Origin of the sequence: Citrobacter sp. RHB21-C05 (assembly GCF_013889015.1) — a bacterium.
In the GTDB taxonomy this organism is placed as follows: Bacteria; Pseudomonadota; Gammaproteobacteria; order Enterobacterales; family Enterobacteriaceae; genus Citrobacter_A; species Citrobacter_A sedlakii.
Genome location: NZ_CP057611.1, coordinates 2,172,591 through 2,287,933 on the forward strand (window position 1 = coordinate 2,172,591; position 115,343 = coordinate 2,287,933).

Consider the following 115,343-nt stretch of genomic DNA (forward strand, 5'->3'; position numbering starts at 1 on the left):
ACCAAACTGATCGACCAGTAGGCTGAGCGGCGCAGCAACTTCGCCAACGTTACCGGTCTGTTGCAGCACATGCGCCAGCGCCAGCCACTGCTGCGTTAGTTCCGGCTGTTCGCCCCACAGCAGCGACCAGATGCTGGCGCGGGTAGTGAGATCAACATACGGAAGCACAAGCGCGAACTGATGCCAGAGCGCATCGTCAATCTGTTGTTGAGAAGCCGGTCGGCACTGACGACAGAAGCGGGCGACGGTGGCGACTTCCGCCGCCGTAACGCCGGGGACGGGATGACGCTGGCGCAGCGACCGCCATTTTTCGAGACGCGATTCAATCATCGCTTTTTCTGCCTGGCGGCATGCTGGCTGCGTGTGGGCCATCGTAATAAAGATTTGCACCAGTTCGGCTTCAGCGATCAGCCGCAGACGTAACGGCCACTCGTCATCGGGCGAACTGGCCTGCCGCGTAAAGCGTAGCGCCATGTTGGCGGCGGCATGGCCGGGGTTAATATGGCTGAAATAGTCGAAATAGCGGTCCGGCATCACCACATTCATCCTGCCGTTTCCACTGCTGCACAGGGCGGAAAGTAAATGGGCTTTCGCTGACTGGGAATAACCGTACAGCCCGATACAGGCGCGTGACTGACGGGCGGTCTCCAGCGCAATCTCCGTGGCGTTCGCGGCGTGAAGCTGCGTCAACAGCGCGTCTGCTTCGGCATCCAGCGTGACGGCGTAGCGGCGGGTGCGCTCTACCCAGGCAATAGCGGCCTGAGAAAGGGTTAACGTTTTGCTCATTTCAGGTACACGCTCCCGCTGTCGATCCAGTAATGACTGCCGCTGTGTCGACGGTCAGCCAGGGTATTTAATTTTAAGGTCAGGGCATCCGCCGGAACGGGTGTGCCGTCCTGTAACCAGGCGTCGCTGAGGACAAACGATTCGGGACCGTTTTCTTTGCTGCCGCCGCGCAACTGAAGCCGCACGCTCAGCACACCGTCACCGGCAATATTTTTAGCCAGTTCGGCGGAGTTGATGCTCAGCGTATAGAGCGGCGTTGCGGGCCAGCGGCTGTTCGCCAGTTGGCGGAAACCGAGCGTCACGTTACCACGCAACGGAAAGTGGACGCGGGTATCCAGCTTTTCACCGGGTTTATCCAGATCGATATCGCGATACCAGACATTTTCGTCGCGCAGGATGTTGACGGTGTTATCCAGCACGCCGAGATAGCGTACCGTTGACCAGGCGCCGATATCGGCTGCTTTAAAGTTAAAGCGCGGCAGACGCAGATCCAGCGCCAGACTGCACAACATCGCACCGACGGCGGCAGTGGATTTCGGGTTGCCGATCCGTCCCTGCTGGTTGAACGGATACCATTCATGCACCCGGTAGTTATCCATCCATACGATCCGGTTGACCGGAACAGGTTGAAGATGGCGGATCAGCGCCTGCACCGCAGGCAGACAGGCGGGCCTGCCGGTCACCAGCAGCACGTCGCAGCAATAGTGCGAAATGGCTTCGCACACCGCATGCAGCGGCGACGTAAGGGTGAATTGCCCGGCCAGCATCGCCTCTTGCAGCTGGCTGAACTGCACCTGTAACGGCACGCTAAGCACATCGAACGCTGGCGTGCCGGGCGGCAGCGCATGGTCGACGGCCTGCTGAATGTAGTTCATGACGTTGCGGGTTGGGCGCTGAGGTAACAGCTCGCCAAAGGTGGCATGCACCCCGGCCAGCGGATCGTTGATGTCGCACTTTTCCCATGCGGAAAGCACCGCGTGCCCCAGCGGCATAAACAGCTGAAGCGCCGTTTGCTGGCGCAGCACCGCCTGGGTATCTATGCGCCCGGAATCGCCAAACAGCGTGGCGAGCAGGGCGGCGGCATCGGTGACGCCTGCCTGCTGCAGCCGGGTTTGCAGCGCCGGTAAGATGCATCTCTGAATGACATCCAGAAGCATGTCATCGCCTGCGACCTTAAATCCTTCGCGAAACAGCAGGCGCGGGGTGATTTTAACATTTGTACCGACGCCGTCGTCCAACTGATAGTGAACAATCGCCATGTCAGTGGTGCCGCCGCCAATATCAATCGAGGCAACGCGCAGCGCCCGGCCTTTGCTTTCGCCCGGCTCGGGCTGGCGGTCCGGACGCGCCATTGCGCGGAAAAAGGCTTCGCTACGTCCGGCGTAATGGGAGATTGCTTCGTTATACAGCCACACCAGTTGCCCGCAGCTGGCTTCGTCCCATTCCATCTGGATCTCAGGCACTGGCACCCGGCTTTTTTCCTGCTGTTTACGGCTGCTAAAGTCGTCGTCCTGCGGATGCCACCCCATGGCTTTCCAGACAAGGGCAATGGCTTCAAACATACGCTGGCGGAAGATCTCCCGCTCCTGCTTTGGCATTGCCGAGGGCAGGGTGAGGATCAGCGTACGCAACTGGCGCGGCGATGCGGGAAACCCCAGCCGCAGACGGGTCGCCACACTGTTGATCTGCCCCAGCGCCTGGGCGAGGATCTCGCAAAGCATATGGGTCATCAGGGTGCTGCGGCTGTACTGCGGGGAGAATACCGGCAGGCGTTCATCCTGCGGCAGCGCGTACAGCGGCTGGCCGTCGTCATTCATCAGATTCATCAGCGGAAAGGCGGTCGCGAGCGGTTCACGCTGGGTTTTGCTGTTCATCTGGCTGAAACGCCAGTCGTGCAGTACCGGCGTTTCATCCCACAGGTAGCGGCGGGGACTGGAAATACCGCTATTGCCGTCGGTTCCGGTTCGTTGCATCGCCAGTTTACGCGCTTCGTCGCCGACCCTGACAATCGACGGCCAGATAAACGCGTCTTCGCGTCCGCTTTCGACGGAAAAATGCTGCTTGCCGAAGCGGGCTTCCGAGAACTCAAGGCGACTGGTGAACAGCGGATCGTTCAAAAACTGCGGCTCGCTCAGCGATCGCACCTGCAGTTCTGCCGTCTGGCGCAGGCCGTCGTTGGCATCGCCGTGATCCTCAATCAACACGCCGCAGGTGTGGGTATTGCCAACGTCAAGGATCAAATCGACCGGAATCGCGGGAGTGCTCAGCGTCTCTGTGACCAGCCTGACCTCTGGCACCGTTAGCTGTTCGCCGAGTAACGCCAGCAGATTCAGCCAGTGCGCCTGATATTCAAAACTGCGCAGCGCCTGACTGATGGCCTGTTCCGGGCGGTTTTCCACCTGGCTGACATGATGTAAAAACACCTCGCGCAGCCAGCCATCAATCCACGTCTGATCGAGAAAATCAGCCACTTCGTCATCGCGCCAGGCCAGCGCAAAGCGGGTACCGTTCAGTACATCGTTTTCACTGGGGGCGAGCGCGGAGGGAGTCGCGTCGCTCAACTGACTGTCGAGCGCGAGCGTAACGCGGTGGGTATGACCTGCGCTGTCAGGTAAGGCGAGTTTGCGAACCTGCACGCGCGCCCAGTTATCCGGACCTTCAACAAAGGTGCGCGGCGGGTTGAAGCGCAGGAACGGCAGCGGTAGCCAGACGCCGTCCAGTACCGCAAGCGAATACTGTAGCGACTGTGTGCTTTCGGGTTTAACCACTTCTGGCTGCATTCCCGGACGCGCCGGCAGCGTGTAGCGACCGTTTACCAGATCGTAGTCCAGACGCAGCAGCGGGCCGTTAGCGGTTTTCCGCACAAAACGGCCATGATGTGCCGACTCCTGCGGCGTCAGGCCGAAGTCAAGAAACTGAACGCCGCTGTTTGCGATGAGCGTGACGCTCTGTTTGTAATCACACAAATTCACCAGCATAAGATCAGGCACCTATCTTTTTAAACGTCAACGGGATCTCCGCTTGCCCGTCGAAGCGTGCGGTACAGGCGGCGACGTCATTTGTCCCGGCTTTACAGGTGATTTCCGGCATCGGATAGCGGGAGCCATCGGCGCAGCGCGCATTTCCACGGCTTTTGATCATGAGCTCGCCGCTCTGATGCAGACCGGAAAAAAGCTCGGCGCGACAAACAATGCTGTCGCCATGCACCAGCCGCGCTGTCCCTTTGTTATTCTGGATCTGATAGCGCAACGAGGGCGCTTTCCCGGTCGCGGGGTCTTTCACCTCCATTACTACGCGCCAGCGACCGTTGAGAAAACGGGTCGTACCGGCCTTCACCTGATTAGCCTCCATGACCAGCGCGTCTTTCGGTATCGCAGCAATGACCACCGGCGCGTCGGCGGGCGGGGTCTTTTTCTCCTCCGGAATAACGTGCGCCTGCTGCAGCGGTAGCGTGGCGGTCAGTTCCGGCAGAGCAGGCATTGCGGGTTGCGGCGCACTGACGCTTTCCGTCGCGACCGCGGGGGGGGGCGCGTGCCAGAGCAGCGGCGCGGCAAGCGCGGCAATGGTGACGGCGGCAACCGGCACGCTCCACAGCGGCAGTCGGCGCGCCGGTTTCGCGGACGCTTTTTCCTCCGCCACGACGGACGGCGCGACGGGCGGGCTGATGGTTTCAGAGACGGGCGGAGTTACCGGCACGACGGGGACTGACAATAGCGGTTCATCCGCCTGGGGAAAAGCGTTCTCTGGCGCGGTTTCTTCTGCAGGGACGGGGTCAGCGTGAATGTCCGCTTCGGGCGAATCTTCGAGATACAGGCATGCCAGCACATCGTCACGCACGTTTTCGTTAAGGTTGATAAACCCCCAGAAGGTGATAACCGGTTTCCCATCCACCAGGAAGACGTGGTTTTCACCGGGAAATTGTACGGCTTTTTCGAGCAAGGAGCCGAAAAGCTGTAACGCCGTTTTTCCGGATTGCAGGCTCTTGCGGCTCAGGGCGGCGGCGCTGTCCAGCGTCGCGGAAAGCGTGCGGAGGGCGCGACGGCGCGCATCAACGTCAGCCGCTTTCCACGCAACGGCCTGGCCTTCTACAGGAGAATACCAGTCCACCCGGTCACCGCTGTCGTTAATTTGCGGAATGGCGAGACAATCGACCATCGCCAGTTGCTTTCGCAGCCGGAGTGTTTCACGAATTTGCAGCGCTGAATCAAAGACGGCCTGGCCGCCACCGCCGACGGCCTGATAGTCATCAAGATTGCCGCTGCGCAAGAGAGTTTTTGCCACGTTAGGGTCCTTAAGACTTTTTCACGCATCTACTTTACGGCGACATAACGCGAGCAAACGGTGGAAGAAAGGCATAAAGGGGCGAATTATCCCGCCATAGAGGGGTTGACGTTGTGAAAAAGACTTAAGGGAAACTGACGGATATGCATTACGGATTAAATGCCGCAAGCGAACGGATTTCAGCGTATGATGAAGGTTTCATCAGTCTGTTGAAAAGGAGAAGCTATGTCGCACCTGGATGAGGTTAGCGCCCGCGTTGATGCCGCGATTGCGGAAAGCGTTATTGCCCAGATGAACACGCTGTTGATCGCCCTGAGCGACGATGGCGAATTAAGTCGCGAAGATCGTTACACCCAGCAGCAACGGTTGAGAACCGCCATCGCGCATCATGGCCGGCAGCATAAAGAAGACGCCGAAGCGCGCCGCGAGCAGTTGACAAAAGGCGGCACGATCCTGTGATGGGCCAGATGGCGGCAGGGCGGTCGTTAAAACGAACGTCTTGCCACCAGCCATGCGCCCACCACCAGCATCACCGCGCCACAAACCGGACCAATCAGCGCCCTCAGCGGTACCCCGTGGCTGCGCAGGAGATCCAGCGCCAGTCCGCCGATAAGCTGACTGGCGACCAGCACGGCAATCGTGGTCGCCGCCCCCACATGCTGATAGCCGCTGATGCTGGCAAACACGAAAAACGAACCCAGCAGGCCAGGAATTAACGTCCACCAGCGAACGCTGGAGGCCAGTTCGCCAAATCCCGCCATACCCTGCCTAAACCACAATAGAGTGACAAACAGCACGATGCCGACCAGCGAATTCAGCAGCATGGCGATCAGAATAGTGGAAGAGGTCTGGGTGATGCGCACCATCAGGGTGTTTTGCACCACCAGGCCGATACCCGCGGCGATCAGAAAGGCGAGCGTCAGCGATGTGTTCATCCGCGCGCGTCCGGCTGCAGACGATCGTCAAGCTGAAGCTGCATGAATGTCAAATCCAGCCAGCGGCCAAATTTGGTCCCTACCTGCGGCATTTGCGCGGTGATTTTGAACCCGAGCGTGCTATGAAGATGCAGCGAAGCCTGATTTTGCGACTCGATGCCCGCGACCATCACGTGCTTGCCGCAGGCGCGCGCTTCCTCAATCAAGCGGCTCAATAGCTGGCGTCCCACTCCTTTCCCCTGATGATCCGGGTGAACGTACACCGAATGTTCCACCGTGTGGCGAAATCCGTCAAAGTTGCGCCAGTCGCCAAAGGAGGCGTACCCCGTCACCTTACCGTTCTCTTCAGCTACCAGCACCGGATACCCCAGCAACTGACGCGCTTCGAACCAGGCCATGCGGTTATCGGCGTCTACGGTTTGATCGTTCCAGATCGCCGCCGTGTGTAACACGGCGTGGTTGTAGATCGCTGCGATATCCCCGCAATCCTCTTTGCTCGCGAATCGAATAAGCATCTTGAACCTCAGGAAATGTTCACTATAGTATTACGATATGAATACTATTGAAGACAGCATAAATCAACGCATCAGTGCAAGAATTCGCATTGAGCGAGAATCCCGCGGCTGGTCGCTGACTGAACTGGCTGAACGCGCGGGCGTTTCACGGGCGATGATCCATAAAATCGAACGTGCGGAAAGCAGCCCGACGGCGACGCTGCTCGGCAGGCTTTCCGGCGCCTTTGGCATCAGTATGTCAACGCTGATTGCGCGCGCCGAAATGCAAGAAGGCAAACTGCTGCGTGCGGCGGATCAGCCCGTCTGGCACGATCCGCAGAGCCAGTATTTGCGCCGCCACGTTTCGCCACACAGCGACTTGCCTCTCGATCTGGTGCAAATTGAGCTTCCCGCTGGAAGTGATATCCCGATGCCCGCCTCAGCCTATGTACAGGCGCGGCAGTTGATCTGGCTTCAGCACGGGGAACTGGTGTTCGTTGAGGGTGAAACCCGCCACGAGATGAAAGCGGGCGATTGTCTTGAGCTGGGGCCGCCCAATGATTGCCGTTTTATCAATGAAACAGCGCAAACCTGCGTTTACCTCGTTGTGCGTTTAAATCTCGCGGGACGTTAAAGACAGGCGCGGCCTGCTACTATTGATGGATTCATGCCAAACGCTGAGGAGAACATCATGGGTCAACAAGAACACCGTAATCGTCGCTGGGTTTTAGCCTCCCGACCCCATGGCGCGCCCGTGGCGGACAATTTCCGTCTTGAAGAGGATGAGGTCGCCACCCCGGGCGAAGGCCAGGTTTTGTTACGCACGGTTTACCTTTCCCTCGATCCGTATATGCGCGGACGAATGAGCGACGAACCGTCGTACGCGCCGCCGGTCGCGCTGGGTGAGGTCATGGTTGGCGGAACGGTGAGCCGCGTCGTGTCGTCAAACCATCCAGACTACAAGCCTGGTGAATGGGTACTGAGCTACAGCGGCTGGCAGGATTATGATATTTCCGACGGCGCGGGGCTGGTGAAGCTCGGCAACGATCCTGAACAGCCATCCTGGGCGCTCGGCGTATTGGGGATGCCCGGTTTTACCGCTTACATGGGCTTGCTGGATATAGGTCAGCCGAAAGAGGGGGAAACGCTGGTGGTTGCCGCCGCAACCGGTCCAGTCGGGGCGACGGTGGGGCAGATTGGCAAGATCAAAGGCTGCCGTGTGGTCGGCGTTGCCGGCGGCGCGGAAAAATGTCGTCATGCCACTGAAGTGCTGGGTTTTGACGTTTGTCTGGACCACCATGCGGATGACTTTGCAGAGCAACTGGCAAATGCCTGTCCACAGGGGATTGATGTCTATTATGAAAACGTCGGCGGTAAAGTCTTCGACGCTGTACTTCCGCTGTTGAATACCTGCGCGCGGATCCCGCTTTGCGGCCTAGTCAGCGGCTATAACGCGACAGAACTCCCCGCCGGGCCGGACAGACTGCCGCTGCTGATGGCGACGATACTGAAGAAACGCATTCGTCTGCAGGGTTTTATCATTGCGCAGGATTATGGTCACCGTATTCATGAGTTCCAGCAGCAGATGGGACGTTGGGTTAAAGAAGGTAAGATTCATTACCGTGAACAGGTGACGGAAGGACTGGAAAACGCCCCAGAGGTCTTCATCGGTCTGTTGAGTGGTAAAAACTTTGGCAAAGTCGTGATTCGCGTCGCGGAAGATGACTGACAAACATGGCGGCCCTGGCCGCCATAAAAAAATGGGCAGTTTTTAAATTTCCGGCTTTAATTAAATCACCGCGTGCAAGGCAAATTAAATTGCCAGGGCCGTTAAAATAACGCGGGTAAATGATCACGGTTGTCGTTTTATTTTTTCACCAGGCGAAATCTTAAACAATTAAATCTTTCAGGTTTAATTGCGATTGGCTATATGATGAGGTGAAGAAATAGAATGCCTGGTACGGAAAAGTCGCAGCACATCAGTCTGACAACACACGTTGAAAGAGGATTAAAAGATCGATTAAGTCTTGGCGAGCTGAAGCCTGGCGCCAGATTAATTACCAAAAATATTGCTGAGGAGTTGGGGATCAGTATCACGCCGGTGCGTGAGGCGCTGTTACGTCTGGTGTCTGCCAGCGCGTTAACCATTGCGCCCGCGCAAGCCTTCATGGTGCCGGAAATCAATATGGCGCGATTCGCGGAAATCATCCGTATTCGCTGTGAACTGGAAGGGATGGCGGTTATGGAAGCCACGGGGCGGATTACGCCGGAACGGATGGAACTCCTGGAGGCGCTGCTTGCGACGTATCAGCAGGCGCATGAAAGAGGCTCGGTAGCCGAGCGACTGCGGGCAAACCGGGCGTTACGCTTCAAAATTTATCACTTCGCCAACATGCCGACGCTGTGCGAAATGATCGAACAGCTGTGGGTACAAATGGGGCCAAGCCTGCATTTTCTCTATGATCTGGAAAAAGAGGGCGCGTATCCACACAGTGTCGATCATTACCATCAATTATTTAAGGTTATTGCCCAAGGAAATAAAGAGGCCAGTCGCGACTGTTTAATCGACATCATCAATAAAAATGTCGCCATCGTTAAACGACAATACCTTAATTAAGTACTGCTTAAATTTAGCGGGGAATCTCCCCGCTATGACTACCCTTATTACGCAGGTTATTCAAAACGCCATGCGAGGTTAACACCCACGCCGAAATTTCGCCCCGGAGCAGGTTCGTAGTATCTGCCGTTCGATTCATTCACAATGACCGAGCCAACATACGCTTTGTCAAAGAGGTTGTCGACCCGCCCGAACACATCCACCGTCAGATTACTGTAGTTGATTTTATATCCGGTATTCAGCCCTACGACAGTATAAGAGGGCGCTTTGGCGGTGTTTTCATCGTCAGCCATAATATCCCCCATGTAGCGGGCATCAGCCCCGGCATACCATCCTTCATCCGGCACATAACCCAGGGACGCAAAACCCATGTTGCGGGCGATCCCCGGCATCCTGTTACCGTTGCAGTTCTGGTCGTTGCAGACGTTGCTACGGTAGGTGGCGTCCAGCCAGGTCCAGGAGGCGTTGACGCGCCAGTTTTCGCCAAAACGCTGATCCCACCCCAGTTCTATCCCCTGACGCCGGGTCTTGCCCGCATTCTTATACGTTGTCCGTCCGCCGCTGCTGGAATCCACCACCAGTTCGTCGTCCGTGTCGGTCTGGAACAGCGCCGCCGTCAGCAGTCCGTTGCCGATACGGGTTTTGCTGCCAATTTCTATCGTATCGTTAGTGGAAGGTTTAAGATCGAAATTCATCCCGCTTTGCCCATCCGCACGGTAGGAAAGCTCGTTTATGGTCGGCGTTTCAAAACCGCGGCCCGCTGCCAGATAGAGGTTCCAGGCGTCCGTCACGGCATACTTCAGCGATCCGGCTGGCAACCATTTATGATAGCTGGCATCGCCGCTGTCGTCGCCGTTGCCCGGCGTCACGTAGTGATCGTTAGAGTCGAACCAGACCGAACTGTAGCGCACGCCTGCATCAAGGGAGAGTTTGTCGGTCAGTTGCCACTGCGTCTGCAGGTAGGGGTCGACGTTCCACATCAGGTTGCGCTCGTCCCGGCGGCGCTCGCCTTTTTGGCCGTACTCCGGTACGCCGTCAGTGAGACGGTAATTTGTGTAGCCCTTACGGTTCTCACTCATATTTTCGTAGTTCAGCCCGGCAGTAAACGTCATGGGTACAATCAGTTCCCCACGGTGCGTCCAGCGACTGTCGATGCCCTGGTAATGACGCTGCAGCGAGATAACGCCGCCCGCATGGGACGGTCTGAGCTGAGGGGCCATCGGGATCGACTGATACTGGGTGGTTTCACGTTGCCCGGCATACATCATCACGCTCATGTCGTCCTGGGCGCTAAGCTGTCGTTCATAGCGCAGCCCGGCCTGCGTCTGCTTGATGGTTTTACGCGTGTGATACTGCTCCGCGCGCGGCGACTGTTGCGGGTTATCGCGCCATTCGGCTTCGGTCAGGCCGCCGGGATCGTCAGCTTTAATATCGACGCTGTTAAAAATCAGACTCAGCTTGCTTGCCTCGTCGAGACGCACGCCCAGTTTCGCATTGGCGAGATTCTTTTGCGCGCCGCTACGATCGCGGTAGCCGTGGGTAGTAAAACGGGTTGTCGACACCGTGTAGTCCACATCGCCAGCCTGGGTGCCGTCACCCAACGCGCCGGTCGCTTTTAACCCGTAGCGCCAGCTGCCGTAACTTCCATAATAGCTGCTTGCCTCGATTGTCGGCGGCTGTTGTCCGGTTTGTGTCGTCACGTTCATGACCCCGCCGGAAGCATTGCCGTAAAGCGCGGAGAAGGGACCGCGCAGTACTTCAACGTTTTGCACGCTGCTGAGATCGATATTTGACGTCTGCCCCTGGCCGTCCGGCATCGTTGCCGGGATGCCGTCAACATACAAACGAATGCCGCGCACGCCATAAGTTGAACGCGACCCAAAGCCACGGATAGAAAGCTGAAGGTCCTGAGCATAGTTTTGTCGGTTCTGCACCTGCAGGCCCGGCACGCGGGTCAGGGATTCGGAAAGATTGATGCGCGGCGCCGCCCGGCGCATATCTTCGCCCTCGACCACGCTGACGGCGGCGGGGGTATCCAGTTCAGAAACGGCCTGGGGTGAGGCGCTGACAATCAGCGTTTGTTCATCGGCTTCGCTGTCCGCTGCGGCCAGCGGAGAGAACACGAGTGGAAAGAGCAGAGCGGGAACTGCGGTATAGCGTATGGAAATAATCTTCATGAAAAAAGGCCAGTTAAAGTGAACGTACCCATAGGTATGTAAGTTACATGTTAATTCGTTTGTAAAATTTTGAAAATTTTAACGGCACAATGCGTTAAGAATTAATGGAGAAATTAAGAAGATTGTAGACAGGATGCGAAGAAGTGCTCCACTTTCTGACAAATAATGATTACCATTCCCATTTATAAAAGAGAGCAAAACCATGATCTTGCTCAGCGAAGCGATGTGAAGCAGCAAAATAGCGATATATCAAAGGGAGTCGTCATGCATTTTCGTCATCAGTTTTCCCCGCGCCTGCGTGGTGCTTTACTGTTAGGTTCACTGCTGGTTGCCTCATCGTTCAGCACTCAGGCGGCAGAAGAGATGCTGCGTAAAGGCGTGGGCAAGGGCGCTTACGAAATGGCCTACAGCCAACAGGAAAACGCGCTGTGGCTCGCCACCTCGCAAAGTCGCAAGCTGGATAAAGGCGGTATTGTTTATCGTCTCGATCCGGTCACGCTGGACGTGACGCAGATCATTCACAACGATCTCAAACCGTTTGGCGCCACCATTAATAACGCGACCCAGACGCTGTGGTTTGGTAACACGGTGAATAGCGCGGTCACTGCCATCGATGCGAAGACCAGCGAAGTGAAAGGACGACTGGTGCTGGACGCCCGCAAACGCTCCGAAGATGTCCGTCCGCTGCAGCCGCGTGAGCTGGTTGCCGATGAAGCAACGAATACGGTGTATATCAGCGGGATTGGCAAAGAGAGCGCGATTTGGGTGGTGGACGGCGAAAAGATCGCCCTGAAAGCAACCATTGAAAACACCGGTAAAATGAGCACGGGTCTGGCTATCGACAGCGGCGCGAAGCGTCTTTACACCACCAATGCGGACGGCGAGCTGATCACCATCGATACCGCCACGAACAACATCATCAGCCGTAAGAAACTGCTTGATGACGGTAAAGAGCACTTCTTTATTAATCTGAGCCTGGACACCGCCGGTCACCGCGCGTTTATTACCGACTCGAAAGCGGCGGAAGTGCTGGTTGTCGACACCCGCAACGGCAACGTGCTGGCGAAAGTCGCTGCGCCGGAATCGCTGGCCGTGCTGTTTAACCCGGCGCGTAATGAAGCCTACGTCACCCACCGTCAGGCCGGTAAAGTGAGCGTGATTGACGCGAAAAGCTACAAGGTAGTGAAAACCTTCGATACGCCGACCTTCCCGAACAGTCTGGCGCTGTCGGCAGACGGCAAGACCCTGTACGTGAGTGTGAAGCAGAAGTCGACACGCGAAAAAGAAGCCACGCAGCCAGACGACGTGATTCGTATTGCGCTGTAAACCCGCAGGAGGGGGAAACCCCTCCATTCACGTTCCCATACCCGCCGATACGCCTCGTTACATCCCGCTGATAGCCTGAATAAGCCCAGGGAATTACACTGTCCCGCTTCGGTTAAATGAATCACTTGGGAATGCTATGAAAAAGCCACTGTTCTGCCTTTGCGCTGGCGTGATGCTGTTCGCGCTGGCAGGTTGCTCCACGAATTACGTTATGACTACCAAAAGCGGGCAAACCATCGTCACGCAGGGAAAACCGCAGCTTGATAAAGAGACGGGAATGACCCGCTATACCGATCAGGACGGGAATGCACGGGAAATCAACAGGAATGACGTGGCGCAGCTTATCGAAGCGGATTAGTCGACGCCGTTGAAAAGCAGGCCTGATCGGCGTCGTCGGTCAGGCCTTTGTCATTTTTTATGGCGCAGTGCGATGGATTTCCGCAACGCGTTTACGAACGCCAAACCAACCGGCAACCAGCAGAATGGCGATCAGCGGCAGGGAAGCGATGGTATAGGTGCCGTTCGGATAGTCAAACGCCATCAGCACCAGTACGCTTAACAGGAAAAGCAGCGTCAGCCAGGAGGTGAACGGCGCGCCCGGCAGCTTGAAGCTGACATCGGCGGCTTTGCCCTCTTTGATTGCCTTGCGCAGGCGCAACTGGCACACCACAATGAATCCCCACGACGCGATAATGCCCAGCGAGGCGAAGTTGAGGACGATCTCAAAAACCTGAGAAGGCACCAGGTAGTTGAGGAAGACGCCCACAACATACACCGCCAGCGTCGCCATAATGCCCGCCCAGGGCACATGCTGGCGGCTCATCTTACTCATAAATTTCGGGGCGGAGCCGCCCATCGCCATTGAGCGCAGAATCCGTCCGGTGCAGTACAGGCCGGAGTTCAGACTGGAGAGCGCGGCGGTCAACACCACAATGTTCATGATGCTGCCAATATAGGGCACGCCAAGTTTTGAGAAGAACGTGACGAACGGGCTTTGTCCGGCCTGGTAGGCATTCCACGGCAGCAGCAGAACCAGCAGCACCACGGAACCCACGTAGAACAGGCCAATACGCCAGATCACGCTGTTAATGGCTTTAGGCACCATGGTCTGCGGATCTTTACACTCACCGGCGGCGGTGCCGACCAGTTCGATAGAGGCAAACGCAAAGACGACACCCTGCACCAGAACCAGCGCGGGCAGCAGGCCGTGAGGGAAGAATCCGCCGTTATCGGTGATCAAATGAAAACCGGTGGCGTTGCCGTCCAGCGGTTTGCCGGACCCCAGAAAGACCGTGCCCACCACCAGAAAGATCACAATTGCCAGCACTTTCACCAGCGCGAACCAGAACTCCATTTCGGCAAACCATTTTACGCCAATCATGTTCATGGTGCCGACGATGGCCAGCGCGCCGAGAGCAAAGACCCATTGCGGTACGTCGCCAAACGCGCCCCAGTAGTGCATATACAGGGCCACGGCGGTGATATCGACAATTCCCGTCATCGCCCAGTTGACGAAATACATCCACCCGGCCACATAAGCGGCTTTTTCACCGAGAAATTCGCGGGCATAAGAGACAAAGCTGCCGCTGGAAGGGCGATGGAGGACCAGTTCGCCCAGCGCGCGAAGGATAAAGAACGAGAAAATCCCGCAAACGAGATAAACCAGCGCCAGCGCCGGACCGGCCATTTGCAGGCGTGCGCCCGCGCCTAAAAATAACCCGGTGCCAATGGCGCCGCCAATGGCGATCATCTGAACCTGACGGTTGCCCATTGCTTTGTGATAGCCTTCCTCATGGGCATTCAACCAGCGTCGCTTCGCCGCGTGCTGCGCCGACGCCGTGGTGTCTTGTGTATTCATTCCGTTTCCTGTTACCTGTCTAAGTGAGAATACTGTTGTCGCGACAGCCGCCGCGACGCGGTTAATTTTTCCCGTCATTCTGTGTACGGATAAAACCACCGGCGAAGCATCCTACCTGCAAATAATAAACGGCGCAAAATATACGAATACGAATGGTCAGTCTGCGTAATAAATAAGCAATGCGCACCTGCAACGCGCCGGATCGGGCTACGGGCGGCATCTGCCAGGTTACTCTACACTTACTCTTTTAACCGGGTGGAGGCAGTATGATTAAGATCTACGGCGCGCCGGGCTGGGGTTCGGCGATTAGCGAGCTGATGCTTACGCTGGCGGACATTCCCTATCAGTTCGTTGATGTCAGCGGATTTGACCGCGACGGGCCGCAGCGCGATTTACTGTTAAAGCTGAATCCGCTGTGTCAGGTGCCGACGCTAACGCTGGAAAACGGCGAGGTAATGAGCGAAACGGCGGCCATCGCGCTTATGGTCCTCGACCGCCGTCCCGAACTGGCTCCCCCTGTTGGCAGTGCGGAACGACAGCAGTTTCAACGTTTGCTGATCTGGCTGGTCGCTAACGTCTATCCGACCTATACCTTTGCCGATTACCCTGAACGTTGGTCGCCGCAAGCGCCAGAAGCACTGAAAAAAAACGTTATCGAATACCGTAAATCGCTCTATCTGTGGCTAAATGACCAGCTCAGCGCTGAGCCGTATGCGTTTGGCGAGCAGTTAACCCTGCTGGACTGCTACCTCTGCGTGATGCGCACATGGGGACCGGGACACGACTGGTTTCAGGATAACACGCCCAATATCAGCGCGATAGCGGATGCGGTGTGCCAGTTACCGACGTTACGTCAGGTGCTTAAGCGCAATGAAATTGTATAAGTGCGGAAACGGAGAAAACGATGCCCGGCAGTGAGCCGGGCATACGCTGATTACGGGGTGACAATATTGAACCAGAATTCGAACTTATCCATATAGCCGAGCAGTTCGTTGAGTTTTTCCGCATTGCCGGTGATTTTAACGTCACCTTTGTCCGTGGCCTCTTTCAGCGTTTCCTCTTTTAGCACAATGCGATTCAGTGCGTCGCGCGACAGGCTGATCGTCGCGTCTGCCTGCGGATCTTCAACGTTTGCGGTATGGTTCAGGACGCCGTTTTCCAGCTCCACTTTGTATTTCCCGCCGTCTTCCCCAAAGTCAATATTAAGCACTGCTTTCGCATCCGCCGCCTTTTCACCGTTGATGTGAACCGCGAGATAATCAAAGAACATTTCCGGCGTCATTGCCCGCACGGTATCCGGGCTGGCGGTGTTAGGCGTAGGCATTTTTTGCACGCCATTACGCAACTCCTGTGCGCCAGTCAGATAAAAGTTACGCCACGGACCCGATTCCGCCTGGTAACCCAACTGTTCGAGCGCATCCGCCTCCAGGTTCCTTGCCGCCTGATTATTCGGATCGGCAAAAACCACTTTGCTTACCACTTGCGCAACCCAACGGTAATTCCCCTGATCGTAATCCTGCTTCGCTTTTTGCAGAATGGCATCCGCGCCGCCCATGTATTCGACAAATTTCTTCGCCGCTTCTTCCGGCGGCAGCTCATCAAGGGTAGCCGGATTGCCATCAAACCAGCCGAGATAGAGCACATAAGTGGCTTTGACGTCGTGGCTGACGGAACCATAGTAGCCTCGGTTCGCCCAGGTGTGGGCAAGCGACGGCGGCAGTGTAAAGTTAGCGGCGATCTCGTCGCGGGTGAGCCCCTGATTCGCCATGCGCAGGGTCTGATCGTTGATATAGCGGTACAGGTCGCGCTGGCTCTTCAGCAGTTTCACGACATTGTCGTTACCCCATGTCGGCCAGTGATGCTGGGCGAGGATAATTTCGGCTTTATCACCCCATAAATTGAGCGCTTCATTAATGTATTTTGACCACGGCAACGGCTGGCGAATTTTGGCGCCGCGCAAAGAATACGTGTTATGCAGCGTGTGGGTGACATCCTCGGCGGTCTCGATGATTTTCTTCTCTTCGATATACCACAACATTTCGGAAGGGGCTTCTGAGCCTGGCGCCATCATGAAATCGTAGGTCAGGCCGTCAATCACCTCTTTTTGCCCTGTTTTGGTGATGTAGTGGGTCGGGGCGATCAACGTGACGGTACCGGCAGACGTCGTGGTGCCCAGTCCCGCGCCTACCTGGCCTTTGACGTCAGGCTTTAGCAGGTTGCCGTACATATAACTGGCCCGGCGGCTCATCACATTACCAGCCATGATATTTTCCGACACCGCTTCTTCCATAAAACCTGCGGGCGCGTAGATTTTCACTTTGCCGGACTTCACATCCGCTTCATCCACCACGCCGCGCACGCCGCCATAGTGGTCAACGTGGCTGTGGGTATAAATGACGGCCACAACTGGTTTGTTTCCGCGATTCTTATAGTACAAATCCATGCCGACCTTTGCCGTTTCCGCTGAAACCAGTGGGTCAACAACGGTAATACCTTCTTTTCCTTCGATAATCGTCATATTGGACAGATCGAGGTTGCGGATCTGATATACCCCGTCAGTCACTTCAAACAGGCCGCTAATGTTAATCAGTTGCGCCTGACGCCAGAGGCTTGGGTTGACTGAATCCGGCGCTTTATCGCCTTCTTTAATAAACGCGTACTGTTGGGGGTTCCAGATCACATTGCCTTGTTCACCCTTGATTACCTCCTGCGGTATCGGGGCGATAAAGCCCTTATGCGCATCGGTAAAGTCTGTGTTATCCGAGAAGGGCAGTTGATTATAAAGCGCGTTATTGGCCTGTTGGGTGGCGGCTGTGGCGTCTTTCGGCGCTTCAACAGCCAGAAGGGGCAGGGAATATGACGTCAGCATCCCAGCGAGGATGAAGCCTCTGGCGATGGTATTGAGTTGCATTGAATAACCTCTCTTTAGAATGGCGGATAGGCTTTTAGGTATGTCATGCACAACGGAGGGTTGGCGTGGAAATTTGAGGTAATGCAACATTAACTATAGTGGGCTTCGCAAGGACGGCAAGGCGGTGCAGATACCGGCAGGTGATTGATATCTGCACAATTTATCATCAGGCCTGCGGAATAGCCTCCAGAGTGGTGTAGACGTTCAGTCCCAGTTGGCGGGCGATCTCGATATCTTTATCCGCGCCTCGGGAAGCGCCGGGAATACGATAAATGGCGTTACAGCGGGTGATCAACCGATGTGCGACCGGATAGAGCATCGCTTCGCTGATGTCATCGCCCAGCGAGGTTGAACCCGCCGCTTTCGCCAGCGGCAAGGCGAGCCATTCGCCAATCACCGGGATATGCCCGCGCTGGTAGACGGCAAGCGCGGCGGCTTCCAGACGGTGCAAATTCGCATCAATCAATGCCTGTTTACCGTCTGTACCGCTGCGATACGGTCCGGCGATCAAGATAAGTTGTGCTGTCATCATGTCCTCACTAAAGAAAAAGAGTGCGCAGAATTGCGTATTTCTGCACGTTTTTGTTGCCTGAGAGGCCCTGCGTTTGTAGAGTAGGCATCATAAACAGCAAATTCGTGCATGATCAAGATCAATCGTGCAAAACCAGGAATAAACCGATGCTTACCGATCAGCGTAAAAAATTGATTCTCGATCTGCTCGCCGCAGAAGGACAGGTATTGTCAAAATCGCTCAGCAGCCGTTTTGCGGTTTCGGAGGACACCATTCGCCGTGACCTGCGGGAGCTGGCGGCAGAAGGGCGTTTACAGCGGGTTCACGGCGGCGCGCTGCCTGCCTCTTCCGCCGTTGGAACGTTTGTGGAGCGAAAAACGCTTAAAACCGATGCTAAAAAACGACTGGCGCAGAAAGGCGCGACGCTTATCTCAAACGGCCAGGTGGTCATAGTGGATGGTGGTACGACCACCACCGAGCTGATTGCCTGTCTGCCGGACGATCTCAACATTACGGTAGTCACGCACAGTCCGGGCATTGCGCTGGGGCTGGTGAATCATCCTCTCATCGAAATCATTCTGATTGGCGGTCGGGTGTATAAACACTCCATCGTTACCGTTGGCGCGGCGGCGGTGGAAGGTATCCGCAATATTCAGGCCGATCTGTTTTTTATGGGGGCAACAGGGATCCACCCGGAAGTGGGATTAACCACGGGCGATTACGAAGAAGCGTGCATCAAACGCGCATTTTCCGCCAGGGCGGCGGAAACCATCGTTCTGGCTTCACCGGAAAAAATCAATACGGCCTCGCCCTTCGCCATTGGCGATGTGTCGTTGATCAACACCGTCGTGGTGGAAGATAACACCGATAACGGCTGGATCACCGCCATGCGGGCGAAAGGCGTGACGGTAATAAAGGCGTGATTAGCCCGCAGTGACGCGTTTACCGCTGGTCACAAACGTACCCGCGCCGAGGTGGTGCAGGGTATTACGTTTATCGTCATCGAACTGCCAGCGGCCTTCCGTGAACGCCCGCGTATCCGCAGCGGCAGAAACCACTTCACCAAACAGAGTATCGTATTTTTCCTGGGCGGCGGTGGCGGGAAGCAGGCGGCATTCCATCCACGCAAGGCATTTTTCTTCGACTAACGGCAGGCCAAGCACCGGGCCGTTTACCACCGGAATACCATAACAGTTGAACTTGTCCTCGTCGCGCCCGGAAACGCTGCCGACAGCCCATGTCCAGTTGGTCGCCGCTACGCCGGGTATGACGATGCCGAACAGGCCGCTGCGCTCAATCAGCTCGCGTGACCAGGTTGATTTATCCACCACTATCGCGATACGAGGCGGCTCAAATTCAACCGGCATTGACCAGGCGGCGGCCATGATATTGCGTCTTGCGCTGGCGTCGTCGCGACTGGTGATCAACACCGTGGGACCGTGATTGAGCAGGCGGCTGGCGTGGCGTAATTCGACAGGGCGGAATCGACTCATCGGATTGTCTCGCAAAGTGTTTTCTGAGTATTAATGATAAGTGGCCGGGCGCCAATTTGCACAATAAGTGGCGTCTCTTTCGGGATCCATCGTTTATACTCTTTCGCACCTTACCGGATCACCGCAGGAACCCCGATGACCCCCATCCTGAATGCCTACTTCGCCCGCCTGAACTGGTCCGGGCCGACCGACGTCACGCTTGAGACGCTGCGGGCGCTGCACTTACAGCATAACTGTACCATTCCCTTTGAAAACCTGGACGTTCTGTTGCCGCGCGAAATGCAGCTGGACGAGCAATCGCTGGCGGAGAAACTGATCGGCGCCCGCCGTGGCGGCTACTGTTTTGAGCAAAATGGCGTATTCGAGCGGGTCTTACGCGAACTGGGGTTTACCGTTCGCAGCTTGCTGGGGCGGGTTGTGCTGTCGAATCCGCCGAGTCTGCCGCCGCGAACCCATCGTCTGCTGTTAGTTGAAGTGGACGGCGAAGCGTGGATCGCGGATGTTGGTTTTGGCGGACAGACGTTGACTGCGCCGATTCGCCTGCTTGCGGACATCCCACAGCAGACGCCGCACGGTGAGTACCGACTGTTGCAGGAAGGCGAAGACTGGATTTTGCAATTCCGTCATCACACGCACTGGCAGTCGATGTACCGTTTCGATCTGGTTACTCAGCATCAGAGCGATTATGTGATGGGCAACTTCTGGTCCGCGCACTGGCCGCAGTCGCATTTCCGCCATCATTTGCTGATGTGCCGTCATTTGCCTGATGGCGGCAAGCTGACGCTCACCAATTTCCACTTTACCCATTATGAACACGGGCACGCGGTTGAGCAGATTCACTGTCCGGACGTCGCGTCACTGTATGTCTTACTCCAGGATCGTTTTGGGCTCGGGGTAGACGATGCAAAGCATGGGATCAGTGAAGCTGAACTGGCAAGGGTGATGGCGGCGTTTGATACACATCCGGAGGCGGGGAAGTAAGTCACAGGCCCGGAAGCATTGCGCCACCGGGCCGTATTTATCAGAACGACGCTTTAATGCCGAGCATCGCCGAGGTGTCGCTGTAGCCTTTATCACCGACCTGCTGGGCGACGTTGCCCCACAGGGAGACGTTCTTCGTCAGCTGGCCTTCCACACCGGCCTTCAGCTCGCCGATATTGCGGGTGCCGTCCAGATCCACGTTGTCACCGTTCATCGACACGCCAAAGTCTTTGCTGTTGTGGATCCAGTTCGCTTCCACAAACGGCTGGAAGGTGCGGTCTTTACCGTCATCCAGCTTGTTGTGGCCCTTGCCGAACAGACGCACGCCGACGCGGGTCTGCACGTTGCCGTCGCCGTGACCTTCCACGCGGGTGCCGTTGGCTTCGCGGTGTTCGTCCGCCTTCACGCCCATCCAGGTGACCTGCGCTTTCGGCTGGATGTACAGCGCGTTACGCTCGCTGATGTCCGCCAGTTTCCAGGTGTAGCCGGATTCCACCGACGCGGTGAAGCCTTTTGAGTCGTACTCTTCGGATTCGACGCCGCGACCGGAAACGGTGTTGTCAAACCAGCTGTACTGCGCCCAGGTATCGACATACGCGCCTTCGTGGGTGGCGTTATCCTGTAACCAGGTGCCGTACAGACCGACGCTGTAACCGCTGATGCGGCTGTCGGCGCGGTTGCCGTTACGCTGGTTTTCCGCCCGTGCCTTCTGGTTGGCGTAGCCCGCCATCAGACCAAGGTGGAAACGGTCGGTGTTGTCGGAAGACCACTGGGCGATGTCGCCGCCAAGCTGCATCACATAGCGGTTGGCCTGCATATCCAGCTGGCCGCTGCCGTCCTGCTGGCGGGTGTGACCACCTACGTTGCGCAGCCACAGGCTGGTCACCGCTTTCTCGCCGGTCAGGGCGTCGACGTAGTGGGTTTCGCCCAGGCGGTCGTGCAGACGGGTGTTAAACATCGTGTTCGCCGCCTGCAGGTTCATGCCGTACAGACCGGCTTCCGGACGCACCGCGTTTTCGCGCGGGGTTGGGGAAGGCTCTACCGGATCAACAGGCGCCAGCGGCTCTTGCGGCTCTGGTTGCGGTTCTGTCGATAGCGCGCTGGTCAGATACCAGTTCTTGTCGTTCTGGCCTTCACCACGCGCCAGGGTGTAGTCATAGGCACCCGCCACGATACGTCCGTTTTGGGTAAACACGCCGTCAGAATTACCCGCCACACTGATCAGTTCGATACCGTTCGTTGTCAGGCCGCCTGCGCCGCCCGCGTTCAGCACCGTCACGTTCGTGTTACCGGAGGTATTGCCCTGCACAACCAGCTTGTCGGTGGGTGATGCATCATCGCCCAGTTGGGTGTTCATCACGAGATTACCGTTATTACCGGCGTAATCACCGTTCACCGTCAGGGTTTTGAACGTTGCCGCGTCGCGGGTCAACGTGCGGGAGGCGGTGTCGCCAGGCATGAAATTCAACGTGGCGTCGTTCAGGGTCAGCGTGGTCAGTGTAGAGTTGGCAATCATATCCCAGCGGCTGTTGCTACCATTCAGTTCCATATTGATGGAACCTTGTTCTTCAATAGCCGTGTCGCCATAAATGTAGGAGTTATCGCCAGACACAATGTTAATCGCATGGTCGCCGCGGACCAGCATTTTACCCCATGCAACCAGCTTATTATTGTTAGTGATATCCGTTGAACCCCAGCGTCCATAAATGGAGTACAGCGTATCGGCGACAGACTCGTAGGCGTTCCGATCGCCTAAAATGACATCGCCAGTAAACAGGGCGTCCGCCTGATAAAGCAGATATGACTCTTTACCCCCCTCAGAGGTAATGGCAATGTTGCCGACGATCGTATCGGCGTCCCATTGCACGATACCGTCATCCTGATTCACGTTGGCGCTAAAAAAGCCCCACAGCGTTGCCTTCTCATTGCCGGATAACGTTATTTTCGCATCGTTGATACGATGCGTAGCCGTCTCAGCAGGATCGTCACCCCACAAATAAATACCACGGACAATATCATTTCCCGAGCTATCAATATCAATTTTATTGATAATCAGATCGGTATGTTTACCGTTGCCGCCGAGGTATGTCAGGCCATCAGCGTAGCCTTCCTCGGTGGTGCTTTTAATTTTGATGCTGACATCGTTGAAGACACGCTTACCGCTCAGGGAGGAACTGGTGAACGAGTCGAAAATAAGAATGCCTGTGACATCAGAGTAGCGGTCAGTTGAATTACTGGTTAACTGAATATCCGTATGTCCGGCCAACTCCAGGTCGGTATACGTGCGAATCCCTTCCAGATAAAAGGTGGGGGAGACAATATTAATGGTGGTGTTACCGGTGACGGTGACTTTCCCGCCCCATAAAGCCATGCCGGTATCGGTTGAGTCGCCAGATTCACGGATGCCGGGACGGGTATACGCGATATCAATATTCTCGGCGTTTAAAATCCCCTGCGATCCGGCGCTGATACCGCCGCCTCTGATGGTGGTCAGGCCTTTCAGGTCGGCCCGGGCATTATCGCCAACGTACAGCCCGTCCGATTCTTCGCTGTCATTCATGTTAATGAAGGTGTAATTTTCGGCGGTCAGTTTGCCGGTGCCGTACAGGGCAATACCATCGGAAGTCGAATAGGTCCCATTCGTGCGCGGGTCGAAGTTAAGGGTAAAATGATTACCCAGATTTATTTCACCGGCTTTAAGGTAAGCGAACCAGACGTTTCGGGAACCTGTTGCGTTTACTACGCCGGTACTGTTCATTGTGATATTGTCGGCGAAATCAACGCGACCATCAGCAACGTTAATATCAATTCTTGAGATTTCATCCCCATTGGTGATATTCACCGTGCGTTGGTCGCTGGGCGTGCTGGCGTCGAGAGTATATTTTACTGGCGCGGAAAAAGCAGAAAAGGTTGTAGTGGCTAATAATGCACTTAATAATAAAGCAATTTTTTTGGGTTTAATTTGGGGTGATAAGGCAGGTATCTTCATAGATAAATTCCAGTATCCTTGAGTAATGCGTAGATAAGACACCAGTCCTGGCGTCTGTTATTTATTTCATAGAAAGGTAGAACGGCAGGAAAATTGTCTAATTCTGCTTAAGCGAAGGCAAATGAAATGATTTTAACTCGTCGCCAGCATTAATGGCTCAGGCGGGCGCTGAGTGCTGGTCAGAGATGCGGTATTTAAAGTATTTAAGAGAATTTTCAACTGTGGCACACCAATCTTCGTCATTTCTTAAATACAGCGCCGCCGTGTTAAGGAAACAGAAAATGATACTTAAGGAAATAAACCCGGCAGGCGAGGCGCTACCGGGCGAAAAAACTTATCGGCGAGAACGGACTATCTGGTATCGGCGGGTAAAATACTCAAACGGCGCGCTCCAGACGTGTACCAGACGGGTGAACGGGAACAGCAGAAAAATGGTCATCCCCAACACCAGATGGACGCGGAAAACAAAGGCAACGCCATTAAGCATTTCTGACGAGCCGCCACGGAAGGTGACAATACTCTGTGCCCAGCCAACCAGCTTCATCATTTCACTGCCGTCAGGATATTGGGCTGAAAACGGAATAGTACTCAGCCCAAGCAGGCACTGGATCAGCAGGATGCTCATGATGATAATGTCAGGCGTGGTCGAGGTGGCGCGGACGCGCTGGTTGGTGAGACGACGCCAGAGCAAACCAGCGCCGCCAATGAGCGTCAGTACACCGCACACGCCGCCGAGAACCATCGCCATTTGCTGTTTGACCGCGATCGGCAAAAACCAGGCGTACATCCAGTGCGGTGTCAACATGCCGAAAAGATGGCCGAAGAAAATGCCGAGTATGCCGATGTGGAACAGGTTCGACCAGACCACCATGCCGCGCTTATCCAGCATCTGGCTGGACGAGGCGCGCCAGGTGTACTGACCATAATCATACCGCAGCCAACTACCGAGAAAAAAAACGGTCGCGCAGATGTAAGGGTAGATATCGTAAAAAAAGACGTTCAGGTACTGTATCATTTCGGGCCTCCCGCACTGACGTCGACGTACTGCGGCGCCACGTCCTGGCTAAAGCGTCGTTGATATTGCTGTAACGGTGAGCTGTCACAGGCTGTGGCGTTATCTTCAATAAACTTCACCTGTTCTTCTTCCCAGACGGCATCAAGCGCCTGACGAGTGTCATCACGGCTTTCTTGCGTTACCTGTGGCGTGACGCTGTCACTTGAAAGCGGGCTTCCGGCGAGGTTCAGCAGGGCATCGAATAATTGATACCACGGGGCGCCGCGCTGTTTCAGCCTCCCTCCCAGTAACGCCAGAATCGGCGCGACGTTTTGCAGACCTTCGCGCGCATCGGCTTCCGACAAAATGCTGAGATATTCGAGATACAGCGGCAAATGGTCGGGAAGTTCGCGACAGTCGAGTTGCAGACCCACTTTCTCGTACTGGGTCATCAGATCGACCATCGCCTGGCCGCGATCGCGGGACTCGGCGTGGACATGTTCAAACAGCAACAGCGACGTGGCGCGGCCCCGGTCAAAGACCTCACACCATTCGGCCTGCTTATCCAGCAGCGGGGCGTTGAGCATGTCCGTGGCGAAGCCGTTGAGCGCAGGCGCGTCGTGACGCACCATCGCCAGCACTTCGTCTTTGCATTCCCAGAGAAACTCATCCGGGTATTCCATCAACAGACCGATCGCTTTGAGGATTTGCATTATTCTCCCTCCGCTTTATCACGCACTTCGGTGATGTTGATGGCGTCAATGCGGCTACTGTTGAACAGGTTGAACTTGGTGTCGGAACCGTGGCAGCCGTCGCCAAAGGTAAAGCCGCAGCCGTTGCGCTCAGGGAAGGCGTCGCGCGCCATCTCGCGATGGCTGGTCGGGATCACGAAACGGTCTTCGTAGTTGGCGATCGCCAGATAGCGATACATCTCCTCGACCTGTTCGACGCTCAGGCCCACTTCCTCAATGGCGCGGGTATCCGTCACGCCTTCCACTGTTTGCGAACGCATGTAATGACGCATGGCCATCATGCGCTTCAGGGCGCGCAGCACCGGGCCGGTATCGCCTGCGCTGAGCATATTCGCAAGGTACTGCACCGGAATGCGCAGGCTTTCGATCGCCGGCAGTACGCCATTTGACGGCGGCAGCCCTCCGGCGTCGGCGTAAGACTGAATCGGCGACAGCGGCGGGACGTACCAGACCATCGGCAAGGTGCGGTATTCCGGATGCAGCGGCAACGCCAGTTTCCAGTCCATCGCCATTTTATAGACAGGGGAACGCTGCGCCGCGTCGATCACGTTCTGCGGAATACCCTGTTTCAAGGCCTCTTCAATCACCGCCGGGTCGTTCGGGTTCAGGAACACGTCGCACTGACGCTCGTACAGATCGGTTTCATGCTCGGTGCTGGCGGCTTCTTCGATGCGGTCTGCGTCATACAACAACACGCCGAGGTAGCGAATGCGCCCAACACAGGTTTCAGAACACACGGTTGGCTGCCCGGACTCAATGCGCGGATAGCAGAAGATGCATTTCTCAGACTTGCCGCTTTTCCAGTTGAAGTAGATTTTTTTGTACGGGCAGCCGCTAATGCACAGACGCCAGCCGCGGCACTTGTCCTGGTCGATCAGCACGATGCCATCTTCTTCACGCTTATAGATCGCGCCGCTCGGGCAAGTGGCGACGCAGCTTGGGTTCAGACAATGTTCGCAAAGGCGGGGCAGATACATCATGAAGGTGTTTTCAAACTGCCCGTACATTTCCTTCTGGATCTTGTCGAAGTTACGGTCACGGGCGCGCTTTTCAAACTCGCCGCCAAGCAGTTCTTCCCAGTTTGGCCCCCAGATGATTTTGTCCATCCGCTTACCGTCAATCAACGAGCGCGGGCGGGCAGTCGGCTGGTGTTTACCCTCCGGCGCGCTGTGCAGGTGCTGATAGTCAAAAGTAAAGGGCTCATAGTAGTCGTCTATCTGCGGTACAACCGGGTTTGCGAAGATTTTGGTGATGACGCCCATTTTTCCGCCCATGCGCGGACGTATTTTACCGTTCACGTCGCGAACCCAGCCGCCTTGCCACTCCTCCTGGTCTTCCCAGTTTTTCGGATACCCGATACCCGGTTTGGTTTCGACGTTGTTAAACCATGCGTATTCCATCCCTTCACGTCCGGTCCAGACGTTTTTACAGGTGACAGAGCAGGTGTGGCAGCCAATGCATTTATCAAGGTTAAGCACCATCCCAACCTGTGAGCGTATTTTCATTTTTTCGCCTCCTGTACCTGATTGCGACCTTCATCATCCAGCCAGTCGATATTTTTCATTTTTCGAATCATGATGAACTCGTCGCGGTTAGAGCCGACGGTGCCATAGTAGTTAAAGCCATAGGCCAGTTGAGCGTAGCCGCCGATCATGTGTGTGGGTTTCGGACAGACGCGGGTTACCGAGTTATGAATACCGCCACGCATCCCGGTAATTTCTGACCCCGGAATATTCATGATGCGTTCCTGGGCGTGATACATCATGGTCATCCCCGGCGGTACACGCTGGCTGACCACCGCGCGAGCGGTCAGTGCGCCGTTGGCGTTGAAGGCTTCAATCCAGTCGTTGTCTTCAATGCCCAGCTCGCGGGCGTCGGTTTCGCTGATCCAGACAATCGGTCCCCCACGTGACAGCGTCAGCATGAGCAGGTTTTCGCTATACGTAGAGTGGATGCCCCATTTCTGATGGGGCGTCAGGAAGTTGAGCGCTTTTTCCGGGAAGCCGTTGGGCGGGATCTCGCGCATTTCGCTGACGCTGCGGGTGTCTATCGGCGGTCGATAGGCGACAAGGCTTTCACCGAATGCGCGCATCCACTGATGATCCTGATACAACTGCTGGCGGCCAGAAAGGGTGCGCCAGGGGATCAGTTCGTGGACGTTGGTGTAACCCGCGTTATAAGAGACATGTTCGCTTTCCAGACCGGACCAGGTGGGGCTGGAGATGATTTTGCGCGGCTGCGCCTGAATATCACGAAAACGGATCTTCTCATCTTCTTTATTCAGCGCCAGATGGGTATGTTCGCGCCCGGTCATCGCGCCGAGCGCTTCCCACGCTTTCACTGCCACCTGACCGTTGGTTTCCGGCGCCAGCGCAAGGATCACTTCGGACGCGTCCAGCGCGGTGTCGATCCGCGGTCGGCCTTTAGCCGGGCCTTCGCGCTTGGTATAGTTCAGTTTACCGAGGAATTCGACTTCCGCCTCGGTATTCCAGGTGATGCCCTTGCCGCCGTTGCCCAGTTTATCCATCAGCGGGCCGAGCGAGGTGAAGCGCTCGTAAGTGGCGGGGTAGTCGCGTTCCACGACCACCAGGTTGGGCGCGGTTTTGCCGGGGATCAGATCGCACTCGTTTTTGCGCCAGTCGAGGATATCAAACGGTTGCGACAATTCTGCCGGGGAGTCGTGCTGCAACGGCTGCAACACCACGTCGGTTTCCTGACCCAGATGGCCGACACACACCTCGGAAAAGACCTTAGCGATGCCCTTGTAGATCTCCCAGTCGCTGCGCGATTCCCACGCGGGATCCACCGCCGCCGACAGCGGGTGAATAAACGGGTGCATATCCGACGTGTTCATATCATCTTTTTCGTACCAGGTGGCGGTCGGCAACACGATATCGGAGAACAGGCAGGTGCTGGACATTCGAAAGTCGAGCGTGACCAGCAGATCCAGCTTGCCTTCAATGGCGGCAGACTGCCATTCCACTTCTTCCGGTTTAATCCCCTCGCTAGAGCCGAGCGCTTCACCCTGAATGCCGCTTTCGGTCCCGAGCAAATATTTGAGCATGTATTCATGCCCTTTGCCGGATGAGCCGAGGAGGTTCGAGCGCCAGACAAACAGGTTGCGCGGGTGGTTATTGCCGCTGTCCGGCTGTTCGCAGGCAAAGCGGATATCGCCCGATTTCAGCGCCTGCACGGTGTAATCCACGGGTGACAGACCGGCTTTTTCCGCACGGGTTTTTAGCGTCAGCGGGTTAAGATTGAGCTGCGGCGCGGACGGCAGCCAGCCCATACGCTCAGCCCGCACGTTGAAGTCAATTAAATGGCCGGTAAATTTCGCCGGGTCGGCTAACGGTGAGAGAAGCTCCTGCGCAGTGAGTTTCTCATAACGCCACTGGCTGGCGTGATTATAGAAGAATGAGGTGCTGTTCATCTGGCGCGGCGGACGGTTCCAGTCCAGCGCGAAGGCCAGCGGCAGCCAGCCAGTCTGCGGACGCAGTTTTTCCTGGCCGACGTAGTGCGCCCAGCCGCCGCCGCTTTGTCCGACACAGCCGCAGAACACGAGGATGTTGATCATTCCGCGGTAGTTCATGTCCATGTGATACCAGTGGTTAACGCCGGCACCGAGGATAATCATCGAACGCCCGTGGGTTTTATGCGCCGTATCGGCAAATTCGCGGGCAATGGTTTCAATATGGTAACGCGGTACGCCGGTGATCTGTTCCGCCCAGGCGGGCGTATAGGCTTTCACTTCCGCATAATCTTTCGCGCCGTACGCATCGTCCAGCCCACGATCGAGGCCGTAGTTGGCGAGCACCAGATCATAGACGCTTACCACCGGACAACTGCTGCCGTCAGCAAGCGTCAGGCGTTTCACTGGCAACTGACGGACCAACACCGGTTCCTGCTTCACGCTACGGAAATGCGGGTTTTCATTCCCCCCGAAATAGGGGAACGCCACCCCCAGGACCTCGTCATGTTGACCGAGCAGCGACAGCGTCAGTTCAGTTTCGTGGCCTGCCGCCAGCGACTCGAGGTTCCATTTGCCTTTTTCACCCCAGCGGAAGCCAATTGAGCCGTTGGGCGCAACTAACTCACCGGCGCTGTTGTATGCCACGGTTTTCCATTCCGGATTGTTGGCTTCGCCAAGACCGCCGACCAAATCGGACGCACGCATCATGCGGCCCGGAACGAAGCTGCCATCTTCGCGCGCATCCAGCAAAACCAGCATCGGCATGTCGGTATAGCGGCGGCAATAGTTGAGGAAGTAGTCGCTGGGGTTATCGAGATGGAACTCTTTGAGAATGACGTGGCCCATCGCCATCGCCAGCGCGCTGTCGGTGCCTTGCTTCGGCGCCAGCCACTGGTCGCTCAGCTTGGCGACCTCCGAAAAGTCAGGCGTAATGGCAACGGTTTTCGTGCCTTTGTAGCGGACTTCGGTAAAGAAGTGGGCGTCCGGGGTTCGGGTCTGGGGGACGTTTGACCCCCAGGCAATGATGTAGCTGGAGTTGTACCAGTCGGCGGATTCCGGCACATCGGTCTGTTCGCCCCATGTCATTGGCGATGCAGGCGGCAGGTCGCAATACCAGTCGTAGAAGCTCAGGCAGGTCCCGCCGAGCAGCGAGAGATAACGGGTTCCGGCGGCATAGGACACCATCGACATGGCCGGGATCGGCGAAAATCCGGCAACGCGGTCCGGACCGTAGGTTTTTATCGTCCAGACGTTGGCCGCCGCGATCAGTTGATTCAACTCTTTCCAGTTGGACCGGATAAATCCGCCACGCCCGCGCACCTGTTTGTAACTCATGGATTTCTGCGGGTCGTTCATGATCGATTCCCAGGCCAGTACCGGGTCGCTGCACTGGGTCAACGCTTCGCGCCACAGTTCGATCAGGCGCTTGCGCACTAACGGGTACTTCAGACGATTGGCACTGTATAAATACCACGAATAGCTGGCCCCGCGTGGGCAACCGCGCGGTTCGTGGTTGGGCAGATCCGGACGGGTACGCGGATAGTCGGTCTGCTGGACTTCCCAGGTGACCAGGCCGTTTTTCACATAAATTTTCCAGCTACAGGAGCCGGTACAGTTCACCCCGTGGGTGGAACGCACAATCTTGTCGAACTGCCAGCGTTGACGATAACTGTCTTCCCAGTCGCGGTTGGTGTGCATCACCTGACCGTGACCGTCAGCGAAGGTGTCGCCCTTAGATTTAAAATAGCGGAAGCGATCCAACAGCTTGCTCATGACATTTCTCCTGCTTCGATAATGTTGCCGTCGTTCTGCAAGCCGGAGGATGGGGCAAGCGCCTTCTCCGGCCTGATAACAGCGATGAATATGTTGTTATTGTTGTGTGGGTTTGCGGCGACCGTAGACCAGCCAGGTCACCAGTACGCAGACGATGTAGAACACCAGAAAAATTTTCATGGCGCCGACGGGGGAGCCGGTCATTGCCAGTGACGTACCAAAGGCTTTCGGGATAAAGAAGCCGCCGACCGCGCCGATGGCGGAAATAAAGCCCAATGCCGCCGCGGTATCGGTCACCGCTTCACGCTGCGCCTGCTCATCTGTGCCGCCGCGAAGTTTAACTTTGTAAAGGGTGAGCTGGCGGAAGATCACGGCAATCATCTGGAAGGTGGAGCCGCTGCCCAGGCCCGCCGTGAAAAATAGCCCCATAAAGACGAGGTAGAAGGCGATAAAACTTCCTGAACCTGTACCGGGCAATGTCAGGAACAGCAGCGCGGAAAACAGCGCCATAAAAATGAAGTTGATCAGCGTCACGCGAACGCCGCCGAACTTATCGGAAATCACACCGCCAGCAGAGCGCGCCAGTGCGCCGATAAACGGGCCGAAAAACGCCAGATTCAGAATGTCGACCTCCGGAAACTGCGTTTTGGACAGCATGGCAAAGCCTGCTGAAAAACCGATAAACGAGCCGAAGGTCGCCAGATACAGCAGGCTGAGCAGCCAAAGATGAAAACGCTTGAGCACCGGTAACTGCGAGGCGATGGAGGCTTTTGAACTGGCGATATCGTTGGTGCCTACCCAGGCGGCGACAGTGGCGATAGCCAGTAGCGGCACCCAGATCCACGCGGCATTCGCCAGGGAGAGCAGACTGCCGTCAGGCTGCGGAACGCCCTGCACGCCGAGGAAGGTGAAAAGGGGCAAGAAGATCACCAGCGGCGCGACCAACTGCATTACGCTCACCCCGAGGTTGCCCAACCCTCCGTTAACGCCCAGCGCGCTTCCCTGTTTCGCCTTTGGAAAAAAGAAGCTGATATTGCCCATGCTGGAAGCAAAGTTGGCCCCGGCAAAACCACAGAGCAGCGCAATAATAATAAACACCCCGAAAGGGGTATTCGGGTTCTGAACGGCAAAACCGAGCCAGACGCAGGGAATAATCAGGATCGCGGTGCTGAAAACCGTCCAGCGACGTCCGCCAAATATAGGCACCATAAAGGAGTAGGGGACGCGTAATATTGCGCCAGAGAGAGAGGGTAATGCCGTTAATAAAAACAATTGATCGGTGGTGAAATTAAAACCAATTTTATTAAGATTGACCGCTACCGCGCTAAAAAGCATCCAGACACAGAAGGCAAGTAACAGACAAGCCACTGAAATCCAGAGATTTCGTCGTGCGATGTGTTTTCCTTTATGTTCCCAGAAAGCGGGATTTTCAGGCTTCCAGTCACTCAAGAGATAACGATTATTTTTCTCATTTTGTAGCGCCATATTGCCCCTCGCATGCACATGTCGTTCATAAAAAAATAAAAAAGCAGGCCAAAGGGCGCATAACGCACGCTGTGCATTCGCCCTTTTTAGAATTTATTGATGTTTTTAGGAATATTGATGAAAGGATAGATAGAAAACGCGCAACCGGGCGGCGCGAAGGGGAAGAAAAGGTTGCTTAAGTGTTACTAAATGTAAATAAAAGATGTACTGTTTTTACATCTACGGTTCAGGAAAACAGCTCCAGGCTGATCATACGATCCAGATGACGTTCAAAAGCGGGATCCGCCATTTCCTGAAGACCAAGCACATACATGCCATCCAGGCCGCACACCAGGGCAATCAAACGCCAGGCAATATCCGCAGGGCCATCTGCCGTCGAGAATTCCCCTTCTGCCAGTCCACCTTCAATAATGGCCGTGGTCTTTTCATGCCACATGCGCATAGTGAGCAGGTAGGCGCTTTTGATATCCGCGTCCTGGTCGGCAAGGATCTGCGCTTCACGCCAGAGTTTGATATAAGGTTCGAAACCGCCGTCGTCGCTGCCAAGCATAGCATGCAGGCGCGCGCGCCAGCTGGCATCTTCGCCCGGGACGTCTGCGTCAAGCAACGTACTGATAATGCGCACAAATGCTTGCGATTTCAGATCGCCGGCAGAGGTAAAGTGATGATGTACCTGACCAGCGGCGACTTTCGCCTCGGTGGCAATACGTCGGACCGTCATGGCTTTAAACCCATCTTCCAGCCCCACGCGCATTGCCGCCTGCAAAATCACTTCACGACGCTCATCTTTATGCAGATAGCCCATATGTACCTGTATCTTCCTGAAAAATGGCAGTGTAACAAAAAGCTGGACGCCTGTTCAATTACGGCAGTTTATAGCTTAAGCGACAGCTCCATCGCAGCGCGACGCAAGGGCGCGAGGGCTTTTAGCTTTAGTGCGTCGGCGCTCATCGATGAAGCCGGTACGCCGACGTTTAACGCGGCGACAAGGGTGCCGCTACGCGAAAGCAGCGGTACCGCCAGCGAGCATAAGCCCACTTCGATCTGACGATCGGCGAGCGCGTACCCCTGCATCCGCACCCGTCTGATTTCATCGCGTAGCGCAGAACGATCGCAAAGGGTATACGGGGTATAACGCAGTAAACTTGCTCGTGACAGTGTCACCTCTAACTGCTCTTCCGGCAGCGCGCTTAGCAGTACCCGTCCCATTGACGTAGCCCACGCCGGTAAACGACTCCCGCGCCCGATATCGACGCTGAGCAAATTGTTCATGGCTGCCCGGGCGATGTAAAGCACGTTGTCGCCGTCCAGCGTGGCCGCAGAGCACGACTCGCCGAGCGTTCTGGCAAGGTCATCTAATGTCGCCTGCGCCACTTTCGCCAGCGGCGTACCGGCCAGATAGGCATGGCCTACGGCCAGAACGCGCGGAAGCAGCTCATAGCTGCGGCCATCAGGCGTGTGCACCATGCCAAGTGCGGCGAGAGTGTACAGACAACGCCTGACCGCGGCGCGTGAAATCTGCGTCTTTTGACTGAGTTGTGAGATGGTCAGGCGCTGACGCTGCGGGGTGAAGGCGTTCAGTACCGCCAGACCGCGCGCCAGCGACAGCATGAAATTCGGGTCCGATGCGGCCTGTCGCGTGCCGATCGTGGGCTGATGTTCATCGCTCATTGAATTCCTCTCCGCTGCAATTCGAAGCCATAACGCACTCACTATACCTCGCGTGTGGGGACGGAAGGCGGAATATCCCCGTTTTCCCACGGGGATCACATTATTAACTTCAATGTAACATTCGCGCCGATAATCGCACACCATTTCGATTATCGCCGTTGACCCACTTCCCGGCTGACCCCTATTGTCAAAAGCACCGTCACCGTTCGTTATTGATGACGATCGCAAAAGTTATGACACGCATTCTCAGGAAGAAATGATGAGCGCAACCGTTGAAGAGATTGAAAGCTGGCTGGTCGATGTTCCGACCATCCGCCCCCATAAATTATCGATGACCACGATGGGCTGTCAGAGTCTGGTTATCGTGCGTATCACCCGTTCGGACGGCATTCAGGGCCTGGGAGAGGCGACAACCATCGGCGGGCTGAGCTACGGCGTAGAGAGTCCAGAGGCAATCCAGTCTGCGATTAGCCATTATCTGACTCCGCTGCTCAAAGGTCAGCCCGCAGATAATCTCAATGTGCTGACGGCGCGGATGAACGCAGCCGTGAAGGGCAATACTTTTGCGAAATCGGCCCTCGAAACGGCGCTACTGGACGCGCAGGGAAAAGCGCTTGGGTTGCCCGTTTCTGCGCTACTGGGCGGCGCGCTGAACACTGCGCTGCCCGTACTCTGGACGCTGGCAAGCGGGAATACCGCAAACGACATTGCCGAAGGGCAGCGACTGCTGGAGGAAGGTCGACACATGGCGTTTAAGCTGAAAATTGGCGCCAATGCGCTGGATGACGATCTTGGCCACACGCGGGCCATTGTCGAGGCGCTTGGCGATCGCGCCAGCATTCGGGTAGATGTCAATCAGGCATGGGACGCGACCGTCGCCGCGAAAGGCTGTCGGGAACTGGCGGCGATGGGGGTCGATCTGATTGAGCAACCGGTCAGCGCGCAGGACAGCGCGGCGCTGGTACGCCTGAGTCAGCAAACTGACGCCGCCATTCTGGCCGACGAGTCCGTCGCCAGCCATTTTGACGGTTACCGTCTGGCACAGCAGGGGTTTAGCGGCGCCTGGGCGTTAAAAATCGCCAAAGCGGGTGGTCCCGCCAGCGTGTTGAAACTGGCGCACGTCGCGCAGGCTGCCGGAATCAGTTTGTATGGCGGCACCATGCTGGAAGGAACGATTGGCACTGTCGCGTCGCTGCACGCCTGGTCGACGTTGTCATTACCGTGGGGAACGGAGATGTTTGGGCCGCTGCTCCTGAAGGATGACATTGTCTGCGTACCGCTGTCTTTCGCGAATGGCCACGTGGCGCTGCCGCAAACGCCAGGACTGGGCGTGGAACTGGATGAGGATAAATTACGCTTTTATGCCCGCGCACAGCGGGAATAACAGGAGGTCAACATGCTATTTAAAGTGGAAATGACCGTCAATATTCCGTACGGACTGCCGGTTAAAGAACAAGAAGAGATGAAAGCCCGCGAAAAAGCGTATTCCCAACGGTTACAACGGGAAGGGAAATGGCGCCATATCTGGCGCGTCGCAGGGCTGTACGCCAATATCAGCGTTTTCGATGTTCAGGATGCTGAAGAATTACATCAAATACTTATGGGGTTGCCGCTTTATCCTTTCATGGAGATTCATGTGGAAGCGCTGTGTCGCCACCCGTCGTCGATTCATGACAGCGATAAATAATCCTTACGCCGAACGCCGGAAATCGTTCTGGTATGACCCTACAGAAAATAAGAAGCGAGAAATATTATGAGCCATTCATTTATCAACCAACACACTGTTCAGGATTTATTGCGTGAAAGCGCCGGATTAAACTCGACCGATGGAAACGAACGTTTTAAATCGATTATTCATCGCTTGCTCACGAATATCTGTACATTAATTGACGACTACAATGTGACACAGGAAGAATTCTGGCATGCGGTGAATTATCTGCATGAACTTGGCGGACGTAAGGAAGCGGCGTTATTGGCGGCCGGATTGGGTCTGGAGCATTTTCTCGATCTGCGCCAGGAAGCGATCGAAGCCAGCCAGTCATCCGAAACGGGAACCCCACGCACCATTGAAGGGCCACTGTATGTTGCAAACGCGCCGCTGGCTGACGGGCATGACCGGATGGATGACGGTCTGGACGACGGAGAAGTCATGTGGCTGTACGGTGAAGTAAAAGACGTGCAGGGACACCCCGTCGCAGGCGCGATCGTGGACATCTGGCACGCCAATACGCTCGGCAACTATTCATTTTTCGACCCCAGCCAGAGCGAATATAACCTGCGTCGCCGTATTCGCACCGACGCGGAAGGACGCTACAGCGTGCGGAGTATTTTGCCTTCCGGCTACGGTTGTCCTCCTGATGGCCCTACCCAGGCGTTACTCGATCGTCTGGGCCGCCACGGTAACCGACCTGCTCATATCCATTTCTTTGTCTCTGCGCCGGGCTTTAAGCACCTTACCAGCCAGATTAACCTTAATGGCGATCGCTACCTGTGGGACGATTTTGCGTTTGCCACTCGCGATGGTCTGATCGCCGATCCGGTGAAGGTTACCGATCCCGCATTAATTGCGCAGCGTCAACTGGCAGGAGAACATACCGAGGTGCGATTCGACTTTACGCTCTGCAAGGCGCAGCGCGCCGAAGAAGAACAGCGTATTACTCGCCTGCGCGCGCTGGAATAATTCACCGCCCAATAAAGATTCACTGAACGCTTAATCCTGAATGATGCAGGAGGACCAGACACATGCAAAAAACGCTCTCGGCATTAAAAGATAAAATTTCCCAGGCCTTAATTGTCGATCGGGAAAACCATATTTATCGCTGTCATCGCTCTATCTTTACCGATAGCCAATTATTTGATTTTGAAATGAAGCATATATTCGAAGGCAACTGGGTATTTCTGGCGCATGAAAGTCAGATCGCGCAACCCGGCGATTATTATACTCTGACGCTGGGCCGCCAGCCCGTTATTATTACGCGCGACAAGCAGCAGACCCTCCATGCGTTAATTAATAGCTGTGCGCACCGCGGCGCGATGTTATGCCGACGTAAAACCGGAAATAAAAACTCGTTTACCTGTCCGTTTCATGGCTGGACGTTCAGTAATAACGGCAAGCTGCTTAAGGCGAAAGATGAAAGTACCGGCGGGTATCCAGACTCTTTTAAGCAGGACGGATCGCATGATTTAAAAGCCCTGCCACGCTTTGCGTCTTATCGTGGATTTTTATTCGGTAGCCTCAATGACGAGGTACAACCGCTGGAGGAGTATCTTGGCGAGACACGGAAAATCATCGATCTGATTGTCGACCAGGCGCCGGAAGGGCTGGAAGTGCTGAAGGGGTCTTCCAGCTATGTCTACGAAGGGAACTGGAAGCTGGGAGCGGAAAACGGCGCCGACGGCTACCATGTCAGCGTCGTGCACTGGAACTATGCCTCGACGATGTCGCGACGCAACTATGAAGCGGACGGTACGCGCGCGGTGGACGCCAACGGCTGGTCAAAAAGCCTCGGTGGCGGCTATGGCTTTAAAAATGGCCACATGCTGCTCTGGACGCGCGCCATCAACCCGGAAGTGCGCCCGGTTTATGATCATCGGGCGCGGCTTCAGGCGACATTCGGAGAACGGCGAGCGGACCAGATGGTCAACGAAACCCGCAATTTATGCCTGTATCCCAACGTCTATCTGATGGATCAATTTTCGACACAAATTCGCGTTATTCGTCCTCTGGCGGTAGACAAAACGGAAGTCACGATCTGGTGTTTCGCGCCAAAAGGGGAATCTGATCAAGCGCGGGCGCTACGTATTCGTCAATACGAGGATTTCTTTAATGTCAGCGGTATGGGAACCCCTGACGATCTCGAAGAGTTCAGCGCCTGCCAGCGTGGATACCTGGGGGAAAATCTGGCCTGGAGCGATCTGAGCCGCGGCGCGCTGCACTGGGTCGACGGTCCGGACGAGCACGCCCGTCATGCCGGTTTTACGCCTCTGTTGAGCGGGGTGAAGTCCGAAGACGAGGCGCTGTACATCGCGCATCACCATCACTGGCAAAACGTGATGCTCGCGGCAGTCGAAAAAGAGCGGCAACGTTACGAGCAGTCGATCACCCAACGCGTGGAGGTAGTCTGATGTTGACCCTGGAACAGGTGCGTCAGTTTCTGTATTACGAAGCGCGGTTGCTGGATGATCGCCAGTGGGATGCGTGGCTGAACTGCTATAGCCCCGGCGTGGTGTTCTGGATGCCCGCGTGGGGAGATGATGATAAACCGACCCGCGATCCGCAACGTGAAATCTCGCTTATTTATTACCCGAACCGCGAGGGGCTGGAAGATCGGGTGTATCGCATCAAAACGGAACGGTCCGGCGCCAGCACGCCGGAACCGCGTACCACCCATATGATCGCGAATGTCGAACTGTTGGGCGAAACGGCGGAAGGCCTGGCGGTGCGCTACAACTGGGTGACCTACAGCCACCGGTATCAGCATACCGATGCGTATTTTGGCACGACGCACTGCACGCTGATTGAAGAAAGCGGCGTCCCGCAAATTGTGCGTAAAACAGTGCGGCTGAACAATGACTATATCCGTCAGGTGATTGACGTGTACCACATTTAAGAGGTGCTTATGAGTTTTACGATTGCCCTTAATTTTGAGGACGGCATCACCCGTTTTATTCAGTGCAACGCGGGCGAAAAGGTGCTTGATGCGGCTTACCGGCAGAAGGTTAATCTGCCAATGGATTGCTCAGATGGCGTTTGCGGCACCTGTAAATGTCATTGCGCCAGTGGGGAATATGCCCTCGGTGACGATTTCATCGAAGACGCTTTGAGCGACGATGAAGCCCAGGCAAGACAGGTACTGACCTGCCAGATGGTGCCGTGCAGCGACTGCGTGATCGATGTGCCCGTTGCCGCCGCGCAGTGTAAAACCGGGCTTACGACGCTGGACGCGACGGTACGGGCAGTGGACGCGCTGTCGGCTACGGCGTTTGAACTGGTGATATACGCCGATGAACCGCTGGCATTTTTGCCGGGACAGTACGTCAATATTCAGGTTCCCGGCACGAACCAGGTGCGCGCCTATTCATTCAGTTCTCTGCCGGATAACCGCGAATGCCGGTTTTTGATCCGCAATGTGCCGGGCGGGCTGATGAGCCAGTGGCTGACCCAGCGCGCACGTTCTGGCGACCGTCTGACCCTCAGCGGCCCGATGGGCAGTTTTTATCTGCGCGGCGGCGAGCGTCCGTTGTTGATGCTGGCGGGCGGAACCGGGCTGGCGCCCATGCTCTCCATGCTGGAAGCGCTGGCGGCGCAGGGAAGTCAGCGTCCGGTGACGCTGTTGTATGGCGTGACTTATGACATTGATCTTGTCAAAACGGCCCGGCTGGAGGCTTTTCGCGAGGGGCTGGTCAATTTCCACTGGCTACCGGTGGTTGCGGATGCCGACAGCGCCTGTCCGCAGCGGGGTTATGTCACCGCGTATCTCAATGACGCCCTGCTGAATCAGGGGGATGTGGATATTTACCTGTGCGGGCCGCCGCCGATGGTCAACGCGGTCGCTGCTACGCTGCGGGAAAGGGGAATCGATCCCGCCGGATTCTGGTATGAGAAGTTTATCGCCAGTCAAAGCGCCGCGGCATAAGGAGAACAGGATGCGATTTCACACTAAAGTCGTCGCGATTACCGGCGCGGCGCAAGGGATTGGTCGCCAGACCGCAGAGCAGGCGGCAAAAGAGGGCGCTACGCTGTTACTGATCGATCGTTCCCGTCACGTTCATGAACTGGCTGCGACACTCACCGCTGAGGGCGTTCAGGTGCTGGCGCTGGAGGCCGATCTTGAGCAGTGGGAAAGTACCGAACAGGCCTTCGGAGCAGGCGTTGCACATTTCGGTCGTATAGACGTATTGATTAATAACGTCGGCGGGACGATCTGGGCGCGGCCTTTTGCCGACTATCAGCCAGATCAGATCGAAAAGGAGATCCGCCGCTCTCTGTTTCCTACGCTGTGGGGCTGTCGTGCAGTGCTGCCGTGGATGCTGAAACAGGGGGCTGGCAGCATTGTCAATGTGTCGTCCGTGGCGACATCTGGGGTGAATCGGGTGCCTTATTCGGCAGCGAAAGGCGGGGTCAACGCCTTAACCCGCTCCATTGCCATGGAATACAGCCACCAGGGGATCCGGATAAACGCCGTGGCGCCGGGAGGAACAGAGGCGCCAGAGCGTGTCACGCCGCGTAATACCGAAACGCCCACCGCGCAGGAAAAAATCTGGTATCAGCAGGTTGTGGATCAGACCCTGGACAGCAGCCTGATGCACCGCTATGGCACGCTTGAAGAACAGGCGCAGGCGATATTGTTTCTGGCAAGCGACCAGGCGAGCTATATCACCGGTGTGACCCTGCCGGTGGCCGGGGGCGACCTGGGCTGAGTTTATTCTCGCCATCCGGCTGGCTGGTCGGATGGCGCTGTTTTCCTGTCTTGCTTTCCCTGATACCCACGAATTCAGATAATCACGGCGCTCAATAAAAAGTTGGACATATGTTCAATTTTCCGTAGGATCGGTAAATCTGGACGCGTGTCCAGTTTGTCTTAAGGGAAGCGTTATGTTTCGTCAGTGGTTAACATTAGTGATTATTGTGTTGGTCTACATTCCGGTTGCTATCGACGCGACGGTGCTGCATGTGGCCGCTCCCACGCTGAGTATGACGCTGGGCGCCAGCGGCAACGAGCTGCTGTGGATCATTGATATTTACTCGCTGGTGATGGCAGGGATGGTATTGCCGATGGGCGCGCTGGGCGATCGCATCGGTTTTAAACGTTTGCTGTTACTTGGCGGGGGCCTGTTTGGTCTGGCTTCGCTGGCTGCCGCATTCGCACACAGCGCCAGTTGGCTGATCGCCTCGCGCGCCATTCTGGCGATCGGTGCGGCGATGATCGTTCCGGCAACGCTTGCCGGGATCCGCGCGACCTTCAGCGACGCACGCCATCGTAATATGGCGCTGGGCGTCTGGGCGGCGGTAGGTTCCGGCGGCGCTGCGTTCGGGCCGCTGGTGGGGGGAATACTGCTGGAGCACTTTTATTGGGGCTCGGTATTTTTGATCAACGTGCCTGTCGTACTGGTTGTGCTGACCCTTACCGCGCGCTATGTGCCGCGTCAGACGGGACGCCGCGATCAGTCATTGAATTTGGGGCACGCCATCATGCTGATTATGGCCATCTTACTGCTGGTTTACAGCGCGAAGACCGCGTTGAAAGGGCATATCGCCATTGGCGCAATTGCCTTAACCGTCATTAGCGGCGCGCTGCTGCTGATACAGTTTATCCGTATCCAGCTTGCGGCCTCGCGTCCGATGATCGACCTGCGGCTGTTTACGCATCGCATCATTTTAAGCGGCGTGGTGATGGCGATGACCGCCATGATCACGCTGGTCGGTTTTGAGCTATTAATGGCGCAGGAATTGCAGTTTGTGCATGGCTTCACACCGTATCAGGCGGGGCTGTTCATGTTACCTGTCATGCTTGCCAGCGGCTTCAGCGGCCCCATCGCCGGTATGTTGGTGTCCCGATTTGGACTACGCACCGTGGCGACGGGGGGGATGGCATTGAGTGCGCTGAGTTTTTATGGCCTGGCGATGACTGATTTCAGCACACAGCAACTGCAGGCCTGGGCACTGATGGCGCTGCTGGGATTTAGCGCTGCCAGCGCGCTGCTGGCGTCAACGGCAGCCATTATGGCCGCGGCGCCGGGCGAGAAAGCGGCAGCGGCAGGGGCGATAGAGACAATGGCCTATGAGCTGGGCGCTGGACTGGGCATCGCCATTTTCGGTCTGTTGCTGAGTCGTAGCTTTTCTGCCTCGATTAGCTTGCCGGAAGGGCTGAACGCCGAAGAAATGACCCGCGCATCGTCGTCGATGGGGGAAGCGGTGCAACTGGCGCAGACGCTGCCTGACGCGCTGGGAGAACACATTATTGATGCCGCGAAACAGGCGTTTACCTGGTCACACAGCGTGGCGCTAAGCAGCGCCGGCAGTATGCTGATTCTGCTGGCGGTGGGTATGTGGTTTAGCCTCGCAAACGTCAACCGCGACTAGCTTAGTGGGTTAACTGGCACAGGCTGTCCAGCGCTTCGACCTCTTTGCCGCTTAACCGGGCGTACTGTCCGGTCAGCCGCCAGAACGCGGGCTGGGTTTCGGTGTAGATTTCAGCGGCGAGGATCAAACGACGGCGATCGCCTTCGTTCAGTTCAAGCAGCGTCCAGGGGATAAAATAGCGCAGCGTATCGGTGAGCTTAAACCACAGCGGACAGCCGCAGCCGGAACAGAAGTAGCGTTCCCCCCGCGAGGAGGAGGTAAAAAAGGCCGGTTCAGGCGCGTCGGGATCCATCATCGGATGACCGCTGGCCTCCAGGTACATTGCAATGCCGCCTGACCATTTCTGGCACAGCGTGCAGTGACAGGCGTAAACATCGAGCGATTCGATATCAACGGTAAAATGGCTCTGCCCACAGAGACAACGTCCTGTATAGGTTTGCACGGCATACTCCTTATGACCGGTTTATGCATCGGTAAAAAAAGCCAGCCCGACGTGGGCTGGCTTCTATACCGCTCAATTCTAAATGAATTAGAACTGGTAGGTCAGACCCACAGCAACGATGTTGTCAGTGGAGATACCAGCAGCGCGGGTGAAGTTGTTTTCGTCAACCAGATTGATTTTGTAATCAACGTAGGTGGACATGTTTTTGTTGAAGTAGTAGCTCGCGCCAACGTCAACGTATTCAACCAGATCCTGGTCGCCGTAACCGCCGATGTCTTTACCTTTGGATTTCAGGTAAGCCAGGGACGGACGCAGACCGAAGTCGAACTGGTACTGTGCTACCACTTCGAAGTTCTGCGCTTTGTTAGCAATACCGTTTACATCACCAAAGGTGGTCATGTTGCGGGTTTCTGCATAGGTTGCCGCCAGGTACAGGTTGTTCGCGTCATATTTCAGACCCGCAGCCCACACTTCTGCGTTCTTGCCGCGAGCGTAGAACACGTTGTCACCCGCAGTCTGAGAATCGGTACGGTCAGATTTCGCGTAAGCGGCGCTTGCGGCGAAGCCTTCGTACTCGTAGCTGGTAGACAGACCAAAGCCGTCGCCATTCTGTTCGGTGAGCTTAGAACGACCGTTGTTCGTTTCGTCGCTGGCGCCATTTTTACCCTGGTACTGAACGGCAAAGTTCCAGCCGTCAACCAGACCGAAGAAGTCGGTGTTACGGTAGGTCGCCACGCCAGAAGCACGCTGGGTCATGAACACGTCGGTCTGGGTCCAGGTGTCGCCACCGAACTCAGGCAGAACGTCGGTCCATGCGCCAACGTCATACGCGACGCCATAGTTACGGCCATAGTCAAAAGAACCGTACTCACCAAATTTCAGACCGGCAAACGCCAGACGGGTTTTATTACCTTTGGTGCCGTTAGATTCGGAGTTATTGCCTTTGAATTCGTATTCCCACTGGCCGAAACCGGTCAGTTGGTCATTGATTTGTGTTTCACCTTTGAAACCCAGACGTGCGTAAGTTTTGTCGCCATCATCGCCGTTATTGTCAGAGAAGTAGTGCAGAGCGGTAACTTTGCCGTACAGATCCAGTTTGTTGCCGTCTTTGTTATACACTTCTGCTGCATTAACAACGCCTGCTGCCAACAGGCTGGTCACTGCCACTGCGACTAATTTAAGTTTCATTTTAGATAATCCTTATAATTTTCTTAATGTGTTTCCTAAACCATTGCTAAACGAGGCTTCTCATCAATGGCAAGCTATTTTTAAATTACGCAGTAGCACCAATTCAATAATAAGTTTCATCTTATTGCTGGATATTTACAGATGTGTGATCCAGATCTCCTTAATATCCTGAAATAAATTAGTTACAAATGGGATTAGGCTTAAGTGAAATATTTATTAGGCTAACAATGTGCGATGAAGTGGTTATTTTGCGGTAAATTACGCAGGCTAACTATATCGGGATAAATGAATTTGACAGGCAGGAGTTTAATAGTTAAGCATCATTTTAGTATCATTAATTTAACAGATTGCTAAATTCGAGGAAATATTTTGGTTTAATCTTAATAAAGACTAAACCAAATTCAAAAAGGTTGCCAGACAGAGAAAAAGCGGTCGCCAGTTGGGATGACGGTCACGCCCGGCGGGTCGCCCACCAGCACAGCAACGATCCCACACAGACCATCACTGCACCTTGCCAAAAAGAGAAAGAGAGCGGAGCGCTCAGCAGTACGGCTGCGAGCGCAGAGGAAAGCACCGGCGTGAAATAGGAGCCCACCGCCATAATGGTGACATTTCCGTGCAGAATACCCACGTTCCAGGCGGCATAAGCAAAACCTAACGTCAGGGCGGCGGAAAACAGTTTTATCACTACCGGCGTGGTAAAGACCATCACAGGCTGCGGCGTCATAAAATAATGCGCCCATAAGCTCAACGCTGTGAGCAAAACAAAAACCGTAATGCCGTTAAAGCCACGTGCATATTTATTGGTCACTGTGCAGTAGGTTGCCCAGATAAACGCACCGAGAAAGGCGAGAAAATAGCTCAGCGGACTGGTTGTGACATTGTTGATAATTTCGGCGGGATTCAGTCCATTCTCACCGCCCAGTACCCAGCAGACGCCGACCAATGCCAGCAGCAACCCGGGAACAATCACCCAGTTGGTTTTTTGTCCGTTAAATAAAATGGCGAACAAAATAGTCAGGCTGGGCCACAAATAATTGACCATGCCGACTTCAATCGCCTGATGACGTGACGCAGCATAGCCAAGCGAAAGCGCAAGGCAAATTTCATAACTGACAAACAGAACGCTACCGGCAATCAAATAGCGCACAGGAAAACGGCGAATATTAGGAAAACCGACGGTAAAAATCAGCAGCAACCCGCTGAGGGAATAGATTGCCGCCGCGCCACCCACTGGCCCCAGCCCTTCACTTACGCCGCGAATCAACCCCACCATTGTGCTCCACAGCACGATCGCGATAAGTCCAATGAGCGTTGCTTTTTGTCTTGTCATTCTGTTTGCCGTTTCCCTAACCCTGCAAAAAAATAAGCTGAAATATATAGCACTTTTTTAGCGGAGGATGCCAGGTCAATGCGCATGAGGGTTACCACTAAGGTGGTATATAAAACCGGCAAAAGGCACTATTTAGTAGCGGAAGCGTTTCGTTATTGATTTGACGCAATATGCGTAAGGTTATTGCTGTTAGTTTCCTCGCGGAAGTTTATACGCGACATTTTTCACCCTGCTTTCGTGCAGGAAGAAAGATGGCGGGTATCTCACTCTGGAAAAAAGAGGAAAGCAATGGACGTCAGCCGCAGAAAGTTTTTTAAAATCTGCGCGGGCGGTATGGCCGGAACCACAGTGGCAGCGCTGGGATTCACCCCAAAAATGGCACTGGCTCAGGCGCGAAATTATAAGCTATTGCGCGCGAAAGAGATCCGAAACACCTGCACATACTGTTCCGTGGGTTGCGGGCTATTAATGTATAGCCTGGGGGATGGAGCTAAAAACGCGAAGGAAGCGATTTATCACATTGAGGGGGACCCGGATCATCCGGTAAGCCGTGGTGCGCTGTGTCCAAAAGGCGCAGGCCTGCTGGATTATGTTCACAGTGAGAACCGTCTGCGCTATCCGGAATACCGTGCGCCGGGTTCCGATAAATGGCAACGCATCAGTTGGGATGAAGCGTTTACCCGCATTGCAAAACTGATGAAAGCTGACCGCGACGCCAACTTTATTGAAAAGAACGAGCAGGGCGTTACGGTTAACCGTTGGCTTTCAACAGGGATGCTGTGCGCCTCAGCCGCCAGTAATGAAACCGGCATGCTGACGCAGAAGTTTGTGCGCTCGCTCGGCATGCTGGCTGTCGACAACCAGGCGCGCGTCTGACACGGACCAACGGTAGCAAGTCTTGCTCCAACATTTGGTCGCGGTGCGATGACCAACCACTGGGTCGATATTAAAAACGCTAACGTCGTGATGGTGATGGGCGGTAACGCCGCTGAAGCCCATCCGGTGGGATTCCGCTGGGCGATGGAAGCGAAAAACAACAATGACGCCACGCTGATTGTTGTTGACCCACGCTTTACGCGTACAGCCTCGGTAGCGGATATTTACGCGCCGATTCGTTCCGGTACGGACATTACGTTCCTGTCCGGCGTGTTGCTGTACCTGATCGAAAATAACAAAATCAACGCGGAGTACGTTAAGCATTACACCAACGCCAGCCTGCTGGTGCGTGATGATTTTGCTTTTGAAGACGGACTGTTCAGCGGTTACGACGCGCAAAAACGGCAGTACGATAAGTCGTCCTGGAACTACCAGTTCGATGAAAACGGCTATGCCAGACGCGACGACACGCTGACGCATCCGCGCTGCGTATGGAACCTGTTGAAACAGCATGTTTCCCGCTATACGCCGGACGTGGTGGAAAACATCTGCGGTACGCCGAAAGCTGACTTCCTGAAGGTTTGTGAAGTGCTGGCTTCCACCAGTGCCGCCGACAGAACCACCACGTTCCTGTACGCGCTGGGCTGGACGCAGCATACCGTTGGCGCACAGAACATCCGTACGATGGCGATGATTCAGCTGCTGCTCGGCAACATGGGGATGGCAGGCGGCGGGGTTAACGCCCTGCGCGGTCACTCCAACATTCAGGGCTTAACCGATCTCGGTCTGCTGTCTACCAGCCTGCCTGGCTATCTGACGCTGCCGTCCGAAAAGCACGGCGACTGGCAGAGCTGGCTTGACGCCAACACGCCTAAAGCGACCCAGGCCGATCAGGTGAACTACTGGAGCAACTATCCGAAGTTTGCCGTCAGTCTGATGAAAGCATTCTATGGCGACGACGCGCAAAAAGAGAATAGCTGGGGCTTCGACTGGTTGCCGAAGTGGGACCAGGCTTATGACGTCATCAAATATTTCAATATGATGGATAGCGGAAAAGTCACCGGCTACATTTGCCAGGGCTTTAACCCGGTTGCGTCCTTCCCGGACAAAAACAAAGTGGTCCGCAGCCTGAGCAAGCTGAAGTACATGGTGGTGATCGATCCGCTGGTGACCGAAACCTCGACTTTCTGGCAGAACCACGGCGAGTCGAACGACGTCGATCCGGCAGCGATTCAGACTGAAGTGTTCCGTTTGCCATCCACCTGCTTTGCGGAAGAAGATGGTTCGATTGCCAACTCCGGTCGCTGGCTGCAGTGGCACTGGAAAGGGCAGGACGCGCCGGGTGAAGCGCGTAACGACGGCGAAATTCTGGCGGGTATTTACCACCGTCTGCGCGAGATGTATCGCACAGAAGGCGGTAAAGGCGCAGAACCGCTGCTCAAAATGCGCTGGAGCTACAAACAGCCTGATCATCCGGAATCGGAAGAAGTGGCGAAAGAGAACAACGGCTACGCGCTGGCCGATCTCTATGACGCCAACGGCGCGCTGATTGCAAAGAAAGGGCAACTGTTGAGCAGTTTCGCGCAGTTGCGTGACGACGGCACCACGTCATCCTCCTGCTGGATCTACACCGGTAGCTGGACCGAGCAGGGCAACCAGATGGCCAACCGCGATAACGCCGATCCGTCCGGGTTGGGTAATACGTTGGGCTGGGCATGGGCGTGGCCGCTGAACCGCCGCGTACTGTATAACCGCGCATCGGCGGACATCAACGGTAAACCGTGGGATCCGAAGCGAATGCTGATCCAGTGGAACGGGACGAAGTGGACGGGGAACGATATCCCGGACTTCAACACCGCGCCGCCGGGAAGCAAAACCGGTCCGTTCATTATGCAGCCGGAGGGCGTTGGGCGTCTGTTCGCGCTGGATAAACTGGCGGAAGGGCCGTTCCCGGAACACTACGAGCCAATGGAAACGCCGCTGGGGACCAACCCGCTGCATCCGAACGTGGTTTCCAGCCCGGTGGTTCGCATCTATGAAGACGACGTACTGCGTTTAGGCAAGAAGGATAAATTCCCGTATGTGGGAACAACCTATCGTCTGACCGAACACTTCCACACCTGGACCAAACACGCGCTGCTGAATGCCATCGCGCAGCCGGAACAGTTCGTGGAGATCAGCGAAACGCTGGCGGCGGCCAAAGGCATCGCCAATGGCGATCGCGTCACGGTGAGCAGCAAGCGTGGGTTTATCCGTGCGGTAGCAGTTGTTACCCGCCGCCTGCGTACGCTGAACGTGAACGGTCAGCAGGTTGAAACCGTTGGGATCCCACTGCACTGGGGCTTTGAAGGGGTGGCGCGTAAAGGTTATATCGCCAATACCCTGACGCCAAACGTCGGTGATTCAAACTCGCAAACGCCGGAATACAAAGCGTTTTTAGTTAACATCGAGAAGGCGTAAGGGGGCTAGCATATGTCTTTGGAAACGCAGGACATTATCAAACAGTCCGCAACCAACTCCATCACGCCGCCCCCACGGGCGCGTGATTACAAGGCTGAAGTCGCCAAGCTCATTGACGTCTCCTCCTGCGTAGGCTGTAAAGCCTGCCAGGTGGCGTGTTCAGAGTGGAACGACATTCGTGATGAGGTGGGCCATTGCGTCGGGGTGTACGACAACCCCGCCGATCTCAGCGCCAAGTCGTGGACGGTGATGCGCTTTAGCGAAACCGAGCAGAACGGCAAACTGGAATGGCTGATCCGCAAAGACGGCTGTATGCACTGTGAAGATCCGGGCTGTCTGAAGGCGTGCCCGTCTGCCGGCGCGATCATCCAGTACGCCAACGGGATCGTCGATTTCCAGTCAGAGCACTGTATCGGCTGTGGCTACTGCATCGCCGGGTGTCCATTTAACGTGCCGCGCCTCAATAAAGAGGATAACCGCGTCTATAAATGTACGCTTTGCGTCGATCGGGTGAGCGTGGGTCAGGAACCGGCCTGTGTGAAAACCTGTCCGACCGGGGCAATCCACTTCGGCACCAAGAAAGAGATGCTGGATCTGGGCGAGCAGCGCGTCGAGAAGCTGAAAGCGCGCGGCTATGAACACGCAGGCGTCTACAATCCGCAGGGCGTCGGCGGGACGCACGTAATGTACGTGCTGCACCACGCGAACCAGCCGGAGCTGTATCATGGTCTGCCGAATGAGCCGAAGGTCGACACCTCAATCAATCTGTGGAAAGGGGCGCTGAAACCGTTAGCCGCCGCTGGCTTTATCGCCACCTTTGCCGGGCTTATCTATCACTACATTGGTATTGGCCCGAACAAAGAAGTGGACGATGACGAGGAGGAGCATCATGAGTAAGTCGAAAATGATTGTGCGCACGAAGTTTATCGACCGCGCCTGTCACTGGACGGTGGTCATTTGCTTCTTCCTGGTGGCGCTGTCGGGGATTTCGTTTTTCTTTCCGACCCTGCAATGGCTGACGCAGACCTTCGGGACGCCGCAGATGGGACGCATTCTGCACCCGTTCTTCGGCGTGGCGATCTTTATCGCCCTGATGTTCATGTTTGTGCGTTTTGTCCACCACAACATCCCGGATAAGAAAGATATTCCGTGGCTGAAAAACATTGTGGAAGTGCTGAAAGGCAACGAACACAAAGTGGCGGATGTCGGCAAATACAACGCCGGGCAGAAGATGATGTTCTGGTCGATCATGAGCATGATTTTTGTGCTGCTGGTCACCGGCGTGATCATCTGGCGCCCGTACTTCGCGCAGTATTTCCCGATGCAGGTGGTGCGTTACAGTCTGCTGATCCATGCCGCTGCCGGCATCATCCTGATGCACGCGATCCTTATCCATATGTATATGGCATTTTGGGTGAAAGGGTCGATCAAGGGGATGATTGAAGGAAAGGTGAGTCGTCGCTGGGCGAAGAAACACCATCCGCGCTGGTATCGCCAGATCGAGAAAGCCGAGGCGAAAAAAGAGAGTGAGGAAGGGTTACGTTAATCCCCTCATAGTCCAACAGGCGTGACTGCGGTCGCGCCTTTTTTTATCTGTAGAAAATTTCTGAAGGCAAAAGCGTAAGCCCGGTAAGCGCAAGCGCCACCGGGCAAAACATCAGATAGAGGTGCGGCGATAGTCGCGGTATTCCGCGCGCCAGAAATTGTCGTCGATAGCCTGTTGCAGCGCTTCGGCAGAGGTTTTCACCGCCACGCCTTGCTGCTGCGCCATTTTGCCGACAGCAAAAGCGATGGCGCGGGATACCGTCTGGATATCTTTGAGTTCCGGCAGCACCAGACCTTCACCGTTAAGCACCAGCGGCGAGTACTGCGCCAACGTCTCGCTGGCCGACATCAGCATTTCATCGGTAATACGCGACGCGCCTGAGGCGATAACCCCCAGACCAATGCCAGGGAAGATATAAGCGTTGTTGCACTGGGCGATAGGGAAGACTTTATCTTTCCAGACGACCGGCGCGAAAGGACTGCCGGTCGCGACCAGCGCGTTACCTTCGGTCCACGTAATGATGTCCTGCGGCGTGGCTTCCACCCGTGAAGTCGGGTTTGACAGCGGCATGACGATGGGGCGCGGACAGTGCTTGTGCATCTCGCGAATGATCTCTTCGGTAAACAGACCGGTTTGCCCGGAGACGCCAATCAGAATATCCGGTTTAACGTTACGCACCACATCCAGCAGCGACAGCACTTCACTGTCGGTGTCCCACGTCTTCAGATTCTCACGCTTCTGCACCAGTTTGGTCTGGAAGGAGAGCAGGTTCGGCATCTGATCGGTAAGCAGACCAAAACGATCCACCATAAACACTTTCTGCCGCGCGGCTTCTTCGCTAAGGCCTTCGCGCTGGGTCTGGGCAATGATCTGCTCGGCAATGCCGCAACCGGCGGAGCCTGCGCCGAGGAAGACGATTTTCTGTTCGCTGAGCTGGCTGCCTGCCGCACGGCTGGCGGCAATCAGCGTCCCGACGGTCACCGCCGCAGTACCCTGAATATCGTCGTTAAAGGAACATATTTCATTACGATAGCGGTTCAGCAGCGGCATTGCGTTTTTCTGCGCGAAATCCTCAAACTGCAACAGCACGTCCGGCCAGCGGTGCTTAACGGCCTGGATGAATTCGTCGACAAATTCATAATAGTCTTCGTCGGTGATGCGCGGGTTACGCCAGCCCATATACAGCGGATCGTTGAGCAACTGCGGGTTGTTGGTACCCACATCAAGCACGACAGGCAGGGTATACGCCGGACTGATGCCGCCGCAGGCGGTGTACAGCGACAGCTTACCGATAGGAATGCCCATCCCTCCGATCCCCTGATCACCCAGGCCCAGAATCCGCTCGCCGTCGGTCACCACAATAACTTTGATATTGTGGTTTGGTACGTTTTGCAGGATGTCGTCCATGTTGTGACGGTTCTGGTACGAGATAAAAACGCCGCGGGCGCGACGGTAAATCTCGGAAAAGCGTTCACATGCCGCGCCGACTGTCGGGGTATAAATAACCGGCATCATCTCATCAAGATGATTGTTTACCAGACGGTAGAATAGGGTTTCGTTGGTATCCTGAATGTTGCGCAGGTAGATGTGCTTGTCGATTTCGGTTTTGAATCCCTGATACTGGATCCACGCGCGTTCAGCCTGTTCTTCGATCGTCTCGACCACTTCCGGCAGTAACCCCAGCAGGTTGAAGTTACGACGTTCTTCCATGCTGAAAGCACTCCCTTTATTTAACAGGGGGAACTCCAGCAGTACCGGGCCAGCGTAAGGAATATAAAGGGAACGCATTTTTTTGCTTTTGGTTTCCATGTCACTCACTCTTTTTGAATTTCCGTCCCTGGCTCCTTTTATAATACTGTGCCGTTCAACCAGGGCATCGGACACCGAGTATAAAGCATCATGCCCCCTGGAAACAAAAACACCATCGCTTTTGCGATGGTGTTTATCATCAGATTCTGACTACGCGGTTACTTTTTGCTATCCGGACGACGCTTTCTGCCGGTAGGGTTGTTCACCACGCTGGACGTGTCGCCTTCCGTCACCAGTTTGCGCTGATTGGAAATTTTATGGTCCAGTCCAAGAATATGACGGGCCTGACGGTTCGATTTCATTTTAACTCCTCAATCCTGTTCCAAGTTTTAAGGACAAATTCGCCAATGCGAAAGAAACGTAACCCCTTAGGTTGCGGTATCAGCATAGCACCTTATGCAGAAGCGTGCTGGCCGCTGACCACATAATTGATCGTTTGCTGGTAGATGTCACTGAGGATGTCATTGTCGGTGGCTTCCACCCATTTGGTCAGTTCCATTAAAATGTCATCTTCGGTGACAGCGCCATGTTCTGCGCGGAGACCTTGCTCAATAGCATGAACCAAAGCCGGTTGTGCGTTTGAGGTATTTGCTGAGTAATAAGTAAACATAGGATGCCTCCGTGTCGGTGTATTTATAAGTACGGCTCGCAGAAATTTAATTCACATTCAGAATGGCAAATATTTTTATCGCTGTAGCTCAGAAAAGTCCTGGAAGATAATAAAACTATTTTAACTCTCTGATTTGCCGGTGTTTAAAAGGGTTTTAATTCGCGTTCATCACGCTTTAATATATATTTAATATGCCTGTAAATATAATCTATAGGGTATTGGGGTAAGCGTTATTTTTCATTTTAATCGTATTCTGAATTTTATTGAATAGTCCATCAGACCTGCCAGCCATGGTCTATACTTGCATTTTTGAGCCAACAGGAGAGCAGCAATGACAATCCATAAAAAAGGTCAGGCACACTGGGAAGGCGACATTAAACGTGGAAAAGGCACTGTTTCTACCGAAAGCGGTGTCCTGAATCAACAGCCTTATGGCTTCAATACCCGTTTTGAAGGCGAAAAGGGCACGAATCCGGAGGAGCTGATTGGCGCGGCGCATGCGGCGTGCTTTTCTATGGCGCTTTCGTTGATGCTGGGTGAAGCGGGCTTTACGCCAGAGGCGATTGATACCACCGCCGATGTGTCACTGGACAAAATGGATAACGGGTTTGCAATTACCAAAATCGCGTTGCACAGCGAAGTGCGCGTGCCAGGGATTGATGCGGAAACTTTTGACGGCATTATCCAGAAAGCCAAAGCGGGATGCCCGGTGTCTCAGGTGCTGAAAGCGGAAATCACCCTCGATTATCAGCTGAAAGCCTGACAAGCCCTGTTACCGGGTGACGGGGCGTCACCCGGTAAACAAAACGTCTCCGGGCGACGCCAAACCGCATTACTGCGCCACCCACCCTCCATCCATATTCCACGCCGCGCCGCGAACCTGGGCCGCGCCTTCGGAACATAAAAACAGAGCCAGTTCCCCTAATTGCTCGGGTGTGACAAACGCCCGCGAAGGTTGTTTTTCCGCTAATAACGCTTCCCGCGCGTCACTGGGGTCTGCGCCTTCCGCGATGCGTTTGTCGATCTGCTGTTGTACCAGCGGAGTCAGCACCCATCCTGGACAGAGCGCGTTACAGGTTATGCCGGTCTGCGCGGTTTCCAGAGCGGTGGTCTTCGTGAACCCCACCACGCCGTGCTTGGCCGCGACGTAGGCCGCTTTGTCTTTTGAGGCCACCAGCCCATGCACCGAGGCGATATTGATGATGCGGCCCCAGTTTTGGGCGCGCATAGAGGGTAACGCCAGACGCGTGGTGTGAAAAACCGAGGAGAGGTTAATGGCGAGAATCGCATTCCACTTCTCTACGGGAAAATGTTCAATCGGCGAGACGTGCTGGATCCCGGCGTTGTTAATCAGGATATCCACGCCGCCGAATTCCCGTTCGGCATAGCGCATCATCTCTTCAATTTGTCCGGCATCGCTGAGATCTGCGCCGTGGTAGCCCGCGCTCACGCCACAGGCGTCAATGGCGTCTTTGGCGGCCTCAACGTCACCAAAGCCGTTCAGGATAATCCGCGCGCCGGCTTTTGCCAGGCTCTGCGCAATGCCCAACCCGATGCCGCTGGTGGAGCCGGTAATCAGCGCCGTTTTTCCGTTCAAAGTCATCGCATTCTCCTCAGACAATTCCGGTGGTATAGAACACACCAATCACAAACAGTACCGCCAGGCTTTTGATGATCGTAATGGCGAATATTCCGCCGTAGGCCTGACGGTGGCTCAGCCCGGTAATGGCGAGCAGGGTAATGACCGCGCCATTGTGCGGCAGGGTGTCCATTCCGCCGCTGGCCATTGACGCCACGCGGTGAAGCACTTCCAGCGGAATGTTGGCGGCGTTTGCCGCCGCAATAAAGGTATCTGACATCGCCGCCAGCGCAATACTCATCCCGCCGGAAGCGGAACCGGTGATCCCGGCGAGGGTGGTGATGCTGATTGCCTCATTCAACAGCGGATCGGGGATGGCCGCCAGCGCGTTAGACAGCACCAGAAAACCGGGAAGGGCGGCGATCACCGCGCCAAAGCCATATTCGGACGCGGTGTTCATGGCCGCCAGGATCGCGCCGCCTACTGCGGTTCGGCTGCCTTCCGCCAGACGCCCCTGTATATTGCGATAGCCGAAAATCACCACCATCAGGATCCCTGAGACCAGCGCCGCCTCAACGGCCCAGATGGCGGTTATCTTGCTGATTTCGGTCGTCACCGGCGTAGCCAGTCCGGGCAGGTCAAGCTGGTGAGTGCTGCCATACCAGACCGGGATCCAGCGGGTAAACAGCAGATTGAGCACGCCCACCAGGATCAGCGGTGAAATGGCGACGAAGGGATTGGGCAAATTGATATTGTCCGGTGTTTCCGGTTCGTTTTGCAGCTCGGTACCATAACCTTCATTCCTGGCTAACGCTTTTCGCCGCTGGCGTTCAAGGTACAAAAGCCCGACAAAAATGATGAACAGCGAGCCGATCAACCCAAGCCACGGCGCGGCCCATGCATTGGTGCCAAAAAAGCTGGTCGGAATGATGTTCTGGATCTGCGGCGTTCCCGGCAGCGCGTCCATGGTGAAAGAGAATGCGCCCAGCGCCACCGTCGCGGGGATCAGTCGCTTGGGTATCTGGCTCTGGCGAAACAGTTCGGCGGCAAAAGGATACACGGCGAAAGCCACCACAAACAGCGACACGCCGCCGTAGGTCAGCAGGGCGCAGACCAGCACGATCACCGGGATCGCATGACGCCGTCCAAGCAGATTGATCGCCGCGGCAACGATTGAACGCGAAAAACCGGACAGTTCAATCAGCTTGCCAAACACCGCCCCCAGTAAGAAAACGGGGAAATACAGCTTTACAAAGCCAACCATCTTTTCCATAAACAGGCCCGTAAAGGCCGGGCCGACAGCGGCAGGCTCGGTCAGTAAGACCGCCCCTAATGCCGCGATAGGCGCAAACAGGATAACGCTGTAACCGCGGTAGGCTGCCAGCATCAGCAGACCCAACGCGGCCAGGGCAATTAACACACTCATCATGACTCCTCGGTATCGTTGTTATAGTGGGGTACAGAAAGAGAAGTTACGGTTTCAGGGCAAAACGCAGCTGATGCCGTCTGCGTTCGCGGATACTGTCTTTTCGCGTCTCGTCCCAACGGTAAAACCCCTGGCCGCTGCGCATCCCGGTGTCACCGTTGGCGACGATGTCCGCGACCAGCGACATCATGTCGCTGCCGCTGGCCAGTTCCGGCAGCAGATGGCGGCAGATATCCTGAACGGTGTTGAGTCCGGTCATGTCCGCCGCTTCCAGCGGGCCGACCATGCCATAACGTCGACCCAATGAGGCGCGCATCACCCGATCCACCACGTCCGGGCTGGCGATGCCGCTTTTGACGATATGCAGCGCTTCGCGCAACAGCGCAAACTGCAGACGGTTGCCGACAAAGCCCGGCGCGGCGCGATCGAGGATCACGGCTTCCAGTTGCATACCGCTCAGCAGCGCCTGAACCTCCTGCATATACCGTGGCGCAGTTGCGCTGCCCGGTACAATCTCAACCAGCGGGATAAAATGCGGCGGATGCCAGAAGTGGGCGATCAATAAGCGCTGTGGATGGCGAAGCTTTTCCGCCAGCGCGTCCGGCGGCAACCCGCTGGTGTTGCTGGCGATGATGGCCTGCGGATCGATAACCTGCTCCAGCTGCGCATACAGCGCGTGCTTAAGTTCAAGGCGCTCGGGAATGGCTTCGATCAGTAGCGATGAAGCGGCAATATCGGCAAGCGATGTGGTCCCCTGCAGCCGGGACAGGACAGTGGCTTTATCTGCCGCGGAAAACTGCCCGGCCGCGATCAATTCCTCCAGGATCTCGCCAGCAACGGACGTTATTTCCGCAGTACGTGCTCTGTCGGTGTCGTACAGCCAAATCTCATGCCCGGAACGGGCAAAATGGCAGGCGATACCTACGCCCATCAGTCCTGCGCCCAGGACAGCGAAACGGTTAGTTTGCATGGCGATCCCCCCGGGTGCGTTCCACCGCCAGCGCCACCCCCTGACCACCGCCGACGCACAAGGTTGCGAGTCCTTTGCCGACGTTGCGTCGCGCCATCTCGTGCAGCAGTGTGACCAGAATGCGGCAGCCGGACGCGCCAATCGGATGACCGAGCGCGATAGCGCCGCCGTTAACGTTAACTTTGCTTTCGTCCCAGTCGAGTGCCTGACCGACCGCCAGCGCCTGTGCGGCAAAGGCCTCGTTCGCTTCGATCAGATCGACTTGCGCCAGCGTCCAGCCCGCGCGTTGCAGGCATTGCTGTGAGGCCTCAACAGGACCGATCCCCATGACCGCCGGATCGACGCCAGAAACGGCGTAGCCAGCAATGCGCGCCAGCGCCGGTAAATTCAGCGCCGCGGCGCGGCTGGCGCTCATCAGCATCACGGCGGCGGCGCCATCGTTAATCGACGAGGCGTTCCCGGCGGTAACCGTCCCGTCTCCCGGACGAAAGGCCGGTTTTAGTTGGGCCAGTTTCTCAGCCTGTGTGTCCGCACGCGGCTGTTCGTCTCGCTCAACCCGTCGCGGCGGTTTCTTACCCTGCGGAACGTTTAGCGGTGTGATTTCGGCGCTAAAGTAACCAGCCTCGAGCGCCAGCGTCGCTTTTCGCTGTGAGCGAAGGGCAAACGCATCCTGTTGCTCACGGCTAATGACAAACCTCTCTGCCAGATTCTCGGCAGTGATGCCCATGTGGTAGTCATTAAACGCGTCCCAAAGGCCGTCATGTACCACGCTGTCCTTCATGCTGGCGTGGCCGAGGCGCAGACCCGTCCGTGCGCCGTCCAGAAGGTAGGGGGCGTTGCTCATACTTTCCTGTCCGCCTGCAATAACAATCTCCGCATCACCGCAGCGAATGGCCTGAGCCGCTTGCAGCACCGCTTTTAATCCCGATCCACAAACCAGATTCAGCGTCACCGCCGGCGTCGTGACCGGCAGTCCGGCGCGGAGGGCTGTTTGCCGCGCCGGGTTTTGTCCACAGCCTGCGGTCAGTACCTGCCCGAAAATAACTTCGTCGATCGCATCGGCTGGCAGGGCGGTTTTCTCCAGCAATGCGCGAATGACGCACGCGCCGAGTTCTACCGCCGGAAGCGGGGCTAAAGCGCCGTGAAAGCTGCCTATGGGCGTGCGGGTGGCCGCAACGATAACAACATCCTGCATGGTCATCTCCTCAGGTGAACTGCATTTCAGGCACGTTTTCCGCCACAACCAGCTTGCCGGCGGTTTTCGCGACGATCTCCTCGACGCTCACGCCTGGCGCACGTTCGCGCAGGATGAAGCGGCCATCGGCAATGTCCAGCAGCGCCAGGTCGGTGAGGACACGTTTGATACAACTCACGCCGGTGAGCGGTAATGTGCAGGCCGGAAGCAGCTTGGATTCGCCGCTTTTAGACGCGTGGGTCATGACCACGATGATGTTTTCCGCCCCCGCGACAAGATCCATCGCGCCGCCCATCCCTTTCACCATCTTGCCGGGGATCATCCATGAGGCGATGTTGCCGTTAACGTCAACTTCAAACGCGCCCAGCACGGTCAGGTCAACGTGTCCGCCGCGGATCATGGCGAACGACTGCGCTGAGTCGAAAATCGCCGCGCCCTTGCGTGCGGTGACGGTCTGTTTTCCGGCGTTGATCATATCGGCATCCAGTTCGTCCTCCGTCGGGAACGCCCCCATTCCCAGCAGTCCATTTTCCGATTGCAGCATCACGTCCATGCCCTCGGGGATGTAGTTGGCGACAAGGGTGGGGATGCCAATCCCCAGGTTGACGTAATAGCCGTCGCGCAGTTCCCGGGCGACGCGCATAGCCATTTGTTCGCGGGTTAACATGTTCTGTCTCCTTAGCGGCGTAATGTGCGTTGCTCAATGCGTTTTTCGAAATGGCCCTGAATCAGGCGATCGACGAAGATGCCAGGGGTATGAATCGCGGCAGGATCAAGTTCGCCAGGGGGGACGATTTCTTCGACTTCAACCACCGTGATGCGTCCGGCGGCAGCCATTAGCGGATTGAAATTTTGCGCGGTATGGCGATAGATAACGTTACCGTACCAGTCGGCCTTCCAGCCTTTAACCAGCGCGAAATCACCGGTAATCGCGCGTTCCATAATGTACGGGCGACCGTTGAACTCCCGCACGTCTTTACCCTCGGCCACTGGCGTACCGTAACCGGCGGCGGTGAAGAAAGCAGGGATCCCCGCGCCGCCTGCGCGTAACTGTTCCGCAAGCGTGCCCTGGGGCGTCAGCGTCGCTTCCAGTTCGCCGCTCAGTACCTGTTGTTCAAAGAGGGCGTTTTCACCGACGTAAGAGGCCACCACTTTGCGTACCTGGCGTGTTTCCAGCAGTACGCCCAGACCGAAGCCATCGACGCCGCAATTGTTTGACACCACTGTCAGTCCCTGAACCCCGCGACGGCGAACCTCGGCAATCAGGTTTTCCGGTATACCACAGAGTCCAAAGCCGCCCGCCAGCAGCGTCATGTTGTCGGTGATCCCGTCCAGCGCCTCTTGATACGTAGCGACGCGTTTATCCAGTCCAGACATATCATTGCCCCTCCAGTTGTCCTTGCCGACATCATTAGGGGCGGAAAATGATTTGTTAATTTTAAATTTGTGACTCACTCATTTGGTTTTTTTATCAATTTGATGTTAATTAAATGTATTCAAACAGTTAATGGGGCGCAAAATGAGAATGAGCATCAAACAGTTACGCGCATTTTTAGCGGTAGCTCACACTCTGAATTTCGCCCACGCCAGCGAACGGCTGAATATATCCCAGCCCGCGCTGAGTTTGACGATCAAAGGCCTGGAGGAATCGCTGGGGGGGCCATTACTGTTGCGAACCACGCGGAGAGTCACGCTGACCCAGGAGGGGGAAACGTTGCTGACGATGGCGCGTCAGCTTATTGCCGACTGGGATAACACTGAAGAAGCCATGCGCCAGCGCTTTACACTCCAGCGGGGAAAAGTGTCGGTAGCGGCGATGCCGTCCTTTGCGGCGAACGTCCTGCCGCCGGTGCTGAAAGCCTTTCGTGACCGCTACGCCGGGATCAACGTTACCGTTCATGATGTGATCAATGAACAGGTGATTGAAATGGTAAGTGAAGGGCGGGTGGAAATGGGGATTGCCTTCGAGCCGGATTATTCCGGGCATCTGCACTTTACCCCGCTCGGTCTGGACCGCTTTGTGGCGATAGTCCCGCCGGATTCCCGCCTCGCGACGCGGGAACGGCTTTGCTGGCGCGAGCTGTTGAGCCTGGATTTTATCGCTCTCCAGCGTCCTTCGGCTGTGCGTCTGATGCTGGAAGAACAACTGGCGCAAAGCGGCCGCCCGCTGGAGGTGGCGCTGGAAAGTCATCAACTGGTTACCGTGGGGCGTCTGGTGGCAAACGGCCTCGGCGGTAGCGCGGTGCCCGCGCTCTGCCGTACGCAGATGACCGAGCTTGGCGCGGTGTGCCTGGAACTGGACGGTCCGGTGATTGAACGCAGAGTGGGCGTGCTGCGATCGGCCCATCATAAGCTCTCTACCGCCGCCCAGGCATTGTTAGATACGTTGAAGAAGGCATATGGATAAGCGTCAGGCTATACCCGGTTGCCCGGCGGGGTAGTTCACGGAGAGCCGCCTCTTTGCAAACAGCAGGATTAGCATCCAAAAATATAAAAAATAGCCATAACATCAGAGCGCATATTTATTTCATGTTCGTGAAGGGTATTATTTCTTTCGTTCTACATTAACGGTTTAAGCGCGCATGTAGAGATTATTGATCTCATAAATGGAGTAAGAATAATGAACACATTTTCCTTCGCGACTGCAGGTATTTTAGCGGCAGCGCTGTTAACCAGTCTCAGCGTCAATGCGGCGACCAGTAACACAAAAACAGACGTTACCCCCAGGGGGATGAGCTGCCAGGAGTTTGTTGACCTGAACCCGCAAACCATGGCGCCCGTGGCTTTCTGGGTATTGAACGAAGATGAAGATTTTAAAGGCGGGGATTACGTGACCTTTGACGAAACCGTCACCACGGCGGTGCCGCTTGCTGTCGAAATATGCAAAAAACATCCTCAGAGCGAATTAACAAAAATCAAAGACGAAATCAAAAAAGAATTAAGCAAATAAATCTGAGTCGTTATTTAAACCCAGCCAGAGTGCTGGGTTTTGTTATTTGTGACAACGTCACATGTCAATCATCTTCATCACGGAAATAAATAATAAAGCTCTTCTCCGGCGTGCCGATACTGAATACAAATTAGCCTGAATGATAAGGAAGTTTGTATGGACTGGTATCCGTCACGTATTTCCACGCGCCTGACGCTCGGCGGGATCGTGCTGCTGATTGTTACGACGCTGGTGATTGTGGTGATTATGCTCTGGCGAGGTCAGCCTCGCGTTGTGGAGATTAACACTGCGCTAATAGAGGAGACAGGACATGGCCTGACGCGCCAGCTCAGTACCGTCCTGTCACGGGTAGAGGGGGAAACTGTCAGCCTGGCGCGTCTGGCAGAGGTCTTGCCCAATGATGAAAATCTGTATCGCACCGTTGCTCCGCAGTTACTGGGCATCGACAGCGACAGCATTATTACCGGAGGCGGTATCTGGCCGGAGCCGAACGCTTTTACGCCTGGCCTGGAGCGACGCAGTTTTTTCTGGGCGCGTAATACCGATAATAAGCTGGTGTATTCGGATGAATATAACGCTGCTACCGGTAATGGTTACCATAACGAAAGCTGGTATCAACAGGCGAAAGGACGGTCTGCGGAAAACTGCCTGTGGTCTGACGTTTATCAGGACGCCATTTCCGGAATTAACATGGTGACCTGCAGTGTGCCTTATCTGCTGTCGGGTCAGTTTGCCGGGGTTGCCACCACGGATATACGCCTTGATAACGTCGCCCGCTTTATGCAGAAAGAGGGCGGTCACACCGGTGGTTACGCCTTTGTGGTGGATAAGCAGGGGCAGATCCTCTATTTCCCACCGATCGAGCAGCAACAATTTAAAACCGTCAGTGAGCTGGTCAACGCCTCGCCATGGCTCGCGCCTGTCGCCAGCCAGTTACGCGCGCTCAGCGTAGCGAAGACCAGCACTGCGTCCGTCGCGCTGGAGCACGACGGCATTCTTAACGCCGCTTCGCGGGTCATGCTGTTTCCAATGGCGGATACCGGCTGGGTGGTCGGACTGGTTACGCCAGAAGCACGGATTGTCGGGCTGGCAAAGGAAATGATGCGTGACGTTCTGGTGGTATTGATCCCGCTGATGGCGTTGCTGCTGTTGGGCGCGTGGCTGCTGGTGCGCCGGTTGATTGCCCGACTGGATGATACCCGCAAAGCGCTGGATGATATTGCGCAAGGGGAAGGCGATCTTACGCGTCGTCTGGCGGTAAAAGGTAAAGACGAGATTTCCGCTATCGCTGAAGCCTTTAATCTCTTTGTCGATAAAATCGCCGCAATCCTTGTCACGGTACGCGGAAGCAGCGAAGTGGTCGCCAGTACAGCCACAAGCCTCGCTGACAGCAACACCGAACTGTCCACCCGCGTCACGCAACAGGCGGCGGCGCTGGAAGAGAGCGCTGCCGCAATGGAGCAGCTTAACGCCACGGTACAGCAGAATGCCGCCAATACCGCACTGGCGGATGAGCTTTCGGAAAATACCGCGCAGACCGCCAACCGCTGTGGCGATGTGATGCACGAGGTGATTTCCACTATGGATAACGTCAGCGCGTCGTCCGGGCGGATGGTAGAAATTGTGTCGGTAATCGACAGTATCGCTTTCCAGACCAATATTCTGGCGCTCAATGCGGCGGTGGAAGCGGCGAGAGCCGGGGATGCGGGACGGGGCTTTGCCGTCGTTGCCTCGGAAGTTCGCACGCTGGCACAGCGTAGCGCAACGGCGGCTCAGGAGATCAAAGCCCTGATAGACGAGTCGGTTTCACATGTTGACAGCAGCAGCCAGCAAATCCATCACGCGGGAGATCGGCTACAGGAGCTGGTGGGGCACGTCCGTCAGGTTCGTCAGTTGATGGGCGAAATTCGCGTGGCCGGGGAAGAACAGCGTAAGGGCGTGGCGGAAGTGACGCTGGCGGTGACCGAAATGGACGGAACCGTGCAGCAAAACGCGTCGCTGATTGACGATGCCGCCGCGCGTACTCAAATCCTGAAAGCCGAGGCGGATCAACTGGCGAAGCAGGTCTCTTCTTTTACGCTGCCTTAAGTCTGTGCAGTGCTTCAGGCCCGGCGGAAAACGTGCCGCCGGGTCGCATCAGAGGCTGACGGGAAGCGTACTGTTCATCCACCCTGGGATCTCCTCTGCCGCAACCGGACGCGAGAAGTAATATCCCTGAATCACTGGGCATTTGACCGAGCGTAAAAATTCAAACTGTTCTTTGGTTTCCACCCCTTCCGCGATCACCACCAGATTTAAGCTTTGTCCGATACGGGTAATGGCTTCCAGCAGCGACTGGATCCGTGTTTCCGTCAGGCAGCGGTCAACAAACGATTTATCAATTTTCAGCTCGGTCACGGGTAGACTGACCAACCGTGACAGACCGGAAAAGCCGGTGCCAAAATCATCAACCGACAGCCCAACGCCCATATCACGTAGCACCGTGATGCGTTTGAGGATCTCTTCATCCTGCTCCATCATCATGCTTTCCGTGATTTCCACCGTCAGCTGTTCGCCCGGTATGGCGAATTCCAGCATCGCTTCCGACACCTGGTTGGGCAATTGATTGCTGCGAAAATGCAGGGCCGAGAGGTTAACCGATAAGGTGGGTATGGTCAGCGACTGCGCGCGCCATTCGGCCAACTGACGGCAGGCTTCCCGAACCACCCAGCGTCCGATGTTTTCGATTTCCCCAATTTCTTCCGCCAGCGGAATAAAGCGGCCTGGAGGAACATTACCGTGCTTCGGGTCGCTCCAGCGGGCCAGCGCCTCGAAACCGTAAAGCTCACCGGTTTCGGCGAAAATCTGCGGCTGATAGACCAGACGCAGATGGTTGTTGGCAATGGCGCTTTTTAACGCTGCGCCCATCCGCAGGCGTTCTCTAACCGCGCGGTTCATCTCCGGGTCAAAGAATTGCCAGCCGTTACCGCCTGCCTTGCGGATAAAGTCCATCGCATTGTGCGCCGTCGACAGCAGGTAATCACGGTTTTTACCCGCTTCATAGCTGATGCCAATACTAAACGTCAACGGGAAGGGCTTATCGTCAAACAGCGTCGCTTCATTACCAATGCTAATAAGCTCGTCGGCGAAGTGCGTAATGTTGCTCATTTCACTGTCATGGCTGACCAGCACAAACTGGGTGCCTTCAATTCGGCTGAGGTACTGATCGGGTCTTAGCCGTTCACGGATCTTATTGATGATCTGCAATAGCACCTGGTCGGCCACGGCGTAGCCCAGACTGTCTATCACGTCCTGGAAATGATCCACGCCTATCAGAAAAACCACCGGCGAGCGCTGAGGCTCTTCGCGGGTGGTTTCATCGAGATAAGCATGCAGATGGTTACGATTAGGCAGACCGGTGAACGGGTCAAACTGCAGCAAATGCTCAATCTGCTGTCGGCTTTTCTCCTGCTCAAGCGCCAGCGCGGCCAGATGCTGGCTGATATCGGCAACCCGCTGGATGAAGGCGCTGGTCTCTTTTCCTTTAACGGTTTTAATTAACAGCGTACCGGCGGGAGAGCCGTCGCGCTGGCGGATCGTCAGCGACCAGACGTCGAGGTTTTTGCGCGCCGCTTTTCCAGAAGATGACGCCCAGAAATGCCGGGCGCCATCTTTTAGAGCATACAGCGAGACGTGGGTGTCTCTGAGAACGGCTTCAATATTGCGGCAGATGATTTCTCCCATTTCCTGGAACGGCGGGCTGGCGCACATCGCCGCAAGAATATTGCCTTCCAGTTGGCGAATTTGCCGTTCTTCCGTGACGTCAGAGAAGGTCATCACCAGATTGGGCAGATCGGTTTCTTTGCCATATACCGGGCTGATGGAGGCTTTGATCCAGATTTCCTCGCCGGAACGGGTAATGACCAGGAACTCGTCCTGGTCGCGGGTGGTTTTCCAGAGCAACTGTTGCAGCCGCAGACGATTATCTGACGGCGTTTCGGGAATGTGGAGCAGGCTGTCCGGCAACTGTCCTGACGCCTCCTGAATGTTGTATCCGAACATTTCGCTGAAGGCGCGATTGCACTGGACGATGCGCCGCTCATGGTCAAGAACGATAACGGGACGATCAAGGTGGTCGACGGCTAACAGCAGCAGACGCGTTTGCTCCTTTTGTTCCATTTCGACGCTGGCGTCACGGGCAAACGCCAGATAAAAGATCCGGCCCTCCACGCTAATTTTCGACAGCGCAAAGCGGGTCCACACTTTGCTGCCGTCTTTGCGTTCCAGCAGCAGTTCCCGGCTCATGCCGACGACGCGCGGCTGCCCGCCTTCGCGGTTATGGCGAATATAGTCCGGATGCACCGCGCGCAAATCCCGGGGAATAAGCATCGAAATGCCTTTCCCGAGCACTTCATCACGGCTGTATCCCCACAGCTTTTCCGCCGCCGGATTAAAAAACAGCACTTCGTCGTTGTCGTTGATCAGCACGGCGCCCATCATGCTTTGCTCAAGCGCGGGAATGAAAATGCTGTCTCCGGTGCTTTTAACGTCGGTTAGCTTCATGTGTTACCTCTGCGTCCGGAAAACACTCAGGCGCCTGGTTTCCAGAGTTCAACACGGTTTCTGCCGTGCCTTTTCGCAATGTATAACGCCTCGTCAGCAATCTGAATTAAGCGTTCATAATCGGGGTGGCCGTTAAACATCGCCGCGCCAATGGAAAGCGAAAGCGGGATCGCTTCACCATCGGGGGACTTAATTTTGGTTTTCTCAACGCGGCTGCGAATACGCTCCGCGATGCGCAGGGTATCGGTCTGGGTGGCTTCGGTCAGCACAATAATAAATTCATCGCCGCCGTAGCGAAAAACATAGTCACTGCTGCGCACGTTGTCGTAGAAGGCCTGGGAAACGCGCCGCAGGATCTCGTCACCGGTATTGTGTCCCCAGGTGTCATTAATCTCTTTAAATTTATCCACATCAATAATCAGAATGGAAAGCGGCGTTCCGGCACGGTTGGCGTGGGCGATTTCGCGTTTAAAAATGGTGGGCAGAAACCGGCGATTGAGTAGCTTCGTCAATACATCCATTCCCACTTCATGGCGCGAAACTTCTTCAAACAGTTCGCGAAGCAGAGTGATGATTTGCGAAACGGTATTGCGGATTTGCAGAAGGAACTTTACCCGCGAGGCTTTATTGTTCAGCGCTTTTGCGGTTCCCCGGGTTTGATGAAACAGGCCGTCAAAATCCTGGATCAGTCGGGAAATATGGCCCACTTCAGCGATGCCGCTAAAATAGTGACGCCCTTTATGGTTAAACCACAGCCCAAAATCCGCCTGACTTAACGGCAGACTGTTGCCAAAGTCGGCGTCGAGCATAATTTTATAGATAATATCCATTTCCCAGGCGAGCAGTGAGGCAATCTGGCGCTCTTTTTCTTCTTCGGCATTTTCCAGCAGGGAAAAAATACGATAGTTTTCATCTTCTTTTGCCGCGCTGCTTTCGCTAAAAGAGAAGGCCCGGGACATGACTTCCATCGCCAGATCGATGCTGTTAATAGAAAAATGGTAGATCAGGAGTTTCTCAGTCGCCTCATGGTGACTGTCTATGATGATCGGGTAGAGCAATTTTTTCAGAACCCGAAAACCCATTTCCACCAGTTCGACGGGAATCCCGATTCGGGCATGAACTTCAGCGACCGTATGCTGCACTTTGATTAACTCATCAACATCACCGCTAGTGCAGGAGAGCACATCGACAATCCACTTTTCCAGCGCGTGTTTTAGCTGCCGCTCCACCTGTTCATTACTTAAAAATTCTTCAGCATGCGGGTCGGCAAGCACAATACGATAAAACTCGATGCTCAGGGTGTGCGCGTGGTGAATCGCAATCTCAGAAGCCAGTTTACGAATATGCGGGTCCGTTTGTTCAACCAACGCGACCCATTCGTCTTTCATTCTTTTAAGATACATCTCCATCAGGCAGATCCTTACGGTCGTTCGCGAAAGACACGGGACAGGCGTCTTCGCAGTTTTATGGATAGTAGATCGAATTAAATAATACGTCACACCTGTAATGTAGCATCATCATATGAAAGAAAGAGTGTCATGACTTAAGGGATATTTTTATACAAATCTGCAGGCAAAGCCTGAAAATCCGGCGTTATCACCATAAGCAATAAAAAGCCCGTTCTTTTAGTCTGTTTTTAGATGAATAACCTTTTGCGCCTGCGTGAATAAAAGAGAAAATGAAAACCAAAAGCCATCATGGTTTATACGTATTTATTTTAGTCTATCCCTCGCGTATTGATTTCAGGAAATAACGTTCGTCATTATTCATTGAAAGAAATATCAAACACCTGCGTAAACCCCGTTTATCGATCCGCTTTTCAGGGGGGCGCGAGTCAGAAAAAGCGCTTCAGACGTGACACTGTCACCTCGCAATCGTCAGAGCTGGTCTATGCTTGTTCTGCGTATGCTGTTTCATACAGCAACGGTAGGGGTATTTGCTGCATAAAACTCACCCGAGGATGAAACGGGTCTAATGGGGCGACAGTATGAGTTCAAAATCCTTTATCAGAAGTTGGGGGTGTGAATTTGTGGCCGCGGATGTCGTTCGCTTTCGCATTTGGGCGACGAGTCAGGAAAAGATGTATCTCCGTATTCACGATCGAAACCATGAAATGACGGCCAGCGGAGAGGGATGGTTTGAGTGCCAGGTTAACGGCGTCAAGGCGGGAACGCCTTATCAGTTTGTATTGAACGACGGGACGGCAATTCCCGATCCGGCCTCGCGTGCGCAGTGTGACGATGTGAACGGCGCGTCGCGCGTCGTCGATCCCGAGGCCTATTGCTGGCAACACACTGACTGGCAGGGATGTCGCTGGGAAGAAGCGGTGTTCTATGAGCTGCATCTCGGCGCCTTTACGCCTGAAGGGACATTCCAGGCGGCAATCGCCAGACTTCCGTATATCGCGGAACTGGGCGTTACCGTCATTGAACTGATGCCGGTTTCGCAGTTTGGCGGTCAACGCGGCTGGGGTTATGACGGCACGTTGCTGTATGCGCCGCATTCCGCCTACGGTTCACCAGACGATTTTAAAGCCTTTGTTGATGCCGCACACGGTTACGGTTTGTCGGTGGTTCTTGATATCGTGCTCAACCACTTTGGGCCGGAAGGTAACTACCTGCCGCTGTTATCTGAGAACTTTTTCGACGCCGCGCGCATGACGCCGTGGGGTAACGGCATCGCCTATGAAAACGACGCGGTACGCCGCTATATTGCTGACGCGCCGCTGTACTGGCTGGTGGAGTATCAGCTTGACGGATTGCGCTTTGACGCCATCGATCAGATCAAAGATGACGCTCAACCGCATCTGCTGGTAGAGATAGCCGAACGTATCCGTCGTGAGATTAGCGACCGGCCGATACATCTCACCACCGAAGACAACCGTAATGTCTTGTTTTTACATCCGCGTTCTGAAGATGGCGCGACGCCACTCTTTTCCGGTGAGTGGAACGACGATTTCCATAACGCCATTCACGTCATGGCGACCGGGGAAAATCATGGGTATTACGCCGACTTCGCCACTCAGCCCGAACGCTATGTTGCCCGCGCACTGAGCGAAGGGTTCGCCTGGCAAGGGGAAATGTCCGCCGTTAGCGGAGAAGCGCGCGGCGTTAGCAGCCGACAGCAGCCACCGACTACCTTTGTCGATTTTATTCAGAATCACGATCAGATCGGTAACCGTGCGCAGGGCGAACGGCTGATTACGCTGGCGGGAGCCGAGAAAACACGGGTACTGCTTGCCACGCTCCTGATGTCGCCACATATTCCGCTGCTGTTTATGGGTGAGGAATACGGCGAAACGCATCCCTTTTTATTTTTTACGGATTTCCATGGCGATCTTGCGCGCGCGGTGCGTGAAGGCAGGGCGAAGGAATTTGCCGGACACGCCGGACATGAAGGCGAGAACGTACCAGATCCCAATGCGCCTGAGACGTTCCAGCGCGCGAAACTCGACTGGCAAAAAATGCAGCATGAAGAAGGAAAAGCGTGGCTGACCTTCACCCGGGATCTGTTGAGCAGACGCCGGCGCGTTATCGTCCCGCTGCTGAAAACCGCACGCGGCGGTGAAGGCGAAGTGGTGCAGACTGCCCCTGGTTTTGTTGCTGTGCGCTGGCGTTTCCCGACAGGCGTTTTGTCGCTGGCGTTCAATATTGGCGATGTGCCAGTGGTGCTGCCGGAAATGCCGGGGAAAACGGTTTTCGCCTGGCCGGAAGCCAGCGAGCGTCTTAATCCAAATGCCATTGTCGTCCGATTCGCACAGGGAGAAACCTTACCATGATCCCTTCATCGACCTACCGAATTCAGTTTCGCAACGGCATGACTTTTGACGCCGTTAGCGAACGGATACCGTACCTGAAAAAGCTCGGGATCAGCCATTTGTATGCCTCGCCAATCTTTACGGCGACAGCGGGCTCGACCCACGGTTATGACGTCACAGACTGTAATGAGATCGATCCTGCCATCGGCGGGCGGGAAGGATTTGATCGCATGGTGCAAGCGCTTCACGCTGCGCAAATGGGTCTGATCCTCGATATCGTCCCTAACCATATGGCCAGTTCGCTGGAAAATCGCTGGTGGCGTGACGTTATTGAACACGGAGAGAAAAGCGCTTACGCCAGCCATTTCGATATCGACTGGTCACAGCGACTGACATTACCGTTCCTTGGCGACACTTTTGAGAAAGTCCTGGAAAAAGGGGAGATCAGCATCAAAGCGGAACCGCAAACGGGTAAACCGACGCTGGCCTATTATGACGCCTTTTACCCACTGGATCCGTCAACCTGGCAGGGAAATGAAGCGGATGTGCTGGCGATGACCGATAAACAGGCTATTGCCGACTTGCACCAACGGCAACCCTGGCGGTTGATGTCCTGGCGCGAGGCCGCGACAAATCTGAGCTATCGCCGTTTCTTTGAAGTCACTGGACTGGTTGGCGTTCGCGTGGAGGACAATCGGGTATTTGATGACACCCATCAACTGATCCTTGAACTGGTGGCAAACGGCGCTGTGGACGGATTGCGTATCGACCATATTGACGGCCTTGCCGATCCGCAGGCCTATCTTCAGCGTTTACGTCAAAAGGTCGGTGAGGCGTGCTATATCACCGTTGAAAAAATTCTTGCCCGCGGGGAGGAATTACCGCAGGAATGGCCGATTTCGGGTACCACCGGCTATGAGTTTATTGCGGCTCTGGCCGAAGTGCTGGTGGACGATCGCGCGCTGGGGGATCTCCGACGCGTCTGGCAGGATGCAGTCGGTCAGCAGGTGGATATGCGCGCTGAACTGCGTAAGGCGCGGGTCCTGATGATAGAGCGTAATTTTGCCGGCGAATTTGCCCGCTTGTTGAAACTGGCAAGCGAACTGGCCCGTCAACAGCGTGTCGATATTGATGACGAGACGCTGCGCGGCGCGCTGCGAGAACTGCTGATTGCCTTTCCGGTGTACAGAACGTATGGCACCGCGCAGGGATTCAGCACGGCGGATCGCGAGCTGCTGCGACGTGTCACCGCACAGCTGAGCGCCAGTGAATTTGCCCCGGACGCTCAGGCGCTTGGTTTTCTCTCTCGGTTGTTGGTCGGTGCCGATGACGCCTGCCTGACCACCACGGCGGCGACCTTCCGCACGCGCTTCCAGCAGCTCACCGGCCCGCTAATGGCCAAATCGGTAGAGGACACGCTGTTCTTTCGCCAGAACATGGATCTGGCGCTAAATGAAGTTGGCGCAGAGCCCGTTCAACGCTTTTTTTCGCTCACGCGCTTTCATCAGGAGATGCAGTCCCGTATGCGGCTACAGCCGGATGCGCTGTCCAGCACGTCGACTCACGACACCAAACGCGGCGAAGACGCCCGCGCCCGGTTATACACGTTGACCGAGGCGCCGGCGCGTTGGGCGGAGCATCTGGCGCGATGGCGGCAAATGAACCAGACCCATGTCCGGTTTCTCAATGACGGAACCGCGCCCAAAGCGGCGGATACCTGGATGCTCTATCAGGCGCTGGCGGGGGTATGGCCCGCGGTATTCCGTCCGGATGACGCGAACGGTTTGCAGGCGCTTGAGGAGCGATTCCTTGAATTTGTGGAAAAAGCGCTACGCGAAGCCAAGCTGCGGACGGACTGGGTGGATACCAACGAGGCCTACGAAACGGCGGTTCTGGATTATGCCCGGCATATGCTGTCACCAGAAAACACGCTGTTTTTGCAGGATTTTCACGCTGCGTTGCAGCCGTTTATTCGTGCCGGACTGGTGAATAGCCTGACCCAGACGTTGATTAAACTGACCGCCCCAGGCGTGCCGGATATCTACCAGGGCAGCGAGGCGCTCAATTTCAGTCTGGTTGACCCGGATAATCGTCGCCTGCCGGACTTTGCCCTGTTGGCCCGCCAGCTCGCACAAGCAGATAGCCGCGTATTTACGCAGGAAGCGTGTTGGATGAATGGTCAAGTGAATCAGTATGTGACCGCCGTTCTGCTGCATCTGCGACAAAGGTTTCCCACGCTGTTTCGCAAGGGCGACTATCTGCCGCTCGACGCCGAGGGGGACAACGCGGAGCACGTCATTGCTTATGCCAGAGCAGATGAAAAAAACGCGCTGGTGGTGGTGGCGCCACGCTGGGTATTCCATCGCATAGAGGGCGAACTCTCCTCTGCTGGCGGCACGCTGTGGGCAGACACCCGTATCGCGTTGCCCGCACGGCTGGCGAATCGTCAGTATGAAGACGTCTTTCATCACGAGACGGTCGATGTCGGCGCCACGCTTGACGTCGCGCAACTCCCCGGTCATCCACTTATTGCTGTTTTACGCGAACACCCGTCTGAACAGACGGGTGCAGAAAGGGAAAATGGATAATGGCAAAAGCAAAAGGTAAACAATTTGATATCACAGCAGGGCACAGCCAGCAGTTAGGGGCAAACTACGACGGACAGGGGGTTAATTTTGCGCTTTTCTCCGCCCATGCCGAGCGCGTAGAACTGTGTCTGTATGATCCGAGCGGACAAAACGAAATTGCCCGCCTGACCTTACCGGAATTTACGCATGAGATCTGGCACGGCTACGTGCCGGGTCTGGAACCCGGGGCGCTGTACGGCTATCGGGTTCACGGGCCTTTTGATCCGGAGAACGGGCACCGTTTCAATCCCCATAAATTGTTGATAGACCCTTATGCCCGGGAACTGGTGGGGGATATCGCCTGGAATGAGGCGCATTTCGCTTACGATCTGGAAAGCGAAGAAAAGGATCTTAGCTTTGACACCCGCGACAGCGCCCCGTTTACGCCAAAATGTAAGGTTGTCGACCCGAATGCGTTCGACTGGCAGGATCACCGTCGCCCGGATATTCCCTGGCCCAGCGCCATTGTCTATGAAACTCACGTCAAAGGTTTCACTTGGCTGAATCCCGCGATACCGCAAGAATTGCGCGGCACGTTTGAAGGAATGGGCCATGCGGCAAGCGTGGATTACATTAAAAGTCTTGGCATTACCTCCGTCGAACTGCTGCCGGTTCACTGGTTTCCGGACGATCAGCATCTGCTGGACAAAGGTCTGAAAAACTTCTGGGGATATAACACGCTGGGCTTTTTCGCTCCGGCGACGCGCTACTACGGTCCGCGCGGCATACAGGGCTTTCGCGACATGGTGCGCGCCTATCATGATGCGGGTATCGAGGTCATTCTGGATGTGGTGTATAACCACACCGCGGAAGGTAACGAGCTGGGGCCGACGCTGTCATTTAAGGGTATTGATAACTTCTCCTATTACCGCACGCTGGCGGATCAGCATCGTTATTATATTAATGACACGGGGACGGGGAATACCGTTAATACCTCTCATCCCCGCGTGCTGCAGATGGTGATGGACTCGCTGCGCTATTGGGCGGAAGCGATGCACGTTGATGGTTTCCGTTTTGATCTCGGGACGATCCTCGGTCGCGAACCGGAGGGGTTTGATCAGCGCGGCGGCTTCTTTGACGCGATGATGCAGGATCCGGTGCTGTCGAAACTCAAGCTGATCGGTGAACCCTGGGACATTGGGCCGGGCGGGTATCAGGTAGGCGGTTTCCCGCCTGGGTGGGGAGAATGGAATGATAAATACCGCGATACGGTGCGCGAATACTGGAAGGGCGACAACGTTTCTACCGATTTTGCCGCACGCCTGCTTGGCTCCGGCGATCTCTATGACCTGCGAGGGCGGCGGCCATGGGCGAGCGTCAATTTTGTTACCGCGCATGACGGTTTCACCCTGAACGATCTGGTGTCCTATAACGAGAAGCACAACGAGGCGAATGGCGAGGACAATAACGACGGACATAACGATAACCGGTCATGCAATTATGGCGCGGAAGGTCCCACGGATGATGCCGTCATTAACGCCACGCGCGAACAGCAAAAGCGTAATTTCCTCGCCACGCTGCTGCTGTCCCACGGTACGCCGATGCTGCTGGCCGGTGATGAGTTTGGCCGCAGCCAGAACGGGAATAACAACGGCTACTGCCAGGACAGCGACATTTCCTGGGTCCACTGGGAGAATTTACCGGAGTCAGCGCAACAATTGCGGGAATTTACGCGCCACCTTATTGAACTGCGGAAACAGCAGCCGTTGCTGCGTCGGGAAAACTGGCGCGATGGCATGGTTATCCAGTGGTTTAATGCCGGGGGCGGGCTACAGCAGCCGGAGCAGTGGGATGAAGGCTCCACGCTTGGCGTGTATATCGGTCGTCCCGATCTCGAGACCGAAGACGGGATCTGGCACGAGGTTCTGCTTCTGTTGAATCCCTTCGAATGTAGCGTGCCGTTCAGCATCCCGCAAACGGGGGATGGCGGTTGGGTACTGGAACTGAACACGGCTAATGACCCTGAACAGGGACTGATTATCGAAAATGAAACGGATTATGAACTTGCCGGACGCAGCATCGCATTATTCAGGAGGCCATAAGTGAAAAAAGGGTTATGCATTGCAGCATCGGTTGCGTTATTAACGGCCTGCGGGGCGAACACGACCCCGCCGAAGACGCCGATACCCGGTAAAGAAACGTCCGCAAGCCTGCGTACGCTGGAAGTCGGGGCGGAAGTGATACAGTCCCGGCCGCCGATCGAGGCCATCAGCGCCTATCTGGATGGCTTCCATTTCTACAGTGGCGATAAAAATGGTCAGATGGAAGCGCATCATTATGTCACTGTACTTAATGATGAAGTGATGCAGGCGGTGATCTACGACGGGAATACCAAAGACGCGCGTCTGATGGGCGTTGAATACATCATTAGCGAGCGGTTATTCAATACGCTGCCGCCAGAGGAAAAAAAACTCTGGCATAGCCATCAGTATGAAGTGAAGTCCGGCAGCCTGGTGGCGCCGGGTCTTCCCGCCGTCGCGGACAAAGCGTTGATGAGCAAAATCGTCAACACCTACGGCAAAACCTGGCATACGTGGCATACCGATCGCGATAAAACGCTTCCAATGGGGATCCCCGCGTTGATGATGGGCTTTACCGGCGACGGGCAGTTGGACCCGGCGCTATTAGCCGATCGGGACCGTCGACTGGCTATCAAAACGCAAGAAATTAAACAACAGCGGCGGGATATTGTGGCGCATCCGGTAGCACAAGGCGCCAACGCCTGGGAGAAAGGGCAAGTGATACAGTTAAAAAGGGTCAGCGGCGCGGGGGAGCATGGTCATGGCATGACGCGCTCTTTTGGTAAGGCTGAGCAAAATCAACAAAAGCCGTAATGTTGACAGCCCATCCTGCAACGGGACAGCGTGTCAGGATGGGCCAGAAAGACAGAGGGTAAACCTTAAATATCATCCATGGTGTAGCCAACGACAATTTCCAGTGTTTTCCGTAACACATCAGCCTGTACCACGCTGTCCGTAGTTTCCAGCGCCTGGACCAGCCATAAAATAATCGCTTTATTGGTGATATGCCCATCAGAAGCCATAATGCTGCTGATAGCGGTCGCCAGTACCGCTGACTCCTCGGCAAGACGGTCGCCTGCGTTGCGGAAAAATTCGGACATTGCTGTATCTGGAAGAACTGCGTAAAAATCGGTCTGCTTAAGCATCGCTTGTCTCATGTGCTTTCACCGTTAAGTTGTAAAATGGCGTTGGTTAGTGCATTTTTTTTGTGCTGTCTGACTGGCGACTGCCAAACAGCTCAAGCACGTTGCCCCGTCGTACTGCATGTGAATCTGGTCGGCGCGCGCGTTGACGCTTTCTGGCCGCCATGGCGGTGACTTCGGTCATGACGCTTTGTATGGCCTCTTGTCGTTTACTGTCTCCCGCGTTGGCCTTCATATTTCCCAGCGTCACGATCAGTGCCTGGGTGCTAATGGGACCATGGCTTTTCAGCAGCGTTAATACCGCTTCACCGATAATTTCATCCGTCAGTCGTTCATATTCTTCACTTCTGTTCATAACCGCATCTCTGGTTGCCAACGCTGACACTGGCGTTGGCGTGAACCTCCACTAACGATCAAACAGCAGACCAATCAGCGTGTGATAGTGGTGTTCCTCCGCTTCGCTATTCGCTTTTTCAAGGCGGCTCAGCAATTTAGTACAAAGCGACTTCCTGTTCAGGCTCTTGCCGTCGGTGAGGATTTCCACCACAAGTTGACCCAGGGTTTCCTGCTGAGTCGGCAGGCTAGCTTTATTGAAGTACTGGGCAATCGCATTCGCTGAATCGGACATGTTGATGTTGTGATGCATGTGTGACTCCCATTTGTTTCAATAATCTACAAAGTTGTAATTTAAGTTATACAAATATAGAAAATGTGTACATAGGATGCGTACAAAATAGCATGCTAATTTTTAGCTTTTTGTGCTAACCGTTTAAAATCAATAAATTAAAATCAATAATTTACAATTTGTGTCATCAATAGCTGTACAACATTTTTAGGCGGGAATTGGGTAAATTATGCCAATATTTAGACAATAGAAATGTAACATTTTCCTTTGTGAACATATTGTTAGCGTAAAGTGAGTTTTCTGGAGACGGGAAGGCACGGTTCTGGTAGGGTATTTATGTTCCCTCCTATATATCTGGACTCATCATGCTCACAACGGTTATCTACCGTAGTCATATTTGCGACACTTTTTCTCTGATCTCTCTTGAAAAAATGGTGGCAGCAGCAAAGGTAAAAAACGAACAGGCCAACGTCACCGGGATCCTGTTGTTTAACGGAAAACATTTTTTTCAACTGCTTGAAGGGCCAGAGGAGGGCGTTCAGCAGATCTATCAACACATCATCAACGATGAGAGGCATCATAATCTGGTAGAGTTATTGCGTGACTACGGGCCGTCACGCCGCTTTGGTAAAGTGGGAATGGAGCTTTTCGACCTGCGCGAATTTGCCAGAAATGACGTTTTGCAACACGTACTCGATAAAGGTACCACCCGGTATCAATTGGCGTTTAACGACCGACCGCTGAAATTCTTTCGCACTTTTATAGAAGCGACCGAAAAGGAAAATTATTTTGCCATTCCACCGGCAAATACCTGGGAATTTATTGCCGAAGGTGTAAGCAGGGAAAAGAGTGTGCAAGAAGATACCCACGCAGAATGTTGCTTTGCCTTTCAACCATTAATCGATCCTTTCGCCCGGGAGATTGTCGCGCTGGAAGCCTTGCTGCGAACGCCAGACGGACAGGGGCCAGAACGTTATTTCGCCGGGCTTACCGGGACGGCACTTTACGAAGCGGATCTGCACAGTAAAACGCAGGCCTTTGCGCTGGCGGGCAGGCTGAATTTGCAGCGATATTCACTGTCGGTGAATGTGTTGCCTATGACGCTGGTCTACATTCCCCACGCGGTACAAACGTTGCTGGACGCCATTGAGCGTTCCGGCCTGGTGCCGGAACAAGTGACGGTTGAATTCACAGAACGCGAAGTGATCTCGGGGCTTGAGCAATTTACCGCCTCTGTCAGACTACTCAAAAGCGCCGGAATTAGCGTGGCGATTGACCACTTTGGCGCCGGGTCTGCGGGCTTGTTATTGCTGTCGCAGTTCCAGCCGGATCGCATAAAAATTAACCGGGAACTCATTATGGATGTCCACAAAAGTGGGCCCCGGCAGGCCATTGTACAAGCGATCGTCAAATGCTGCTCGTCGCTGGAAATAGCGATTTCTGCGGTTGGCGTTGAAAAGGCGGAAGAGTGGATGTGGCTGGAGTCAGCCGGTATCAGTCAGTTCCAGGGCTATCTGTTCGCCCGTCCATCTTTAGGAGGTGTCTCGCCGATTGCATGGCCGGAAAGGGCTGCCGATCTTTAATGCCAGGTTAAAAAATTGTTGCTCCATCTTACTGAGAATTGGGAATAAATTCACAAATCCCTGCTTGTACAGGAAAATTTGATTTGTACAGCGCAGGGGGTTTGGTTAACTTATACATGGAAGTACAGCTTTGCAGTAAGAGGGATGCTATGGCTTTTTACAGTATTGGTGATGTGGCCGAACGATGCGGAATCAACCCGGTTACGTTGCGTGCCTGGCAAAGACGCTATGGATTATTAAAACCTCAGCGCAGCGAAGGCGGTCACCGTCAATTCGACGAAGATGACATCAGACGTATCGAAGAGATTAAACGCTGGATCAAAAGCGGCGTGCCGGTGAGTAAGGTTAAAGCGCTGATTGAAGGCAGCCAGACTGCGCAACACGACGGCTGGTTATCGCTTCAGGAAGAGATGATGGTCACGCTGCGTCGTGTCAGTCCCGACAAACTGCGCGTACGCATTGATGAACTGGGCGCCAGCTATCCGGTTGATGATGTGATCGATCATATTTTTGTTCCGATGCGTCAACGACTTAATCTTGAGCAGGCTACCGCACGCGTCATGGGCAGTCTGCTGGATGGGGTGCTGATCGACTATGCGATCACGCGCCTGAATGCCTTACGCGCTCAGGCTGATAAAGAGGCTTATCTGCTGTCATGGGAGTGTGAAGACCGGACACGTCTTTGGCTGGAAGGCTGGCGTTTGTCGCAGCAGGGCTGGAATATTCACGTGCTGCCGGAGCCGCTGGAATCGCCGCGCCCGGAAATGTTCCCCGGTCAGGATATTTTCGTCTGGATTGGGAAAGCGCCCACCACGCGCCAGCAAGAACAACTGGCGAGCTGGCGAGAGCAGGGGTATAGCATTGCCCTGCATTCATCGCCGTCCTGAATCGCTACATCTTTTCTTTATTTGACGGGTGACCACTCAGGTTTGCCCAACGCTGTCGTAAATAATGAACGGCCTGCTGCGTTTGCGGCTGATTAAGGTTGTTTTCCCTGAACAGTATTGTGCCGTTGATTTGCGGAACCGAGTCGTTCAGGTCGAGCTGTTTTTTCAGTTCCGGCACGCCGCCGTTTACCGTCCAGTCCGGCTCGTTACGCGAGGGTTCGCCCACCTTATACAACGCCACGCCAATATAAAGTTGGGTTTTCGTAGGCTTCACTACATCCGCCCACCATTTAGCGAGCACATCATAGCGCGCGGCGTCGCGAGAGAAGGGCCAGTACAGCTGCGGCGCGATGTAGTCCAGCAAACCTTGCTGCACCCAACGGCGCGTGTCCGCGTAAGACTCATCATACGCCGCGGCGCCCCGGGTGTCTGAACCGGCGGGATCGTGTGAGCGGTTACGCCAGACCCCTGCCGGACTCACTCCAAATTCTACGTCCGGGTTAATGTGTCGGAGGGTGCGCGACACCTGTTCAATTAACTGCTGCGTATTGTGCCGTCGCCAGTCAGCCTTGGTATGAAACCCTTCACCGTAGCGCCTGAAGGTCACGCTGTCATTAAGCGCAGATCCCGGTGATTCAGCATAGAAATAGTCGTCGAACTGAACGCCATCAACCGGGTATTTTTTCACGACCTCCGCCACAATACTGGTTATCCAGTCGCGAACCTCCGGGATCCCTGGGTCAAGAACATAGCGGTCGCCAGCTGTACGGATCCAGTCACGGTGAAGGACAAAAACGCTGGCGGGCTGCAGTGACACGGTGCGGTTCAGTTCGGCAACCGTAGAAGGTCGGGTATTAACCGAGACGCGATACGGATTGAACCATGCGTGAACCCGCATCCCACGCTTATGCGCTTCGTCAAGCATAAACTGCAGCGGATCGTAACCGGGGTCCTGGCCAATTTTTCCGGTAAGCATGTCTGACCAGGGCAATATCGCTGAGGGCCAAAGCGCGGTACCGTCAGGTTTTACCTGAAAAAATACGGTATTGATGCCGAGCCGCTGTAAATTATCGAGCTTATCGGTTAGCGCTTTTTGCTGCATGGCGATACGCGAACGCGCGTCGCTGACAGTGACTGACGCGACGGGAGGCCAGTCGAGACGGGAAACCGTCGCCAGCCAAACGCCGCGAACGGGTTCGTTCAACTTTTGCTGTTTCACGGGCGAAGCAGGCGTTGCTGATGGCGGCGTTACCAGCGAGGCGGGCGGTGTAGAAGAGCAGCTAGCCAGCAGAAGCGCCGACGCGATTGCAGCCGTGTAAGTCCTGATACGAAATAAAGGAAGAAAACGAGGAGAACTGATATCCATATACGTCCGTTGCCGGTTAGCGCGAAAGTGAAATTATTGTGGTCTGATTCGAGGGTAAGTCAAGATAACGGCGCGAATGATTTGATAGGTGAGGCGGGAACAAGGCTTTGACGGGATCTTAAAAGTTCTTTAACGGTATTTGTTGTATAGCCATTATCATTGCCATTGCTTTTCTGCCCCTGTTAGCGCATGGGCTTTTTTTACCCCACTTGCCATGTGGTAACGAATTCGTTACCATCAATCAAATACGGAGGGGTATCAATGGATATCAAGTATTACACGGACGAGAACGACGTCAGCCCGCTTGAAAAATGGCTGGCTAAAAACCGCGCCGCAATTCCAAAAGTTTTTACGGCGGTTGAGCGATTACGGAGCGGGAACACATCGTCAGTGAAATGGTTATCTGGCCGACCGGGTATCGGTGAATACAGGATAAACTGGGGCGCCGGTTTGCGTGTGTATCTGATGCAGGACGGCGACGAAATTGTCATTTTACTGTGTGCCGGTTTCAAGGATCGGCAAAATAACGATCTGGACGCCGCCGAAAAATACCGCGCTGACTATCTGAGGAGTAAAAAACATGGCCGCGCATGACATCGAAAAAATGTGGGAAAACCTGCTTAAAGAGGACATCGGGTCGCGTGTTCAGATTATCCAGGAGATACACGAATTAATACTGTCCGGTGAAATCGAAGTCGCCAAAGGTATGCTGCGCACGCTGATTAAGGTCACGTGCGGTTATCCTGCGATTTCTGACGAGGTCGGCAGAAATTCCAAATCAATTATGCGCATGTTGTCGCCTGATGTGGATCCGGGTGTTAAAGCGTTTATGGCCGTTGTCAGAGCAGCCGAACGTCAGTCAGAGAAAGCAGCGGCCCAGGGGAAAATCCACTGAGTCGAAACGCGACGCAACGAACCGGTCACAATGGCCGGTTTTTTACGCCTGCGCGGTGTGCTGCGTGAAATCCTGTGCAGGATAACGGGGGCAAATCTGCAGAATTCGCGCAGCGTCACGACAGGGAAGGGATCAAACGGGTTGCAATGTCATTACCACTTGCGCAGTGCTATACATCACAAAGCAATGTAGTAATACATGTGTAGAGTTTTTTTAACATGCACCAATCCAGGCGCGTTAACACGTCTTTTAACAGGTTCCGATTGATTTAACATAATATACATTATGCGTACCAATGTTTTGTTAGCTCAATACTAGCGTCTATATGTGGGTCATTTATCCTACCAGGTCGATAACTCACTTTTCCTGATGAGGAGTTTCTGTGGCTATACATGACGCCGGGATATTCATCATGAAAGAAATTTCTCGTAGATACTTTTCGCTTCAGGACGTTCAGAAGCGACGTTCCTGTCTGCTTAGGGCTGCCAGCACACTAACAGCCTCTGGGATAACCTCCGCTGGCGTATTTCCATAGCCGATAACCAACCCTGCGGCGGCATCGTTGCTGACGCTGTATGAAGAAAAGGCCTGAACGCCTATGCCATGCTGACGTGCGAGTGAGACAATTTTCTTATCGTCGGTGCCAGGTGCAAGCAAAAGCGTCAGATGCATACCTGATTTCCCGCCAAGCACTTGTTCCGGTGAAAAATGTTCTGTCAGGGCCTGCCGCAAGATCCGCTGACGCTCACGGTAAAGTCGGCGCATACGGCCCAGGTGACGACCAAACTCACCACTTTTCATAAAGTTTGCCAGGGCAAGTTGCTGAAGCTGCTGACCACTGCGCATAATTTCATTCAGCACCGTGCTGGCCTGCTTCATCACATTCGCCGGAAATACCACATAACCGAGCTTCAGCGACGGAAACATTGTCTTACTGAACGAGCCGATATAAAACACGGGTGCGTCTTCCGTAAGGCCCTGCATGCTGGCAATTGGGCCACCGGAGTGCCTGAAGTCTCCGTCATAGTCATCTTCAATTAGCCAGGCGTTCTTCCTGGCTGCTTGTGTAATCAGCGACAGCCTTCGTGAAACAGATAAGACGGCGCCGGTGGGATACTGATGAGCAGGTGTAAGGTAGATAAGTTTTGGCGCACGGTTCTGCCAGGCATCCTCCGGTATACATACCCCTTCCCCATCCACCTTCATCATCTCCATGTGCAGATTACCTGCAGAAAATGCCGCTTTAGCGCCCCGGTAGCCAGGTTCCTCCATCCAGACCGTGTCTCCCGGATCTGTGAGCAGGGTCACGCAGAGTTCCAGCGCCTGCCTGGCACCTTCTGTAATGACGATCCGGTGCGGATCGCAGCGGACTCCTCGCGCAACATGAAGATGCGTCGCTATAGCGTCACGCAAGGCGTACTCGCCAGTTGGAGCGCCATAACCCAGCATGCGAGGCATAAACTGCCGGTTTGCCCGCTCGATGGCGCGACGCCAGACAGTAATCGGAAATTCTTTTATCGCGGGCATACCGGGAGATAGCAACGCATCAGACTCCGGTTGCAATGGATTAGTGATAAAGGGAGTCAGACGGGTAGCAAGCTGAACGGTATCGGGTCTGGATTGCATTGGTGCAGTGGCCTTACTGGCCAGGCCGGATACAGGCGCCACGCGCGTGCCTTGCCTGTCAGCCAGAATATACCCTTCAGCCGCAAGGTGCTCATAGACATTCACCACGGTATTTCGCGATATGCCGAGCTCTTTCGCCAGCGCGCGGGAGGACATCAGCCTGGTGTCTGCAGGCAAGTAACCGCTCAGTATCGCCTGCTGTATACGTTCGGTCAGTTGCTTCTGCAGGGATACCGGCCTGCCGTCCGGGCTAATGGCATCTGGCTTCAGGGGCTCGGTAATATCAAGCATGTATCGTGGACCTGTAAAAAATAGATCTTGTGGACCTTTCAAGAGTACCACAAGAACGTCATGATCCCGCGACGGTAATATTTATTGGTTGAGGAGCAGACAATAGTCATGACACAGAGACTAAATACTTTTAATCAACCGGTAGGCGTGGAGCTTACGGGTTGGAAAGGTGCCATTTTCCCTGACGAAAGACGCCTTGAAGGACGCTACTGCCGACTTGAGCGTATCAACACCGCCCGCCATGCGGCAGAGCTTTATGCGGCCTATCGCGAAGCGCCTGACTGGCGTGACTGGACCTATCTTCCTTCAGGGCCTTTTGAAACGTTTGATTCTTATCGCGATTATTTGCTGAATATTGAAAAAAAGACGGATCCGATGCATTACGCCGTGATTGATTCCACCAGTGGCAAGGCGGTGGGTACGGTTGCCCTTATGCGGATTGACGCTTGCAACGGTGTAATTGAGATAGGCAGCGTGACGTATTCACGACACATGCAGCGCACGCGCATTTCTACCGAGGTGATGGCGCTTTTTTTGCGCCACGTGTTTAAGGACCTCGGCTACCGTCGTTTTGAGTGGAAATGTGACTCGCTGAATGCCCCGTCCCGGGCGGCTGCGGAGCGTTTTGGCTTCCGGTTTGAAGGTATTTTCCGGCAGGCGTTGGTTTACCACGGACGTAACCGTGATACTGCCTGGTACTCAGTCATTGACAGCGAATACCCTGCGCTGCGCGTTGCCTATGAAAAGTGGCTCGCACCCACCAGTTTCGATGAAAATGGGTGCCAGCGGGAAAAGCTCAGCCAGCTTATTAATGAGGCACGCGCCAGGGATAGCGTCTGAAAATTTTTCAGATCATCTCTTTCTGTCATCTTAACGCCGATTATTTTTAACAAGCGTATAAAATTACAGAATGAAGGGCTGACAATTTCAGATAAAGGTCCAGGGTTTAAGTGTAGGAACAAAAATCATTCACTCATCTACAGGAGATTGCCAATGTCCGACTGGAGTCCTTCGCTCTATATGCAATATGGCGCCGAACGTTCGCGGCCTGCGGCAGAGCTGTTGACGAGAGTAACGCATGAGCACGTCCAGTCAGTTGTCGATTTGGGATGTGGACCGGGCAATAGCACCGCTCTACTCCGCCATCGCTGGCCAGATGCCGTGATCGTTGGCGTGGATAGCTCACCATCGATGCTGAACGAAGCGCGAAAAGCGTTGCCGGATTGTCATTTTATCGAAGCCGATATTCGCGACTTTCATGCTGCCACAGCGCCTGATGTGCTGTATGCCAACGCTTCGCTTCAGTGGATCGACGATCACTACACGCTGTTCCCCCGCCTCGTTTCTTTGCTTAATTCACATGGCGTCCTGGCCGTGCAAATGCCCGATAATACGTTGGAGCCATCGCATGTTCTGATGCGCGAAGTGGCTTATGAGCAAAATTATCCCAACCGCGGACGCGAGCCGCTTCCTGGCGTTCACGCTTATTACGATATCCTAAGCGAAGCCGGTTGCGAGGTGGATATCTGGCGCACAACCTACTACCACCAAATGCCATCCCATCAGGCGATAATCGACTGGGTCAGTGCGACCGGGCTGCGGCCCTGGTTACAGGATCTTAATGAGCCAGCGCAAAAACGCTATCTTGCCCGCTATCACGCGCTGTTACAGGAGCAGTACCCGCTTCAGGAAGATGGGCAGATACTGCTGGCATTCCCACGATTGTTCATGGTCGCCCGTCGCCTGACATAACGATCGAGCGCGCGCCGCGTTTAACAACGATACAGCCAGGAAGGTTATGTCAGTTGATAGTGCTTGTCCGGAACGTGCTTCGCCGGAATGGCTGTTTCATTGTTCATTTGAAGCAGATCGATCTCGATGGCATTACAGATAGCATCAAGCGGCAAGTCGTTGTTTTCCGTACCGAACGGATCTTCCAGTTCTTCCGCCAGCGCATCCAGGGAGATAAAGGTATAGGAGATCAGTACCGAGATAAACGGCGTCATGTAATGCAGGTCAACAACCAGCGCAAACGGTAGCATGATGCAAAACAGGTACACCGTGCGATGCAGGATCAACGTATACGCAAATGGCACCGGCGTATTGGCGATTCTCTCGCATCCTGCCAGCACCGCTGACATATCGTTTAACCGATTGTTTAAACTGTGAAATAATATATCAGACAAACGTCCGTCGCGCCGACGAACAGCCAGCCACTCCCCCATCAGCAGCAGAATGCGGTTTGCCGGAGAGTGCGCGGCGAAGACCTGTTTCAGATCTTCCGCATTGAGGTATTTCGCCAGAGGTTCGGCCTGCGGTTTTCGCCGCAGCGTCATGCGCAAACAATGGGCAAAGGCAATTTGCAGGCGAACAAATTCTCCAGACTGCGTGTCGTCCGGGAGCGTGGTTTTGACTTCCCGCAACAGCGACCGTGAGGCAATCATTAACTGCCCCCACAGTTGTCTCGCTTCGACGTAACGTGCGTAGCAGGCGTTGTTGCGAAACCCTAAAAATATCGCGATGGCCACACCAAGGATGCTGAACGGCGCAAGCGTGAACTTGATACCGAGCATGGTGTACCACGGAAGCATGATGATAACAGCGATGGAAAGCAGGAAATTCAGCAGTAAACGGGAAAAGATTTTAGCTAAAACGGAGCCATGCCAGACGAATATCAGGCGTAGCCAATGCTGTTGAGGACGAACAATCATGACGGTTTTCAGAAAAGAAGCGAATCCCGTTATTAAACGTGATCTGGATCAAACTTACAACTTTCTTGAAACGGGCCCTGATATATCTGTCAGACTGTTAACGGCTCAGGAGTCACAGAGCGACAGGTATAAAAATAGATTGTATGTTGTAACTAATGAGCATAAACAATAAACCCGGCCTTCGCCGGGTCAATCTTATCGCACACTTATTTTAGCATAGCAGTTTTACCGCTTCGCGCATGCCTTTGCTCAGGATGTTGTCGAGATCGCTGGTCACCTGCTCCACCAGTCCAGGGACATTGGTCAGGTCCTGCTCCCAGTGTTCCTCTGCGGCCAGAACGGCGCTAACCAGTTGCTGCGTACTCACTTGGCGATCGCCATGCTGGCTCCAGAGCTGCTTGAAACGGGTGATCCAGCGCGCGTCATCCTGCACCGGATACGCTTCACCGCTACGTTCCCCGCGGTAGAAGGCAATCAGCGCGGCTAAAGCAAACGTCAAACGCGCCGGTAATTTACCGTTGGCCCTCAGCCCTGCCAGCAGTTGCGGAAGAATACGGGTGCGGAATTTCGTCATGCCGTTCAGAGCGATCGACAGTAACTGATGCTTAATGTACGGGTTACGGAAACGTCCGGTGACCGCGCTGGCGAACGATTCCAGTTCATCACGCGGCAAATCAAGCACAGGAATGATTTCCTGATAGACAGCCTTTTCCACAAAAGCGCAGATGTCGCTATCATTCATCGCCTCGCCGACCGTATCCAGACCCGCCTGGAACGCGACCGGAACCAGCGCGGTGTGCGCGCCGTTCAGAATGGCTACCTTACGCTCTTTATAAGGCTTGATATCATCGACGATCAAAACATTCAGCGGGTATTTGTCGAGGCGTAGCTCGGAAGCCAGGGTCTTCGGTCCCTGGATAACAAACAGGTAGAAATGCTCGGCGGTATCCAGGAAGCCATCGTGATAACCCAGTTCTGCTTCCAGTTGTGCCACTTCATCTCGTGGGTAACCCGTCACAATACGGTCCACCAGCGTCGAGCAAAACACATTAGCCTCATCCAGCCAGGTAACAAAGGCCGCCGGCAGTGACCATTCCTGCGCATAGCGCAGCACCAGTTCACGCAGAGCGTCGCCGTTATAGTCGATCAGCTCACAAGGAATAATAATCCAGCCTTTATCCTGCGCGCCGTTGAAATGACTAAAGCGCTCAAACAACAGGCGCGTCAGCTTCGCCGGATAGCTCACCGCCGGGGCATCATCGAACTTATCGCCCGCATGGTAGCTGATGCCCGCTTCGGTGGTGTTAGAGAAGACAAAACGCATGTCCGGGTTGTGCGCCAGCTTCAGGAACGCATCGTACTCACCATAAACACTGATCTCACGGTTCACTGAACGAATCAAACGCGCATCGCTGACGGCCTCGCCCTGCTCATTCAAGCCGCGAATGATTGTTGTATAAAGCCCATCCTGCGTGCTGAGCGATGGCGGGAAAGCGCTGTCGATGGGACGGACAATCACCACACCGGCGTTCAGATCGGTATGTTCATTGAGCAGATCGATCTGCCAGTCAACAAAGGCGCGCAGAAAGTTACCTTCACCAAACTGAATGATGCGTTCAGGATAGTGGGCACCGGGAAAATCGCTACGGTTTAGAGTTTTCACAATGGGTTCCCTTTCGATTAGTCATACAACCTGATTAAATTGGTAGAACAGGTTAGCAAAACTTTACGCCAGTAAAACCCCGTTTTGATCAAGTGATAGCGATAAATCAAAGCGCTTTGTAGAAAACTGTGGTGCCGGTCAGCGTTCCATCAGGCATTAGCGCATAATCAGGTATCACACCCGCTTTTTGCCACCCGCACGAGTGGTAGAACAACTCGGCGTCGCTACCGGTGGCGGTGTCCAGCACCAGTTGTGTTTTACGCTGTTCCCGTGCGCACGTTTCAAGCGCCTGCATCAGATGGCGGGCCAGTCCCTGCTGCCGCGCCGAAGAGTGAACGAGCAGTTTAGCGACATCCGCCCGATGAGGCTGGTTTTCGGGTTGCCGGGTAATAAGCTGCACGGTGCCGACAATCACGCCCTGCTGATTTTCAATAACGAGAACCTGTCGCTCGCCTCTGCCCACGCTTTGGGCGACATCGTTCCAGAAAACATTCGCTTTTTGCCGATCGAAGGGGGAAAGAAAACTGACCGACGCGCCGCGATTGACGCAGTCAGTCAGAAGATCACTGAGTTCATCCTGTCGCGCGAGAAGCGTCTCAGCGCTCAATAACATACAGGGGGGTAATGGCATTATAAGGGCTCCTTGAGTAGACCTTGATACCATGCACTTAACATTGTGATAACACAACATGCCGGTCATAGCAGTTTGTTATGACGTCTTACGCCAGATCGCTTTCCGACAGTATCGCCAGGTCAGCCTGGCGAGCGCTGGTACGATTACGCCCCTCTCTCTTCGAGCGGTACAGACACTCATCCGCTTCCACCATCAGCGTGTTGAAAAGCTCCGTCAGCGTGCGTCCTGCCACCCTGCCGTTCCCCAGACCAATACTGACCGTCAGATAGACGCTTTGCTGTTGCCAGTTGAAAGGTTGTAGCGCCACGGCTTTACGGAGAGTTTCAGCGATACGCATTCCTTCTTCAGGATGCAGTGTCGGCATGACCACAGCAAATTCTTCGCCGCCCATGCGGGCAATGAGTCCTTTGCCGCCAACAATTTTTTGCAGTTGCTGAGCAAACACCCGCAGCACCCGATCGCCACATTCATGGCCGTGGCTGTCATTGATGCTCTTGAAGAAATCGATGTCCAGAAGCATAACGGTAAAATGCTGCGTTTCTGGCGCATCCTGCCGCTTCAGCGCCTCGTAAAGGCCCGAGCGCGAGTAAACCTGAGTCAGAAAATCAAAATCGGCGCGTAAAGAAACCTGCTTCATCAGGGAATTAATTGCCGCTACGCTAACTGAAACCATAATGGGGCAAATGGCCATGGTGGCAATCCCCAGCCTCGCGGAAAACATTTGCGGGATCGAGAATGGCGACGCAACGGCGATATCGATAATTGAATTTGCCACCAGCACGATTTCCACCGCACCGGTAATAAAAGTTAACAGACAGGTCACCTGAGGCGTATAGCGTACGGCGCACCAGATAAGCGCAGGAAGGGGAAACGCAAGGCTCCCTGCTCCGCCAATGATCACCGAGGCCAACACCGAGACGATCAGCGCGATAACCGGCATCATCTGTTCCGGCTTGAAGCGTGTAACGACGCCCGGCATGCCGAGAGTCAACATACAGGGGATAATTAACACGCCCGTTGAAAATTGCTCGCTAAACCAGTCAGCAAACAACGGCCAGAAAGAAAGACGATCAATGCCTACCGATCCTGTCGCGCCGACCAGGGCACAGATCAATGCGGCGATCAGACAGTAATTAAATAAGCGTAAAGCGCTAATCGGCTGATATTTATTTTTCCCCAGTCGTTTATCACGAATGACCAGTTGGGCGACAATAACAATAAACACCATATTGGAGAGATTAATCACCAACGACACCCAACCCCATTGCGTGGTGAGCGCATCATAGCCAAGCATCGCAACATAACTTACCGCGTAGTAATGCGGTCGGTTTAACCAGACGAAGCGTGCAAAAATCCCGGCCAGTACGCCATTTAGCGGCCAGAACAGCGACAGTTCATGAATCAGGCGCAGCTCTGCGCCGATAAAATAGAACAGTGTGGTGAACGCAAATACCGCGACCGCATTACGCAGTGGACGATCTTCCTGAAACAGGCGGAAAGAAGGAATGGGAAGTGATTGCATTAACTCTCTGTCCATATCACTGCCGGGGGCAATTATCTCTGCGGCGTAATGGTAATATTTTGAGAATAGCATGAATTATTCTCAAAGATAGTCATTACCGGCAGCGTTAACCTGTTATTTTCCCGGCTGGAATAAAATAAACCCTGGCAATTTCACGGTTTTACACTACGCCGTTAATTATCAGGTTTTATTCATTTGAATAACCAGCCAGTGATGAATAACCGCAACAATATAACGTTGTTGCTCTTCAGTCAGCGCGTCGCCTTGCGGGATCGCATGCCATTTAGCAAGACAGCCGCGACAGCAGGTCGCCGTGGCATGCTGGGCAATAAAAACGGGATGCCCGCGCATCGGGGTTTGTTTGCCGTCGTTCAGCGGAATGGCGGGCGCAAGTCGTTTTGCCACAAAGTCTGCGGCGTGCTGGTCAATAACCTCTGCGCCTTTATCCCAGCAGTACTGCCGCTCTTTCGGCCCGAGACGAAAACGGGAGCGAAACGTTGAACGGGAAAGTCGTGCAAACAGGGAATCAAATGTATTCATCAGTACACCGAACGACCTAACCGCTTTGTCAGTTGCTCCAGCGCGGCGATGCCCGCCAGCGAATTACCGGTCGGGTCCAGCTCAGGACTCCAGACGGCTATTGCCATTTCGTGGGGAACGATCGCCACGATCCCGCCGCCGACGCCCGACTTCGCCGGTAGGCCGACGCGCCAGGCAAATTCGCCGGCGTTCTGATACATTCCACTGGTCGCCATCAGCGCATTGATCTGCCTGGCCTGTAAAGGCGTCACCACCGGTTCATCAAGGTGAAACGCCTTTCCCTGATTAGCAAGAAAGACAAAGGTCCGCGCGAGCTCAACGCAATTCATCTTTAGCGCGCAGTAATGGAAGTAATTTTGCAGCACCGTCGTGACGTCATGATGGAAGTTGCCGAAGGACTTCATCAGCCAGGCGATAGCGGCGTTACGGGCGGAATGCTCGAATTCGGAACGAGCGACCACCGTATCGTAACCGACGTCCGAAACGCCGCTCAGCGCACGGACAATTTCCAGCATGCGCTGACGCGGCGCGCTCAGCCGCCCCTGTAACATATCGCAGACCACCAGCGCGCCCGCGTTGATAAACGGATTGCGCGGGATCCCCTGCTCCATCTCCAGTTGCACCAGCGAGTTAAACGGCGAACCGGAAGGATCTTTTCCGACGCGCTGCCAGATCTCATCTTCCGCATAGTGGCGCATCGCGACCACCAGACTGAGCACCTTAGAGATAGATTGAATAGAAAAGCGTTCAGTCGCGTCCCCCGCCTGCCAGCGCTGACCGTCAACGGTACAAATCGCAATGCCCAGCCGGGCGCCGTCAACGGAGGCGAGCGCAGGGATGTAGTCAGCCACTTTTCCCTGGCCGATCAGTGGACGAACCTCAGCCAGAATGGTCTCTAAAATTGAATTGTCCAGGGCGATTGCCACCGTCTGCTCCTTGCCTGCCAGTCAGAAAAGGCCTGGGAGTATAGCAGAGCGAAATGTGTCACGTCAGGCCGGAAGACGAAATCGCGCCACGGCGTTGATCAACTGATGTGACTCCGCATGCAATTGCTGTGAGGATGCCGACGCGGTATCCACCAGCTCCCGCGTATCGCTCGCCGCCCGGTTAAGCGCCTGCAACTGACGCGTCATCTCATGAATGCGGCTACCCTGATGCAGCGTGGCTGTAGAAATATCCTTTAACGACGCGCCCAGGTTATCCACCAGAGCCATCACCTGCTGAAGGTTTTTTTCCAGATGGTTTACCGCATCGGAACCCTCTTCAATCCCCTCCAGCGAATGATGGATCAGCGCCTGGATATCCTGCGTTGACTGACTGCTCTTACGCGCCAGCACCCCCACTTCCCTGGCGACGACCGCAAAGCCTCGCCCCTGCTCCCCGGCATGTGCCGCCTCAATTGCCGCATTCAGCGCCAGAATATTGGTCTGGAACGCAACGTTATCGATAAGCGCGACAATCCCGCGCATTTCTGAAGAGCGATCGACAATCGCCTGCATCGAACGGTTGACCGTATCCATCATTCTGTCGCCGCCGGCAGCAATCGTCCGCGCGTCTTCCGCGCGCTGATTTGCCCGCTGCGCGATCCCGCTGTTATCTTCAACGTGATTTTCCAGTACAGACACCTGCGCCGTGACGTTGTTCAGTTCTTCGCTTTGCCGGGCGGACTGCTGGTACAGCCGCTGATTGTTCTGCGCCAGTCGATCGATGTTATCCGCCATTGCCGCCGTCGCATCGCTCACCTGTTGAACAAGCTCCCGAAGTCCCTGCTGCATTGCGCCAATACGTTTCGAAAGCTGTGACACTTCACGATTAAACTGCGGCACCGCGGGTACTGTCAGAGAAAGATCGCCTGCCGCCAGAATATTAATATGCCCGATAAGCTGACGCAGCGGCGTTATAACCCAACGTGACATTCCCCACCACACGGCCACCGCAATCACCAGCAGCATGACAGGCAGCGCCCAGAACAGGCGCTGAAGGTTAAGCAAGCGATCAAGCAACTGCTGGCGTCCTTGCTCTCTCGCTTGTGCGTTAACCTTTTGCACCCGACTATAGTTTTCATTGAAATCGGCCTGGAATGCCTGTACCGGCACCGCAAAGAAGGCATCGATCGATTGTGTTTCGCTTAATCCCTCCACCTGCTCCGCTATCCCGCCGCTGAAGCGCTGATAGCTTTCCACCAGATCGGTATCCGCACGCGGATCCATCTTTCGCCAGGCGTCCCACGCCGCGCCGGACTGCTGAAGCGCCAGCCTTGCCTCATCAATAAGCGCTTGCCAGCTTCCTTCTGAGCCTGTCGCGGCATCCTGCATAAAGTACACTCCCGCGCGGTTAAGCAGGTCGCTTGCCGTCAGCAACGCGATACGCGACGCCTCCAGCGTTGCCTGCTGGCGTAGCGCCAGTTGATTGTGCTGTTCGTTCTCCCGCGCCTGACTGACGGAAAATGACAGCATCAGCGTGGAGGTCACCTGCAGCACGCTGAATAGCGCAATAATGCAAAAAATGCCGGTAAGCAGGCCAAACTGACGGCGGACAACACGGCGTAAAATTTGAGTTAAGTTCATAATATTCTTCAGTATCAACACGTTATACGCGAGTCTACGAAGCGTAAATGACAAAACTATGGCAGAAATATGACAGGTCGAATTGGATTATGCAGACGCCGGGTAGACAGTGCTACCCGGCTGAGACAGGTTAGCTAACGCAGCGGGATTAAATGCGGTTCTTCCACACCGTCTGGACGTTGCAAAACTCATGCAGGCCAAAGTGAGAAAGCTCGCGACCAAAACCGCTCTTTTTCACGCCTCCAAACGCCACGCGGGCATCGCTGGCGCTGAAGCCATTAATAAAGACGCCGCCGCATTCAAGGCGAGCGGCCATTTCCCTGGCGCGACCCTCATCCGCCGTAAAAAGGGTCGCAGACAGGCCAAAATCGCTATCATTGGCCAGTTCCAGCGCGTGTTCAGCATTTTTCGCTACGGTAATGGCGGCAACCGGCCCGAACAATTCCTCACGGAACGCGGTCATTTCAGGCGTGACGTTAGCCAGCACCGTCACCGGGTAATAATTCCCCTTTCCGGCCATTTTCTCACCACCCAGCAGCAGTTGCGCCCCCTGCGCAAGCGTGGCCTGTACTTGCTCATGCAACTCGTCACGCAGATCGAAACGCGCCATCGGGCCAAGATCGTTGTGCTCGTCAAGCGGATTCCCCATTTTCAGCGCCGCGGCAGCGGCCACAAAACGTTCGGTAAACGTATCGGCAATCCCTTCTTCGATAATAAAACGTTTCGCTGCCGCGCAAACCTGCCCGGTATTCTGGTAACGTCCGGCCACCGCCGCTTTCACCGCCAAATCCAGATCGGCGTCGTTAAGGACAATAAACGGATCGGAACCGCCCAGTTCAAGCACACATTTTTTCAGCGCCGCCCCGGCCTGAGCGCCGATTGCCGCGCCGGCGCGAACGCTTCCCGTGACGGTCACAGCGGCAATTCGTCGGTCCTGGATGACAGCGCTGACGCCAGCGTTATCGGCGTTCAACCAGCCATAAACGCCCGTCGGGATCTCCGCTTCCGCAAACACTTGCGCGATGATTTGCGCGCAGCCCGTCACGCATGGCGCGGGTTTTAACAGGTAGCCATTCCCCGCCAGCAAAATCGGCACCGCCCCGCGCAGCACCTGCCAGAGCGGAAAGTTCCAGGGCATCACCGCCAGAATGGTGCCGAGCGGTCGGTACTCAATCACCGCCTGCTGATTTTCCACCAGCGTCGGCTCGGTCGCCAACATCGCCGGACCGTGCTCTGCATACCAGTCGCAAAGCGCCGCGGACTTAGCGACTTCGGCGCGCGCCTGTTTAACAGGTTTGCCCATTTCACGGGTAATGCACTGTGCCATTTCTTCACCATGGACACGCAGCGCCTGACCGAGATCACGCAGCTTTTGCGCGCGAAACGCCACACTGGTGCGCTTCCATGTCGCGAAGCCCTGCTCAGCAAGCGATAAAGCCCGCTCGATATCGTGCTGGCTGGCCCACGGTAACGCGGACAGCTGTTCGCCAGTATCGGGATTAACAGAAATGGCATGTGTTGCAGATGAAATCGTCACAGGGTTTCTCCATTGTTGGTTTTATCATCATCATGGACGCGTTTACTCTTTCCTTAAAATGAATAATATTGAGCAGGGTATTCACAAAATGAGAAAACTATGGACCTGACGCAACTGGAAATGTTTAACGCAGTGGCCGAAACGGGCAGTATCACGCAGGCTGCAGCCAGGGTGCATCGCGTGCCGTCGAACCTGACCACCCGGATACGCCAGCTTGAAGCCGATCTTGGCGTCGATCTGTTTATTCGCGAAAACCAGCGCCTGCGCCTTTCTCCCGCCGGGCATAACTTTTTGCGCTACAGTCAGCAGATCCTGGCGCTGGTCGACGAGGCGCGAATGGTAGTGGCAGGCGATGAACCGCAGGGCCTTTTTACCCTCGGTTCGCTGGAAAGCACCGCCGCGGTACGCATTCCGGCGACGCTGGCGGAATTTAACCAGCGTTACCCTAAAATTCAGTTCTCGCTGGCGACCGGCCCTTCCGGAAAAATGCTTGACGGCGTACTGGAAGGTCACCTTAACGCCGCGTTTATTGACGGTCCCGTTCCCCACCCGGGGCTGGAAGGCATTCCTGTGTATAAGGAAGAAATGATGGTGGTCGCGCCACACGGTCATCCGCCGGTATCGCGCGCCAGCGATGTCAATGGAAGCAACCTGTTCGCCTTCCGCGCCAACTGCTCGTACCGTCGGCATTTCGAAAGCTGGTTTCACGACGACCAGGCCATGCCGGGCACAATCCATGAAATGGAGTCATATCACGGCATGCTGGCCTGCGTGATCGCCGGTGCAGGGATTGCGCTGATCCCCCGCAGTATGCTGGAAAGTATGCCCGGTCATCACCAGGTGGAGGCATGGCCGTTGCCAGAAGAGTGGCGGTGGCTTACCACCTGGCTGATATGGCGGCGCGGCGCCATGACGCGCCAGCTGGAGGCGTTCATCACGCTCCTGAAAGGGACATCAACGCCGGGTTAGGGGTCAGTTTGGTTAAGGTGATTCTTTGTATCTGTGTTTTGGCGGGATGTGAGAACTGTCATCACTCCCGCCCCAAGAAGTAACACTGCGCTCAGGAAAAAAGTACTTTTCCATCCCATACTGTCGAACACAAGCCCTCCGACCGTTGAGCCAAGCGCAATTGAGAGCTGGATGACAGCAACCATGAGACCACCACCCGCTTCAGCATCTTCGGGCAGCGTTCGCGCTATCCATGTCCACCATCCCGTTGGCGCTGCCGTTGCAAACATCCCCCACAGGCTTAGCAATAAGGCAACTGTCCACGGGCGTTGTCCGGTCAGAAGCAATAAGCCGACAATGATAGCCATAAGTAACGGAATGGTGATTAATGTCGGGTAAAACCTGGCATTGAGGAAGGTTGACACGAGCATGGTGCCGATAAAACCAGCCACGCCAATGGACAGCAAAATCAGGGAGAGACCGGAAGTATTAACTCCGGTCACGGTTTCCAGAAAAGGCCGCACGTAGGTAAACAGGGCAAACTGCCCAGTAAAGAACAGCCCACAGGCTAGCAGACCCACGGGTATAACAGAAACGCGGAACAGGCGCAGCACAGACCTCTGCGGTTTTTGTTCTTTCGCGCTTTCCATTGATGGCAGACTGACGCATTGCCAGATGAACGCGGCTATCGCAAGGGGGACAAGGCACAAAAAGGCGCCTCGCCAGCCGATGTTTGCCCCCAGGTAGCTACCAAGCGGTGCCGCCACAACGGTAGCCAGCGCGTTTCCGCCGTTAAATATCGCCAGGGCGCGGGGAACCTGGTGGTACGGCACTAACCGAATCGCAGTTGCCGCCGACATTGACCAGAATCCGCCAATGACGATACCAATCATCCCCCTCCCCAGCATATAAATCGGATAACCGGGCGCCAGTGCAATAGTAATTCCTGATATAGCCATCAACACTGTCAGCCCCAGCAGAAGATATTTACGATTCAGATCTCTGGCGATGCGAGAAATCGTCAGGCTGGTAAGCACCGCCAGTGCGCCAGAGATGGCAATACCTTGCCCCACCACCCCCTCCGTAACATTCAGATCGCGGGCTATGGGCGTAAGCAGGCTGACTGGCATAAATTCAGATGCAATGAGCACAAAAACGCAGAGCGTCATAGCAAAGATACCGCCCCAGTAAGCATGTGGTTTTGAATATGACGATGCAGGATTTAATACAGACATTATTAACTTCTCTTAATCACGTTCCGGGTAATTTCAGGCACAGTAGGTATGCCGTTATTCAAGGAATAACGCCATCAAACGAGAGTGAAAGATGACATATTATTTTGAGTATCAGTCAGTTAAAAACCATCCGCCTATAGCGGATGGCCCGGCAACGTGTGCTCAGTGGATTATCTTAAGTTGGTCTTAAAGAACTGTTCAAATTTAGCAAATAGGATCTTACCCGCAGCGTTGTCGTATAAATCTACATGGTTTGCATTCGGAATAATCACCAGTTCTTTCTCTTTGCTGCCGATAGCCTTAAAGGCATCTTCCGCAAAATAGCGTGAATGGGCTTTTTCGCCGGTCACGATGAGTGTCGGGATAGTCACTTCATTGGCGTAACTCAGCAGTGGCATATTCATAAACGACAGAGGCATTGTCGCATTCCATGCGCCGGTTGAATTGACCGAACGCTCATGGAAACCACGCGGCATGCGGTAATAATCAAAGAATTCTTTTAAAACCGGGTTCGGATTAGCAGGCAAGGTTTCCGGCAAAATACGCTCAGAAGTGGTTGCCTGGCCCTTCTCGTCGACATAAATATCATGTCCGCCGGGAGCGACAGTGCCGTTTTCGGCGTCTTTCCAGCGCTGGGCATTCAGATACTGCAATACGGTACGACGATCGGCGGTCGTGTAGCGGTCTTTACCCTCCCCCACGCCATGCCCCATCGCGCGGCTCATGTCATACATAACGCTGGTCGCCACGGCCTTAACGCGGGTATCCATCGCGGCATCATTTAAGGCCATGCCGCCCCAGCCGCAAATCCCTAGCAGGCCGATACGGTTGCGATCCACCTCTTTTTGCAGCCCCAGGAAATCAACCGCCGCGCTAAAATCCTCGGTGTTGATATCCGGCGACGCGACGTTACGCGGTTGGCCGCCGCTTTCGCCCGTATATGAAGGGTCGAAAGCCAGAGTAATAAATCCCTTTTCAGCCAACGTCTGAGCGTACAGGCCACTGGATTGCTCTTTGACCGCACCGAAAGGTCCGCTTATGGCAATAGCTGCCAGCTTACGCTCGCCGCGCTCTTTCGGCACGTAAAGGTCCCCAACTAAAGTGATCCCGTAGCGGTTCTGAAAGGTCACCTTACGGTGATCGACCTTGGTACTTTCGGCAAAGGTTTTATCCCACGTATTGATAAGCGAAACGGGGCTGTTAGGGTTGGATGTGTCAGCATAACTCATCGTCGTTACTCCACTTAATGACGCACATAGCAGCATGGCGGGGATCGTGGCCGTTAGTTTTTTGGTGAAAATGGTCATCAAAATACTCCTGAAAACGTTTTAGAAAACAGGTTTCATACGGACAACTCTGCTGTGCTTTGTTGCAATGCGAATATTATAATCAGCATAATCAGTGCTGATTAGAGGCTAAAAATTGCTAAAATTAATACCATATTGTTATGAATAGTGATGATGTTACGAGGGTATAAAGGTGGCAAAACGAGAAAACTACAACGATCTCTACCTTTTTATGCTGGTTGTTCGGGAAGGGAGTTTTACCGCCGCAGCAAAGCGTCTTGGCCTGGCGCAATCAGGAATAAGCCGCTCTGTACGTGAACTTGAAGATCGGCTGGGTATCCGACTTCTTGTTCGCACGACACGGAAATTATCGCTTACCCATGCCGGTGAGCAGCTCTACCGCACCGTCGAGTCAGGATTCGATGCACTTGATATGGGGCTTGCCACGCTGGCCCACTACCGCCAGACTCCATCGGGTTTAGTGCGCATCAATGCCAGCCAGCACGCTATCGATAAAGTGCTCTTGCCGAAGCTTGCGGTGTTTAAGCAGCGCTACCCTGATATCAGGCTGGAACTCATCAGTGAAAGTCGGTTTGTAGATATCATTACAGAGAGGTTCGATGCGGGCGTACGTCTGGGGCCAGAAGTTGGCAGCGGCATGATTGCAGTGCGCATCTCTCCCGATATGGAGATGGCCGTTGTCGGTGCGCCAGAACACTTTCGTCGCTACGGGTTTCCGCACACCCCGGAGGATTTAGTGGTTCATCCCTGCATCGCCTACCAGTTCGGCGACGGCAGTTTGTATGACTGGGAACTCCATCAGGAGGGTAAACAAATCACCCATCGGCCACAGGGACAATGGGCTTTCGCTGACAGTTATATGGAAGCCAAAGCCGCCAGACTAGGATTAGGGCTGGCTTATGTCCCCGAAGAACTGGTTTCCGATGATTTAGAATCGGGGACGCTCATCAGAGTCCTACAACGTTATAGTCAGCGTCTGGAAGGATCATTCCTCTATTATCCACATCGTAATGTGTCGCCTGCTTTACGAGCGGTGATTGATGCCTTGAGAATTTAAGGGGTAAAGAGGATAGTTAACACAAGGCCGGGACATGAACGGGTGAATAGCGTCCGTATTTGGCGCACAGTGGAAAGTAGAAAGGTCAAAAAACAACCTTAACGTACGATCATTTTCGATATCCAAACTGACCCCGGTTAACCCGTTATAATCTTACCCGTTAAATACGTTCTCGCCTTCCCGCCCATCAGTACCCGATCGTTTCGCCACTCGCAGCGCACGTCGCCGCCGCGAGCGGAGACCTGACGGGCAAGCATTTGCGTTTTATTGAGCTTTGCGCCCCAGTACGGAATGAGCATCGTATGCGCAGAGCCCGTGACCGGATCTTCCCATACCGCCTCGCCAGGGGAGAAAAAGCGACTCACAAAATCATATTCGCCGTCACCTGCCGCGGTTACCGAGACTTTATGTTCGCCGGGTCGCATTGCGCCAATCGCCGGGGTGAGCGACTCCACCTGTTGACGGCTTGCCAGCTCAATCATCCAGGCGCGTCCTTTGCGGGCGTGGAGATACTGTTCTATCCCCAGCGCGCGAAGCATTTCCGGCGGCGGCGTCTGTTCTTCGGTCGCGCCAGCGGGAAAGTCCAGTGTTAACCATTCGTCGCAACGCTCCACGGTCAGACGACCGGAAAGCGTATCAAAATGAAGTCTACTATCAGGATAATTAAGGTGACTGAAAATGACATGCGCGCTGGCAAGCGTGGCATGGCCGCAAAGATTAACCTCATTACGGGTGGTAAACCAGCGCAGGGAAAAACCGCTTTGCTGGCGGACGATAAAGGCGGTTTCCGATTGATTATGCTGCTGCGCCATCTTCTGCAGGATGGCGTCAGGCAGCCAGTCATCAAGCAGACAAACTGCCGCGGCATTGCCCCCGAATGCGCTATCGCTGAACGCATCAACCAGATAAAAATCAATCTCTTTCATGCCGTTGCCCCGTCTATCATTGCTTTCTTGCAAAGTGGCATAAATACAGAATATTCACAAGCGTCGATCTCTTTAGTGTGACAACGTCACTTATCCAGTAAAAGGAGATCTGAATCACAAAATGATTGTCTTTTCGCCAATAAACGTTTTAAGATCGCCTTCTCATCCTTTCGCAACTAACCCGACTCATTTCTATGACAACTCACACTGTTTCCCGCAAGGTCGCGTGGCTACGGGTAGTTACGCTTGCCATTGCAGCGTTTATTTTTAATACCACGGAATTCGTTCCTGTCGGTCTGCTGTCTGATATCGCGCAGAGCTTTCATATGCAGACCGCCCAGGTCGGGATTATGTTGACCATCTACGCATGGGTCGTGGCGCTGATGTCGCTGCCGTTCATGCTGCTGACCAGCCAGGTCGAACGACGTAAGCTGTTAATTGGTTTGTTCGTGTTGTTTATTGCCAGCCATGTCCTGTCGTTTCTGGCGTGGAATTTCACCGTGCTGGTGCTTAGCCGTATCGGTATCGCCTTTGCGCATGCGATCTTCTGGTCGATTACCGCCTCACTGGCGATCCGTCTGGCCCCCGCCGGGAAGCGCGCGCAAGCGCTGAGCTTAATCGCCACCGGCACCGCGCTGGCGATGGTGCTTGGCCTGCCGATCGGACGCATTGTCGGTCAGTATTTTGGCTGGCGTACCACATTTTTCGCGATCGGTATGGGCGCGTTGGTCACCCTCGTTTGTTTGATAAAACTGTTGCCGACATTACCCAGTGAACATTCCGGCTCGTTAAAAAGCCTGCCGCTGTTATTTCGCCGGCCGGCGCTGGTGAGCCTTTATCTACTGACCGTTGTCGTGGTAACCGCTCATTATACCGCTTACAGTTACATTGAACCGTTTGTTCAGACCGTCGCCGGGTTGAGCGCCAATTTCGCTACCGTGCTGCTGTTGGTGCTGGGCGGAGCAGGCATTATTGGCAGCGTCGTGTTTGGTAAGCTAGGCAACCAGCACGCGTCGGCGCTGATTAGCGTCGCAATCCTGTTGCTGACGGTATGTCTCTTGCTGCTGTTGCCTGCGGCGGGCAGCGAAATGCATCTCGCCGTCCTGAGTATTTTCTGGGGGATTGCCATTATGGTGATTGGTCTCGGGATGCAGGTAAAAGTGCTGGCGCTGGCGCCCGATGCCACCGACGTGGCGATGGCGTTATTCTCTGGCATCTTCAATATCGGCATTGGCGCTGGCGCGCTGCTGGGCAATCAGGTAAGCCTGCACGGGTCAATGTCGTCTGTGGGCTATGTCGGCGCCGTCCCGGCGCTGGCCGCGCTGATTTGGTCGATCATCATCTTTCGGAAATGGCCTGTCTCGCTGGAAGAACAACCTCAGCATAGCTGATAAAGCGTGAATCCGTCCTGACCGGAAGGACCGACCAGGACGGTATGACGTGCGCATTAGGGGGAGGTTTTAATAATTTCCAGAACGCCGTTAATAATAAACTGCACGCCCATACAAACCAGCAAAAAGCCCATCAGGCGGGAAATCGCTTCAATACCGCCCTTACCCACCAGACGCATAATGGCGCCGGAACTGCGCAGACAGCCCCAGAGGATCACGGCGACGGCGGCAAAGATAATGGGCGGCGCAACGGTAATCACCCAGTCCGGGAAATCGGCGCCGTGGCGTACCGTGGATGCCGAACTGATGATCATCGCAATCGTTCCCGGACCTGCAGTGCTCGGCATTGCCAGCGGCACAAAGGCGATGTTAGCGGTGGGCTCATCAACAAGCTCTTCCGACTTACTTTTCGCTTCCGGCGATTCATGCGCCTTCTGCTGCGGAAACAGCATCCGAAAACCAATAAACGCCACAATTAACCCACCGGCAATACGCAGACCGGGAATGGAGATGCCAAACGTATTCATCACCAGTTGACCGGCATAGTAGGCCACCATCATGATGGCAAACACATAAACCGAGGCCATCAGCGACTGGCGGTTGCGCTCTGCGCTGTTCATGTTTCCGGCGAGGCCAAGAAATAACGCTACGGTCGTTAACGGATTCGCCAGCGGCAGAATCACCACCAGCCCCAGTCCTATCGCTTTAAACAACTCCATCATAATGGCTTCAGTTCCTGTTTCAATCGTCTGGCGGCAAGTATAAGTGGAAACCCGTCTCCTTCGCCATTCCGCGGCTGTAAGCATTCATGAGCGTCAAAAACTCATAATGTCTAATTATCATTAACATATTCGAATGTGATTTAGATCACGCAAAACGGCTTTTAGCAAATCGTGTGATCGGCCAATTCATTCGTTTGACTTATAGTTGCCTGGGCAATATTATCTGCCGTAACTAAATACTTGCCAGGGCAACCATTGTGAAAAGCACCAGTGACTTATTCAACGACATCATTCCGCTGGGTCGCTTGATCTACATGGTTAATCAGAAAAAAGATCGCCTGCTGAACGAGTACCTCTCGCCGCTGGATATCACGGCATCGCAGTTTAAGGTGCTTTGCTCGATTCGCTGCGCAGGTTGTATCACCCCGGTTGAGTTGAAAAAAGTGCTGTCCGTCGATCTTGGCGCGCTAACGCGAATGCTCGACCGTCTGGTCTGTAAAGGCTGGGTCGACCGACACCCTAACCCGAATGACAAGCGCGGCGTGTTGGTCACACTGACCGAGCACGGCGCGGCAATATGTGAGCAATGTCATCAATTAGTAGGGCAAGACCTGCACCAGGAATTAACAAAAAACCTAACGGCTGACGAAGTGGCAACGCTTGAGTATTTGCTCAAGAAAGTTCTGCCGTAAAAACAAAAAGAGGTATGACGATGTCCAGACGCAATACTGACGCTATCACCATTCATAGCATTTTGGACTGGATCGAAGATAACCTGGAATCGCCGCTCTCACTGGAAAAAGTGTCTGAGCGTTCAGGTTACTCCAAATGGCACCTGCAGCGGATGTTTAAAAAAGAGACCGGCCATTCGTTAGGTCAGTACATCCGCAGCCGTAAGATGACGGAAATAGCGCAGAAATTAAAGGAAAGTAACGAGCCGATTTTATACCTGGCAGAACGTTACGGTTTCGAGTCGCAGCAAACGCTGACCCGGACCTTCAAAAACTATTTCGACGTTCCGCCGCATAAATACCGTATTACCAATATGCACGGGGAATCACGGTATCTGCACCCGCTAAACCATTGTAGCTAAAATCGCCTGTAAACGACGTAATCGAGGAAATCATGAAACTGTTGTCTTCTGTAATGCTGGCCCTGCTGCTGGTTATTTCCGGCCAGAGCGTTGCAGAGCAACCTGCCCAGCTTTCGACATCAGATAATCGCGACACGATGCTGATTCCAACCGCTCAGGAACAGTCACCGTTCGATCTGAACCATATGGGCACGGGAAGCGACAAGTCCGACGAACTGGGCGTGCCTTATTACAACCGGCACCGACTCTGATTCGTCTTGCCCCGCCTGCGCGGGGCTTTTTTAGTCCTTCTCCTCAATCTTGTGATACAGTCCAGCCAGATTCTCCACCGCGAATTTTTTGTAGATATTCCTGCGATGATGGCAAACGGTCTTTTCGCTCAGATTAAACTGTCGCGAAATTTCTTTATTCTTCTTACCAAACATGATGTAAGGCAGCAGACTCACCTCTTTTTGTGACAGCTGGGCTTCCTTTTCCAGATGATACAATTTCATGTTTTTGGTAATGACGATTTTTTGATTTCCTTCTTTAAAATTCTCCAGAAAACTGCTGATTTTTTTGATCACAGCCTTACAGTCGATACTGAATTCCGAGATTGAATTGATAATAATATTATCAATGGTGCTTTCGTAGCACCGCTCACGGGTAATCAATACGATATAACTCTCAGGATAGTGAGATTTAAAATCGAACAATTCACTCAACAGTTGGGTATTGCTTTCACCATAGTCCACAATAATGGCTTTGATCTTAGCAATACTTTTTTTGTGAATCTCGCGAATATGATTAACATAGCGGACTTCTGAAAATGAATGATGCTCTCTTCTGATTTCTTCAATAATATAGCCAAATCCTTTCTTAAAGTATCCACACGATGTGATAACAACAATCACGTTTCCATTCCTTTGACATGGTTTTTATAAAACTATTTACAGCATATTTTAAATGGCCCGCAAATCAGAAGGCTCCCGGCAGTATAAGATAATTCTTAATCCCGGAGTAACAAAATGTGCTGCCACGCACAGTTTTAGTGATGAATTTAATTTTAAGCACCATGTAAAACAAAGCGTTATGCCAATATTAGGATTTTTCTTAAGTCGTAATCTGACGTCCTATATCACTCATTCTCGTCGTTTGCTAAATTTCGAAATGTAACTAAGGGTAAATAGTTTCCTGGTTCACTACTTTTCAAGGTTCCTCAGCAACTGGATGGCAAATATTATGGAAAATAAATTAAGCCTTACCCCTCTGGCTAAAAGTATTAGCCTGATTGTCGGCAGTAGCATGGTGCTTTTTGCCGCGCCCGCAGCTGCTGATTGCACAACATACACGGACGGGATCTGTAATTTGAAAGAATTTCAGATGACCTCCCCTGTTAAGCCGACACCGACTGCCTGGTATTTTACGCTGCCTACCCAGGAGGCGGCCATCAATGCCCAGGCACGAACACAAAACGTCTATTTTGCCAGCGGTACATCGTCGCGTAGTGCAAACGACATTCAGCATCTGGTCATCGATGGCGCAAATTTAAGCGGTTATTACATTAACGCCAGTAAAAATGGTACAGCGGGAATTCACCTGGTAAATAACGCTACCGTTGACTGGCTGGAAGCGGGCGGGAGTCTCACAAATAAAACCAACGCGATCATCACGGTCGATAAATCCACATTGAATGGCGCTAATGCGAATACGGATTATGATGAGACGCAGAAAGCGCCCCAGCGCAGTAAATATTACGCCCGCGGTTCGGCGATCTACCTCTCGTATTACGATACCGGCGATAACACCATCGACATCCGCAACGGCAGTGTGCTGAATGGCCGGATCCTGACCGGTAGCGCAGGAAAAAATAGTATTTCGGTCAGCGACAGTGCGATCAACAAAGGCAATATCAACGTCGCCTACGCGAAAGACGATATCACCATTGCCGTAGATAACAGTGCGATCGATACCCGCGATGCAGCAATAGCTAATGAAAATGCGATTCTTATTTCCGGCGGCAATACCAATAAAACCAACAGCGTCACGCTGAAAAATAAAAGCCAGCTAACCGGCTCGCTGAAAATTGCCGCGACCGGCGGTCTGAATACGGTGACGGTTGATGACAGCACCCTAAAGGCCACCACTGCCGCAAATGCTATTGATATCGCCAAAGGTAAGACCCTCGACCTGACGCTGGCAAACAGCCAGGTGACAGGCATAACCGCACTGGCCGCCAGCGACCGTCTCAACGCAGCGCTGACGGCCAGTCAGATGACCGGCGATCTGCTGTTGAACACGGCTACAACCACTTCCGTCGGTCTGGTGGGCTCCGTGTTGACCGGTTCTGTTAACGCCAGCGCGCTTAGCGGCGAAGTGGATCTGCTGCTTAAAGACAGCCAGATCTCAGGCGACGTGACGTTGAAAGACGGGGATATTGTGCGTGGCAGTGTGATTCTCGATAACGCCCAGGTCGGCGGACAGCTATATGGAAACGCCAACAGCACCCTGACGCTCATGGAATCGATGACTCAACTGCAGGGCGATAAATTCAGCCGCTTCGGTAAACTCAATGTGCGCGGCGCCACCACCCTCGGCGGCGGTTTTAGCGACAATAACGTTGGACCCCTGCTGGAGGTTACAGGTGGCGTGATTAACGCGCCCGTGGCCCTCACCGCCGGCAAACTGATTTTTAACCAGGCCAGACTGATTGCCGATTCCCTCTCTTTGCGCGACAGCGCGTCGCTGGAGTTGACCCAAAACAGCCATCTGGAAACCCACTCCAGCCAATTGTTCAGTACTGTCGCCAACGTTGATGGCGCAACGCAGTTTAATGAGACCGGCAGTCGCCTGACCCTGAGCGAGAGTACCCTGACCCTGACTGACGACACCTACCAACTTGCGTGGCTGAAGTCGGTTAACCAGTTGCTTGGCAGTCAGTCCAACGCCTCGCTTGTCATGACCGGGCAACTCATGAATAACGACACCGTCACCGGCGAAGCGACAGTGACTGACGCCGCCACCGCCGGCGCAGTTCTCGCGAACGTCGACGTCGTGGCGGACAAAAACCGGGTCGTTGTCGGTAGCGCACAGGCGATGTCAAACCAGGAAATCGCTGTCGCCAACAGCTTTGGCGCCGCCAGTCTGCGTCTTGAAGGCGCAGGCGATGCTTCCGTCGCTATCGTTGGTGGGAAGTCGTTAACCCTGACCGGCGCATCTGGCGGCTCGCTGATCAGCGTGGCGGGTAATCCCGACGCGGAGGTTAACGTTGACGTGGAAAGCGGAAGCCTGAATCTCGGTACGCTGGCCACCGCGAATACCACTGATTACCTTCGCGGACAGCTGAATATTGGTCAGGATGGCGCGCTGAACGTGGTGTCCGGCGATCATACGGTCACCAGCGCCGCCGCGTCGGGGATCGTCAGCCAGGGGGAAATCAGTATCGGGAATCAGGCTGTACTGCACGCGAACGTCGAGCTGGTCGGCAGCGGCGCAATGGCCGTTGACGGTACTCTCGACGCCGGGAAACTTCTCGCCACCGCCGACGCTGACGGACTCAGCCAGGCGAAAATCTTTGTCGGTCACGATGCTGCTGCGGGCAAATTGATTGCCAGCGAGGTGGATCTCCACGGCGCCAGCGTTTTCATCGACCCTCAATGGCAACAGAACGCCACCATCGACACGGCGTCTCAGGCCGCGTTTGGCGGGGAGAACGTTAACGGTCGTCTGACGGTCGGGCAAAACGCGTTGCTGGTGCTGGGCGACACCCGCCTGCAACCGGCGATCGATGACTTCGCCAGCACCGGGCTGGCATGGTCGCCAACCGGCGTCACCGCAGCGCTGGCTGTCGCAACGCCGCAAACCCTCATCGCCTCTCAGGGGGGGATACGGGTGGACGGTTCGCTCAGCCAGCCGTCCTCTGACTATGCCGCAACGCTGAACCGGGCGCAGTTTGGCGAACAGTCACTGCTGATGGTGAACAGCGAAAGCACAACGCGCGGTAACGCCGCGTTGAACGCCACCGACGGCAACCTGGACGTGGCCTCCTCCGCGCAATTGTATGTTAAAGACGCCAAAGCGAATCAGAACTACACGATTGCGCACGGTTTCAACAACATAGAGATCGCCGGTTCCGGCTGGCAGGACAATAACCTGATCCTCAATAAACTGCTGAGCGCGAAGACCACCTGGCAGGAAGGCGATGTGATTGTCAGCACAGTCGCAAAAGCGGCCCAGGACGTTCTGCCCGGCGTGGTGACAACATATGCGCTGGATACCATGATCGCTCAGGGCATCAACGACACGCAAAGTGGCGCTGCGGGATTGCGCTTCCTTTCACAGGCGGTAGAAAGCCCGCAGATTGGCGTCCAGGAGGTGGTAAACACCGTTAACAGCGCCGCGCAACTGGCCGTCGCCGCAGGGGTTCAGGCCACGACGCTGGCAACCGGACTTGCCGCTTCCCGGACGATACAGCAACGCATGTCGCTGGCCCATCCTGAATTCGCCGCCGGAGACGGTACCGTCTGGGTCCAGGCCCTCTACGGCAACCAGCGGGCGCGCGACTTTTCTGCCGGACAGGCGGACTATGGCTTTGATACCGACTACTACGGCGTGATGCTTGGCGGTGAAGGGTCCTGGGACTCCGCGATTGGACCAATGCGCACCGGGATCGCCGCCCATGCCGGTCGTGGTAACACTGATTCTTCCGGCGACTTCAACACCACGCATAACGACTTCGATTTCTGGGGCGTTTCGCTGTACCAGAACTGGCGTCGTGATGCGGTTAACGTCACCGCGGATATCGGCTTTAGCGCGAACAGTAACGATATCGAACAGGATCTGCCCGGCTGGATGAATCAGGGGCGCAAACTGAATGGCGATGTAGACTCACAGTTGCTGACCGCAGGCTTAACCGCCGAGTACCGCGTTGAAAATCAGGTTGTGGATGTCATTCCTTATGCAGGCGTACGTTACAACCAGCTTAAAACCAAAGGCTTTACTACACGGAACGCGAATCATGAAACGGTCTTTAAAACGGACGAAGAAACCCAGAACATCTGGCAGTTCCCGGCGGGGGTAAAATTGAGTAAAACCTTCGCCCTGGATTCAGGATGGGATCTGTCCACCCAGGCGGATGTCGCGGTCATCACCCGTGCAGGCGATACCCATTCTGACACCCGGATCCGTGCCCAGGGCATCAGCGCGACAGACGCCATTACGGCGAACATCACTGATAAAACCGCCTTTGCCGGACAGTTAGGCATGACGCTGCATAAAGGCGATATGGCCTGGGGCGTGGGTTACGGCGCCAATGTGTCTGACCATAGCAGCGATCAGAAAGTGATAGTCAGTTGGCAACTGACGTTCTGACTGGTAAGCCGCATGGAAACATGCGGCTTTTCTGCGTCTGCTATCCCCTGACCTGCGCGATATTGCGCCAGCGAAAACCAAACACGTTAATGTAGAGTCCCGCCATAATCAGCACCGCGCCCAGGCATTGCAGTCCGCTCAACGTCTCGTCAAGCAATACCGCGGCGCTCGCCAGGCCAACCACCGGCACCAACAGCGACAGCGGCGCCACGCGCCAGGTTTCATAACGCCCAAGCAGCGTGCCCCAGATACCGTAACCCACAATTGTGGCGACAAACGCCAGGTAGACCAGCGACAGGATCGTCGTCAGGTCAATGTCGACGAGGCTCTGGATCATGTGGGGCGCGCCATCAAGAAGTAATGACGAGACAAAGAATGGCATAATCGGAATGAGCGCGCTCCATACCACCAGTGACATCACTGGCGGTCGCGACGCATGCTGCATAATCTTTTTATTAAAGATATTGCCGCAGGCCCAGCAAAAGGCTGCCGCCAGCGTCAGCATAAAGCCGAACAGCGCCACGTGTTGACCGTTGAAGCTGGCTTCAATCAGCACCAGCACGCCGAATACAGCAAGCGCGATCCCGGCGATTTGCCTGCCCTGTAAACGCTCGCCAAAAGCAAACGCGCCGAGCACGATGGTGAAAAAGGCCTGTGCCTGCAGCACCAGAGACGCCAGCCCGGCAGGCATACCAAAATGGATGGCGCAAAACAGAAACGCGAACTGGCCGAAGCTAATCGTCAGACCGTATCCCAGCAGCAGCGTGAGCGGAATGTTAGGCCGCGCAACAAAGAAGATCGCAGGGAAAGCCACCAGCAAGAAGCGTAACCCCGCTAACATCAACGGCGGCATATTGTGCAGACCCACTTTGATCACCACAAAGTTAAGCCCCCAGACCACCACGACCAGTAACGCTAACAGTCCGTCTTTTCGCGACATACCACCGCCCTGAAATATTAAATTTTTGTAAACAAGTTAAAGTAGCGTAAAACATTAGCACGCAACAGATCATTAATTCTGGTAGGGATAACAGTGCACGATCGAACAATTTATCCGCTATACATCACATTTTTGCCGTGCTATTCCTTAAAAGTCATTGAGCACAAAAATATAACGAAACGAGAACCCACTGTCGGGCATAGACATGAACAAAACGCTAAGACGATCCACCCTGGCTTTACTTGCTTCTTCCCTGTTACTGACGATTGGTCGCGGCGCAACGCTGCCCTTCATGACCATCTATTTGAATCGCCAGTATCATCTGAGCGTGGACGTGATCGGCTATGCCATGACCATTGCGTTAACCATCGGCGTTATCTTTAGCCTCGGTTTTGGCATTCTGGCGGATAAGTTCGACAAAAAGCGCTACATGCTGCTGGCAATCTCCGCCTTTGCCTTCGGTTTTATCGCTATACCGCTGGTACATAACGTGGTGCTGGTCGTGCTGCTGTTCGCGCTAATTAACTGCGCTTACTCAGTGTTTGCTACCGTTCTGAAGGCCTGGTTTGCCGATAACCTGTCACCCGCCGCGAAGGCGAAGATTTTCTCGCTTAACTACACGGTACTGAACATCGGCTGGACCGTCGGGCCGCCGCTCGGCACATTACTGGTGATGCAAAGCATTAATCTGCCCTTTTGGCTTGCCGCAATCTGTTCCGCCTTCCCGCTGGTGTTTATACAGCTTTTGGTTAACCGTTCGACCGCGCGCGCTGAGGCAGATACCCGCGTGGCCTGGTCGCCGTCTGTACTGCTCCAGGATAAAGCCTTGTTCTGGTTTACGCTGTCAGCGTTTCTCGCGTCATTCGTCAGCGGCGCATTCGCGTCCTGTATCTCTCAGTACGTCATGGTGGTCGCAGACGGCGATTTTGCGGAGAAAGTGGTGGCTGTCGTCCTGCCCGTTAACGCGACGGTGGTTGTCGGTTTACAATATGCCGTTGGCCGCCGACTGACGCCCGGCAATATTCGCCCCCTGATGGCTTTCGGGACCGTCTGCTTTGTCATCGGTCTCGCCGGTTTCATGATCGCCGGCGAAAGTCTCTTGCTTTGGGGGATCGCCGCCGCAATCTTCACGCTTGGCGAAGTCATTTATGCGCCGGGCGAATATATGCTGATTGATAACATCGCGCCGTCGGGCATGAAGGCCAGCTATTTTTCTGCGCAATCGTTGGGCTGGCTTGGGGCGGCGGTCAACCCCCTCGCCAGCGGCGTGATCCTAACAGCCTTCCCCGCCTGGACGCTGTTTGCTGTACTGATGGTGGCGATCGTCATCGCCTGGGCGCTGATGCTGAAAGGCATGCGCGCCGGACCATGGGGCCAGCCTGCGCTGTGTTAATCACCTGCGGGCGGTATCAGATAGCGACCAGCCCGCGCACCCCCTCCGTTTCCATGTTTTCTCCGCGCCCGCGCTGAATAATACTGCCCCGCGACATCAGCAAATACTGGTCCGCCAGTTCGGCGGCAAAGTCATAAAACTGTTCGACCAGCAGTATCGCCATATCACCACGGCGCGCGAGCTGGCTGATGACCTGACCGATCTCTTTTATCACCGAAGGCTGGATACCTTCCGTGGGCTCATCAAGGATCAACAATTGTGGACGACTCGCCAGCGCGCGTCCGAGCGCCAGCTGCTGCTGCTGTCCGCCGGAGAGATCGCCCCCCCGGCGATGCTTCATCTCATGCAGAACCGGAAAAAGCGTATAGATATCCTCCGGTACCGTTCTCGCCTCGCGCCCTGAAAAGCGGGAAAGTCCCAGTAACAGATTCTCTTCCACCGTCAGGCGCGGGAAGATCTCTCGCCCCTGCGGCACATAGGCCACGCCCGCCTGCACCCGCTGATGCGGCTTGCGATGGGTGATGTTTTTTTCCTGCCAGGTGACTGTACCGGTGCGCGCCGGGATCAGCCCCATCAGGCATTTCAGCAGCGTCGTTTTACCCACGCCGTTGCGCCCCAGCAGACAGGTCACTTCGCCGATTTTCGCCTCGAAGGACACGCCGCGCAGGATATGGCTTCCACCGTAGTATTGATTCAGTTCATTTACCTGTAGCATTTGCGTTCCTTAGCGTCCGAGATACACATCAATGACCTGTTCATTGGCCTGCACGTCGCGCAGACTGCCTTCCGCCAGAACGCGTCCCTGATGCAGCACCGTGACGCGATCGGCAATGGTTTCGACAAAGCCCATATCGTGTTCCACCACCATCAATGAATGTTTTCCCGCCAGCGTCCGGAACAGTTCCGCGGTGTACTCCGTTTCCGCATCGGTCATACCTGCCGCGGGTTCGTCGAGTAATAGCAGGTGCGGCTCCTGTACCAGCAACATGCCAATCTCCAGAAATTGCTTTTGTCCATGAGAGAGCCGCCCGGCGTGACGCCCGCGTTCAGTCCGTAACCGCAATAGCCCGAGCATTTCATCGATCCGATCATGTTGTTCGCTGTTTAGCGTGGCGCGCAACGACGCCCACACCGATTTATCGCTTTTCATCGCCAGCGCTAGATTGTCCGCCACCGTCAGAGCTTCAAACACCGTGGGTTTCTGAAACTTGCGGCCAATACCCTGGCGGGCAATGGCGATGGGATCCAGCGTCGTCAGATCCGTCGACTGGTCATACAACGCTTTTCCGCTTTGGGGCCGCGTTTTACCGGTAATTACGTCCATAAGCGTGGTTTTTCCAGCGCCGTTGGGGCCGATAATGCAGCGCAGTTCTCCTACGCCAATGTTCAGGGTGAGATCGGTAAGCGCCTTAAAGCCATCAAAGCTGACGTTGATGTTTTCCAGCTGTAATACCGGGTCGGTTTGCTGGCGATAGCGATCGCCCGGCACCTGGCGGGTGAAAAGCCCTTCGTCTGGCTGCATTATTTTTCTCCTTTACGAAACAGGCCAATCACGCCGCGCGGTAAAAACAAGGTGACAACAATGAAAATTAACCCGAGAAACAGCTGCCAGTATTCCGGCATGATGACGGTGAACAGGCTTTTCGCCCCGTTAACCAGTACCGCGCCAGTCACTGGCCCAATCAGCGAACCGCGTCCCCCCAGCGCAACCCAAATGGCGGCCTCAATGGAGTTGGTTGGCGACATTTCGCTGGGGTTAATGATGCCGACCTGTGGCACGTAGAGCGCACCGGCCAACCCGCAAAGCACAGCGGAAAGCGTCCAGACCAGCAGCTTGAAGCCCTTCGGATCATAACCGCAAAACATCAGCCGATTTTCTGCGTCTCGAACGGCGGTCAGGATGCGCCCAAATTTACTCCGCGCCAGCGCGAATCCCAGCCACAGCGACAACACCAGCAGAAGCACCGTCGCCAGAAACAGCCCAATTCGCGTGCTGGTGGCGGTGATCGGCAGTCCCAACAGGGTCGTGAAGCCAGTAAAACCGTTGTTGCCGCCAAAGCCGGTTTCGTTACGAAAGAACAGCAGCATCCCGGCGAAGGTCAACGCCTGCGTCATGATCGAAAAATAGACGCCTTTGATCTTCGATCGAAACGCAAAGTAACCAAAGATGAGCGCCAGCACGCCCGGCGCCAGCACCACCAGCGCCAGCGCCCAGGCGAAATGTTGCGTTCCCCACCAGAACCACGGCAGCTCGGTCCAGGAAAGAAAAGACATAAACGCCGGTAATCCCTCCCCGGCGGCCTGGCGCATCAGGTACATCCCCATCGCGTACCCGCCCAAGGCAAAGAAAATTCCGTGTCCGAGCGACAGCATACCGGCATAGCCCCAGACAAGATCCAACGCCACCGCCACAATCGCATAGCAGAGGATTTTGCCGGCAAGCGTAAGCGTCCAGACGGATATCGCCAGCGGGTGGTCGGCAGGCAGCAGCGCCAGAAACGGCAGCGTCACCAGCATCAGCAGGACAAACGAACCTGTCACGAGGCTGGCGCGCGGCGCTTTGCGCGCCAGCGTTAAGGTCATTGGCATAGTCATTAGTCAGCCACCCTCCCTTTTAAGGCAAACAATCCCTGGGGTCGCTTCTGGATAAACAGAATGATCAACACCAGAATGACGATCTTCCCGAGCACCGCCCCCATCTGCGGTTCAAGGATCTTATTAAATACCCCGAGGCCAAACGCCGCCGCCACGCTGCCAGCAAGCTGACCAACGCCGCCCAGCACCACCACGAGAAAGGAGTCGATGATGTAGCCTTGCCCCAGCTCAGGCCCGACATTGCCAAGCTGCGACAACGCCACGCCGCCCAGGCCGGCAATGCCCGATCCCAGACCAAACGCCAGCATATCCACCCTGCCCGTCGGGACGCCGCAGCAGGCCGCCATGCTGCGGTTTTGCGTCACCGCCCGCACCCGTAACCCCAGCCGCGTTTTAGCGAGCAGCAGCCAGGTAAAGACCACCACCAGCAGCGCAAAGCCAAACACCATTATCCGGTTCCACGGCAGTACGAGGTTCGCATACACCTGCACGCCGCCGGACAGCCAGGCCGGATTCGCCACTTCCAGGTTCTGTGCGCCAAAGGTCATGCGCACCAGTTGGATCAGCATCAGGCTAATACCCCAGGTCGCCAGCAATGTCTCCAGCGGACGACCATAAAGATGGCGGATCACCCCGCGTTCGAGAATCATTCCCACGCTGGCGGTGAAAAGAAAGGCTACCGGTAACGCGACGAGCGGATACATCGCCAGCCACTGCGGCATGAACTGCGCCATCAGGTGTTGCACCATCCACGTACAGTAAGCCCCAAGCATCAGCATTTCACCGTGGGCCATATTGATTACCCCGAGCAGGCCATAGGTTATCGCCAGGCCGAGGGCCGCCAGCAGTAACACCGAACCTAATGACAATCCCATAAACGCCTGCCCGAGCAGTTCGCCTGTCGCCATACGATGCTGAATCCGCGTCACGCTCTCAGTTGCCGCTTCACGTACGCTGGCGTCAGGCTCGTGCGCATGGTCGGTAAAGGGTTGCAAACGCGCCTGCATTTCCGGATCGCTGGAATCGCCGAGCAGCGTAATGGCCTGACGACGAACGTCCGCGGAAGGACTGGTCAGTTGTAGACTCGCCAGCGCGCCGGTCAGACGCGATGTCACAACGGGATCGCTTTCTGCGGCCAGACGCTGCTGGATAAGCGGCAGCATGGCAGGCTGCGCGCCGCGCTGTAGCGCCGTGGCGGCGGTGCGCCTTTCCGTGACACTGTCACTTATAAGTTGATGCGTGGCCAGCGCGCCAGCCACCAAATTACGCAACCGGTTAGTCAAGCGCAGCTTTTTAAGTGTGCCGGTTGGCGTACTGGCTGCGCCCAGCGTCGTCCACTGTGTCCCGTTTTGCGTGAAAGCCCGTTTTTTGCTGTCAAGCAGCACACTTTCCTTGCTTAATGCCGCCAGCAACGGCAGCCGCTGCGGTTCAGGCGACGCCGTCCACTGCTCCAGCAACTGCGCCTGTTGGTTGCGGCTGGCGGCGACAAACGTGTCGGCATCGCTGGCCTGAACCAACCACGGCATCAACCCCAGCGCCAGCACGACACCGTGAATAAAGCTCATGGCTTTCATGTCCTGTTCTCCCGTTATCCTGCCCTCCCGCCGGAGGGCGTCGTCTCAGTTACTCGCCGTTTTCACCGGCTGCTCTGATTTTTTATCGTTACCGGCAATGAAGGGACTCCATGGCTGGGCGCGGACCGGTTCTTCAGTCTGCCACACCACATTAAACTGACCGTTGTCTTCGATTTCGCCGATCATCACGGGCTTATGCAGATGATGGTTGGCGGCATCCATCGTCAGGGTAAAGCCTGATGGCGCCTGGAAGGATTGTCCTGCCATCGCCGCACGGACCTTATCAACATCGGTCGTTCCGGCCTTCTCAACCGCCTGCGCCCACATGTGCAGACCGACGTACGTGGCCTCCATCGGATCGTTTGTAACGACCGTCCCGGCGTTCGGTAAATTGTGCGCTTTCGCGTAGGCGCGGTAGTCGGCGACAAACTTCTGGTTTACAGGGTTATCGACGGACTCGAAATAGTTCCAGGCGGCAAGGTTGCCGACCAGCGGCCTGGCATCGATACCGCGCAGTTCTTCTTCACCAACCGAGAACGCCACAACCGGTACATTGGTCGCTTTCAGCCCCTGATTAGCCAGTTCTTTATAGAACGGTACGTTTGAGTCGCCGTTAATGGTGGAGACCACCGCCGTTTTGCCGCCAGCGGAGAATTTTTTGATGTTGGCAACGATAGTCTGGTAATCGCTGTGACCAAACGGGGTGTAAATCTCTTCGATATCTTTATCTGCCACCCCTTTTGAATGCAGGAAAGCGCGCAGGATCTTGTTGGTGGTACGCGGATATACGTAGTCGGTACCGAGCAGAAAGAAGCGTTTAGCGCTACCGCCATCTTCACTCAGCAGATACTCGACGGCGGGAATAGCCTGTTGGTTAGGCGCGGCGCCGGTGTAAAAAACATTCGGCGACATCTCTTCGCCTTCGTACTGTACCGGATAAAACAGCAGGCCGTTGAGTTCTTCAAACACCGGTAACACTGACTTTCGGGAAACGGAGGTCCAGCAGCCAAACACGACCGCCACCTTATCCTGGCTCAGCAACTGCCGCGCTTTTTCGGCAAACAGCGGCCAGTTGGACGCCGGGTCGACCACCACCGGTTCCAGTTTTTTCCCTAATACCCCGCCTTTTGCGTTGATTTCCTCAATCGTCATCAGCGCAACGTCTTTCAACGGGGTTTCCGATATCGCCATAGTGCCGGAAAGCGAATGCATAATGCCGACTTTAATGGTGTCGGCGGCCTGGACGCTGAAGCTAAGCCCCATGGCAACCACCGAGGCAGAGAGGGCAAAAGCTTTAAGTAATGTACGACGCTGCATAGTTTCACTCCTGAAAAGAAAGATGCTGTGCGATCCGACAAACAAAACGGCGCAAAAATGACGTTCAGGAGGAATAAGGCAAAAAAGATGCCAGAACGGCGAAGGAGAAAAAAACGCGCCGAGTGGCGCGATATAAAGGGGTAATGAACCACAATGGCACAGCGCTGCATTACGAGCGTGCAGAGTCGTGCTCAGTCATGAAGCAATTTACCAGACCTGCCGGGCAATTTCGGTGATTAGTTTAATTTTGCTCCATTGTTGGGCTTCCGTCAGCGTATTTCCTTCTTCAGTCGAGGCGAAACCACACTGCGGACTCAGGCAGATTTGCGCCTTGTCGACATAATGTGCGGCTTCCTCAAGGCGCGCTTTCACCCCTTGCGGATTTTCCAGTTCGCCGTGTTTGGTCGTAATCAGTCCCAGCACGACCTGCTGATGGCCAGGGCGAATAAAGCGCAGCGGCGCGAAGTCACCGGAGCGATCGTTATCGTATTCAAGGAAAAACGCATCCACATTCACGCTGCCAAACAGGATCTCAGCGACCGGCTCGTAGCCTCCTTCCGAAATCCAGGTAGACCGGAAATTACCGCGACAGACATGCAAGCCAATCGTCATATCAGCGGGCTTATCACGCAACGCGCGATTAATTACGTCGGCATAGATGCGCGCTAGGGCGTCCGGATCGTCTCCCCGCTCACGGATTTGTTGGCGCTGCGCATCGGAACATAAGTAAGCCCATACGGTATCGTCCAGTTGCAGGTAGCGGCACCCGGCAGCATAAAATGCGTGAATAGCATCACGCCAGGTGGACGCGAGATCGTCGAAATAAGCATCGAGGTGTGGATACACCGTCGCGTCAATGTCCTTACGCCCGCCACGGAAGTGCAATACGCTGGGGCTGGGGAGGGTCATTTTCGGCTGCGCATTGCCGCTGATGCTTTTCAGATAGCGAAAATCCTCCAGCATCGGATGATCGCCGAACGCCAGCTTCCC

General features: G+C 54.9%; 99 protein-coding genes (2 of these 99 cut by a window edge). 42 read left to right on the plus strand and 57 right to left on the minus strand.

Annotated features, from left to right (window positions below):
- The 3 genes in view from HVX72_RS10450 to HVX72_RS10460 are tightly spaced (at most 4 nt apart) and all read right to left on the minus strand, a layout consistent with a single transcriptional unit that may run on beyond the window.
- On the minus strand, positions 1–786 hold the beginning of the coding sequence (locus HVX72_RS10450) for a virulence factor SrfC family protein (protein ID WP_181823154.1). Its footprint begins 1,368 nt before the window's first position; the window shows 786 of its 2,154 coding nt (coding positions 1–786); it begins with the start codon at positions 784–786; its stop codon lies off the left edge, out of view.
- Positions 783–3,764 (minus strand): virulence factor SrfB, encoded by a 2,982-nt coding sequence (locus HVX72_RS10455; protein ID WP_181823155.1) that lies wholly within the window; start codon positions 3,762–3,764, stop codon positions 783–785. The genes HVX72_RS10450 and HVX72_RS10455 overlap by 4 nt, the downstream gene beginning before the upstream one ends.
- 4 nt (positions 3,765–3,768) lie before the next feature.
- Positions 3,769–5,067 (minus strand): SrfA family protein, encoded by a 1,299-nt coding sequence (locus tag HVX72_RS10460; RefSeq protein WP_181823156.1) that lies wholly within the window; start codon positions 5,065–5,067, stop codon positions 3,769–3,771.
- 225 nt (positions 5,068–5,292) lie between these two features.
- Here HVX72_RS10460 and HVX72_RS10465 point away from each other — a divergent pair, with 225 nt between their 5' ends.
- The gene (locus tag HVX72_RS10465; RefSeq protein ID WP_060571221.1) at positions 5,293–5,526 is read left to right on the plus strand and encodes a YdcY family protein; all 234 of its coding nucleotides are present in this window, start codon (positions 5,293–5,295) and stop codon (positions 5,524–5,526) included.
- A 26-nt stretch (positions 5,527–5,552) separates the two neighbouring features.
- Here HVX72_RS10465 and HVX72_RS10470 read toward each other — a convergent pair whose 3' ends face one another.
- Both HVX72_RS10470 and mddA read right to left on the minus strand, forming a co-directional pair.
- Positions 5,553–6,002: a DMT family transporter gene (locus tag HVX72_RS10470; protein ID WP_042283132.1), complete on the minus strand. Its 450-nt coding sequence runs from the start codon at positions 6,000–6,002 to the stop codon at positions 5,553–5,555.
- Positions 5,999–6,517: an L-methionine sulfoximine/L-methionine sulfone acetyltransferase gene (gene mddA / locus HVX72_RS10475; RefSeq protein ID WP_060571220.1), complete on the minus strand. Its 519-nt coding sequence runs from the start codon at positions 6,515–6,517 to the stop codon at positions 5,999–6,001. Before mddA ends, HVX72_RS10470 begins: the two co-directional genes overlap by 4 nt.
- A 37-nt stretch (positions 6,518–6,554) precedes the next feature.
- On the opposite strand from mddA, the gene HVX72_RS10480 reads away from it, so the two are divergent.
- The 3 genes from HVX72_RS10480 (at position 6,555) to HVX72_RS10490 (ending at position 9,113) form a co-directional block, all read left to right on the plus strand.
- Positions 6,555–7,130, plus strand: coding sequence for an XRE family transcriptional regulator (locus tag HVX72_RS10480; RefSeq protein WP_042283127.1), 576 nt, complete (start codon positions 6,555–6,557; stop codon positions 7,128–7,130).
- A gap of 57 nt (positions 7,131–7,187) precedes the next feature.
- Complete coding sequence (locus HVX72_RS10485) at positions 7,188–8,225, plus strand: NADP-dependent oxidoreductase (RefSeq protein WP_060571219.1); 1,038 nt, start codon at positions 7,188–7,190, stop codon at positions 8,223–8,225.
- Between the two features lie 222 nt (positions 8,226–8,447).
- On the plus strand, positions 8,448–9,113 hold the full coding sequence (locus HVX72_RS10490) for a GntR family transcriptional regulator (RefSeq protein ID WP_042283124.1): 666 nt from the start codon (positions 8,448–8,450) through the stop codon (positions 9,111–9,113).
- Positions 9,114–9,169: 56 nt separating this feature from the next.
- Here HVX72_RS10490 and pqqU read toward each other — a convergent pair whose 3' ends face one another.
- Positions 9,170–11,290: a TonB-dependent receptor PqqU gene (gene pqqU, locus HVX72_RS10495; RefSeq protein ID WP_060571218.1), complete on the minus strand. Its 2,121-nt coding sequence runs from the start codon at positions 11,288–11,290 to the stop codon at positions 9,170–9,172.
- Between the two features lie 264 nt (positions 11,291–11,554).
- Between pqqU and HVX72_RS10500 the strand changes: the two genes are divergently transcribed.
- On the plus strand, positions 11,555–12,616 hold the full coding sequence (locus HVX72_RS10500; RefSeq protein WP_042283119.1) for a YncE family protein: 1,062 nt from the start codon (positions 11,555–11,557) through the stop codon (positions 12,614–12,616).
- 136 nt (positions 12,617–12,752) lie between these two features.
- A complete protein-coding gene (locus HVX72_RS10505) occupies positions 12,753–12,974 on the plus strand; it encodes a YgdI/YgdR family lipoprotein (RefSeq protein ID WP_042283117.1) in 222 nt (73 codons plus the stop codon).
- Between the two features lie 57 nt (positions 12,975–13,031).
- On the opposite strand, the gene ansP is transcribed toward HVX72_RS10505, so the two are convergent.
- On the minus strand, positions 13,032–14,474 hold the full coding sequence (gene ansP / locus HVX72_RS10510) for an L-asparagine permease (protein ID WP_042283115.1): 1,443 nt from the start codon (positions 14,472–14,474) through the stop codon (positions 13,032–13,034).
- Positions 14,475–14,740: 266 nt separating this feature from the next.
- Here ansP and HVX72_RS10515 point away from each other — a divergent pair, with 266 nt between their 5' ends.
- A complete protein-coding gene (locus HVX72_RS10515) occupies positions 14,741–15,358 on the plus strand; it encodes a glutathione S-transferase family protein (RefSeq protein WP_042283110.1) in 618 nt (205 codons plus the stop codon).
- A 50-nt stretch (positions 15,359–15,408) separates the two neighbouring features.
- Here the strand turns inward: HVX72_RS10515 and HVX72_RS10520 are convergent, their stop codons facing one another.
- Complete coding sequence (locus HVX72_RS10520; protein ID WP_181823157.1) at positions 15,409–17,385, minus strand: alkyl sulfatase dimerization domain-containing protein; 1,977 nt, start codon at positions 17,383–17,385, stop codon at positions 15,409–15,411.
- Positions 17,386–17,551: 166 nt separating this feature from the next.
- Entirely contained in the window at positions 17,552–17,914 is a 363-nt protein-coding gene (locus tag HVX72_RS10525) for a DUF4406 domain-containing protein (RefSeq protein WP_042283106.1), read from the minus strand.
- Positions 17,915–18,063: 149 nt separating this feature from the next.
- Here HVX72_RS10525 and HVX72_RS10530 point away from each other — a divergent pair, with 149 nt between their 5' ends.
- Complete coding sequence (locus tag HVX72_RS10530) at positions 18,064–18,819, plus strand: DeoR/GlpR family DNA-binding transcription regulator (RefSeq protein WP_060571213.1); 756 nt, start codon at positions 18,064–18,066, stop codon at positions 18,817–18,819.
- Here the strand turns inward: HVX72_RS10530 and HVX72_RS10535 are convergent, their stop codons facing one another.
- The gene (locus tag HVX72_RS10535) at positions 18,820–19,389 is read right to left on the minus strand and encodes a flavin reductase family protein (RefSeq protein ID WP_181823158.1); all 570 of its coding nucleotides are present in this window, start codon (positions 19,387–19,389) and stop codon (positions 18,820–18,822) included.
- Positions 19,390–19,524: 135 nt separating this feature from the next.
- On the opposite strand from HVX72_RS10535, the gene nhoA reads away from it, so the two are divergent.
- Positions 19,525–20,370: an N-hydroxyarylamine O-acetyltransferase gene (nhoA, locus tag HVX72_RS10540; RefSeq protein WP_181823159.1), complete on the plus strand. Its 846-nt coding sequence runs from the start codon at positions 19,525–19,527 to the stop codon at positions 20,368–20,370.
- A gap of 40 nt (positions 20,371–20,410) precedes the next feature.
- Here the strand turns inward: nhoA and HVX72_RS10545 are convergent, their stop codons facing one another.
- From HVX72_RS10545 to HVX72_RS10580, 8 genes are all read right to left on the minus strand, one after another.
- Positions 20,411–23,359, minus strand: a complete 2,949-nt coding sequence (locus HVX72_RS10545) for an autotransporter outer membrane beta-barrel domain-containing protein (protein WP_181823160.1) — start codon at positions 23,357–23,359, stop codon at positions 20,411–20,413.
- Positions 23,360–23,693: 334 nt separating this feature from the next.
- Positions 23,694–24,374 (minus strand): respiratory nitrate reductase subunit gamma, encoded by a 681-nt coding sequence (narI, locus tag HVX72_RS10550; protein WP_042283097.1) that lies wholly within the window; start codon positions 24,372–24,374, stop codon positions 23,694–23,696.
- Complete coding sequence (narW, locus tag HVX72_RS10555) at positions 24,371–25,066, minus strand: nitrate reductase molybdenum cofactor assembly chaperone (RefSeq protein WP_060569792.1); 696 nt, start codon at positions 25,064–25,066, stop codon at positions 24,371–24,373. Before narW ends, narI begins: the two co-directional genes overlap by 4 nt.
- Positions 25,066–26,610 (minus strand): nitrate reductase subunit beta, encoded by a 1,545-nt coding sequence (gene narH / locus HVX72_RS10560; protein WP_042283092.1) that lies wholly within the window; start codon positions 26,608–26,610, stop codon positions 25,066–25,068. The genes narW and narH overlap by 1 nt, the downstream gene beginning before the upstream one ends.
- Positions 26,607–30,347 (minus strand): nitrate reductase subunit alpha, encoded by a 3,741-nt coding sequence (locus HVX72_RS10565; protein ID WP_181823161.1) that lies wholly within the window; start codon positions 30,345–30,347, stop codon positions 26,607–26,609. Before HVX72_RS10565 ends, narH begins: the two co-directional genes overlap by 4 nt.
- Before the next feature lie 96 nt (positions 30,348–30,443).
- Entirely contained in the window at positions 30,444–31,832 is a 1,389-nt protein-coding gene (locus HVX72_RS10570; protein WP_181823162.1) for a NarK family nitrate/nitrite MFS transporter, read from the minus strand.
- A 226-nt stretch (positions 31,833–32,058) separates the two neighbouring features.
- Positions 32,059–32,637, minus strand: coding sequence for a TetR family transcriptional regulator (locus tag HVX72_RS10575; RefSeq protein ID WP_042283084.1), 579 nt, complete (start codon positions 32,635–32,637; stop codon positions 32,059–32,061).
- Positions 32,638–32,705: 68 nt separating this feature from the next.
- Entirely contained in the window at positions 32,706–33,503 is a 798-nt protein-coding gene (locus tag HVX72_RS10580; RefSeq protein WP_233459191.1) for an IclR family transcriptional regulator C-terminal domain-containing protein, read from the minus strand.
- A 211-nt stretch (positions 33,504–33,714) separates the two neighbouring features.
- Here HVX72_RS10580 and HVX72_RS10585 point away from each other — a divergent pair, with 211 nt between their 5' ends.
- The 8 genes from HVX72_RS10585 to HVX72_RS10620 all read left to right on the plus strand — a co-directional run bounded on the left by HVX72_RS10585 (position 33,715) and on the right by HVX72_RS10620 (position 41,586).
- Positions 33,715–34,887: a muconate cycloisomerase family protein gene (locus HVX72_RS10585; protein WP_181823261.1), complete on the plus strand. Its 1,173-nt coding sequence runs from the start codon at positions 33,715–33,717 to the stop codon at positions 34,885–34,887.
- A gap of 12 nt (positions 34,888–34,899) precedes the next feature.
- Complete coding sequence (catC, locus tag HVX72_RS10590; RefSeq protein WP_042283075.1) at positions 34,900–35,190, plus strand: muconolactone Delta-isomerase; 291 nt, start codon at positions 34,900–34,902, stop codon at positions 35,188–35,190.
- 66 nt (positions 35,191–35,256) lie between these two features.
- Entirely contained in the window at positions 35,257–36,183 is a 927-nt protein-coding gene (gene catA, locus HVX72_RS10595; RefSeq protein WP_042283073.1) for a catechol 1,2-dioxygenase, read from the plus strand.
- Positions 36,184–36,245: 62 nt separating this feature from the next.
- Entirely contained in the window at positions 36,246–37,628 is a 1,383-nt protein-coding gene (locus tag HVX72_RS10600) for a Rieske 2Fe-2S domain-containing protein (RefSeq protein WP_042283071.1), read from the plus strand.
- Positions 37,628–38,113, plus strand: coding sequence for a benzoate 1,2-dioxygenase small subunit (gene benB, locus HVX72_RS10605; protein ID WP_042283068.1), 486 nt, complete (start codon positions 37,628–37,630; stop codon positions 38,111–38,113). The genes HVX72_RS10600 and benB overlap by 1 nt, the downstream gene beginning before the upstream one ends.
- Positions 38,114–38,122: 9 nt before the next feature.
- Positions 38,123–39,139: a benzoate 1,2-dioxygenase electron transfer component BenC gene (gene benC, locus HVX72_RS10610; protein ID WP_181823164.1), complete on the plus strand. Its 1,017-nt coding sequence runs from the start codon at positions 38,123–38,125 to the stop codon at positions 39,137–39,139.
- Positions 39,140–39,149: 10 nt separating this feature from the next.
- Positions 39,150–39,923, plus strand: coding sequence for a benzoate diol dehydrogenase BenD (gene benD / locus HVX72_RS10615; RefSeq protein ID WP_181823165.1), 774 nt, complete (start codon positions 39,150–39,152; stop codon positions 39,921–39,923).
- Between the two features lie 175 nt (positions 39,924–40,098).
- Positions 40,099–41,586 carry an MFS transporter gene (locus HVX72_RS10620; RefSeq protein WP_181823166.1) on the plus strand — a complete coding sequence of 496 codons (1,488 nt, stop codon included), beginning with the start codon at positions 40,099–40,101 and terminating at the stop codon, positions 41,584–41,586.
- Between the two features lies 1 nt (position 41,587).
- Here the strand turns inward: HVX72_RS10620 and HVX72_RS10625 are convergent, their stop codons facing one another.
- From HVX72_RS10625 to yddG, 3 genes are all read right to left on the minus strand, one after another.
- Entirely contained in the window at positions 41,588–41,908 is a 321-nt protein-coding gene (locus tag HVX72_RS10625; protein ID WP_229264109.1) for a GFA family protein, read from the minus strand.
- Positions 41,909–42,115: 207 nt separating this feature from the next.
- Entirely contained in the window at positions 42,116–43,216 is a 1,101-nt protein-coding gene (gene ompC, locus HVX72_RS10630; protein WP_042283054.1) for a porin OmpC, read from the minus strand.
- A gap of 451 nt (positions 43,217–43,667) precedes the next feature.
- Positions 43,668–44,549 carry an aromatic amino acid efflux DMT transporter YddG gene (gene yddG, locus HVX72_RS10635; RefSeq protein ID WP_042283052.1) on the minus strand — a complete coding sequence of 294 codons (882 nt, stop codon included), beginning with the start codon at positions 44,547–44,549 and terminating at the stop codon, positions 43,668–43,670.
- A 288-nt stretch (positions 44,550–44,837) separates the two neighbouring features.
- Between yddG and fdnG the strand changes: the two genes are divergently transcribed.
- From fdnG to fdnI, 3 genes are read left to right on the plus strand one after another with little or no spacing between them, the layout of a single operon-like run.
- Positions 44,838–47,885, plus strand: a complete 3,048-nt coding sequence (gene fdnG / locus HVX72_RS10640; RefSeq protein WP_181823167.1) for a formate dehydrogenase-N subunit alpha — start codon at positions 44,838–44,840, stop codon at positions 47,883–47,885.
- Positions 47,886–47,897: 12 nt separating this feature from the next.
- Positions 47,898–48,782, plus strand: coding sequence for a formate dehydrogenase subunit beta (gene fdxH / locus HVX72_RS10645; protein ID WP_181823168.1), 885 nt, complete (start codon positions 47,898–47,900; stop codon positions 48,780–48,782).
- A complete protein-coding gene (fdnI, locus tag HVX72_RS10650; RefSeq protein ID WP_060569780.1) occupies positions 48,775–49,431 on the plus strand; it encodes a formate dehydrogenase-N subunit gamma in 657 nt (218 codons plus the stop codon). Before fdxH ends, fdnI begins: the two co-directional genes overlap by 8 nt.
- A 111-nt stretch (positions 49,432–49,542) precedes the next feature.
- Here fdnI and maeA read toward each other — a convergent pair whose 3' ends face one another.
- The 3 genes from maeA to bdm all read right to left on the minus strand — a co-directional run bounded on the left by maeA (position 49,543) and on the right by bdm (position 51,850).
- The gene (gene maeA / locus HVX72_RS10655) at positions 49,543–51,240 is read right to left on the minus strand and encodes a malate dehydrogenase (protein ID WP_181823169.1); all 1,698 of its coding nucleotides are present in this window, start codon (positions 51,238–51,240) and stop codon (positions 49,543–49,545) included.
- A gap of 158 nt (positions 51,241–51,398) precedes the next feature.
- A complete protein-coding gene (gene sra / locus HVX72_RS10660) occupies positions 51,399–51,542 on the minus strand; it encodes a stationary-phase-induced ribosome-associated protein (RefSeq protein WP_042283041.1) in 144 nt (47 codons plus the stop codon).
- A gap of 92 nt (positions 51,543–51,634) precedes the next feature.
- Positions 51,635–51,850 carry a biofilm-dependent modulation protein gene (gene bdm, locus HVX72_RS10665; RefSeq protein ID WP_042283038.1) on the minus strand — a complete coding sequence of 72 codons (216 nt, stop codon included), beginning with the start codon at positions 51,848–51,850 and terminating at the stop codon, positions 51,635–51,637.
- A 331-nt stretch (positions 51,851–52,181) separates the two neighbouring features.
- Between bdm and osmC the strand changes: the two genes are divergently transcribed.
- Complete coding sequence (gene osmC / locus HVX72_RS10670; protein WP_181823170.1) at positions 52,182–52,613, plus strand: peroxiredoxin OsmC; 432 nt, start codon at positions 52,182–52,184, stop codon at positions 52,611–52,613.
- 69 nt (positions 52,614–52,682) lie between these two features.
- Here osmC and HVX72_RS10675 read toward each other — a convergent pair whose 3' ends face one another.
- From HVX72_RS10675 to HVX72_RS10700, 6 genes are read right to left on the minus strand one after another with little or no spacing between them, the layout of a single operon-like run.
- Positions 52,683–53,453 carry a 3-hydroxybutyrate dehydrogenase gene (locus HVX72_RS10675; protein WP_181823171.1) on the minus strand — a complete coding sequence of 257 codons (771 nt, stop codon included), beginning with the start codon at positions 53,451–53,453 and terminating at the stop codon, positions 52,683–52,685.
- A gap of 10 nt (positions 53,454–53,463) precedes the next feature.
- Positions 53,464–54,858, minus strand: coding sequence for a GntP family permease (locus tag HVX72_RS10680; RefSeq protein WP_199957257.1), 1,395 nt, complete (start codon positions 54,856–54,858; stop codon positions 53,464–53,466).
- A gap of 43 nt (positions 54,859–54,901) precedes the next feature.
- The gene (locus tag HVX72_RS10685; RefSeq protein ID WP_042283028.1) at positions 54,902–55,825 is read right to left on the minus strand and encodes a 3-hydroxyacyl-CoA dehydrogenase family protein; all 924 of its coding nucleotides are present in this window, start codon (positions 55,823–55,825) and stop codon (positions 54,902–54,904) included.
- Positions 55,815–57,020 carry an acetyl-CoA C-acetyltransferase gene (locus HVX72_RS10690; RefSeq protein ID WP_042283026.1) on the minus strand — a complete coding sequence of 402 codons (1,206 nt, stop codon included), beginning with the start codon at positions 57,018–57,020 and terminating at the stop codon, positions 55,815–55,817. The genes HVX72_RS10685 and HVX72_RS10690 overlap by 11 nt, the downstream gene beginning before the upstream one ends.
- 10 nt (positions 57,021–57,030) lie before the next feature.
- On the minus strand, positions 57,031–57,687 hold the full coding sequence (locus tag HVX72_RS10695; RefSeq protein ID WP_042283025.1) for a CoA transferase subunit B: 657 nt from the start codon (positions 57,685–57,687) through the stop codon (positions 57,031–57,033).
- 11 nt (positions 57,688–57,698) lie between these two features.
- On the minus strand, positions 57,699–58,397 hold the full coding sequence (locus tag HVX72_RS10700) for a CoA transferase subunit A (protein WP_181823172.1): 699 nt from the start codon (positions 58,395–58,397) through the stop codon (positions 57,699–57,701).
- 142 nt (positions 58,398–58,539) lie between these two features.
- Here HVX72_RS10700 and HVX72_RS10705 point away from each other — a divergent pair, with 142 nt between their 5' ends.
- The 3 genes from HVX72_RS10705 to HVX72_RS10715 all read left to right on the plus strand — a co-directional run bounded on the left by HVX72_RS10705 (position 58,540) and on the right by HVX72_RS10715 (position 62,058).
- A complete protein-coding gene (locus tag HVX72_RS10705; RefSeq protein WP_181823173.1) occupies positions 58,540–59,427 on the plus strand; it encodes a LysR family transcriptional regulator in 888 nt (295 codons plus the stop codon).
- 213 nt (positions 59,428–59,640) lie between these two features.
- Positions 59,641–59,970: an acid-activated periplasmic chaperone HdeB gene (gene hdeB / locus HVX72_RS10710; protein WP_042283018.1), complete on the plus strand. Its 330-nt coding sequence runs from the start codon at positions 59,641–59,643 to the stop codon at positions 59,968–59,970.
- 156 nt (positions 59,971–60,126) lie between these two features.
- The gene (locus HVX72_RS10715) at positions 60,127–62,058 is read left to right on the plus strand and encodes a methyl-accepting chemotaxis protein (RefSeq protein ID WP_181823174.1); all 1,932 of its coding nucleotides are present in this window, start codon (positions 60,127–60,129) and stop codon (positions 62,056–62,058) included.
- A 48-nt stretch (positions 62,059–62,106) separates the two neighbouring features.
- Here HVX72_RS10715 and dosP read toward each other — a convergent pair whose 3' ends face one another.
- Entirely contained in the window at positions 62,107–64,512 is a 2,406-nt protein-coding gene (gene dosP / locus HVX72_RS10720) for an oxygen-sensing cyclic-di-GMP phosphodiesterase DosP (protein WP_181823175.1), read from the minus strand.
- A gap of 26 nt (positions 64,513–64,538) precedes the next feature.
- Positions 64,539–65,921 (minus strand): diguanylate cyclase, encoded by a 1,383-nt coding sequence (locus HVX72_RS10725; RefSeq protein WP_042283011.1) that lies wholly within the window; start codon positions 65,919–65,921, stop codon positions 64,539–64,541.
- 578 nt (positions 65,922–66,499) lie between these two features.
- On the opposite strand from HVX72_RS10725, the gene treZ reads away from it, so the two are divergent.
- From treZ to HVX72_RS10745, 4 genes are read left to right on the plus strand one after another with little or no spacing between them, the layout of a single operon-like run.
- Positions 66,500–68,290 (plus strand): malto-oligosyltrehalose trehalohydrolase, encoded by a 1,791-nt coding sequence (treZ, locus tag HVX72_RS10730; RefSeq protein ID WP_181823176.1) that lies wholly within the window; start codon positions 66,500–66,502, stop codon positions 68,288–68,290.
- Positions 68,287–70,857, plus strand: a complete 2,571-nt coding sequence (gene treY, locus HVX72_RS10735; protein ID WP_181823177.1) for a malto-oligosyltrehalose synthase — start codon at positions 68,287–68,289, stop codon at positions 70,855–70,857. Before treZ ends, treY begins: the two co-directional genes overlap by 4 nt.
- Positions 70,857–72,938, plus strand: coding sequence for a glycogen debranching protein GlgX (glgX, locus tag HVX72_RS10740; RefSeq protein WP_181823178.1), 2,082 nt, complete (start codon positions 70,857–70,859; stop codon positions 72,936–72,938). Before treY ends, glgX begins: the two co-directional genes overlap by 1 nt.
- Positions 72,939–73,730 carry an OBAP family protein gene (locus tag HVX72_RS10745; RefSeq protein WP_181823179.1) on the plus strand — a complete coding sequence of 264 codons (792 nt, stop codon included), beginning with the start codon at positions 72,939–72,941 and terminating at the stop codon, positions 73,728–73,730.
- Positions 73,731–73,795: 65 nt separating this feature from the next.
- On the opposite strand, the gene HVX72_RS10750 is transcribed toward HVX72_RS10745, so the two are convergent.
- The 3 genes from HVX72_RS10750 to ycgZ are packed head-to-tail and all read right to left on the minus strand — an operon-like array spanning position 73,796 to position 74,705.
- Entirely contained in the window at positions 73,796–74,062 is a 267-nt protein-coding gene (locus HVX72_RS10750) for a biofilm development regulator YmgB/AriR family protein (RefSeq protein WP_060569769.1), read from the minus strand.
- Between the two features lie 46 nt (positions 74,063–74,108).
- Positions 74,109–74,414, minus strand: a complete 306-nt coding sequence (locus tag HVX72_RS10755) for a hypothetical protein (RefSeq protein ID WP_060569768.1) — start codon at positions 74,412–74,414, stop codon at positions 74,109–74,111.
- A gap of 51 nt (positions 74,415–74,465) precedes the next feature.
- The gene (gene ycgZ / locus HVX72_RS10760; protein ID WP_042282993.1) at positions 74,466–74,705 is read right to left on the minus strand and encodes a regulatory protein YcgZ; all 240 of its coding nucleotides are present in this window, start codon (positions 74,703–74,705) and stop codon (positions 74,466–74,468) included.
- A gap of 344 nt (positions 74,706–75,049) precedes the next feature.
- Between ycgZ and HVX72_RS10765 the strand changes: the two genes are divergently transcribed.
- Complete coding sequence (locus tag HVX72_RS10765; protein WP_181823180.1) at positions 75,050–76,267, plus strand: diguanylate phosphodiesterase; 1,218 nt, start codon at positions 75,050–75,052, stop codon at positions 76,265–76,267.
- A gap of 149 nt (positions 76,268–76,416) precedes the next feature.
- A complete protein-coding gene (locus HVX72_RS10770; RefSeq protein ID WP_042282988.1) occupies positions 76,417–77,154 on the plus strand; it encodes a MerR family transcriptional regulator in 738 nt (245 codons plus the stop codon).
- A gap of 4 nt (positions 77,155–77,158) precedes the next feature.
- Here HVX72_RS10770 and HVX72_RS10775 read toward each other — a convergent pair whose 3' ends face one another.
- The gene (locus tag HVX72_RS10775; protein ID WP_181823181.1) at positions 77,159–78,520 is read right to left on the minus strand and encodes a glycoside hydrolase family 10 protein; all 1,362 of its coding nucleotides are present in this window, start codon (positions 78,518–78,520) and stop codon (positions 77,159–77,161) included.
- Positions 78,521–78,781: 261 nt separating this feature from the next.
- On the opposite strand from HVX72_RS10775, the gene HVX72_RS10780 reads away from it, so the two are divergent.
- Positions 78,782–79,114 carry a type II toxin-antitoxin system RelE/ParE family toxin gene (locus HVX72_RS10780; RefSeq protein WP_058331501.1) on the plus strand — a complete coding sequence of 111 codons (333 nt, stop codon included), beginning with the start codon at positions 78,782–78,784 and terminating at the stop codon, positions 79,112–79,114.
- On the plus strand, positions 79,101–79,415 hold the full coding sequence (locus HVX72_RS10785; RefSeq protein WP_042282983.1) for a hypothetical protein: 315 nt from the start codon (positions 79,101–79,103) through the stop codon (positions 79,413–79,415). Before HVX72_RS10780 ends, HVX72_RS10785 begins: the two co-directional genes overlap by 14 nt.
- Positions 79,416–79,868: 453 nt before the next feature.
- Here the strand turns inward: HVX72_RS10785 and HVX72_RS10790 are convergent, their stop codons facing one another.
- Complete coding sequence (locus tag HVX72_RS10790; RefSeq protein ID WP_181823182.1) at positions 79,869–81,332, minus strand: PLP-dependent aminotransferase family protein; 1,464 nt, start codon at positions 81,330–81,332, stop codon at positions 79,869–79,871.
- 108 nt (positions 81,333–81,440) lie between these two features.
- On the opposite strand from HVX72_RS10790, the gene HVX72_RS10795 reads away from it, so the two are divergent.
- Together HVX72_RS10795 and tam are read left to right on the plus strand one after the other, a co-directional pair.
- Positions 81,441–82,172: a GNAT family protein gene (locus HVX72_RS10795; RefSeq protein ID WP_181823183.1), complete on the plus strand. Its 732-nt coding sequence runs from the start codon at positions 81,441–81,443 to the stop codon at positions 82,170–82,172.
- Between the two features lie 153 nt (positions 82,173–82,325).
- On the plus strand, positions 82,326–83,084 hold the full coding sequence (gene tam, locus HVX72_RS10800) for a trans-aconitate 2-methyltransferase (protein WP_181823184.1): 759 nt from the start codon (positions 82,326–82,328) through the stop codon (positions 83,082–83,084).
- Between the two features lie 44 nt (positions 83,085–83,128).
- Here tam and HVX72_RS10805 read toward each other — a convergent pair whose 3' ends face one another.
- The 8 genes from HVX72_RS10805 to sad form a co-directional block, all read right to left on the minus strand.
- Entirely contained in the window at positions 83,129–84,043 is a 915-nt protein-coding gene (locus HVX72_RS10805) for a bestrophin family protein (RefSeq protein ID WP_181823185.1), read from the minus strand.
- Positions 84,044–84,254: 211 nt separating this feature from the next.
- On the minus strand, positions 84,255–85,706 hold the full coding sequence (locus HVX72_RS10810; RefSeq protein ID WP_181823186.1) for a tagaturonate reductase: 1,452 nt from the start codon (positions 85,704–85,706) through the stop codon (positions 84,255–84,257).
- Between the two features lie 106 nt (positions 85,707–85,812).
- Positions 85,813–86,337 (minus strand): GNAT family N-acetyltransferase, encoded by a 525-nt coding sequence (locus HVX72_RS10815; protein ID WP_181823187.1) that lies wholly within the window; start codon positions 86,335–86,337, stop codon positions 85,813–85,815.
- 88 nt (positions 86,338–86,425) lie between these two features.
- Positions 86,426–87,862, minus strand: a complete 1,437-nt coding sequence (locus HVX72_RS10820; protein WP_181823262.1) for a GGDEF domain-containing protein — start codon at positions 87,860–87,862, stop codon at positions 86,426–86,428.
- A 180-nt stretch (positions 87,863–88,042) separates the two neighbouring features.
- Positions 88,043–88,402, minus strand: a complete 360-nt coding sequence (locus tag HVX72_RS10825; RefSeq protein ID WP_042282964.1) for a DUF4186 domain-containing protein — start codon at positions 88,400–88,402, stop codon at positions 88,043–88,045.
- Complete coding sequence (gene glsB, locus HVX72_RS10830; RefSeq protein WP_042282961.1) at positions 88,402–89,328, minus strand: glutaminase B; 927 nt, start codon at positions 89,326–89,328, stop codon at positions 88,402–88,404. The genes HVX72_RS10825 and glsB overlap by 1 nt, the downstream gene beginning before the upstream one ends.
- A 63-nt stretch (positions 89,329–89,391) precedes the next feature.
- Positions 89,392–90,969 (minus strand): methyl-accepting chemotaxis protein, encoded by a 1,578-nt coding sequence (locus tag HVX72_RS10835; RefSeq protein WP_181823188.1) that lies wholly within the window; start codon positions 90,967–90,969, stop codon positions 89,392–89,394.
- 148 nt (positions 90,970–91,117) lie between these two features.
- The gene (gene sad / locus HVX72_RS10840; RefSeq protein WP_181823189.1) at positions 91,118–92,506 is read right to left on the minus strand and encodes a succinate-semialdehyde dehydrogenase; all 1,389 of its coding nucleotides are present in this window, start codon (positions 92,504–92,506) and stop codon (positions 91,118–91,120) included.
- Positions 92,507–92,605: 99 nt separating this feature from the next.
- Between sad and HVX72_RS10845 the strand changes: the two genes are divergently transcribed.
- Positions 92,606–93,475 (plus strand): LysR family transcriptional regulator, encoded by an 870-nt coding sequence (locus tag HVX72_RS10845; protein ID WP_042282955.1) that lies wholly within the window; start codon positions 92,606–92,608, stop codon positions 93,473–93,475.
- On the opposite strand, the gene HVX72_RS10850 is transcribed toward HVX72_RS10845, so the two are convergent.
- Together HVX72_RS10850 and HVX72_RS10855 are read right to left on the minus strand one after the other, a co-directional pair.
- Positions 93,472–94,689, minus strand: coding sequence for an MFS transporter (locus tag HVX72_RS10850; protein WP_181823190.1), 1,218 nt, complete (start codon positions 94,687–94,689; stop codon positions 93,472–93,474). The two genes, HVX72_RS10845 and HVX72_RS10850, sit on opposite strands and share 4 nt — an antisense overlap.
- 170 nt (positions 94,690–94,859) lie before the next feature.
- A complete protein-coding gene (locus HVX72_RS10855; protein WP_181823191.1) occupies positions 94,860–95,996 on the minus strand; it encodes an alpha/beta hydrolase in 1,137 nt (378 codons plus the stop codon).
- 172 nt (positions 95,997–96,168) lie between these two features.
- On the opposite strand from HVX72_RS10855, the gene HVX72_RS10860 reads away from it, so the two are divergent.
- On the plus strand, positions 96,169–97,053 hold the full coding sequence (locus HVX72_RS10860) for a LysR family transcriptional regulator (protein WP_181823192.1): 885 nt from the start codon (positions 96,169–96,171) through the stop codon (positions 97,051–97,053).
- A 137-nt stretch (positions 97,054–97,190) separates the two neighbouring features.
- Here HVX72_RS10860 and HVX72_RS10865 read toward each other — a convergent pair whose 3' ends face one another.
- On the minus strand, positions 97,191–97,979 hold the full coding sequence (locus HVX72_RS10865; protein ID WP_042282947.1) for a PhzF family phenazine biosynthesis protein: 789 nt from the start codon (positions 97,977–97,979) through the stop codon (positions 97,191–97,193).
- 194 nt (positions 97,980–98,173) lie between these two features.
- Between HVX72_RS10865 and HVX72_RS10870 the strand changes: the two genes are divergently transcribed.
- Positions 98,174–99,370, plus strand: coding sequence for a sugar transporter (locus HVX72_RS10870; RefSeq protein ID WP_181823193.1), 1,197 nt, complete (start codon positions 98,174–98,176; stop codon positions 99,368–99,370).
- A gap of 56 nt (positions 99,371–99,426) precedes the next feature.
- Here HVX72_RS10870 and HVX72_RS10875 read toward each other — a convergent pair whose 3' ends face one another.
- Positions 99,427–100,092 carry a MarC family NAAT transporter gene (locus tag HVX72_RS10875; RefSeq protein WP_181823194.1) on the minus strand — a complete coding sequence of 222 codons (666 nt, stop codon included), beginning with the start codon at positions 100,090–100,092 and terminating at the stop codon, positions 99,427–99,429.
- A 257-nt stretch (positions 100,093–100,349) separates the two neighbouring features.
- On the opposite strand from HVX72_RS10875, the gene marR reads away from it, so the two are divergent.
- The 3 genes from marR to marB are packed head-to-tail and all read left to right on the plus strand — an operon-like array spanning position 100,350 to position 101,436.
- Positions 100,350–100,784 carry a multiple antibiotic resistance transcriptional regulator MarR gene (gene marR, locus HVX72_RS10880; protein ID WP_042282939.1) on the plus strand — a complete coding sequence of 145 codons (435 nt, stop codon included), beginning with the start codon at positions 100,350–100,352 and terminating at the stop codon, positions 100,782–100,784.
- A 20-nt stretch (positions 100,785–100,804) separates the two neighbouring features.
- Entirely contained in the window at positions 100,805–101,185 is a 381-nt protein-coding gene (marA, locus tag HVX72_RS10885; protein WP_148365360.1) for an MDR efflux pump AcrAB transcriptional activator MarA, read from the plus strand.
- Positions 101,186–101,217: 32 nt separating this feature from the next.
- Entirely contained in the window at positions 101,218–101,436 is a 219-nt protein-coding gene (marB, locus tag HVX72_RS10890; RefSeq protein ID WP_042282936.1) for a multiple antibiotic resistance protein MarB, read from the plus strand.
- Between the two features lie 30 nt (positions 101,437–101,466).
- On the opposite strand, the gene HVX72_RS10895 is transcribed toward marB, so the two are convergent.
- Positions 101,467–102,078, minus strand: coding sequence for a LuxR C-terminal-related transcriptional regulator (locus HVX72_RS10895; protein WP_042282935.1), 612 nt, complete (start codon positions 102,076–102,078; stop codon positions 101,467–101,469).
- 328 nt (positions 102,079–102,406) lie between these two features.
- Between HVX72_RS10895 and HVX72_RS10900 the strand changes: the two genes are divergently transcribed.
- Positions 102,407–106,534, plus strand: coding sequence for an autotransporter outer membrane beta-barrel domain-containing protein (locus tag HVX72_RS10900; protein ID WP_181823195.1), 4,128 nt, complete (start codon positions 102,407–102,409; stop codon positions 106,532–106,534).
- Between the two features lie 40 nt (positions 106,535–106,574).
- Here the strand turns inward: HVX72_RS10900 and eamA are convergent, their stop codons facing one another.
- Positions 106,575–107,474, minus strand: coding sequence for an O-acetylserine/cysteine exporter (eamA, locus tag HVX72_RS10905; RefSeq protein ID WP_181823196.1), 900 nt, complete (start codon positions 107,472–107,474; stop codon positions 106,575–106,577).
- 205 nt (positions 107,475–107,679) lie between these two features.
- Between eamA and ydeE the strand changes: the two genes are divergently transcribed.
- The gene (gene ydeE, locus HVX72_RS10910) at positions 107,680–108,867 is read left to right on the plus strand and encodes an efflux MFS transporter YdeE (RefSeq protein WP_181823197.1); all 1,188 of its coding nucleotides are present in this window, start codon (positions 107,680–107,682) and stop codon (positions 108,865–108,867) included.
- A 16-nt stretch (positions 108,868–108,883) separates the two neighbouring features.
- Here ydeE and urtE read toward each other — a convergent pair whose 3' ends face one another.
- From urtE to HVX72_RS10940, 6 genes are all read right to left on the minus strand, one after another.
- On the minus strand, positions 108,884–109,582 hold the full coding sequence (gene urtE / locus HVX72_RS10915) for an urea ABC transporter ATP-binding subunit UrtE (RefSeq protein ID WP_181823198.1): 699 nt from the start codon (positions 109,580–109,582) through the stop codon (positions 108,884–108,886).
- 9 nt (positions 109,583–109,591) lie between these two features.
- Complete coding sequence (gene urtD / locus HVX72_RS10920) at positions 109,592–110,389, minus strand: urea ABC transporter ATP-binding protein UrtD (protein ID WP_042282931.1); 798 nt, start codon at positions 110,387–110,389, stop codon at positions 109,592–109,594.
- Entirely contained in the window at positions 110,389–111,462 is a 1,074-nt protein-coding gene (gene urtC / locus HVX72_RS10925; RefSeq protein ID WP_181823199.1) for an urea ABC transporter permease subunit UrtC, read from the minus strand. Before urtC ends, urtD begins: the two co-directional genes overlap by 1 nt.
- Entirely contained in the window at positions 111,462–113,036 is a 1,575-nt protein-coding gene (gene urtB / locus HVX72_RS10930) for an urea ABC transporter permease subunit UrtB (RefSeq protein ID WP_181823200.1), read from the minus strand. Before urtB ends, urtC begins: the two co-directional genes overlap by 1 nt.
- Positions 113,037–113,081: 45 nt before the next feature.
- Positions 113,082–114,353, minus strand: coding sequence for an urea ABC transporter substrate-binding protein (urtA, locus tag HVX72_RS10935; RefSeq protein ID WP_181823201.1), 1,272 nt, complete (start codon positions 114,351–114,353; stop codon positions 113,082–113,084).
- A 207-nt stretch (positions 114,354–114,560) separates the two neighbouring features.
- Positions 114,561–115,343: the 3' portion of a cobalamin-independent methionine synthase II family protein gene (locus HVX72_RS10940; protein ID WP_181823202.1), read on the minus strand. 321 nt of this gene lie beyond the right edge of the window; only the last 783 of its 1,104 coding nucleotides appear in the window; its start codon lies beyond the right edge, outside the window; its stop codon occupies positions 114,561–114,563.

Excerpts from the sequence above, each read along its gene's own strand:
- HVX72_RS10455 (WP_181823155.1), bottom strand. The coding sequence starts at position 3,764 with ATGCTGGTGAATTTGTGTGATTACAAACAGAGCGTCACGCTCATCGCA.
- HVX72_RS10465 (WP_060571221.1), top strand. The coding sequence starts at position 5,293 with ATGTCGCACCTGGATGAGGTTAGCGCCCGCGTTGATGCCGCGATTGCG.
- HVX72_RS10470 (WP_042283132.1), bottom strand. The coding sequence starts at position 6,002 with ATGAACACATCGCTGACGCTCGCCTTTCTGATCGCCGCGGGTATCGGC.
- mddA (WP_060571220.1), bottom strand. The coding sequence starts at position 6,517 with ATGCTTATTCGATTCGCGAGCAAAGAGGATTGCGGGGATATCGCAGCG.
- HVX72_RS10480 (WP_042283127.1), top strand. The coding sequence starts at position 6,555 with ATGAATACTATTGAAGACAGCATAAATCAACGCATCAGTGCAAGAATT.
- HVX72_RS10485 (WP_060571219.1), top strand. The coding sequence starts at position 7,188 with ATGGGTCAACAAGAACACCGTAATCGTCGCTGGGTTTTAGCCTCCCGA.
- HVX72_RS10490 (WP_042283124.1), top strand. The coding sequence starts at position 8,448 with ATGCCTGGTACGGAAAAGTCGCAGCACATCAGTCTGACAACACACGTT.
- pqqU (WP_060571218.1), bottom strand. The coding sequence starts at position 11,290 with ATGAAGATTATTTCCATACGCTATACCGCAGTTCCCGCTCTGCTCTTT.
- HVX72_RS10500 (WP_042283119.1), top strand. The coding sequence starts at position 11,555 with ATGCATTTTCGTCATCAGTTTTCCCCGCGCCTGCGTGGTGCTTTACTG.
- HVX72_RS10505 (WP_042283117.1), top strand. The coding sequence starts at position 12,753 with ATGAAAAAGCCACTGTTCTGCCTTTGCGCTGGCGTGATGCTGTTCGCG.
- ansP (WP_042283115.1), bottom strand. The coding sequence starts at position 14,474 with ATGAATACACAAGACACCACGGCGTCGGCGCAGCACGCGGCGAAGCGA.
- HVX72_RS10515 (WP_042283110.1), top strand. The coding sequence starts at position 14,741 with ATGATTAAGATCTACGGCGCGCCGGGCTGGGGTTCGGCGATTAGCGAG.
- HVX72_RS10520 (WP_181823157.1), bottom strand. The coding sequence starts at position 17,385 with ATGCAACTCAATACCATCGCCAGAGGCTTCATCCTCGCTGGGATGCTG.
- HVX72_RS10525 (WP_042283106.1), bottom strand. The coding sequence starts at position 17,914 with ATGACAGCACAACTTATCTTGATCGCCGGACCGTATCGCAGCGGTACA.
- HVX72_RS10530 (WP_060571213.1), top strand. The coding sequence starts at position 18,064 with ATGCTTACCGATCAGCGTAAAAAATTGATTCTCGATCTGCTCGCCGCA.
- HVX72_RS10535 (WP_181823158.1), bottom strand. The coding sequence starts at position 19,389 with ATGAGTCGATTCCGCCCTGTCGAATTACGCCACGCCAGCCGCCTGCTC.
- nhoA (WP_181823159.1), top strand. The coding sequence starts at position 19,525 with ATGACCCCCATCCTGAATGCCTACTTCGCCCGCCTGAACTGGTCCGGG.
- HVX72_RS10545 (WP_181823160.1), bottom strand. The coding sequence starts at position 23,359 with ATGAAGATACCTGCCTTATCACCCCAAATTAAACCCAAAAAAATTGCT.
- narI (WP_042283097.1), bottom strand. The coding sequence starts at position 24,374 with ATGATACAGTACCTGAACGTCTTTTTTTACGATATCTACCCTTACATC.
- narW (WP_060569792.1), bottom strand. The coding sequence starts at position 25,066 with ATGCAAATCCTCAAAGCGATCGGTCTGTTGATGGAATACCCGGATGAG.
- narH (WP_042283092.1), bottom strand. The coding sequence starts at position 26,610 with ATGAAAATACGCTCACAGGTTGGGATGGTGCTTAACCTTGATAAATGC.
- HVX72_RS10565 (WP_181823161.1), bottom strand. The coding sequence starts at position 30,347 with ATGAGCAAGCTGTTGGATCGCTTCCGCTATTTTAAATCTAAGGGCGAC.
- HVX72_RS10570 (WP_181823162.1), bottom strand. The coding sequence starts at position 31,832 with ATGGCGCTACAAAATGAGAAAAATAATCGTTATCTCTTGAGTGACTGG.
- HVX72_RS10575 (WP_042283084.1), bottom strand. The coding sequence starts at position 32,637 with ATGGGCTATCTGCATAAAGATGAGCGTCGTGAAGTGATTTTGCAGGCG.
- HVX72_RS10580 (WP_233459191.1), bottom strand. The coding sequence starts at position 33,503 with ATGAGCGATGAACATCAGCCCACGATCGGCACGCGACAGGCCGCATCG.
- catC (WP_042283075.1), top strand. The coding sequence starts at position 34,900 with ATGCTATTTAAAGTGGAAATGACCGTCAATATTCCGTACGGACTGCCG.
- catA (WP_042283073.1), top strand. The coding sequence starts at position 35,257 with ATGAGCCATTCATTTATCAACCAACACACTGTTCAGGATTTATTGCGT.
- HVX72_RS10600 (WP_042283071.1), top strand. The coding sequence starts at position 36,246 with ATGCAAAAAACGCTCTCGGCATTAAAAGATAAAATTTCCCAGGCCTTA.
- benB (WP_042283068.1), top strand. The coding sequence starts at position 37,628 with ATGTTGACCCTGGAACAGGTGCGTCAGTTTCTGTATTACGAAGCGCGG.
- benC (WP_181823164.1), top strand. The coding sequence starts at position 38,123 with ATGAGTTTTACGATTGCCCTTAATTTTGAGGACGGCATCACCCGTTTT.
- benD (WP_181823165.1), top strand. The coding sequence starts at position 39,150 with ATGCGATTTCACACTAAAGTCGTCGCGATTACCGGCGCGGCGCAAGGG.
- HVX72_RS10620 (WP_181823166.1), top strand. The coding sequence starts at position 40,099 with ATGTTTCGTCAGTGGTTAACATTAGTGATTATTGTGTTGGTCTACATT.
- HVX72_RS10625 (WP_229264109.1), bottom strand. The coding sequence starts at position 41,908 with ATGTACCTGGAGGCCAGCGGTCATCCGATGATGGATCCCGACGCGCCT.
- ompC (WP_042283054.1), bottom strand. The coding sequence starts at position 43,216 with ATGAAACTTAAATTAGTCGCAGTGGCAGTGACCAGCCTGTTGGCAGCA.
- yddG (WP_042283052.1), bottom strand. The coding sequence starts at position 44,549 with ATGACAAGACAAAAAGCAACGCTCATTGGACTTATCGCGATCGTGCTG.
- fdxH (WP_181823168.1), top strand. The coding sequence starts at position 47,898 with ATGTCTTTGGAAACGCAGGACATTATCAAACAGTCCGCAACCAACTCC.
- fdnI (WP_060569780.1), top strand. The coding sequence starts at position 48,775 with ATGAGTAAGTCGAAAATGATTGTGCGCACGAAGTTTATCGACCGCGCC.
- maeA (WP_181823169.1), bottom strand. The coding sequence starts at position 51,240 with ATGGAAACCAAAAGCAAAAAAATGCGTTCCCTTTATATTCCTTACGCT.
- sra (WP_042283041.1), bottom strand. The coding sequence starts at position 51,542 with ATGAAATCGAACCGTCAGGCCCGTCATATTCTTGGACTGGACCATAAA.
- bdm (WP_042283038.1), bottom strand. The coding sequence starts at position 51,850 with ATGTTTACTTATTACTCAGCAAATACCTCAAACGCACAACCGGCTTTG.
- osmC (WP_181823170.1), top strand. The coding sequence starts at position 52,182 with ATGACAATCCATAAAAAAGGTCAGGCACACTGGGAAGGCGACATTAAA.
- HVX72_RS10675 (WP_181823171.1), bottom strand. The coding sequence starts at position 53,453 with ATGACTTTGAACGGAAAAACGGCGCTGATTACCGGCTCCACCAGCGGC.
- HVX72_RS10680 (WP_199957257.1), bottom strand. The coding sequence starts at position 54,858 with ATGATGAGTGTGTTAATTGCCCTGGCCGCGTTGGGTCTGCTGATGCTG.
- HVX72_RS10685 (WP_042283028.1), bottom strand. The coding sequence starts at position 55,825 with ATGCAAACTAACCGTTTCGCTGTCCTGGGCGCAGGACTGATGGGCGTA.
- HVX72_RS10690 (WP_042283026.1), bottom strand. The coding sequence starts at position 57,020 with ATGCAGGATGTTGTTATCGTTGCGGCCACCCGCACGCCCATAGGCAGC.
- HVX72_RS10695 (WP_042283025.1), bottom strand. The coding sequence starts at position 57,687 with ATGTTAACCCGCGAACAAATGGCTATGCGCGTCGCCCGGGAACTGCGC.
- HVX72_RS10700 (WP_181823172.1), bottom strand. The coding sequence starts at position 58,397 with ATGTCTGGACTGGATAAACGCGTCGCTACGTATCAAGAGGCGCTGGAC.
- HVX72_RS10705 (WP_181823173.1), top strand. The coding sequence starts at position 58,540 with ATGAGAATGAGCATCAAACAGTTACGCGCATTTTTAGCGGTAGCTCAC.
- hdeB (WP_042283018.1), top strand. The coding sequence starts at position 59,641 with ATGAACACATTTTCCTTCGCGACTGCAGGTATTTTAGCGGCAGCGCTG.
- HVX72_RS10715 (WP_181823174.1), top strand. The coding sequence starts at position 60,127 with ATGGACTGGTATCCGTCACGTATTTCCACGCGCCTGACGCTCGGCGGG.
- dosP (WP_181823175.1), bottom strand. The coding sequence starts at position 64,512 with ATGAAGCTAACCGACGTTAAAAGCACCGGAGACAGCATTTTCATTCCC.
- HVX72_RS10725 (WP_042283011.1), bottom strand. The coding sequence starts at position 65,921 with ATGGAGATGTATCTTAAAAGAATGAAAGACGAATGGGTCGCGTTGGTT.
- treZ (WP_181823176.1), top strand. The coding sequence starts at position 66,500 with ATGAGTTCAAAATCCTTTATCAGAAGTTGGGGGTGTGAATTTGTGGCC.
- treY (WP_181823177.1), top strand. The coding sequence starts at position 68,287 with ATGATCCCTTCATCGACCTACCGAATTCAGTTTCGCAACGGCATGACT.
- glgX (WP_181823178.1), top strand. The coding sequence starts at position 70,857 with ATGGCAAAAGCAAAAGGTAAACAATTTGATATCACAGCAGGGCACAGC.
- HVX72_RS10750 (WP_060569769.1), bottom strand. The coding sequence starts at position 74,062 with ATGCTTAAGCAGACCGATTTTTACGCAGTTCTTCCAGATACAGCAATG.
- HVX72_RS10755 (WP_060569768.1), bottom strand. The coding sequence starts at position 74,414 with ATGAACAGAAGTGAAGAATATGAACGACTGACGGATGAAATTATCGGT.
- ycgZ (WP_042282993.1), bottom strand. The coding sequence starts at position 74,705 with ATGCATCACAACATCAACATGTCCGATTCAGCGAATGCGATTGCCCAG.
- HVX72_RS10765 (WP_181823180.1), top strand. The coding sequence starts at position 75,050 with ATGCTCACAACGGTTATCTACCGTAGTCATATTTGCGACACTTTTTCT.
- HVX72_RS10770 (WP_042282988.1), top strand. The coding sequence starts at position 76,417 with ATGGCTTTTTACAGTATTGGTGATGTGGCCGAACGATGCGGAATCAAC.
- HVX72_RS10775 (WP_181823181.1), bottom strand. The coding sequence starts at position 78,520 with ATGGATATCAGTTCTCCTCGTTTTCTTCCTTTATTTCGTATCAGGACT.
- HVX72_RS10780 (WP_058331501.1), top strand. The coding sequence starts at position 78,782 with ATGGATATCAAGTATTACACGGACGAGAACGACGTCAGCCCGCTTGAA.
- HVX72_RS10785 (WP_042282983.1), top strand. The coding sequence starts at position 79,101 with ATGGCCGCGCATGACATCGAAAAAATGTGGGAAAACCTGCTTAAAGAG.
- HVX72_RS10790 (WP_181823182.1), bottom strand. The coding sequence starts at position 81,332 with ATGCTTGATATTACCGAGCCCCTGAAGCCAGATGCCATTAGCCCGGAC.
- HVX72_RS10795 (WP_181823183.1), top strand. The coding sequence starts at position 81,441 with ATGACACAGAGACTAAATACTTTTAATCAACCGGTAGGCGTGGAGCTT.
- tam (WP_181823184.1), top strand. The coding sequence starts at position 82,326 with ATGTCCGACTGGAGTCCTTCGCTCTATATGCAATATGGCGCCGAACGT.
- HVX72_RS10805 (WP_181823185.1), bottom strand. The coding sequence starts at position 84,043 with ATGATTGTTCGTCCTCAACAGCATTGGCTACGCCTGATATTCGTCTGG.
- HVX72_RS10815 (WP_181823187.1), bottom strand. The coding sequence starts at position 86,337 with ATGCCATTACCCCCCTGTATGTTATTGAGCGCTGAGACGCTTCTCGCG.
- HVX72_RS10820 (WP_181823262.1), bottom strand. The coding sequence starts at position 87,862 with ATGCAATCACTTCCCATTCCTTCTTTCCGCCTGTTTCAGGAAGATCGT.
- HVX72_RS10825 (WP_042282964.1), bottom strand. The coding sequence starts at position 88,402 with ATGAATACATTTGATTCCCTGTTTGCACGACTTTCCCGTTCAACGTTT.
- HVX72_RS10835 (WP_181823188.1), bottom strand. The coding sequence starts at position 90,969 with ATGAACTTAACTCAAATTTTACGCCGTGTTGTCCGCCGTCAGTTTGGC.
- HVX72_RS10845 (WP_042282955.1), top strand. The coding sequence starts at position 92,606 with ATGGACCTGACGCAACTGGAAATGTTTAACGCAGTGGCCGAAACGGGC.
- HVX72_RS10850 (WP_181823190.1), bottom strand. The coding sequence starts at position 94,689 with ATGTCTGTATTAAATCCTGCATCGTCATATTCAAAACCACATGCTTAC.
- HVX72_RS10855 (WP_181823191.1), bottom strand. The coding sequence starts at position 95,996 with ATGACCATTTTCACCAAAAAACTAACGGCCACGATCCCCGCCATGCTG.
- HVX72_RS10865 (WP_042282947.1), bottom strand. The coding sequence starts at position 97,979 with ATGAAAGAGATTGATTTTTATCTGGTTGATGCGTTCAGCGATAGCGCA.
- HVX72_RS10870 (WP_181823193.1), top strand. The coding sequence starts at position 98,174 with ATGACAACTCACACTGTTTCCCGCAAGGTCGCGTGGCTACGGGTAGTT.
- HVX72_RS10875 (WP_181823194.1), bottom strand. The coding sequence starts at position 100,092 with ATGATGGAGTTGTTTAAAGCGATAGGACTGGGGCTGGTGGTGATTCTG.
- marA (WP_148365360.1), top strand. The coding sequence starts at position 100,805 with ATGTCCAGACGCAATACTGACGCTATCACCATTCATAGCATTTTGGAC.
- marB (WP_042282936.1), top strand. The coding sequence starts at position 101,218 with ATGAAACTGTTGTCTTCTGTAATGCTGGCCCTGCTGCTGGTTATTTCC.
- HVX72_RS10900 (WP_181823195.1), top strand. The coding sequence starts at position 102,407 with ATGGAAAATAAATTAAGCCTTACCCCTCTGGCTAAAAGTATTAGCCTG.
- eamA (WP_181823196.1), bottom strand. The coding sequence starts at position 107,474 with ATGTCGCGAAAAGACGGACTGTTAGCGTTACTGGTCGTGGTGGTCTGG.
- ydeE (WP_181823197.1), top strand. The coding sequence starts at position 107,680 with ATGAACAAAACGCTAAGACGATCCACCCTGGCTTTACTTGCTTCTTCC.
- urtE (WP_181823198.1), bottom strand. The coding sequence starts at position 109,582 with ATGCTACAGGTAAATGAACTGAATCAATACTACGGTGGAAGCCATATC.
- urtD (WP_042282931.1), bottom strand. The coding sequence starts at position 110,389 with ATGCAGCCAGACGAAGGGCTTTTCACCCGCCAGGTGCCGGGCGATCGC.
- urtC (WP_181823199.1), bottom strand. The coding sequence starts at position 111,462 with ATGACTATGCCAATGACCTTAACGCTGGCGCGCAAAGCGCCGCGCGCC.
- urtB (WP_181823200.1), bottom strand. The coding sequence starts at position 113,036 with ATGAAAGCCATGAGCTTTATTCACGGTGTCGTGCTGGCGCTGGGGTTG.
- urtA (WP_181823201.1), bottom strand. The coding sequence starts at position 114,353 with ATGCAGCGTCGTACATTACTTAAAGCTTTTGCCCTCTCTGCCTCGGTG.